Origin of the sequence: Fodinibius salsisoli, assembly GCF_026229185.1 — a bacterium.
Classification (GTDB): Bacteria; Bacteroidota; Rhodothermia; order Balneolales; family Balneolaceae; genus Fodinibius; species Fodinibius salsisoli.
In genome coordinates this window covers 57,672-173,014 of the sequence record NZ_JAGGJA010000007.1, presented here as the reverse complement: position 1 = coordinate 173,014, position 115,343 = coordinate 57,672, and the positions used below count along the sequence as shown (strand labels likewise).

Sequence of the window (115,343 nt, the reverse complement as noted above, 5' to 3'; positions counted from 1 at the left end):
TAAACCCCTATTGGTTGCCGGCCATTGTCTTGGTGCTTTCGGCCTTGACCTCCTTTGCAACGGGTTCCAGCTGGGGAACTATGGGTATCCTGATGCCCCTTGTTGTTCCGTTGGCCTGGGAAATTGGAAATAACAGCGGTTTGCCGTTTGAAGTGACACATGAAATTATTTATGCCAGTGTCAGTGCTGTATTAGGCGGGTCGGTGTGGGGCGATCACTGTTCTCCCATTTCGGATACAACTATTCTCAGTTCTATTGCTACCCAATGTGATCATGTGGAGCACGTCAATACCCAGTTGCCCTATGCTATGATTGTAGGAGTAATTAGTATCTTAGGAATGGTCAGTATGTTGGTGATTAGCATTCCCTGGTGGATTATTTATCCAGCTGGTATAGCCCTTATTGTGGGTATTATTTATCAGTTTGGCCGTATTCCGGATCCTGAAGAATATACGCCTGAAGGCAAAGAAGCTGCCGTTACAACCCTGGATTAAGTAACACAATCATACAATTGCTTTGAGTTGTGGTGGCACGAGCGGACGCTCGCCCCAGTTTTTAAATGGAAGTAAGGTATATGTGGCGTTGTATTTCTTCCAAATACAGCTAAGATAAAAAAAGTAGAAATTGGCATGATTGAGCTCCTCGAACCAGTAAAGAGGGGAAATTAAATAGAATATGCATCGTGAAATTCACTCGCGGAACAACAACTCAGTATGTACTATTCAACATGAGTGTAAAGCTATTTTAGCATAGCTAAACTAAAAACCATCCTGGCGCAAGCGTCCGCTTGTGCCATATTAGTTACTCTCCCTAAGAGAGAACTCGAAACTGTTTTTCTCGGCAATCTCCAGGGTACCTGCTTTAAAACGGCGTTCCGAAAAGGACACCTTGTTATCTTGATCGATCAGTAGAACCGTTGAACAGCGGGTGCCATACTCATCTGTTTTGATAAAGACAGGAGAAATTTTCTTTTCAACTTCTTTCGGGATGCCCGTGTCCGGCAGCTGATCCTCGGGCGCTTCCGTATCATCCGATAACAGTTTGAAAAGGGATTCTTCAGATATCTTATCCTGTTCTATGAGCATTTCCAACTGTTCTTTAGATTGTTTGGTCTTAGGCCAGGGGGTATCCAAAAGGTGGTTGCTTAGACCATACAGGCCCGGACCCAAGTTCCGAATGTTTTGCTGTTGGTTGGAGTAGTAACCCATTTTATGGGGGGTGCCCACCAGCAGGTTAAAGCCCATGTAGCGGTCTGTTTCTGGAGCTTTATTTTGCAGGTAGGTGATGGGATCCGTATTGTCAGTCAAGTAATTGAGAACAAGCTGTCCACGACTGGGAGGATTGGTCTTTGAAATCTGGGGGTCGCGATAATTCGTGATCGCAGCAAAATGGCCGGATTGGTTGATGCCCATCCATGTACCACCGGCCTTTAGATCTTTGCCGGCTAATATATTCGGATGCTCGGGCCAAAAGTCGGCGCCGCGGGTGGGGCGGTTGTAGGCTTCATCCCGGTTTGCTACTAAAATCAATTTATAGTCGGGATGCTGTTGATACGCAAACGTTATCAGACACATGGATATAGTCAGATTAAGATACTTTAAATTTACAGCTAAGAACAAAGTATGATAGATATTAATTCTCAAAACATTTTCACATATTCTACGTGAAAGAATGAAACAGTAGATTTAACATGATTGCAGGTGTTTGTGAATTATTCTATAAGAGAATATAGCTTTTTTGCTGTGGGGCTGATTGCAGCCGTGTGGTTTTTTGTGGGATATGCCTCGCAAGATCCCCGTAGTTCCATTGATCTCTCTATCGAAAAAGACTCGTTACGTCAGGAGGCCGAGCGCACCCTCGAACTGCTGGGATATTCAGCCAACGATTATGATTCGGAAATAAAGTTTGAGGGTAATCGAAAACTGCTGGATAGTTTGCAATATAAGGTAGGGCGTTCCCAACTGGTAGCACAGATGAGAGGCACCCCGGTTGCCAATATCAATCCTTTTTTCTGGGAAGTGCAATTTAATCCGGTTGGTGACGCTGTAAACCGCCAGGTTGAGGATGAAGAGACAGATGAAGAGCAAGAGCCCGATGAAGAAGGCATTCGTCTTCGCTTTAACACGGATGGAAGTCCGATAGAATTGGTGAATGATGGAGCTATTTTGCCAACCAAAACGATAAACAGGTCGGTCTTGGCATCTATCTTTAAAGAAAACCGGGAGCAAGCACAGAAGAGACTGTCAGAAGCTACCGATTCGACGCTCATCCCTAAATTTATTTTTGCTAACCAGCCGAACGAACCCCATTCGTTCATGGATTCACTACATTCGTTAAGCCGGCTGGATACGCTTTTTAGCCGCGGACGGCCTATCCTTTTATTTAGGGAAGATATATTTAATATGGCATCTCACTACCTCGATCAAACCGGATGGGATACCCAAACACTGCATAGAGATACGGTACGACTGGGCCGCATGAATAGTTCGGCTACAGCCACGGCCCGTTACCGCTGGATGGAGCCCCAGCTCAACCAAGAGTTAACAGTTGATGTTCGACTCACCTCCACCGGGGGGCTGTTGAGTCTCACCTCCGTTTATAACGCCAATAACAGTGGGGAGAATCTTCTTCAAGAAATATGGCCGGTACTGCGTGGAGTCGTTATCTTCCTTTTTGGCATTGCAGCCATCATCATGTTCTTTTTCAGGATTCGGGCACGAGCCATAGATACACCACCAGCGCTGATTATAGCCGTGCTTGGTGGCGTAATGGTATCCATCCAAATGTTGTTGCCGGCTATTTCTCAAATCAGTTTTTTGGGAAATTCCGGCAACTGGACGATAGCCGTTTTTATACTCATTGGCATCGGTATTGCCGGAGCTGTTTCTTCATTGGGATTTTTTGTACTAACAGCTATAGGAGATTCTATTACCCGGCAGCACTGGGAGGATAAACTTAACCTGTACGACTACCTACGGCAGGGCATGCTCTTTAATAAACCGATTGGTTTTATGCTCATGCGGTCGGTGGGACTTGCCTTCATTTTAGCAGGCTTGTGGACGGTTCTGTTATGGATCTTTCCCAATTTTTATTTGGATATGGAGTATGTGTTTCTGCATGAACGGGCTGCCTGGCCACCCTTAAATTTTATACTCCGTATCGGTTGGATAACATTAAGCCTGGGGTTAGGAATATTTTTAGTATTAGGGGGCCAAGTCTATGCCATAACGGGAAGCAAAGTAATAACAGCAGCCTTTATGGTGCTGGCTTGTGCTATTGTGATGCCCGTGCTGGGCAGTTACGGCCCTTTGCTTCAGGAGATAGCTATTGCTACAGTCATGGGGTTAGCCTTGGTCTTGATCTATTTGCAGTGGGATATCCTAACGCTGTTATTAAGCCACTTTCTTTTCCTTGGCTTATTAAGCACAGCCTCAGGCTGGATTGTTCCCGATTCGATGGATGGCTACATCTTTATTCTATTTACAATACTGGTGGGCGTCCTCTTCTTCACAGGCTTATGGTCAGTGATGCGTGGTAAAGAAGAAAAGGTTCTTTCTCGCTTTGTTCCCGATTATGTGGATGAACTGGCCCAGGAAGAACGTATCAAACAAGAGCTTCGCATCGCCCGCAACGTGCAGGAATCTTTTTTGCCGGTTCGTACCCCGGAGTTTGAACATCTTGAATTAGCAGGAATATGCAAACCCGCTTATGAAACGGGCGGCGATTACTATGATTTTATACAACTGGATGACCACCGCTTGGCGGTAGCTATCGGTGATGTCAGTGGTAAGGGCATACAAGCTGCCTTTTATATGACGTTCGTTAAAGGAGTATTGCACAGCTTATGCCGGGAGATAGAGTCACCCGTAGAGCTATTAAAGAAGGCCAATCGACTATTTTGTGACAATGCGCCGCGAGGTATTTTTATATCGCTGGCCTATGGTATTGTCGACTTAAAAAAGAAAGAATTCCGATTTGCCCGGGCTGGTCATAATCCAATACTGCGGCTTGATACCCACAAAGAAACGATCGAAGAATTGCAACCCGGCGGTATTGGTATTGGCCTCACAACCGGCCGCTCTTTTGATGATAACATTGAAGAAATGAAAGTTGAACTAACAAAAAATGACGCTTTGATACTTTATACCGATGGTATTGTTGAAGCGCTGAACGAGAACCAAACCTTTTATGGCACATATCGGCTGAATAACTTGTTGGCTAAACATGGAGATTCATCGGCTGAAGATTTACTCCAGGTACTTTCGGATGACCTCAATACTTATATTGGATCTGCCAAACAACATGATGACATGACGGTAGTTATAATGAAAATGAAATCATAAGATTACCTCGGGTTAGCCGTTTAATTGAAAATGGTTCAAAAAAATGTCAAGATCTCTGCTATACTATTTTGAAATACAAAATTAGTATCCTTGCTTTTATAGTGGTTTTGATACCCTCTTTGGCAGGAGCCCAAACAATAAGCTGGCTTTCTTTGCAGGAGGCACAAGCTCAGGCCGCCGACAGTGATAAAAAGGTTATGATTTTTGCTGAAGCTGAGTGGTGTGGTTATTGCAAAAAGATGCACAACCAGGTTTTTCCGAAGCAATCAGTGGCAGGCAGCTTGGCAAAGTATTTTTATCCGGTGTGGCTAAATATTGAATCCGACAGGAAAATCCATTTATTGGCCAACCGATTACGGAGCAGTCACTGGCTCGTCGTTTTCGGGCGTGCAGCCGAACACCTACTACTATCTTTCTGGATTCGGAAGGAGCCGTTATCGGAACCCAGCCCGGCTTTATGGCAGTAAGAATTTTTGACAAGTTATTAGCCTATGTTGGCAGCGATTTATATAATACAATTGCCTTCCAGAAGTACCTGAAAAACCATGGAGTCGAAATATGATAATTCACTATTTTTTACTGTAATCGACTATGGATATTAATATATTTGCACAGATGTAACATTAGCGATTAGTTGTAATATCATGATTTTAAGCCAGTCGATTGAGGATTACTTAAAGGCCATATTTACGTTACAATCAGAGGGTGAGCGTGCATCCACCACAAAGATTGCGGAATCGCTGGAGGTTTCTTCTGCTTCAGCTACAAATATGATTAAACGATTGTCAGAGATGGGGCTGGTCGATTATCAATCGTACAAAGGATCAAAACTTACCAAATCCGGCAAAAAGATTGCGCTGGAAATCATTCGGCATCATCGCCTGCTGGAGCTCTACTTATTAGAAGTAATGGGTTATTCTTGGGATGAAGTGCACGATGAGGCAGAAAAGCTGGAGCACCATATTTCAGAACAGTTTGAAGATAAAATCGCAACTCTGCTTGATGATCCTACTCACGACCCCCATGGGGATCCTATCCCTTCAAAAGAGGGTATTATGCCGCGGATGGATGCGCAACCTTTGATCGAAGCTGAACCTAATCAGGAGTATATCTTGAGTCGTGTCAAAGATCAGGACCCTGAGCTGCTTCGCTACCTTGAAAAGATAGGGATGCTTCCGGGTATAAAAATAGAATTAAAAGAGAAAGCCCCTTTCAAGGGCCCATTGACGCTTCTTGTAGAAAATGAGGAGCAGGCTATTGGCCATGATGTAGCCAAAAATATTTTTGTAGCAAAAATTAAGGGACACGGCACCTAACCATGTCCCTTATGGCTTTACGATCGTAACCTACCGTAAGATTACAATTTTTGTTGGGCTGTTTTGAATTGCTCAAAAGATTGATGCCGGTAAGCATTACTGGCAATATATTGTAAAAGCGGTTTAAGCGTATCCGGCTCTATAAATCCACCGATATGGGTTAGATACGCTCCCTTTGGACTCAGTAGAACTACAGCAGGGACTTCCTGAACATTAAAATGCTGGGCCAAGCGAATAGAGGTCAATCGATTGCCTTGGTATCGGTGCATAGTGCTGTTATCATCTCTGTTAAGCCGGGTAAGAATAAACTGGTCCGACAGGATTCCATCCAACGCTGGATAGACTTCCTTTTTCATCTTCCTGCACCAGCCACACCAGGGAGCCGACACGTCTACGAGCACGTGCCGGCTGGTAGTGTCCGCCATGGCAAGCGCCTTGTCAAAAGAGTGCCAGGCAAGATTCTGGCTATAGGCCGGAGATACAGATAGCATTGTCAGTAGGAGCCCGAAGAGGGAAATGAGCAGTATGTTTTTTTGTTTCTGCATTTACTGGTAAAAGCTTATCGTAAGTTTATTCGTGCCCCGAGGGAAAAAGTACGGCCTACGAGAGGGCCCCAGGTATAAATGGTATCAAACTGTGGGCCGAATGGAGCACTGGCATCGACCAATGGGCTGCCTTGAGTATAATCGAACAGGTTTTCGACCGAGAGATATGCTTCAAATCCAATGCCGTTGGCACTGTTCACGTTTGTAAACTCTTTACTTAATTTAATATCGTGGGTGCTGTAGGCAGGGGTCCACCGGTCACGGCCAAAATCTTCAACGTAACTGTCAGGCATCCGTTTTGACCCTACAAGGTTGCCGGTATATCCAATAGATACATCAAGGGGATTGAAGTTATAGGTTAATCCAACATTCCCGGTGTAGTCCGGTGCATAGGTTAGAGCCTGTCGCTGGCCACCTTCATCGGTGAAAACATCCATAAGCGTAAAGTTGGCATTATAGCTCAGCGGGAAGACCGTAAAATTTTGATCCACACCAACCGAAAAGCCACGAGTAACGGAAAAACCATCCAGATTTTCATAGACAATCAGATCGGGATCCTGGTCATAATCCGGGATAATTTTATTGGAAAAGTGGGTATAAAAGCCATCAAGGCTTAGGGTCATCGGATTGGCTCCAAAGGGAATAATTTGTTCAATACTGGCGGTAACACTGCGTGAGCGTTCCGGATCGAGGTCTTCAGTGAAAACGACCTCGCGTGATCCGGTCAGAGCGGCATGATCTTCGGTAAACACATTGACGACCCTAAAGCCAGTGCCGCCGCTTGCACGCAGGGTCATTAGTTCCGTTGGGCTGTATTTTGCCGAAAGTCGGGGAGCCGTTACAAAGCCGTGCTCTTCATGATGGTCAACCCGCAATCCACCGAGCAGGGTAACTTCTCCTAAAGAAAGTTCGCCCTGTGCAAAGAGGCCGGGAATGAATCGCCGGTTTGTCCCGTCAGAAGTGGCAGGGGTATTATCATTATAGGTTTGGTAGCGAAGGGTTGCCCCGGTTAGCAGTTGAAAGGATTCCGAAACGGGCTGATCCCAGGTGGATTGACCGTAGATAATCCCTTGGCGGGCATCATAATGCTCGGTTCCGTAGTAGCTATCCTGATCGTGATAGGTAAAGGCGCCACTAAAACGTAGTCGCTCATCAAGCCCCGCCGGACGATAATCCGTCATTAATTCGGCGCGTCGTGTATAAATGGATTCGCCATAAATTTGATCCGATCCCCGCATGTCATCCGTAAAGGCTTTGACGCCACCCGTTCGATTTTCATCATAGAATTTAGCGGCAATATTCATGCGCTGCTCTCCATTTTTCCCCTCAAGGGTTCCTTTTCCAAACAAAGAAATGCGGGAGTTTTTAGCTACATCATTGAACTGATCATTATTATGGTCAAAATAATTCTCCATGCGCAGCGTATTGCCGCTAATGAATCCCTTAAAGCGGCCAATCTTCGGAGATGCAGCGATATCGATATTGCCTTCTTCAGTACTTTTCCCATATACATCCGCCGAAAATGTGGGCGTCGTCGCTGGATTTTTGGTGATAATGTTTACCACTCCGCCCAGTGCCTGGGTGCCGTATAGCGTAGATTGAGGACCTTTAATAACCTCCACTTGGTCAATGATCGAGGGGCTGATGCCGTTGAGGCCATATACCGATGCCAAGGCTCCCATAATCGGCATGCCATCAATTAAAACAGCGGTATTAGGCCCTTCCACACCGTTAATCCGGATGGCATTGGTGCCACAAACACCACAATTCAGCTGGGTCGTTAGTCCATTAACAGAACCCACCAGATCCATAAAGTTAGAGCTGGTTTTACCTTGGGTCAGTTTTTCTGTATTCACCACTTCCACCTTTACAGGCGAGTCTTTGACATAGGTTTTGCGCATGGTGCCGGTCACAACCATCTCGTTCATCTGGGAAGTAGCTTTCTTCAGCGTTATATCTACCGGTGTAGTTTGACCGGCATTGATGGAAATATTAGTTGTAAACTCTTTGTAGCCTATAAACGTAGCCCGAAGAGTGTATGAGCCTTCCGGAATGTTATTAATTTTATAAAAACCTTCAGCATTCGTTGAGGCCCCTTTCTGGATATCAGGCAGCGAAATATTTACTCCTGGCAAGGGCTTTCCATCATGGGTTACCGAACCATTAACCGTTCCGGTTTGGGCTTGTGTAAAGTTGATCGCCAAGAATATGAATCCAAAAAAATGCAAGAATAGTGAAAAAGCGTTTATATTTTTCATAGGTAAGTTAATTGTTAGTCAAGGCTAAGTTTAATTTAAGGCATATATGTTTTTTAGACAAGACTAAATTTAATGTTTATTGGGTATAATTAGTTGTCACCTGGCGTTTGGATACCCCTTGGTTCAAATAATCACATTATGATGTGATTGATAGCTCCACGCCGTTAGCTTAGATTTTTGACAAGTTGAGGTTGGAATCTAAATGGTCATCCCGAGGCGATCGCTGTCAGGCCCTAATAAATCAGGATTCGGGATGACATAGAAATCTTAGTGTGAATTTGTAACCCCTCGACACGTTAAGAAAAACAAACCAGTAGATTATGAAAGGGATTCTAAGCTTTTTATCAGGAGTAGTGTTAATCATTACATCATGTGCACCGGATCCAATATTTCGGCTTCACCCGGTAACCGAAAAAGCCAGTTTTAAACAAGGAGTGAAGTATGTGGAACTAAAGGGGGATAGCATTGGTCTCACAATGTCGTATTACCGCCATTTTAAGGATCAATTTATCATGAGTGTAGAAATTGAGAATAATGCTGACCGTATACTACACGTTGGACCCACCCAGTTTTCATATAAAGCACGCAAGAATGAAGCAATCGATAAGCCGGTTGGCAGTGATGCACCGATTATCGCATCTGCTAAAGCATTAGATCCAGAGCAGGAATTGCTAAGATTAGATATGCTGTTATCAGAAGTTCATGCTGAGCAAAAAACTGACGATTTACTCCATGAAATTGAACAAACGGCCTTACTTACTGATTACCTGTCCCGAGAGCTTAGCAATGAAGGGAATGGGGCTTCACATTCGTTAACAGAAAACCAGATACAGCATGCTTTGAGGGAATACAATCGGAGCATTGAAGGTTCTGGCCTTAATGATTCAAAGGAACTCTGGACATCGAAGGCATTACGTAAGACTGATCTCTTGCCGGGAGAGTCTGCACAGGGATACTTGTTTTTTAAGAATGAACCCGAGGCAGAAGTATATAATATTCAATTTAAGAATGAATATGGCTTGTTTAAGCTCAAGTATCTTCAGTGGAAATATGGCAGAGGAGATATTGTGATGAAGTAACCGAGGGGGCAATATTCCTGTATCCCGATAAGCAAATAGGGATATCTTTAAATGAGTGGCTCGAGGATTTCAAGCAACACGTGAATGGATTATTGATAGGACAGTATCTGATGTACTTCCAGCATTACTGCGGCTTCTTGTAACGCCTCACTCATGGCTTGAAATTCCGAATGATCAAAACAAAGTTGAATTTCCTGGCATCGGGTATGCATCACCAACCTCGAGGTGCCATCGGGAAACAGGACAGCACGTTCATCAAAATTCAGTTTCTCAAAAGATGAAGTGAACGTTAGAAATCCATCTGGATTGAAGTTGAGAAGCAGGTTTTTGTATTTGAGTGCTATATGATTGCACTGGTCAAATTGTACAATTCTCAGATCTCTTTTTTTGCTCAAAGTTGTTTTCTCTCTTTCCATATCTACACCGGAACTTTTGGTTTTCTTGAGGTGGATTTTGTTTTGCGTTTTTGGACGGTTTTCTCCCGTGCCCACTGTCGTCTTTTGCGATCAAACCAGATAATGAAGCCGGTAATCGGCAGACTGGCACATGCCAGGCTTGCAAAGAAGGCGATAATTTTCCCGGGGAGGCCTCCAATGGCTCCCACATGGATATCATAATTCATCGATAACAGTTTCTCGCCCGCATTTTGGTCTTGGTATCGATCCGCGCTAAGCAGTTCTCCTGAATATTGATCGAACTGAAGGCTGCTGCTTCCATAGTATGTCTGGCCATCGGGACGAACACTGGCCCTGATGGTCGATTGAGAGTCAGTTGGTGCTGTAATAGCAATACTGTAGGCGGTAGGATAGTCTTCCCAAGCATTGGCGTAGACTACATCCTGGGGAGAGGAGATACCAGCGCTGTCAGGGATGGTGGACACTACTTTTTCGGAAGGTCCGGCCGGCAGCTTGTATTCGCCGGTGCCTATAAAGTGGATGCTCTTCTTGACAGAGGGCATGTACCAGTACAACCCGGTGAAAGCAATGATAAGGCTGAGAATCAGGAAATAGAATCCCAACACATTATGGAGATCATAGTTGATTCGGCGCCAGGTTCCCCTCCACATAATTTTAAAACTTTTTTGCTTGCCGGCCCGGTTCCATTTCTTAGGCCACCAGAGAACCATGCCGGTAATCAGCAGAACAATAAAGATAATCGTACTCCAGGCGATAATAGGCTGTCCAATAGGTGTAGCCAGCAAGAGGCTCCAGTGGATTCCCTTGACGATCTGGAAAAAGTCCTTTTTTTCGTTAACAATCCCTTCAATTTCTCCATTGTAGGGATTGATGTAAGCCGTTTTATAAACTTCCATGCTGCCAAAGTAGGTCCATGATTCCCGGCCACCTTTGTATAACATGGCCGACCAATTACGGGCCGGATCTTTATAAGTCACCAATCCATAGGGCAGGGAGGAGGTATTTAGGGCTTCCGCCGTCTTCTTCTGGAGTTTCTCTACGGGAAGCGTCTGCTGATTGGCGGGGACGTTATCAGCATGAAAAGTGTCGTATCGAATCCATCCCGAAATTTCATGATGGAAGACATATAAACAACCGGTAACACTGAGGATAACCACCACAAGCCCGGTAATGATACCGAGCCAGCGATGGAGAAATAACGTTGTTTCTTTAAATGAAGGCATGAATTTTAGAATTTATAAGTAAATCCAGCGGTAATATTTCGGGGTTGTTGTGGATTTACTGTCGACCAGCCGTTGTAGTATGCTTCGTCCGTGAAATTGTTCAAATTGAGGTTGATGCGGTAACTCTCAGTTTCATAAAAAACAGAACCGTTTAATACAGTATAGGCCGGTATGGTAAATCGACCGGTGGAAGCTCGATTGATAACATAGTTGTCGCTGGCGTAATTACCGCCAAAACCTAAGCCAAATCCCTCAAGGGAACCGTTGGTCAGTCGGTAGCTGATCCAGCCATTGATCAGATCAGAAGGTCCTGCACGCTCCGGACGACGACCACGGAGAGCATCATCACTGGTCACGGTAATTTCGCTGTCATTATGGCTGTAACCCGCGGTAATGTTCAGTCCATCAACAGGAGCAGCATTAAGGCTGAACTCTACACCCCGGCTGTAATTTTCCCCATCTTGAATCTGGTAATTCGGTCTGCTTGGATCCTGCCGAACGATATTTGAAACGGTGATGTCGTAATAGCTTGCCATCAAGTTCAGGCGATCACTGAAAAGATTGGTCTTAATACCCGCTTCCCATTGGTTAGCGCGCTCGGGCTCGAAATTCAGAATATCATCGCCAACTGTTGCAGGAGCTACGTTATTAAAGCTGTTCATGTAGTTGGCAAACAGTGATACTTTTTCCCGGATCGGCTGGTACACCAAACCAAATTTGGGTGACAAGGTAGTTTGTTCAAAATCATCGGCATCTGTTTCTGGGCTGCCCTTCTCTACGAAATGATCCAGTCGCAGACTCAACATCGCAGACACACCCGGCAATACATCGATAACATCAGAAGCATAGGCACTGTATACCTGCTGCTCAGTACGGGTTTTTGAAACCGGGGTATTGGCTAGCATGGTATCCACTGCGGCTTTAGAAATGGCCGGAACGGGATCTGCACTGTCAAGGTCAAATGAGTCGTAAGCAATGTATCCGGTGCTGTTGTTGATTACTTTTTGCTGGAAGAAATCAAGCCCGACGACCATCCGGTTGCGGATACCGCTGATTTCAAAGTCGCCCCGGAAATTTTGTTGGATATCCGTGCCGTTCGTCGTAGAATTTTGATCGTTGATGTAGCGGCCGTAGGTGTTTCCGGGAATGCCAATGGTGGAAACGTAGCTGTAATATCCTTCAGATTGAGCCGAGCTGCGCGAAAGAACGGTCTCAGAAGTCCACTGATCCGAAAGATCATACGTCATTTTACCCTGCAGACGAAAGACTGGATTTTTGATCGTCAGATCATTCGTGGTGTAGGAGTTGTCATTGTCATAATTCAGCTCCGAAATGTTGTTGTCTTCCAGCGGTTCACTGCGGTTGATGAATAACATCAATGGATTTGTGCTTTCCGACTGGTACAATTCAGTGTTGACCAAGAATGAAAGATCGTCATTGACTTGGTAAGAGAGCGATGGTGCCAGAAAAAATGATTCATTAAAGCCGGCATCCTGGAAGCTATTTTCCTTGTGATAGGCCCCGTTGATGCGAAGGGCAATATCTTCGTTATCCCCAACAGGCGTATTCACATCGGCAGCAACACGATTTAACCCAAAGCTGCCCGTCTGGTACGAAACTTCGCCTCCCAAAGTGTTATAGGGTTTCTCTGTAACCACGTTTATCAGACCGCCATACGAAGTAACGCTGGCACCAAAAAGTGTAGCCGAGGGACCTTTAATGAGTTCAACACGTTCCACATTTGCGGGGTCGAGGCTGCCATTCGTAAGCGAAGGCAAGCCGTTCAGCATGTTGGGCTGGATAGAAAATCCGCGGATAGAATAATAACCAGAGCCATCACCACCGCGACCGGTGGAGGTCCAAAGCTGAAACACGCCCGGCGCATTTTTCAGAATATCTTCGAAGTTGGTTAGTGCCTGTTCTTCGATAATATTTTTGTTAACAGTATTGTAAACCTGTGGATTTTCAAGGTTTTGGATCGGTACCTTAGCCACATATTCGCTCATATCGGTAGCGAACTTGTTGGTTTGTTCGCCCTGTACGACAATTTCTTGTAACTCTTCATTGGAAGTAGAAAGGGTTACGTTGATGGTCAGTGTCTCACCTGAAGCAAGAGTGATAGACTTTTCCTGGGATTGGTAACCAACACCCGAAACAAGCAGGTCATATTTTCCTGAAGGAATATCTTCGATGGTATATTGCCCCTGCAGGTTAGCTGCGGCTCCATGGGTGGTACCTTCCAAGGTGATGTTAACACCGGGGACCGGCTTCTGATCGGTGTTCGTAACCTGGCCCTGGATAATTCCGGACTGTGCGTGAGAGACTCCCATAAGCGCTATGAAAAATAAAACGGTAAGGGAGCTTAGAAACTTAACTGGTAGAAATCTGAAGTTCTGCAATTTTTTGTAACTGGTTTTGCGATTTGTAAAAGTTGTTGTAATCATCACATATTATTTCTATTTAAACTCGCTTTAAATAGAAGTCTGAAACTATGTAGATCTGATCTAAATAACAATAGTTTTTATCAATTTTTAACGGTTGGGATATTAACCAAGCAAACAGTATGTAGCTATTGAAAAGGGGAAATAGACTGTAGCAAAGAGAGGAATCAAAAAAAGCCCGATAAAAACCGAGCTTTCTGAAGCTGTAGGTATTATATGGGCTATTGTATTACGCTCTGAACAAAAGATCTGAGAAAGTTAGGATGGAGGAACTGTTTTAGGTTGAGATTCGTAAGGGTAAAAGGTCCGTTTCTTGCTTATCAGTTAATGGTTCCATCCTGTTTCTGTGTCGCCAACACCAGCGGACATTCGTAATGAGGGTGCGTAATTACCTCAATGGGGCAGTCAAAAACTTGCTCCAAAAGCGTAGCTCGAAAGACTTCCCGGGGTGCCCCTGAAGCTAATAAGCTCCCATCTTTGAGTAGCATAATTTGATCAGCCTAATGAGTATCACACATTTAGATTACTATCTGCGCAATCTGCGTAGTCTGCGGGAGACTAATTTCGAATGCTATTCAATTAACTCCTTGGTGATGGACCGCCATCCTTTTAATTCGGCTTTGCCCGGCTTGCGGGCTCCAAAAAAGGTAACAACCTGCTCCTCATCAGCATCAAAAACTTCAAGAGAAGTCACGATACCATCCTCAGTCGGTTTTTGGACTATCCAGGCCGAATGAAAGAGGTTCTTACGAAGATGCAGATTGAATTCAGGATCCAGAATGTTAAACCAATCACCGGTCATCCGGATATTTTGCACCGGACCAGTGTGAATCTGGATGACTCCCTGGCTGCGGACAAAAACCATGATGGGGACCTCGCGTGTTGCAGCCATCCGCAGCATGTGCTGGGTACACCATGGATCTACGTTATAACTGAATTCTTGCTCTGCAATGCGAAGGGCATCCGTTCTTTTGATATTGAATTTCTTAAGCATCGGATGAAAATCATGGGTGTCCTTCAGTTCAGACCAGCTCTGGAGAAAAGCCGTATGATCAATTTCGTCCAGCGTTTTGTAAGGTTCCGGTTCCGAGAGCGGCTCAACCTCCAGGCCCGGTTGCTGATTGGGATGTGAAAACTGCTCTACCAGCTGCTGATATTCGTCAATCTGGTCGTCATTCATTAGGTATATTTTATGTACCGCGGTCCCATCACGATCAAAAAACTGCAGGCTATACAGTGTGCCCCTGGGATTCTCTACTTCAGCGGCAAAACCAAAGTGCCAGTGATCAAAAAAGATGCGCAGGTCTATATTCTCATCCAACACCAGTCCCACATGATTGCCCAGCTTAAAATTTTGATAGATGCCCTTCTTCTCATGGACGGCTGCTTCATTGCGCGTTAATGCCATCACGTATCCAAGGGATTCAACAGCCTTGAGAATGTCTTTCCAGGAATCCATAAGCCGCACACAAGAATCACCATCGCAGGTAGAGGCTAGTAATTCTGCTTCACTTACTCCCAGTTGATCAGCTGCTTGCCGCGTTCTTAGTTTGGGGTTTTGGATTTTAAGTTCATTCCATTGTTTGCTCAGGGAAAGGGTAGTCGCATTCATACTCTCGATTATCTATGATGTTGTGATGTTCATGTTTCTCCTTTTATATATCCGATAGCAGCCGTAGAAGTCTGTCTTACAGCACCTCTTTCATCGGACAGGTATCAATGTTGATAAAGAGAAGAACAGCATGGCGATCAGACCAGGCTGCTCGATAAAGGAATTGTTTTTATGCAGGATGTAACATGGGATGGCTCAAGAAAACGAGCATTCGTTTAGCCTTAAGCCTATAACTTCAGTAAGTATAGTGTTTGCGCACTGCATCGGCTCTCTTGATGATAGCAGCAGACCACAAAGGGCACCGGCCCAACTATAGGCGCGAGCCGGTGATATGTTGTATTGCCCTTTCATGGTTAATTACTTGTGTGGTTGTCTAATTTGCAGCAGGAATAGAAAAGGTGGCCGTTTGTCGGATAGCCTCATAATCATCTCCCTGGAAGTTTCCGGGCGACTCTTCGGTGTACACCGTTTCAACGACGTACTGGTCATCCCAGAGCAGTGATACCGTTACAATACCTTCCTCATCCGTATAGAGGGTCTTGAACCACTGATCTTTATAACCGACATTTACTTCTTGTTCAGCCAGCGGCTCTCCTTTATAGGTGACCTTAAACTGGATGGGAGATTTCCGTTCAAAGGAAACGGCTTCTACGGGTTGTATTACCAACTGGTTGGCCTCGGCAATAGATTCCAACGGAAGGGGACCATCTTCTGATGAACCAACACTAACCAAAGCTGATCCAAAGAAATTAGTTTTAAGGACACCCAGATTATATTCGGTCCAATCTACAACGGGCGCCTTGGTGACGTTAAGCGCCAGCCGGTAATGCCCTTGTTCTTCAGGCGTAAATTCAGCTACAAAACGATTTCCGTCTATGGCTGTTTCCAGCTCTACTTTCTCTCCATTGGGTTTGATTAACCAGAGCGAAACCTCGCCCAGCATTTCTTGATGTTCCTGCGTAGAGACGTCTTCGCGCACACCATACGCATATTCTCCAAGATAGATATAAGCTTTTTGCGATTGCCCAACTTCGCCATTGGTTGATGTTTCAATCCAGAGGTTATGGCCTAAAGCCGGCAGTGAAAATAACGAAAGCAGAAACAGTGCAGCTGCGGATTTTAGAATTTTTGTGCGAAACATGTTTAGTGTATTTAGATTAATTAAAAATAATTAGTTGCTGGTAGATAAGGCTTGTTGAGCTGACTGCCAAAGGAAATCTGTAATTAATGGGTCTGGCAAGAGCGTTTGGCCGCTCCATTTAAAATCCAGTCCCTCCAGTCGTTCGGCCACGGCCTGCTCACGTCCCCCGGATGAAAGAAAGAGTGGAACAACGATGACTTCCCCGTTTTGTCTGGATTGCCGTACCAACGTGCGTAACTGTGCCTTGGCCTGATTAAAGACTTCATCGGAGGCATCATCGCGCACGGTCAATGAGAAAATTTGTTTGTAGGAGGCTCCTTCCTTTTTCTGCATATCCTGGATTTGTTGAGCCAGACTTTCCATGGTGTCAATCCATTTTTTGTTGTCGTCTTCGGCATTGGGGCCGTGGGCTGCTATAAGCACCGTTTCATTGGCGGGACTGGAACTCAGCGCCTGTATGCGTTTTTGCAGAATTTGTGCGACCACCGGGTGATCATCCAATGGTGAAGCAAGGGCAATATCCGCTTCGGTTGGAATCGGCTTAAGATTCTTGGGCATATAGAAACGGTGGCGGCCCGAGCTGGGGCTGGAGGAAGAATCCTCTTCAATACCCATCATCTCTTTGTACTCATCGATGTGATGCATCAGTGGCATCAGTCGTTGTGGGAGGGAGTCGCGCTTACCCAGCAGATATCGATTTTGACGAATGATGGGACTATAGCTGGAGATAAAGAGTGGCACTACAGCAATTCGGGAAACGCCTTGCTCTTCCAGGGCTTTAATACCGTGATGCATAGTTACATAATTGGCCATCCCGAAAGCCGTTTCCACTTTATACTCTTCTTTTAAAGGTTCTGCGGCCTCAATAACAGCCTGATTCCATTCTTCACTGCCGCCATGGGCCAGGATGAGAACACCCTTATCCTGGGCCCAGAGAGTCGATGCCTGAAAAAGCAGGCCAAAGCTAAGCACAAAAAGAAATGATATTCGTTTTTTCATTGAACTAAAGCGTTTAATGTTGTTGATGTTAATAAGCTTAATTTATTCTTCCGTAAATGTTCGTGTGCCGTTCAGCTGGATGGCATATTCAAAAGTATAATTCCCGGAAGGATAATTGTCGGAATTATTGGCGAATTCATCACTGGACAAGTCTGGATTTCCTTTATACCAGCTGATAATTCGAAGCTTGGCATAATGTTTTCCATCGGCTGTCCTAACAATGAGAGTAGTGTTTTCTAAAGGAACAATTGTATGGGGTGGCGTACCCTTTTGTCCTGTATAATGATACCAGCCGTTATCGCTTCCCGTTGTGATAGCCAAATTGGTAGCGGTTGTATCTATGGCATAACCTTCGGATGGAGCTATAGTTGTAGCATCGAAGGTTTGACCCAGTACGATAGCTCCGCCATCTCCCGGACCACTTGCTTCACTATTGGTATAAATAGTGGTGCCTGAGAAGGCGAGGTCCCATTGGGTGGAGACGGAATCGCTCTTATCCACGATGCTATTTTCTCTGAGGCTGTAATAGAGGGTATCATTAGGTGTCATTCGTCCACCATATCCAGTATCCAGATCTTCAACCGTATGGGTTTCAATTTGTGATTCTTCTTCGCCAGTTTCGGGACCCGTGCTGGAATCATCACAGGCGGTAAAAAGCAGGGCAAAAGCTGCGGCTAACAGAGGAAGTGAAAAGGTTTTATTCGTAATTAGTAACATGGTTTTCGATCTGTTTGGTTTTTATTTATTAATAGAGTTGTAATGAAATGCGAGCATAGAATATGCGTCCGGGTAAATAGGACAGGTCCGAGGGACGCGTAAAATCCAGTATATTATCAATACCCATGCGGAGGGTGTAGCGGTCGCGGAAAGTTTTGGCCAGGTTGGTATCCCAAATCATGTAGCCATCCTCATATTCGTTACTATCCACATAGGTATTGCCATTGGCATCGGTTCTTCCGTAGGGTCCGTGCCAGGTGCCTCGGATATTGGCATCAACATCCAGCGCTTCCCAAAAGTAGTAGAGCTTGAGGTTGGCGGTGTGTTTGGAGCGGTTAAACATGGGTTTAAAAGAACTGTAGGTCTTTTCAACAACTTCGCCCTGACCATTTTGTACCGTGCGGGTTCCCTCAATTTTGCGGCGCGCATCCAACAGTTGATAGCCTGCTGAAAGTTCAATTTGTCGGTTGGGCTCCCAGCGAAGTTGTGTTTCAATGCCGCGGGTATAGACATCTTCCAGGTTAAAATAGCTGTATATCGATTGTCCGTTGTTCTTGGTAGCAATGGGCGCGGATTCAATCAGGTCGCTCACATCATTGTGAAACAGGTTGATACGCAGTTCCAGGTTGTCGGTGGGGTACAGGTCAATTCCGACATTATAAGCCCAGGAATGTTCGGCTTTAATTTCGTTAAGCTGATCGAGTGGAATCAGAATTTCATTGATTTGTCCACGCTCCTGCAGTTCTTGAACTCTGTCTCGTACGGTACTGGATCCAAAGACGCTGTAGCCGACCGTGGGATTGGTAAAATTCAGGAAAAGCTGTCGGAAGTCTGGGGCTTTGAATCCACTTCCGGCGGAACCACGCAGATGAAGCCACTCAAACAATTTGTAGCGGGCTGAAAACTTTGGGCTCAGTTGAGCGGCATATTCGCTGTGGCCGTCATACCTAAGCCCACCAATAATATCCCACCGCCCGGTAGGTATCCATTCGTGTTGGGCAAAGATAAAGTAGCTGTTGAAAGCGGGATCGCCGGCATAACGCTGGGCCTTTAGCTGCTCGTGCTTATAGCCGCTCCCTAGCGATGAAATATGGTTAACACTCCAGTTATGATTAAGCTGCAGCTCCGATTTGTTATAATATTGATCAAATTGAGTATGTTCATACAGGCTGTCGCCTTGTCGATACTGATAGCGGCTATCTGTACGGTATCGGCTGAAATAATGGGAAAGCTTGGCTGTAGTGTGTGTGCCCAGCTCAAAGTTGATAGTGGGAGCCAGGCTGTAATCTTCCTGCAGAGCATCACTATCCAATAGCGTAGGGTTTTCGGCATCCCCGAGATAGTCTCTACTGGATTGTTCTTCACGGTAATAACGACCTTGAAACTCAATTTCTACAGCTTGAAAGAGGGGGAAAGAAGTTTGATATGAAGTGGTGTAATTATGGTATGATGGAACGGTTTGAGAGATAGAATTGGGTCTCAGCCGATATCCACCGGAGCTGTTTCTGTTGAAGTAAAAATTTTGCTGCCAATTGTTTTTGCGGGTAGAAAGATTGAGCCCCAGATCAAGTGTTTTGTTGGTAGCATAGCGCGAGTTGATGCCCAGCTCAAATGGACGCTGCCCCTTTTCGGTGATAATATTGATGACTCCGGCCAGGGCATCGCTCCCCCAGAGCGCTGAAGAGGGACCTTTTATCATCTCCACCTGCTGCACATTGCCTACCGAAATGCGGTCGAGGTTTAAGGTGCCGGCTGTACGACCAATCAGAGGCTGGCCATCAATCATGATTTTGGTATAATCGGATGAAAATCCCTGTACCTGAATGCCGGTGCCATGATCAGAAGTGAGGGTCAGACCCGTTTGCTCCGCTAAAATTTCGCTGAGCCTCGTATTACCGGATGCTTTGATCTGCTTGTCCGAGATGACGGTAACCGGTTCAGGCACTTCTTCAATATCGCGGCTGCTGCGTGTGGCCGTTACAACCACGGATGGAGACTCATAACGTTTAATCGCCAGTTGAAAAGTAAGCGAATCTCTTGATGAATAGTCAATATCAACAGAGCGATGCAGGCTTTGATAACCCACATGGCTGATAGTTAACGTGTAACTTCCTGATCTAAGACTGGAAAAAGCGAAGGCACCTGTCTGATCAGTGACGGTATGAAGGTCCGGCTCCTGGAGCGTTAATTGAGCATTTTCAAGTGGCTGCCCTTTTTTATTGGTGACAACTCCTTCCAGACTGTAGCTCTGCTGCGCGTAAGCAGTAAGTGTAGTCAGCATACATATAGAAATCAGGAAGGCGCGCTGAATTACTTTCATCACTTCAGAAAATTGACTTTATTTAGATCGTGTTTAAATAGTGATGTTAATTTAAATTAGAATGAATCTAAATAAAAGTATTTTTTCTATTTTTCGGCTGGTAATCTCTGAGAAAGAAAAAAATGTACTGCCCTTGACTACTTAAGAAGTATTATAAAATTGTAAGGTATTGTATAGCAATGACTAACAAGTATGTACATCGTTCAAGAATATCTGAAGCCAAGTTTCGGGAATTGGTCAGGCTTTTTGCCCTTGATTTAACTGCGATACAGATAGCTGAGTTGGCCGGATTAAATCGGAATACGATCAATCGATATTTAACCGGTATCCGAGAAAGAATAGCAGAATACTGTAGAGCAAAGGCTCCTTTCACCCATGAGAGAAGGGACGGAGACGAAAACAGAATCAAGAAAAAATGTGTGGGCATCACAGAGTGGGAAAACAGGATGTATGCGTTGCTTTTAGAACGGGACCGGGTGCTGAACACTTATCCAATGGCAAAAGAGGCTATTTTGGTGGAGATCGATCTGATTATCGATGTGGAAGATAATCGGCATATTTGGCAAACAGAAGACAACGGAGCCAAGAAGAGGCGAATTGACGGTTTTTGGGGATACGTGACCACCCGACTGGAGAAATTTAAGGGGATTCATTCCCAAACATATTTTTTACACCTCAAAGAATCTGAATTTAGATTTAATAATGAAAAGGATGAACTTTATCATTTAATACTTAAAATTATTCGCAATCACCCGCTCTTTTAGTCAAGGCCACCGTGGGAAGGTTTCTCCATAATTCCATTTCATGACTATTTTGATGTAATCTATCCCACATTTAGTACAATTCATCTGATTTTTCTTTATACCAGAGAGGGTAGATTGAGCATCAATCCGCACTGTCAGAAGGGCTTAGCTCCACCTCATCGATTACTATAAGTGAATCCATTGCTGGAGAAAATAGGCACAGCCAATCTAAAACCAATAAAACAGGCTAATAAAAAGGCCCCGCCTCTGTACGTATGACAGAGGGCGGGGCCAGAAAGAAAGAATTGCTGAAAAATTATTTTAAGGTAGATAAGAACTCAACGATATTACGTATCTGTTCTTTTTCCAGAAGTTGCCCCATGGGTGGCATGCTCGAGGGGGCCGTTTCCTGGTCTTGGATATTGCTTTTCTCAATCTTGTGGATGGTTTCATCCGCAGATTGCAGGGTAAGCATGCTGTCTGTTTCTTCCTGGATGATACCGCTAACCTGCTCACCATCATTCAGAATAACAGTAACGGTACCAAAGCCCGGTGCTATTCGAGCTCCGGGATCCAACAGAGATTCCAGCAACTGTTCCCTGTTCAATGTGGATCCAATTCCAGCAAGGTCGGGGCCTACATTTCCACCGTTTCCACCAACGGCATGGCAGCGCATACATTGGGCTGCTTCATGACTCAGGAGTACCCGGCGTCCGGCTTCGGGATCACCACCGGCCAGCAATTCCTGGTTTGCGGCAACCAAATCATCCGATGGTTTAGACTCTTCATATCCCTGTACTTTTTGTACCAGTGTTTCGGAATCTGTTTCCCTAGCTGCTTGGATCAGGTCAAATTTTAATGCATTGGGATAGTTGCCGGCAATTAGCTTATCTAATTCTTCAGACAATGTGTTATTTGCGGATTCAACCTTCATCTTGCCAAGGGTCTTGAGAACAGCCTGTTGCTCATTAACTTTTCCTTTGCCAAGAACGGAAGCCAATAGCTCGACAACCTGCTCGTCGGAAAGGTCCAGGTTGGGCGTCATGCTCAAGGCTGTCATTCGTACTTCAGAACTTTCATCATCCAATGCGACCCGGATAGCTTCTTCTATTTGTCCAAAATCAGTTGACTGTAATCCTTGCAGGGCCGCTATTCGAACATCTGGATTTGTATCGCTCTTAAGGTGCGCATAGACCTGATCAACAGCCGGAGTGTAATTTAGGTTGCTGATACTTTTTATAGCCGCAATTTTGAGTCGATCATTAGAAGCATTCAACAGCGGATCTACAACAGTTGCAAGTGCATCACGGGCGTTCTGGGGATTGAGATCCGGTTTTTCGCGATGTCGCCCGGTGACTCTGTCGAGTTCGGGGGGATTAGGCCATACCCCCAAAGCTGAAACAGCCTCAACACGCATGGAGTCGGGTGATTCAGTATTGACGGCATATTCAGCCAGGCGCCGGGTGGCTTCTGTTCCGCCTGTGCGAAGATTGGCATTAATAGCCCGCCGGATGAGGGCTTGATTATCAAATGGTGTTTGTTGCAATGTTTCAGCGAGCTCAGGCAAAGCTTCGTCGATGGAATAATCATCATTGATAGCCCGCGCTGCTTCAGTGACAATATATTCGTTGTCATCATCTAAAAATCGGGCTACTCCCGGATGTTGCATACGTCGCAGGGCAACAACGGCAGCAATTCGAAGAGCACGAGAGGGATTGTCTTCGAGTGCAAGAACCGGATCGGCGTTACCGATTTGAGCAAGAGCGAGCGTTCCGGCGTGGCGCAGATAAATGTCTTCATCATTATTGGCTTCCAACATCTTAATAATAGGCTCGGTAGCTGGTTCATAGGCCAACTCACCCAAAGCTTGTGCTGCAAAAAAGCGTGGCCGGGCCTCTTCGTCTTCGAGTAGCGACACCAGCTGTTCAGCGGCCGGTTCATACTGAACATCACCAATAACTTTAGCCGCTTGGGCGCGAACCCGTGGGTCGTTGTCTTCCAGCAAAGATACGAGTGGATCAGCATAATCGGCCTTATCTCGGGCTAATTGCCCAATGCCCCAAATACCGTGGAGGCGAGCCAGCTGATTGGAAGATTGTTCAGCAGCTTGTTGAAGCGTTTTTGCTCCTTGTTCACCACGATTAGCCAGCTCAAATTGAGCTTTCATGCGAACCCGCATATCCTGGTGACTCATAAATTCGAGCAATTCCTCTGCCGATCGGGAACTAAAATCTTCGCCCAGTATCTGTTTGGTTTCTTTTCGGATCTGAGAGTTTTTAGTTTCGGGCGTATCGAGTTTCCAGATTCGTCCTTTATCATTGGTTTGCCAGCCTTCAATCCAATCGGCAAAATAGAGTGCACCATCCGGACCAAAATCCATTCCCGTAGCCAATACGCCCTGTTCTACAACCTGGTCGGTCTCCAATTCAAAGCCAGCTCCTTGCTCCTCCAGGGTAAAAGCATGCACTCGAGAGCTGGCGGTAGAACCGGTGTACTCGGCCACAAAAAAGTGGTTATCCCATTTATCACTCAGGGCTGTTCCCGGGTTATACGCCATTCCAGCAGGGCCGTTATGATAGTTGGCAATGGGTGGGATAAAGTAAGCAGCCTGACTTTCATGGCGAGGGATAAACATTTTTTCATCCATCCAGACTTTGTACGGATTGTTATTTTCGTCATTATATTTTCCATACTGCCAGTTGTGTCGCCAGCCGCTGTCGGAGCCTTTTACCAAATAAACCAGTCGTTCTAATTCACCCGGATGATCTCCATCATTATCAACGCTAATGAGGTTGCCATATTTATCAAAAGAAAATTCGAAGGTATTTCGAACACCCTTGGCAAAAATCTCAAAGTTAGTGCCGTCGGGATCGCTGCGGGCAATGATTCCCTGGTTGGGATATTTCCAGTGTTCTCCGTTAGGGCCTTTGCCATTAAAGCCAATATCTCCAATGCTCCAGTAAATGCGTCCATCGGGACCATAGGTTGCACCCGACATTCCGTGCCCGCTAAACCCGATATGGATGCCATAGCCGTGACTGATTGATTCTTTTTTATCCGCAATGCCGTCATCATCGGTATCCTGGAGCTTCCACATGTCAGGGGCCACGCCTACATAGACATTATCCTGAAAGGAGAGCACGGCACCGGCAACGTCGGTTACTTCGGAATGGAAATCTTCGATATACAGCTGGGATTGATCAGCGACGCCATCGTCATTCAAATCCTGAACCTGGTAAACTTTCTCTTTCTGCACGGTCAGGTCTTTCCAGTCATGCGATCCGTCTTCATTACGGTCTGGCAGCCAGGTGTTCTTGTCACTATTTTCAGGTGCCAGTTCGCGATGTAGAAACTTCTTACGATCTTCCACCGTTGTAAAAGCCATTTCGGTATCCATCCAGTCTCTGTGGTCCCGAATGTCGAACTCTGAGCTCCAGCTTCGTGTCGTATTCGTCACAAAGAGGCGACCTTTATTATCAATATCGAGCCCAACGGGATCGAGGATAAGCTTCTCCGATGCCCAGAGGCTGAGCTCCATTCCGTCTGCAAGTTCTACCGGTACTTTAGCCTCAATACTGTCAGCTATTTCAGTCGCTTTCTCGGGGGCAACGGTATTGATTTCTTTCGTGGAGAGTTGCTCTTTTTGACAGCCTGCAAGGGAGATGATGAAAAGTCCACTTAACAGGTAAAGTTGAATGGTTTTTAAATATGTCATTGTTATTATCTGAAAATAGATCTGTACTTTTATTGGATGGGCTTCAATTATCTAACCAAATTCTGATACAATAAAAAACAAATTACGTTTCATAGCAATTTAAACTTGCTTCTGCTACAAGTAAAGTGTGCCTTCATCTATATTTTTTACCTCACCTCTTGTTTAGCAAAATGGTGTGAGTGAATCGTTACCCAATCGTGATACTTCTGTGATTTAATTCACGGTTCAACTTAGTACTATGGTTATGCAAACTAATGGATAGCTTATTATTTCTAACAAAGCATAACCTATATGAGAACATTTAAACTACTATTAACAGTACTGATGGTGTCAACGGTATCGGTTGGATTTATCAGTTGTGGAGATGATAGTTCAGGGCCTGACGGTCCCGAAATTGAAACGACCTTTAATGTAGAGGTTAAAAATGTAAATATGCCAAAGCCGGTACTCAAAAGTGGAGCAGTTTTCTCGGCCGGTGGTCCTGATGATGGCCCCGCTATTTTTCCCGGAGAGACGGCTTCTTTTACTTTTACAGCTCCTCCAAGCACGGTGCCTCCACTCGGGGGAAGCGGCATGCACCTTAACTTTGTAACTATGTTTGTTCAGTCAAATGACCTCTTTTATGCTTTTCCACCGGGCGGATTAGATCTGTATGACGCTCAGGGGAATGCTGTAACCGGTAATGTAACTGAGCAGCTCTTTTTATATGATGCTGGTACAGAAGTAAACCAGGAACCTGGGGTGGGTACTGACCAAAAGCCTAATCAGAGCGGACCCAATACAGGAGCCGATGAAAACGGGGTCATTACCCGCATTCAGGATGGAGAAGAAGGGCCCGGCGGATTTAGTTATCCGGATAAGTCAGACGTCATTGAAGTGACAATAGAACACGATGGTAACACGCAGTTTACGGTAAATGTAACCAATGTCTCTGATAAAGAAACACTGCAAACTTCAGAAGGAAGCAAGCCAGTACCTTTGTCTCCTTTTGCCTGGGCAGTACACGAAGATGCCACCAACTTTGCGCTTTACCAGCTAAATGAACCGGCCAGCCGCGGTATTGAATGGATCGCCGAAGATGGTTTCCCGGCCAGCGAGTTGGGTGGAAATGATTTGCCGCCAACCGAAGAAGAGGGCCTTGCTGATGTGGTGGGAGGAATGACAGGACTCATCGTTCCGCTTTCACCCCCTGTTTATGCCGTACATGAAGATGGCTTCCAGGGCTTTGAAGAAGGGCAGACCGCATCATTGGGTTTGGAGATTGTTGCCGAAGATGGCTTCCCCGCTGATATGCTCGGTGGTATGGATTTACCCCCGGATATGGGATTGCTTGATATGTTGAATGCCGAAGATGCTGTACATATGGCAGGGGCTGCTCCTAATCCCAACGGGAATGTGCCAGCATTAGAACCCGGAGCTGGTGGTGATGGTGAAGCTATTGAATTTGAGATTACAGCTTCCCCCGGCGATCGGTTATCTGTCTTTTCTATGTTTGTGCAGTCGAATGATTTATTCTACGCCTTTGAGCCCGCCGGTATATCACTTTTCGATTCTAATGATAATCCCATCAGCGGTGATATAACCGAAGATCTGCTGCTTTGGGATGCGGGAACGGAAGAGGACGAAGAACCGGGCGTAGGATTTAATCAAAAACCGCGGCAGGGAGCTACCGCTCTGGATGTAGGTACGCCAGAAAATGAATCAGTAAATAGAATTTCAAATGCTCCGACAAATGATTTTGTGTATCCGGCAACCGATCAGGTCATTTGGATAACGATTACACCTTCAAGTATGCAATAGTTCTGTAATTCAGCTATTGGCCACTTGCTACAATAAGTCGTCTCTGTTGTGACAGGGGCGACTTGTTAATTAATTAATGGCTAAGGCGTACAGGGTAGGCAATAAATTGTATATGGCCTCCATCCCAGATTGCCAGGAGTTGGTGTGGTTTATCTCTCAGGTGGGGGGGCACCATTCCAAAGCGTGCTGCGATATCCAGAAGTAGCTATTGTATTTTTTGCTAAAAGCTTATTAGTTGTTAGGTATGGAAATAAAAAGAATCCTTATCATAGAAGATGATCCCGAAATAACTGATCTTGTTGAGATTAATCTTGAAGACTCTCCGTTTGTGCTTGATAAAGCCTTCGATGGGAAAGAGGGCCTGGAGAAGGCGCGCCAAGACAAATATAGCCTGATTATTCTGGATTTGATGCTGCCCAAAATGGATGGCTTGGAAGTATGCAAGACGCTGCGTTCTGAAGATATCCAGACGCCTATTTTAATGTTGACGGCCAAGTCCGAAGAGTTTGATAAAGTATTGGGGTTGGAATTGGGGGCTGATGACTACCTGACCAAGCCGTTTAGCATCCGGGAACTGTTGGCCCGTATTAAAGCCAATGTTCGCAGAGTAGAGGTGGATAAGCAGGGAACCGCAGCTGCTATGGAACAAGAGCAGTTAACATTTGGGAGGCTGGTTATTTATCCCCAAAAACAGAAAGTCACACTTAATGGGAATGAGATTTCGTTGACTCCCAAAGAATTTGATTTATTACAGTTATTCACTTCTCACCCGGGCAAAGCCTTTTCCCGTCAAGAACTGTTATCGGAAGTTTGGGGATACCAGTTTCAGGGCTACGACCATACCGTGAATTCGCATATTAATCGACTGCGGAACAAGATCGAGGAAGACCCCTCCAATCCTATATTCCTGAAAACGGTATGGGGCGTGGGATATCGTTTTGCAGAAGCAGAGGAATTAGAATAATGAAGAAGCTATTCACTTCTTTTTACGGCAAGCTGTCGATGGTCTTTTTACTGCTTCTCATCGCTTTGGGGATCGCCCAGGTGCTGATTACCTATAACTCTTCAATGCAGTTTGTACGCCAGGCCGATCAGAAGCTGAATTTGGATCTGGCAAAGAATATGGCAGCTGAATTTGAACCCCACCTGAAGGATAGTCTGGCCCTGGAAGAGATTAAACATTCCATCCATGATATGATGGTTGTTAATCCGCGTATTGAAATTTACATCCTGAATGGAGCAGGTAAGATCCTGGCCTATTTCGTTGGTCCGGGTAAAGAGATAAACACCGAATCGGTGGATTTGGAACCGGTTGAAGATTTTCTGAATCAGAGTTATGAAAACCTGATTTTTGGCGAAGATCCGAGAAACCCGGAACGGCAAAAGCCATTTTCAGCCGCCCCCATCAGCATGGGGGCTACCGGGAGCGGATATATTTACATTATACTTGGCGGCGAGCAGTACGATTCGGCCTTGAGCATGCTTGAGAATAGTTATTTTCTGCAAACCAGTATGAAGGTTTTTACCGTGATCTTGTTGGTGACCGGTATCGTCGGACTTATTCTATTTGCCTTTCTTACCAAGCGACTGCGCGGCATGACCGAAACCATCGAAGGGTTTGACCGTGAGCATTTGAATCGGCGTGTGGAGGTCCAGTCCAATGATGAAATTGGTCGGCTCGGCAAGAGTTTTAACCGGATGGCTGATACGATTCAGAATAATGTTAAAGAGCTGGAAAAAACCGACCGTTTGCGGAGAGAACTGATTGCCAATGTTTCCCATGATCTGCGAAGTCCGCTGGCATCAATACAAGGATATGTGGAGACCATATTGCTGAAAGAACCGTCACTTGATCCGGCAAAACGGGAAAAATATCTCAACATCATCCTGCAAAACACGACGATGTTGCGCCAGCTGGTAGAGGAGCTTTTTGAGCTTTCCAAGCTGGATACCAAGCAGGTGGATCCCCAGTTGGAACCTTTCTCTATTGCGGATCTCCTGCAGGATGTAAGCTTGAAGTTTGAACAACAGGCCGAGCAAAAAGGGATTACCCTGAAGGCACAAGCGCCTAATTCGCTTCCCATTGTTGAAGGTGATATTTCCCTGATTGAACGGGTGTTGAGTAACCTGATTGAAAATGCCATTCAATATACCCCAGAGGGCGGGCGCATAGAAGTGCGGTTGCATCCTGATCATGAACAAGTTGGGATTGCAGTGGTAGATAATGGTCCCGGTATTACGGAAGAAGATCTTCCACACATTTTTGATCGTTTTTACCGGGCTGAGAAGAGTCGTTCTAAGAAAGAAGGCGGCACGGGGCTGGGGCTTGCTATTGCCAAAAAGATTTTAGAGCTGCACGGGCAGCAGATATTTGTCAAAAATCGTGAAGAAGCGGGCACAATATTTTATTTTTATTTACCTATCGGGGGAAATGAATGATCTGGTGACAAATTTTGATTACTATAATTCAATTGTTATCCAAAAGAATAATTATTGATGGCTGATACTTCTCAAAAAGAACTTCATATCAAAAATATGGTATGTCCAAGGTGCATTACTGTAGTACGGAATACGCTGGAAGATATCGGCCTGAATGTGCTGGAGGTGGAGCTCGGAATGGCCTTGGTTGATACTGAAGGAGAGCTGCCTTCAGAAATAATCGATGAGCGGCTGAAAGGGCATGGTTTTGAGCTCATCTATAAAAAAGATCAGCAGTTGATTGAACAGATTAAAAAAGTGCTGATACAATACGTACAGGAATTGGAAGAATCAGAGCAAAGTCCCAAATTATCCGATTATTTGCCGGACCGGTTGCATCAAAACTATTCATCACTGAGCTCCTTATTTTCAGAGAATGAGCAGATTACGATTGAAAAGTATGTTATCCATTTAAAGATTGAACGGGTTAAAGAGTTACTCTCCTATGGAGATATGACGCTCAGCGAAATAGCCTATCAACTAAACTACAGCAGCGTCGCCTATCTTTCCAATCAGTTTAAACAGATTACCGGGATGTCGGTGACTGATTACAAAAAAGCCCGGGACTCTTTCCGTAAGCCGCTGGATGGGATTAAAGAATAACGACTAATCGATTACTAATACTGTTTTTGAATTTCTTTTTCTGACAAAACTCGACCTTCTTCATTATATATGGCCATGTATGATTGTTTTTTGGGAAGTTTAAATTCAATTGTTTGTCCCGGTGCCACCAGCCCTGTGCGATAAGGAATTTTATCGTGAAACTTCTTTTCAGTACCGATTTCAGATTTTAAGAACAGGGCTATTTGTACTTTTTGATTGTGGGGATTGCGATAACTAAAGTTAGAGGACTTTTCCTTAAGGGGGATATTATTTAAAAGTAGCCAGTCAACTGGATAACGCCCTCCACTTTTTAATTTGGAGCTTTTCAATAATGCAACGGGCTTACCGAGACTGTGATAACTATTCAGGTGAGATTGACTAATTGTTAATGGGTCAAGGTTGTATTCTTGACGAAGAATATGAGCAAGCCAGTGTTTCCCGTTCGAGTCGGGTTTTTCTAAAATGTGATCCCAGCCTGCAAGAACTAATACACGAGCACTATCATTTTGGGCAAAGGTTTTGTTAAATAAGTTTGATGCCTGTGCTCTTTCACGATTTTTTTCTGGATCAGTATTTTCATAGCTGACAAATGTAAAATCTAAGTTCTGTGCTACTCTAATTAGTTCAGCAAATTGGGGATCTTTTGTATAAAAACCTGTGTGTATTGTAGGAGGTTGACCCTTATTCAAGAGACTGTCTTGTCCAGCCCCAAGTGCTTCCAGGGCTAAATAGGAAAATCCAAGTTTCTTAAACTTTTGCAGTCAGCTGATCAATATTTTTCGATGATTGGGATAAAAATGGTTTTCATTGAACATCACTAATGGATGTTTTTTGGCTTCGCGAAATACTTGTTGTTCTGTTTTTTTGTATCCATGAATTGATTCTGATTTAATAACCTGTTCCAAAGAATCATTGACAGGCGGTGTGGGAAATTTGTTTAGCAGCTTGTTATAGATTGGTGCAGGAGCCAGAAATGAAGCAAAGTTTAAAGCCATTTGCAGCTGTAGAAATTCTTCATTGCGTCCTTTAACTGGATAGTCTAAAATAGCCTTCAGACCTTGGTAGTATCGATTTTCTGAGCGTTTCGCCAAATTAAACATCGAAGGCATTCCATCCCGGTACTTTTTATCGGTTGATATGCTTCTGAAGATCCGTCTGCAGTCAGATTTGGAAGAAGTTGAAAAGGATTTTTTATTGGGTTGACAAAATATAACCAACCTCTTGTTACTGATTAAAGTATCACGAGCAAACTCTTTTTCATTTTTAGCCTCAAAGATTTTATCTGGATTCAACATAATGTAAAGTTCATAATAGGGGGGCACTATGGTTTTTCCGTAGGCTAAAATGTTATCATATTTACGCTCTTTTTTTCTTAAATGTTTTTGAAGAGAATCCCTGTTTTGTTCATACTGCATATCGCCAGGTGTTTTTAAATGTAGCTTAAGCGAGTCATTTAAAATGTGGGTGTTAAAAGAGTCTACATATCGAGTTGAATCAAAGTAGTTGCTAATTTTGGGACTACATCCAAATATTACGAGAATCAAGCTGCAAAGAAGTCCAGTTCTGAAGCTTTTCATATAACTTTTTCCCTGTTAATTATAATTAGGACAATTGTGAATTAAAGCTATGACAATTAGAAGTATTCGGATAAATTGGTTAATCGTAATACTATCTTAATAGTATTAAAATTCTACAACAAACTCCAACAATTCTATAACGAATCTGGAGTTTGGGTTGCTTAGGTTAAGCATGAATTAGAAAACAAAGCCGATATTCAAAGCAATGGAAACAGCAGAACAGCAACAAGTAGTGTTATCTATTGGCGATATGGCCTGTAGTGGATGTGCCCATACTGTCCAGCAGACCCTCAATGAGTTAGATGGAGTCAAGGAGGTTGCAGTTGATTTAAATAACAAATCAGCTACCGTGACTTTTGATCCGGAAATCGTTTCCACGGAAGCGTTCGGTCAGGCTGTGGAAGAGGCCGGCTATAATTACCAGGGAATCAGGAAATAAATTGTAAGGTGGCAATCTCAATGTTGTGTCGATTAATCACCAATTTATCACTCTTAACTACTGACTGAAATGAAGCAGCAGACTAAAGAACTTGAAAAGAAAAATCTGCAAATAGATGGCATGCACTGCGCCAGTTGTGTTGCGGCAGTAGAGAAATCGCTGTCCGGTATAGAAGGCGTAGAAGAAGTGTCGGTAAATTTAGCCACAGAAACGGTCTCTTTGGCTCTGGATAACCAGAAGGTCACCGAAGAGGATCTGAGAAAGGCCGTCGAAGCCGCTGGTTATTCCCTGGTAAGAGATCAACTTCAAACACGCACGCTTAAAATTGAGGGCATGCATTGTGCAAGCTGTGTCAATTCGGTAGATCAGATGCTTGAACAGCTGGAAGGGGTGCAGGAAGTCAGTGTAAATCTCGCCACAGAAACCGCGAGCGTCAAGTACCGCGGCAACCTCACGCTGGACGATTTTGAAGAAGCTGTTTCGAAAGCCGGTTACTCGCTTTTGAGAGAAGAATCGAAGGCCGGGGAATCCAAAGCGGAAGCCAAACAACAGCGAGAACAAGCAAAGCTTGAAAAAGCAAAATCACGGATGTGGTGGTCCTGGGCGCTCACGATTCCTATCATGCTCTGGATGATTCCCGAGATGATATGGAGCTATGCCTTCCTGGGAGAAACAGGGTTCCAGCTGGGTATGATATTACTCTCCGGAGCTGCCATCTTTGTCCCGGGAAAAGAGACTATGGTAAGTGCCTGGAGGTCGGCCCAAAATGGTACACCCAATATGGATGTGCTGATTGGCATGGGCGCACTGGCAGCGCTTTCAACCGGTATCGTAGCCCTGTTGCACCAGTTTGGGTTGGCACCGCCATTCCACAGTTTCGCGGGAATTGCCGGAATGATCATGGCGTTTCATTTGACCGGCCGTTATATCGAAACCAAAGCTAAGGGCCAAGCATCGGATGCCATCCAGAAACTTATGACGCTGGAAGCCAAAGAGGCGACGGTCGAACGTGATGGAGAAGAGGTTCAGATTGCCGTACAGGATTTGCAGCCGGGGGACGTGATGGTTGTTCGTCCCGGTGAAAAGATTCCGACCGATGGCGAAGTAATAGAAGGGGAAAGCAGCGTGGATGAATCTATTGCCACTGGCGAATCCATGCCGGTGCAGAAGGAAGAAGGCGACGAGGTGATCGGCGCGACCCTGAATAAAAATGGATTACTGAAAGTGAAAGCGACGAAAGTTGGCAAAGATACCTTCCTGAACCAGGTGATCAAGCTGGTAGAGGAAGCCCAGGGATCAAAAGTGCCCATTCAGGAGTTTGCGGATCGAATCACTGGTATTTTTGTGCCGGTGGTGCTGGGTGTGGCCTTTGCTACTTTGGGACTTTGGCTGCTGTTCCCCGGATTTTTTGGTGATATCGCAATATGGGCCTCCGATTTCTTGCCATGGATCAATCCCAATATGGGTGAAGTAGCGCTGGCTTTCTATGCCGCCATCGCGGTACTGGTCATTGCCTGTCCCTGTGCATTGGGCCTGGCCACTCCCACGGCCCTGATGGTCGGTTCGGGTATGGGCGCTGAAAATGGAGTGCTTATTCGAAATGGGGAAGCTATCCAGGTTATGAAGGACGTAGATGCCATTGTGCTGGATAAAACGGGAACCATTACGGAAGGGCAGCCAGCCGTGACGGATGTTGTATCGCTCAGTAAAATTCCTGAAGACCAGTGGATGGCTTTGGCTGCTTCTGCGGAGAAAGGATCTGAACACCCGCTGGGACGTGCCGTCGTTGAATATGCTGAAAGGAAAAATGATCAACTAACAAATCCCAATAAGTTTGAAGCGGTAACGGGGAAAGGTGTGAGGGCAGAAGTCAGAAGTCAGGAATCAGGAGACAGGAGGCAAGTACTGATTGGAACCAGAAATCTGTTCGAAGAATCAAGTGTGGCAATAAATGATTCAGTTGAAAAACAGCTTAGTAACCTCGAAAAGCAGGCCAAGACCGCCATGTTGGTGGCCGTTGATGGGCAGGTAGCCGGTATCATTGCGGTGGCTGATCCTATTAAAGAAGACAGCAAGAAAGCCATCACAAAGTTTAAAGAGTTTGGGTTGACGCCCGTTATGATTACCGGTGATAACGAGCGAACGGCCCGGGCGGTGGCCGATCAGGTAGGAATTGATGAGGTCATCGCCGGGGTACTGCCGGATCAGAAGTCTGCGGAAATAAAACGGCTGCAAGAGCAAGACAAAGTGGTGGCTATGGTGGGCGATGGCATTAACGATGCGCCGGCGCTTACACAGGCCCAGGTTGGTATCGCGATTGGTACGGGCACAGATGTGGCCATCGAATCTGGTGATATCATTTTGGTGAAAGGCGACCTTAGCGCTGTTGTGAAATCGATCAGGCTCAGCCGGGCGACTTTTACCAAGATTAAGCAAAACCTGTTTTGGGCTTTTTTCTATAACGTAGTCATGATTCCGCTTGCAATATTGGGAATGCTTCATCCGTTGTTGGCAGAGGCAGCAATGGCTTTCAGTTCCGTCAACGTGATTGCCAACTCGCGTCGACTGAGTCAGAAAAATATTCAGCCGGAATACGAGAAATAATAATCTGCTTTTGTAATATTCGTTTATTTGATATCATTACAGTCTTCAGATGAAAATCTTCAAAAAGACATATCACCACTTTTCGGCCCTGTTGCTGGTCTTGTTATTTAGCAGTGTATTGATGCCGACGGCCCTTTCCGCAGCAACGTTGCTGTGCGATATGGAAATGCATGCAGGCAATAGCAACAGTGGTATGCACGCTTCTGCAGATGTGGACCAATTATCTTCAGCTAAAGAATCCTGTGCCTACCAAGAGGTTTGCATTGAAGCCTTGTCCGGGCAGCAGAATGAAGCGGAAGCTATTGCACAGGTAACGCCTTCCTTCACTGTTATTTTTGCCGCCACGTATATTTCTGACTGGAATTCTGAGGCTGAAGAGCAGAAAAATGCGTTTTACTCTGAAACGGTTGAATCTCCCCACAGCCCTCCTATATTTATATTAAACAGCACTTTTCTGAATTAGCATACTCTGAATAGGTCCCCTGAGGACCCTCCCAGATCATGCAAAATCGGTTATGCGCAATACTTCGGTATAGAGCGCAGCACCCATTTTGTATCACATTATTTCAGAGTTCTCTATAGCTCGCTAATTCAGAACTGCCATGCTAGACAAAACCATACGTTTTTTTCTTGAAAACAAGCTCATTTCAGTACTCCTGCTTCTCCTTTTTGTGGGATGGGGAATGGCTGTAGCTCCCTTCAACTGGCAACTTGATAATATCTTCCCGCGTGATCCGGTTCCGGTGGATGCCATTCCCGACCTGGGTGAGAACCAGCAGATCGTCCATACCGAATGGCCGGGGCGTTCGCCGCAGGATATCGAAGATCAGATCACCTATCCGCTGACAACCGAATTGTTGGGATTACCGGGAGTAAAAACGGTACGTAGCAGTTCCATGATGGGACTCTCTACGATTTATGTAATCTTTGAAGAGGATATCGAATTTTACTGGAGCCGATCTCGTATTCTCGAAAAGCTTAATGCTCTGCCATCAGGAACACTCCCTGACGACGTGCAGCCGTCGCTCGGACCTGATGCTACCGGACTCGGACAGATATTCTGGTACACGCTCGAGGGACGAGATCAGGACGGAAATCCGGCCGGGGGCTGGGATCCGCAGGAGCTTCGTACCATCCAGGATTATACCGTGGATTATGCTCTGACTTCAGCGCAGGGAGTGGCTGAAGTAGCACCTGTGGGTGGATATGTCAAGGAATATCAGGTGGATGTGGATCCCGAGGCCATGCAGGTGTACGATATTACAATGCGACAGATTTTTGAGGCGGTTCGCGGCAGTAATGTTGATGTGGGTGCACGGACGGTTGAGATGAATAATGTGGAATACCTGGTGCGTGGACTGGGTTACATCAAGAACCTCGAAGATCTGGAACAAGCGGTAGTGGTAAGCAGAGATCATACGCCGATCCGTATTCAGGATATCGCGCACGTGACACTCGGACCGGCCATGCGCCGTGGTGCCCTCGACAAGTCCGGCGCCGAAGCAGTAGGGGGCGTGGTGGTGGCCCGCCAGGGGGAAAATCCGCTGCAGGTGATTCAAAACGTAAAAGAGCAGATCAGCGAGATTTCTGCGGGTTTGCCTTCCAAAACGCTAGATGACGGTACCGAATCAAAGGTAACTATCGTGCCGTTTTACGACCGCACCGAACTCATTATGGAGACGCTGGGTACGCTAGAAGAGGCCCTGTTTTTACAGATCCTGGTGACCATCATTGTGGTTATTGTCATGGTGATGAACCTGCGATCATCGGTATTGATTTCTGGGTTACTTCCCATAGCCGTGCTCATGACCTTTATCTCGATGAAGTACGGCGGCGTGGATGCCAACATTGTGGCGCTTACGGGTATTGCCATTGCCATAGGTACCATGGTGGATATGGCGGTGATCCTCACCGAAAATATGATCCGGCATATCGATGAAGCCGGGGATGAAGAACCGTTGCTGGAGGTTATTTTCAGGGCTACCAGCGAGGTCGCCTCGGCGGTGGTTACGGCTGTTTCAACGACGGTGATCAGTTTCCTTCCGGTATTCACAATGGTAGCTGCCGAAGGAAAACTGTTTATCCCGCTGGCCTATACCAAGACCTTTGCGCTGATCGCCTCCATCATTATCTCGCTGATCATTATTCCACCTTTTGCTCATTGGTTCTTCTCGGTACGCATCAAGAAACGACCACTGAAAATTGTCTGGAACGGCTTTGTAGTCGCACTGGGATTGATCAGTCTTATATTCTCCGTACTACCGTGGGCGGGATGGTTGTTGTTGCTATTCGGAACCAATACGCTTGCTTCGATCTATTTAGAAGCATACGATGAGCAGCAGGCAGTCTGGATCAATAACGTTATTGCCGCCGTAGTAGTAACATGGCTTTTGGCAAAGGCATGGCTGCCGCTGGGAGCAGAAGTCTCACTCTTCACCAATTTTATTTTCGTTGGTGGTATCGCCGCGCTTTTGATTGGTATCTTTTACCTCTTTATCCACTATTTTCGTTCCATTTTACAGTGGGCGCTGTATTACCGCAAATCCTTTCTTTCCATCCCGTTAATTCTGATACTCCTGGGAGTAACCATCTGGTTGGGATACGGCAAGATGTTCGGATGGGTTGGAAAGAGCTTCAACACGGTAGGACTCCCGGTGCAGGAGACGGCGGCCTGGACATCCATGGAGGAGACCTTTCCCGGACTCGGTGAGGAGTTTATGCCGCCGCTGGATGAAGGGGCTTTTCTGCTGATGCCGACAACCATGCCGCATGTCGGTTTGGAGGAGGCAAAGGATTATATGCAGAAAATTGATATGGCTGTTTCGTCAATTCCCGAGGTGGATATCGTAGTAGGAAAGCTCGGCAGAGCAGAAACAGCCCTGGATCCAGCCCCGGTTTCGATGTATGAAAATGTGATCCAGTACAAGAGCGAGTATAAACGGGATGAAGACGGACGGCGAATTCGGTATGCGATTAACGATGACGGAGCGTATATCCGCGATGAATCGGGGAAACTGATTCCCGACCCGGACGGACAGTATTACCGGCAGTGGCGCGATCATATTCAAAGTCCCGACGACATCTGGGGTGAAATAGTTAGTGCCACGCGCGTGCCGGGGCTGACTTCTGCTCCCAAATTGCAGCCGATTGAAACCAGGCAGATTATGTTACAATCCGGCATGCGTGCCCCGATGGGTATCAAGGTTAAAGGTCCTGACCTGGAGACGATCGAATTTTTTGGGCTGGAGCTGGAGGAAGTACTTCGCGAGGTGCCCGAGGTGCAGGGGCAGTCGGTGTTTGCAGATCGCATAGTGGGTAAGCCTTATCTTGAAATTGAATGGGACCGGGAGGCCCTGGCTCGCTATGGTTTAAAAATCGCAGACGTTCAGCAATACCTGGAGGTGGCCATGGGCGGGATGGCGCTGACCCAGACCGTGAAGGGACGCCAGCGATACCCGGTGCGGGTCAGATATGCCAGAGAATATCGCAATAGTCCAGAGGAGATTGAGCGGATGTTTGTATCTACGCCATCGGGCACGAATATCCCGCTGGGGATGCTCGGAGAAGTTAAGTATCGGCAGGGTCCGCAGATGATTAAAAGCGAAGATACGTTCCTGACCGGCTATGTTACTTTCGATAAACGGGAGGGATATTCTGAAATAGAAGTCGTAGAAGCGGCCCGGCAGGTGATCAATGACAAAATTGACAGTGGAGAACTTTCCGTGCCTTCGGGACTCAGCTTCGAATTTGCCGGAAATTACGAGAACCAGGTCCGGGCCGAGAAACGCCTCTCCGTTGTCATGCCGATTACCCTGCTCATCATCTTCCTTATTCTCTACTTCCAATTCCGTTCTATCTCGACTACGGCGATGATTTTCAGCAGCATTTTTGTGGCTTGGGCTGGCGGATTTATCATGATCTGGCTATACGGCCAACCGTGGTTTATGAATTTCGAGCTGTTGGGCACCAATATGCGTGAGCTGTTCCAGATGGGTACGGTAAATCTCAGTGTCGCGGTCTGGGTGGGCTTTATTGCCCTTTTTGGGATTGCCGCAGACGGAGCCGTGGTAATTGCTACCTATATTCACCAGCTGATGGATCGGCATAAACCCAAAAATGTAAATGAGCTGCATGAGATTATTATCAAAGCCGGAAGTATCCGTATTCGTCCGACCCTGATGACGACCGCTACCACCACTCTGGCCCTGCTGCCGATTCTTACCTCCGGTGGACGCGGTTCTGATATTATGATTCCTATGGCTATACCAACGTTTGGCGGGATGATGGTCGCGATCATCACGCTATTTGTGGTGCCGGTACTATACGCCGTCTGGCAGGAATCCAAATGGCGACTGGAAGAAAAGATGGAAGAAATACCACTGGCGGATAACAATGAAAATACCAATGAACCAAGCTAAGGATAGAATAGAAATGTCATCGAATATTATAAAAAAGACAGAGATTACATCCCCCTATTCACTGAAAAAATACAGTGAACTTTCCCCCTTCGAAGGGGGATCAAGGGGGATGACACATCTTGCAGCCTCTTTCAGTTGGATAGTTATACTGGTTTCTGCTGTATTTGTTTTGGGACTAACACAAAACCTTCAGGCCCAGGATTATCCTTCGCCGGGTTCCAGTGAAGCGGTGGAAGACAGCCTTGTCTTAAACCAATATATACAAGAGGCATTGACCAATAACCCGCGTATTGAAGGATTGTTTCAGCAATATTATGCCCGGCTGGAACAGGTTCCGCAGGTTGGCGCTCTGCCAGATCCGGAAATAATGTTACAGTATCACATTAACCCGATGAAATACAGTAATCCGTTGACTCAGACGACCGTCAGTGCCAAGCAGATGTTTCCCTGGTTTGGTACGCTCGGCAAAAGAGAGGAACAGATAGAAAAAGTAGCGAAAGTAGAGTGGACCGCCTTTGAAGAGGCACGCAACGAAGTTGTACAAAATGTCAAAGAGCGCTGGTACCGCATGCATGAACTCCACCACCATTTGATGATCTTTGATCGAAATATGGATTTGCTGGGACAGTTGGAACGACAGGTGCAACGACGATACGAAAGCGGGGATGTCAGCCAGGTGGATCTGCTTCGAATCCAAATTAAGCAAGATGATCTGGAAACGCGGATTGCCAATATTGAGGAGAAGCTGGAAGCGATGAAGGTTCAATTTAATTCATTGCTGAACCGTCCATCTGAGGCGGAAGTTGAAATACCAAATGTAATGTATAATCCAAAGCTAACAAGAGATAAAGAATGGCTCCGGCAAGAGGTTCTTAAGCGCAATCCGGAACTCCGTGGGAGGGAGCTTCAGGAGGAGGCGGCTTTTGTGGCCGAGGAGCAGGCCCGCCTGGAGGCACGTCCTTCCTTTGGACTCGGACTGATGGTCATGAACAGAAATTATATGTACATGCCCTTAATGGCCGGTGACCGGGCGGCCCTGACCGGTTCGCTGACGATACGCGTTCCGCTGTGGCGATCCAAATACCGAGCTCAGCGGAAGGAAGCCCGTATTGAGGCGCGCATCGCCCGCGAAGAACAGCAGGATGTCACAAATCGCCTGACGGCGGAGACAGAATCCCTGTTGCAGCAATACCACGATGCCGAACGAAGAATTGCTCTGCACGAGGAACGATTAATTCCGAAGACGCGTCAGGCACTCAGAATAGCATTGTCTGAATATGCCGGGGGACGCGGCGACTTTGAACAGATCATTCAGTTACAGCAGCAGTTGCTGGAATATGAAATGATGCTTAACACAGCTTACGTGAAGCAAAATATTGCCAAAGCTGAATTAGAGGCACTAACGGGCGAATACAATGTAACACCGGAAGAGATAGAATCAGAATGAGAAGTGAAAAAGAAGTTCAATTAGATCAAAAACAAATTTTAATGGGCAATTTGATAATCTTTCTTATATGAATTTTTCTTCAATCCTCCTGACCTCCTTCTCCAAGGAGGAACTTTTGGGACACAATATTTGGATATGGCTTAAAAAGTCCTCTTGGAGAAGAGGGATTTAGGGAGATTGAGTTTCGGGGACAGGGGATGACAGCCATTTAAATAAAGGCAAAGCATTAATTAAATAGATAAGAATCTCGATAACATAACTACTACAAATCATGAAAAAAGAATTCAACTACAAACAGATAGGAAAAACAGTCGGAATCTTATTGGCAGGCCTTTTTCTGGGATGGCTGTTCTTTGGCGGCTCTGCTAGGGAAGATGCAACAGATATTGACCAGCATATAGAAGAAACACATACCGACGAGGAGGGGAATATCGTGTATACCTGCAGCATGCATCCCCAGATCCGACAAAATGAGCCGGGGAATTGTCCCATATGCGGCATGGAACTGATTCCCGTAGACCAAGAAGAACAGGATGAGACGGTATTCACCATGACCGAAGCAGCAGTAAAACTGGCGGAGATTCAAACTACGCGTGTGGAAAGACGTATTCCTAAACTGGAAGTTCGCCTGCCGGGACGCATAGCTGCCGACGAACGTCGGATTTCCTCTATTACCGCGCAATTTCCGGGACGTATTGAAGAACTCTTTGTCGATTTTACCGGGACGTATGTTGAAGAGGGTGAAAAACTGGCTACAATTTACTCTCCGGAACTGATTTCTGCACAGCAGGAACTGCTTGAAGCGGCCAGAAACAAGCAAACTAATCCCGGATTATATGAATCAACACGCAGAAAATTACGTTTGTGGGGACTCCCCGAAAGTGAAATCCATCGCATTGAATCATCCGGAGAAGTATCCGATACGCTTCCCATTGTAGCGACACGCAGCGGATATGTGACCCAGAAAAATGTGGATGCAAAGGATTATGTAGACGAGGGTACCGTAATGTATAAAGTGGCTGATTTATCAACGCTTTGGGTGCTGTTCGATGTCTATGAAACAGATATCGGAGCCATAGATCAGGGCGATTCGGTTGATTTTACCGTCCGTAGTTACCCCGGAAAAACCTTTGAAGCAAAAATTACCTATGTCGATCCATTTATCGATCCGGAATCAAGGACTGCACGTGTTCGGGCCGAGGTAGAAAATGCCGGGGGAGAGCTTAAGCCGGATATGCTGGCCCGGGGCACAGTATCGGGAACTGCTGATGAAGGAGAGAGGTTAGTGGTTCCGACATCGGCCGTGATGTGGACCGGTAAGCGTTCTGTTGTTTTTGTGAGGCAGCCGGATGCCGAAGTTCCCTCATTCGAGCCGCGACTGGTAACACTGGGGCAACGGGCCGGTGGTTATTACGTTATTAAAGAGGGGCTGGAAGAGGGCGAACAAGTGGTTACCCACGGCAACTTCAAGCTAGACAGCGCCGCTCAGCTGGCAGATAATTTAAGCATGATGAATCGCGAGCCAGGCAACAAAATCAACCGGGCAGGAGATGGTCATGAGGACATGGAAGAGCAGGAAACCGCTCGCAGTAAACAAATCGATAGTCAGGCAGAGATCAGCGGCACCGTTGCTGAAGTCCCGCAAGCATTCCGCGATCAGCTAAAACAGGCCATTGGCGAATATCTGAATCTTAAGGATGCTTTGGTCGAGGCCAATTCGGAAGAAGCCTCTCAGCAGGCCGAACGGTTCCTCAGCCAGCTTGAAAATGTAGATATGTCGCTGCTGGATGCCGCACCCCGCGATCGGTGGAGGAAACTGTTAGAAAAGTTAAACCAGGAGGCAGGACAGCTCGCCGGACAGGATGAACTTGACAGTCAGCGAGAAGCTTTTTTCCCGGTGTCGGAAACGCTGGTAAAAAGCGTGCAGGAATTTGGCATTGAGGGTATGTTATACTACCAGTATTGCCCGATGGCTTTGGGAGGTGACGGGGCTTACTGGCTTAGTGAAGAAGAGGAAATACGTAATCCTTATCTAAGTGAAAAAATGCGGGATTGCGGTGAAATCATCCAAGAAATAAAAAATTAGCATATTTTAATCAAAATATACTCTGCCATTATGAAATTAATTAAAGCCTATATCCGTATTGATATGTTTGAAACCGTCCATAGGGCTCTCAACAAAGAAGGATATACAAGTATGACGGTAATGGAGGCCGAAGGAATGGGCAGCTATAGTGATCCAAAAGATCAGCATAGCTCCCTGAAATTTCCGGCGTTGCATTCAAAAGTGGTGAAGCTGGAAATGATCTCGGAAGCAGAGCATGTAGATGACATCGTTCAGATTATCCATGAAAATGCCAGCACAGGACATCCTGGAGACGGCTTGATGGTGGTACTGCCGGTGGAACGGAGTATCCGCGTTAGGGATGGAGAGGAGCGAAGGTACACGGTGTAATTTATTCCTTGAATGCTTAACTTTTTGTTCTGCTCCTCCTGTCATTTTGTTGACCAATACCTTTCTGAATTAGCCATAATACTGTTAAACCTACAGCCTTTCGATCAATGCCTATGGGCCCCAATGCCCCCGGTTGTCCATTTTGTACGCATCTCCTTCGATTCGATATAGACTTTGGGACCTTGTGGTTTATGAAAAAACGAATTTTTATTTGACTCTGGACCATGGTACAGGCCTTATATTATAGTTGAACTGTATTCTTTAATAAGAAAGGAGTTGTTATGCCATTACAAAAAGGAGAAGTTTACCAATGCCCCGATGAAAATTGTGGCTGTGAAGTCACCGTAACCAAAGGAGCGCCCAGCGACTGCTCGGGCACTCAAAACCCGACTTGTTGCTGTGGCAAGACCATGGTAAAGAAAAGCTAAACTTATTGCATTCGGGGCTAATGCCTCGGATGTTTTAAATGAACGTAGTTTGATAAAATATGCACGGAGCATTATGGAAATGAGGGCAGAATATCATGTTTGAGGATATGGAAGAAAAATATGAGGGCATTGTTACTTTTAAAATTGGTGAAGTGGCCAGTCGTGCTAAAGTCAACAAGGAAACGGTACGCTATTATGAGAAACGAAACCTCATTCCTAAACCCGACCGCCGCCGATCTGGATATCGGATCTTTACCCAACGGCATATCGATCAGATCAAGTTCATTAAACGGGCGCAGGAGCTGGGCTTTACCCTCAGCGAAATAAAGGAACTGTTGGAATTGCGCATGGATGAGGATACTACGTGCTCGGAAATCCGAAATGAAGCTCAGGAGAAATACCGGGATGTTGTCAAAAAGATTGAAGACCTTAGCCGGATTAAAGAAACCCTGATTGGTTTGATCGATTCCTGTTCCGATGAGGGCCCTAAAGGAGAATGCCCTATCCTCAGTGCGTTGGAAGGAGATACGGAGACTGGGAAAGAACTAAGATAACAATATTTTAGAGGTATTAACCGCATGAACGATCAACCAAACAATTCCGACACCAAATGGATAGGGGCAGGACTGATAGCCGCTTTTGTAGCCTCCCTGTGTTGCATAACCCCGGTATTTGCATTTCTGGCAGGTATCGGCGGCATTGCTTCGACCTTTTCCTGGGTGGAGCCGATTCGTCCTTATCTGATCGGCCTAACCGCCTTACTGCTGGCCGTTGCGTGGTACCAGAAACTGAAACCGAAATGGGATCCGGAGTGTGCTTGTGAGGAGAATCCTTCGTTTTGGCAAACCAAAGGATTTCTGGGCATCGTAACCGTTCTGGCTGCCGTATTATTGGCTTTTCCCTATTACTCAGATTCCTTTTTCCCTAATCAGGAGAAACAGGTGGTCTATGTGCAAGAAAGCCAGGTGCAAACCATCACCCTTGATATTGAGGGCATGACCTGTACCGGATGCGAAGCGACTGTCGAAAATGCTGCCAGCAATGTGGATGGGGTGTTGGAGGCCAATGTTTCTTACGATACCGGCAAGGCAATCATCAAATATGATGGAAGTAAAGTTCAACAAGCGGATATCGAAACAGCCATCAATAAAACCGGATTTACTGTTAACACCGACTCAGACAGGTGATCATTTTATGAGTACTGTAACCTTGGAATCAACCATTACATGTTCAAGTTGTGGAGATAAAACCACCGAAACAATGCCAACGGATTCTTGCCAGTTTTTCTGGGAATGTCCGGGGTGCGGAGAAGTTTTAAAGCCTAATAAAGGAGATTGTTGCGTTTTCTGTTCCTATGGCAACGTGCCTTGTCCTCCTATTCAAGAAGAAAACCCCTGCTGTTAATGCATAAAGAATCTGTTCTTATTATTAGGATCATAGAATGTAGGGACAAGAAGATATTTCTGGTGAGACGGCTATTGACGGGCAAAAATTGATGTATTCTAAATAAAATTTTACGGAACTGGTATCAAAGACCAAGAGATGGTAATGGAGAAAATAGTGTAATAAATAACAAAAATTCTGTAACGCTACGGTCTATGCGGATGGGTATTTTAGAATAGCTAATAAACGGGTTATGGAACTAAGAAAATTAATCGATTTAGGTAAGTTGCAAAGATGAAAAACACAGATCACCACAATCATCAGCATCAAGAGCCAACTAATAATGATAATGAGCACCATGACCATCATACCCATATGTTGCAGGAGTTCAAGAAACGGTTCTTTGTCAGCGCCCTGCCCACCATATTAATTCTGCTGTTGTCGCCGATGATTCAGGAATTTCTTGGGATAGGCGATCAGTTGCACTTCCAGGGAGATATGGCGGTGCTGTTTCTGCTTTCTACCTTTGTTTACGTGTATGGCGGCTGGCCCTTCCTGAAGGGCGTTTATGATGAAATAAAAGATAAGCAGCCGGGCATGATGACGCTTATAGGCCTGGCAATAACGGTTGCCTATGTCTACAGCACAGCCGTGGTTTTTGGACTGAGCGGCAAGCTCTTCTATTGGGAATTGGCTACGCTGGTGCTCATCATGCTGGCCGGCCACTGGATTGAAATGCGGTCAGTGATGAGCGCCTCGCGTGCACTCGAAGAGCTGGCAAAATTGATGCCGGATACGGCTCATCGACTCAAGGATGATGGTTCTACCGAAGAGGTAGGCCTTGACGAGCTGAGGAGTGGTGACAAGCTGGTGATAAAACCGGGGGAGAAGGTCCCGGCTGACGGTGAAGTGGTCGACGGCAAAACACAGGTCAATGAATCGTTGCTGACCGGCGAGTCAAAACCGGTATCCAAAAAGGAGGGCGATGAAGTTATTGGCGGCGCGATTAACGAAGAAGGATCTATTACGGTCAAAGTGACCAAGACCGGGGATGAGTCTTTCTTGTCACAGGTTATTTCCCTTGTAGAGCAGGCCCAGCAGAGCAAATCCCGAACGCAGAACCTTGCCAACCGGGCCGCCGCCTGGTTAACCTTTGTAGCTCTGGGAGCCGGTGCGTTAACCCTGTTCGGGTGGTCCTTCTGGTCCTCGCAGGACTTTGTATTCGCCATAGAACGAACGGTTACCGTCATGGTGATAACCTGTCCCCATGCCCTGGGCCTGGCTATTCCGTTGGTGATCGCAGTCTCCACATCCAGAGCAGCCAGCCACGGATTTTTAATTCGCAACCGAACCGCTTTTGAGCAGGCCCGAACGCTGGATGCCATCATTTTCGATAAAACCGGAACGCTTACCAAGGGCGAATTTGGAGTAACCGATATTCGGATGTTCAGCGAGACCTTTTCTAAGAAAGAACTGCTCACGCTTGCCGCTTCACTGGAAACGCGATCCGAACATTCCATCGCACAAGGTATTGTAGAGGCATCAGAGGAGACCTTCGCAGTGGAGTCGTTTAATGCTATTACCGGCAAGGGCGTTGAAGGGCAAGTAGACGGTAAAAAGATAGCAGTAGTGAGCCCCGGCTACCTTGAAGAACAGAATATCAACATACCGGATCGGTCGAGTATGGATGAGTTGGCCTCCACCGGGAAAACCATTGTGTATATTCTGGTCGAGGGATCGTTGGAGGCCGCAATTGCACTGGGTGACCAGATCAGGGAAGAGTCGTACGAGGCAATTCGTCGGCTAAAAGAGTCTGGTATCCAGTGCATGATGCTGACGGGTGATAATGAGCAGGTGGCCGGATACGTGGCGGATGAATTGGGACTGGAGGATTATTTTGCAGAAGTGTTACCGGATGAAAAATCCGACAAAGTGAAGGAGGTGCAGCAGCGCGGGTTGTCGGTGGCTATGGTGGGCGACGGCGTGAATGATGCTCCCGCCCTGGCCCAGGCGGATGTCGGTATTGCTATCGGGGCAGGATCAGATGTAGCAGTAGAAACCGCAGATCTGGTCTTGGTCAAGAACAACCCGAAGGATGTAGTATGGATCGTTTTACTGGCAAAAGCCACCTATCGCAAGATGATTCAAAATTTATGGTGGGCCAGTGGCTATAACATAATTGCGATTCCGCTGGCCGCCGGAGTGTTTGCGTGGGCGGGGATTGTGCTAAGTCCGGCTGTGGGCGCGGTATTAATGTCACTCAGTACTGTGATAGTAGCCGTCAACGCACGATTTTTGGATGTGGAAAAAGAACGGTCTCAAACTTTTTAACGCATATGGGGAGATTAATACCTTGGTGTGATAAGTATTCACGGTTATCACTTTTGTCCTCTATAAAAATTAGACTATTCTGTTAATGTATCAAGAAAAGTAAATTACCTATCTCTAAATATCTTTTTGGCGTAACATTTTCAGCTGGCTATTTCGATAATGTAATATCGAAATCTTAATGGAAAAATATTTGAATACATCCTTGTTAAAAATAATATCAGCAGGGTCGGTAACTCTATAGTTCACTTTTTCTATAACATCTTTCCTTTTGATATCCCCCCTAAATTCTGATTAAATACGGAGTTAAACGATTTTTTGTGAAATTAATTGCATTATTTTCTTTTTTTTAGAAAGTTATTTGCGCAGATGATGAAAATACTTTGTTTATCATTTGCAAATCAATTGCACAGGATGGTATGTAAAAACTTTTCAGGATGTTAACTTAAATCTAACCCAAAGGGGATACTTATGGATCAAACACTACGGATTAAGCCAACCATAAAATGGCTGATGTCCGTTGGATTTTTTGTGGCTACCTTGTTTCTATCGGGAACAGTGGTGGCACAGAACACTTCAACGATATCAGGAACAGTAACAGATCAAACAACCGACCAACCATTACCAGGTGTCAATATTTCGGTACAAGGTACCACCACTGGTACTACGACAGATGCCAATGGTCAGTTTGAGCTGAATGTACCGAGTTTAAGCGATACGCTCCAGTTTACTTTCATTGGATATGCATCTGCTACCGTACCTATCCAGGGGCGGACTGAAATCGATGTTCAGCTTGAGCCTACCACGATTAGTGGCGAAGAGCTGGTTGTTGTCGGTTATGGAGCACAGCGCGAAAAAGATTTAACCGGATCAGTCTCTGTGGTCGATGTGGATGAAATGACGTCTATACCAGAAACACAAGTCTCCGAACAGTTGCAGGGACAAGCTTCCGGTGTGACCGTCGTTTCCTCAGGCCAGCCGGGCGAAGAGCCCCAGGTGCGTATTCGGGGAATCAACACATTTGGCAACAACGAACCGCTCTATGTTGTTGACGGTGTGCCGACACAGAATATTGACGACCTCAATTCCAATGATATTTCGTCTATGCAGGTGCTGAAAGATGCCGCTGCGGCTTCTATTTATGGTTCGCGTGCTTCAAATGGTGTAATTGTGATCACAACGAAACAGGGAAGTGGCGATATAACCATCGATTATGATGCTTCCTACGGATATCAGGTGCCCCCTAGTGGCAATATCTACGATATTTTGAGTCCACAAGAAATGGCCCAATCCGTATGGACGGCTAATCGGAACTCCGGGATTACGCCTGGAGATGATGAATGGGGACACCCACAGTATGGTAGTGGCGAAAGTCCTGTGCTTCCTTACTACATCGATCCTGCGGGTTCAAGTCAGGAAGAAGTTGACGAATCTAATTATTTCTTAAATCCGAACTATACCGATGCTTCCGCCCTCAGCTCTTTCTTTTATATCACGAGAGCGAACCACCAGGGTACCAACTGGTTTGATGAGCTATATGACCCTGCAGGACAAATGAACCATAACTTGTCGGTCAGCGGTGGCGGCGATATTGGAAATTACCTGTTCTCGGTGAACTACTTGGATCAGCAGGGAACACTGATGGAAACATCTCTGCAGCGCTATACGGTAAGAGCCAATACAAAATTTAATGTAAGTGATAATATCCGCATTGGAGAGAACCTGTCCTATTCAGTATCAGAAAATCCGACGTTTGGAACACTGGATGAAGGCGGTCCCATTGGGATGGCGTATCGGGAGCAACCGATTATCCCGGTCTATGATGTAGGCGGTAATTTTGCCGGTACGCATGCCGAAGGCTTAGGAAATCCGCGAAACCCGGTTGCTCTTGCCCATCGAGCCCGAAATAACGAATATTTAGATCGACGTCTCTTTGGTAATATCTTTGGTGAGATTGATTTCTGGCAGCAACGTTTGACGCTTCGCACCAGTCTGGGAGGGGAACTCTATTCAGGAGCCGGCCATAGCTTTACTTATCCGGAATATGAGAATGCGGAGAATAACACCACGAATCAGTTCAACTCAAGCTCCTATGAAGGGTACACTTATACGTGGACAAATACCCTTACCTACGATCAAAGCTTTAAAGACATTCATAATGTGAAAGTTACATTAGCCACCGAGGCCAATAAAAATAAAGGCAGTAATGTTGGTGGGAGTACACAAGACTTCTTTTCTTTCGATCCGAACTTTACAAATCTAAGTACAGGATCGGGAACAAAAACCAACTACAGCTCGGAGTATGAGAATTCACTGTTTTCACTAATCGGGCGAGTGGACTACAACTTTGACGACCGATACATACTGAGCGGAACCCTCCGTCGGGATGGATCTTCAAAATTCCTCAATAACAAATGGGGATGGTTCCCGGCCGGTAGTGTCGGCTGGAGAGTTACGGAAGAATCCTTCTTTCCCGAGTCTTCTGCAATTACAGACTTGAAGTTTCGTGCCGGTTATGGGGTCGTTGGAAATCAATTAAATGTAGATCCTAATAATCCATACACCTTGTTTGCTCCCAGCAATGTGTCAAGCTATTATGCCCTTGATGGCAGTAATAGTACACCGCTTCTGGGTTTTTACCAGTCACGTATCGGTAACCCCAATGCTAAATGGGAGCGCAATGTGAGTACCAATATTGGTGTTGATGCGAGTTTGTTTGATGGTAAAGTGGAAGTAACGGCTGACTATTATCGAAAAGAGGTAAGAGATCTGTTGTATAATCCCTCTTTACCTGCTACGGCCGGAAATGCTTCGCAGCCTTTCGTTAATGTTGGTAGTATGCGGAATACTGGTTTTGATGGATCCATATCATACTTCGGAAACATCACGGATGACCTCCAGTTCAATTCTACCCTTACTTTTACCTCCTACAACAACGAAATTATTAAAATTTCGAACACTTCTAATTATTTTGCCCAGGCCACCAACCGGTTTGAAGGAACCAGCACCGTTCGTAACCAGGTGGGGCATCCCGTTTCATCTTTCTACGGTTACAATGTTATTGGCTTCTGGGATGATAAAGAGGAAATTAGTGAAGCACAGGCCGGTGCACCGGGTGAAAAGTATGTTTCAGATGTTTACATCGATGAAGATGGCAATGCAGTTGGAATTGGTCGGTTTCGATATGAAGATGTCAATGGTGACGGAGAAATTACTCCTGACGACCGAACCTTCCTTGGAAGTCCCAATCCAGACTTCACCTATGGCATAAACCTCGGCTTTAACTACAAAGCCTTCGACTTTAGTATGTTCTGGTACGGCAGCCAGGGCAATGAGATTTGGAACCAGGTGAAATGGTGGACCGATTTTTACGGTAGTTTTTCCGGGGCTAAGAGTAAGACCATGTTGCACGATTCCTGGACCCCTGATAACCCGAATGCTACGGCCCCGATTCTGGAGACAGAGGGTTCATTCAGTACGAATGGAACGCCCAATTCCTATTTCGTGGAAGATGGTTCTTATCTGCGCATGAAAAATGTGCAAGTGGGATATACCCTTCCCCAAGAAGCAGTTTCTCGCATTGGTATACGATCATTGCGTGTGTATGTGCAGGCAGCCAATTTACTTACCATAACCAATTACAGCGGTCTGGATCCGCAGATCGGTTACCATGAAAATGATGATGGCAACGCCAACGCCGGGGGTACTTCTACAGCCTTTGGTATTGATGAAGGCGTTTATCCGACCGCACGGCAATTCAGAATTGGGATTAGTCTTTCTTACTAATGAAGACACGAATTTTAAAGACAAAACGGGTTAACGATATGAAAAAAATTAAACTACATTTGACAGTGTTTGCAGTACTGGCTTTGAGCTTGGTGCTGTATTCCTGTGACACGGGAGAATACTTAAGCTCTCCTGCGCTTGGATCGTTGGATAAACAAGTATTAGCCAATCAGAAAGGAGCCGATGCCCTCTTGGTTGGGGCTTATGCCGCTCTCAATGGCCAAAATATTGGGGGTACCTGGTCTTCCGGTGGTACCAACTGGATTTATGGGAGTGTAGCTGGCGGTGATGCCCATAAAGGGTCTAATTCCGGTGACCAGCCACCGATCAATAAGATCATGGATATGACGCAGAATCCAACCAATGGCTTCTTCAATGACTTTTGGACAGCCCGATATGAAGGTGTTTCTCGTGCCAATTCGGTTATCAGTCTTCTTCCACAGGTTGAGGATATGAGTGATGCCCAGAAGACCGCCTATGAAGCTGAGGCCCGATTCCTCCGTGGACACTATTATTTTGAGCTCAAGCGAATGTATAATAATATTCCATGGATTGATGAAGAGACCACAAATTTTGAGCAGCCCAATACAGGCGAAACAGCCGCAACATGGGCCAAAATTGAGGCCGACTTCCAGTTCGCTTACGACAACCTGCCCGAAACACAATCGCAGGCTGGCAAAGCAAATAAATGGGCAGCAGCCTCATATTTGGCAAAAACATATGTGTACCAGGGAAATTGGTCTGATGCCCAGCCCTTATTGAATAACATTATCAATCAGGGGGTTACCGCATCGGGCGATGCATATGCCCTGCAGGATAATTACGGATACAACTTCCGTGCTGATTATGATAATAGCAGTGAGTCGGTATTTGCTATCCAGTACACCGGCCCCGACGGAACGGGAACCATCGATAACTCCCGGCAGGAAGATATGCTGAATTATCCGTACGGAAGTCCCTTTAATTGCTGTGGATTTTATCAGCCAACGCAAGACTTGGTGAATTCATATCGAACGGATTCCAATGGTCTTCCTATGCCGGAAGATTACAATGCCGAGATGGTCAAGAATGATATGGGGGTAGCGACCAACGAGCCCTTCAATATCTATGAAGGTACCGTCGATCCGCGGTTAGACTATTCTGTAGGCCGCCGTGGTGTACCTTTTAAAGATTGGGGGCCTCATCCCGGTGTGCGATGGATCCGTGATCAGGCTTATGCGGGACCATTTAACTCCATTAAACATATCTATCGCCAGGAAAATGCTTCGCAATTTAGTAATGGTAATGAGTGGGCTCCGGGTAGTGCAGTCAATTATGACATTATCCGATTTGCCGATGTACTGCTCTGGGCTGCAGAAGCCGAAGTAGAGGTTGGTACGCTGGCCAAAGCTCGTGAGTATGTGAATAGAGTACGCGGGCGTGTGGCTGACGATTCCTATGGCGATGGTTGGGTCGACTACACCAAGAATCAGCCGTTTGCCCTGGCAACGGTGGGGAGTGAATCCGAGATGACGTCACTGGATGCAAATCCCGGAGACTGGGTGGTACGAACAGATACGGAAACTACCTTCGTTCTTTTAAAAGGAGAGGCCAGTAACGCTGGTAACTGGCAGGAATATGAAGATCCCAACTATACGGTGAGCACCTATCCGGCTGGTCATCCCGCTTTTTCATCAAAAGAAAGTGCCCGTGAGGCGGTACACTTCGAGCGGAAGCTGGAGCTTTCTATGGAAGGGCATCGTTACTTTGACCTGGTAAGATGGGGCGAAGCAAAAGAAAAGCTCGATGCTTTCTACGATTATATGGGCGGAGAACTTGGATTTAGCACCTACCAGGGAGCGTCCTTTACATCCAGCAAGAACGAGTATTATCCAATACCCCAAACACAAATTGACCTTACAACTGTTGAAGGCCAACCAACCTTAGAACAAAACCAGGGATATTAATCCCTAAACAGTATATTATAAATAAAAAGGCAGTCGTAATGGCTGCCTTTTTTATTGGCAAAAAATACGTATCTATTTCGGTAGGGTTAAATGCTTCGTATATTTTTCAACTATATGAAATTATTTCGCCACTCTATATTTATACTGCTGTTACTCCTTTCAGCATGCAGCTCTGATCCGGATACTCTTTTCCGGTTGATTCCACCTGATGAATCGGGCATCCGTTTTAATAACCGTATTATTGAGAGCGACAGCCTGAATATGCTGGATTATGAATATACCTATAATGGAGGTGGTGTAGCGGTCGCCGACTTCAATAATGACAGCCTGCCGGATGTATACTTTACAGGGAATACCGTAGATAATAAGCTTTATCTAAATAAAGGGAGTTTTCGGTTTCATGACGTAACAGAGCAAGCTCAGGTGGGTGGTTCTTCCGCCGGTTGGTATGCGGGTGTATCCGCCGTGGACATTAACAACGACGGCTGGATGGACCTTTATATTTCTGTGACGAAGAATGCAAAACCGGAAAATCGCAAGAACGTTTTATTCGTGAACCAGGGCTTAAATGAAGATCGTATTCCTACATTCAAGAATGAGGCTGAAGCCTATGGGTTGGCCAGCACCTCTTTTTCTACGCAAGCCGCATTTTTTGACTACGATAATGACGGTGATTTGGATTTGTATGAGATGGTTGCCGATAAGCGAAGAGTCGGACGTCAGTCTGTTTCCGGAAGCAATAGCGGGAGCAATCCAAATAATACCGATAATCTGTTTCGCTGTGATTGGGATTCAAGCAGGGGGCATGCCTATTACACAGAAGTTAGTGACCGTGCGGGCATTTTAAAAGAGGGTTATGGCCTCGGTTTTAACATTGTTGATATCAACCGCGATGGCTGGAAGGATGTGTACGTAAGTAACGATTTTTCCTCTAAAGACCTGCTCTGGATTAATAACCAAGATGGAACGTTTAGCGATCAGGCGGGGACCTATTTCAAGCACACCAGCTTTTCCGGGATGGGAACAGATGTAGCCGATATCAATAATGACGGGTTGATGGATTTTCTGACGGTCGACATGGCGGGTAGCAACAATGTGAAGAAACAGACCATGACCTCTCCCAATACCTATCAAAATTATTTTAATAATTCGCTGGATCGGGAGGCCCCACAATATACCCGCAACACGCTGCAGCTGAATCAGGGTGATATCCCAGATCAGGAAGAATATCGGCCGGTGTTTAGCGAAATATCACTGCTTACCGGCGTAGGGCATACGGACTGGAGCTGGGGGGCGTTGTTCTCTGATTTCAATAACGACAGCTATAACGATATTCTGATCACTAATGGCATCCCCCGTAATAAAATTCACAAAGATTTCGTGCGACTGCGGGATCAGATATCCAGTGTAGCGCCGACCTCCATGCTGCTGGATTCTATTCCCAGGGATAAGGCCAGAAATGTCAGCTTTAAAAACAAAGGCAATCTGGAGTTTGATGACGCAAGCCAAGACTGGGGATTTGCTGTTCCTGCCTATTCGACTGGCTTGGCGCGAGCCGATTTTGACCGGGATGGCGATCTGGATGTGGTCATGAATAATATTAATGATCCGGCCTTTCTGTATGAAAATACGCTCAATGACGCAGCAAAGTCCCCCAATTGGCTGCAAGTGCAATTCAGAGGGAGTTCCCAAAATCGTATGGGTCTGGGCGCCGTAGTAGATATCTACTATGATGGGAACCATCAGCGTCGGGAATATTCTCCGTACCGGGGATATTTGTCATCTATGGAGCCGGGTATCCATTTTGGTTTAGATGGCGCAGCTCAAATTGATTCGGTGATTGTAGGCTGGAATCGAGGAGGCAAAGTACATTCACTCCGATGGAACAATATCAAAGCGAATCAGGTATTGATCGCAGATTTCGCTGAGACCACGGCTTCAGATTATTCCTTGAGAGAAGATCGGCAAGGAGATTCTATCTTTTCTGATATAACTGAAGAAAAGGGAGGTAATTATATTCATCAGGAAAGCTGGTATAACGATTTTAAAATGCAACGCATGCTTCCCTATCAGTTTTCGCAGTCTGGACCCTCACTCGCTGTCGGAAATATTAACGGAGATCAGCGACAGGATCTCTTTATCGGAGCCTCATTGAACAGCCAGGGTGCTTTTTTACTTCAGCAACGGGATGCGAGTTTCAAAGAGCAGGTATTTAATCCGGCGGGCAACGGGAATCTTCCGAAACAAGAAGATGCGGGCTCGCTCTTATTTGATGCGGATCAGGATGGGGATGATGATTTATATATTGTGAGCGGTAGTGTTGAAAGTCCTCCGAAGAGCGGGGCTTACGGGGATCGTTTTTATGAAAATGATGGCAAGGGTAACTTTTCTTTCCAACCCTCGGCCTTGCCTAAAATTTCGGTAAGCGGCTCGGCGGTGAAAGCAGCGGATTATGATCGGGATGGCGACCTGGATCTCTTTATAGGCGGACGAATACTGCCGGGTTTCTATCCGGTGCCGGTATCCAGTCGTATCTTACGAAATGACACCCAAAATGGAGAAATACAGTTCACTGATGTTACCGAAGAGGCAGCGCCTGTTTTGCAAGAAATAGGACGGGTGACCGACGCACTATGGACCGATTTTAATGATGACGGCTGGCAAGATTTAATGCTGGCAGGGGAATGGATGCCTATAACGGTTCTTGAAAATAGGGAAGGACAGTTGCAGAATGTTACCAGAGAGACTGGCATCGCGGCTAAGGTGGGCTGGTGGAATAGCCTGGCTGCCGCTGACTTTGACAGCGATGGAGATACAGACTACATCGCCGGGAATGTAGGATTAAATACGATCTATAAAGCAACAGAAGATCAGCCGGTAAGTATCTATGGAGCTGATTTTGACGGCAATAGTGCCTACGATGCGGTACTGACGTACTACAATACGGATTCTACCGGCACGGCCAAAGAATTTCCTGCTCATTCGTACGAAGATTTCCGGTGGCAGCTGCCAAGGCGGGCACAGAACATAGCCAGAGTTGAAGGTTATGCTAATGCAAGCGTGAACGACCTTTTTACTGAGAAGGAACTCAGTGACGCCTTATCCTACCATGCTACAGAACTACGGACAAGCTATATCGAAAATAAAGGGGAGGGACAGTTTGCCGTATCGCCTTTGCCGATCGAAGCGCAGTTTGCGCCTGTATTTGGGATGGTTGCAGAAGATGTGACCGGCGATGGAAATATCGATGTGGTCTTGAATGGCAACCTTTATGGCGCGGAAGTGCAGGTAGGCCAATATGATGCCTTTAACGGTCTACTGCTGAAGGGGAGGGGCGATGGCACTTTTGAATCCGTGGCGATGAGCAAAAGCGGCATATATGTTCCTGGTGATGGAAAGGCACTCGTAAAGATACGTTCGAGCGAGGATGACTACTTATTGGCGGCGGCTCAAAACCAAGGACCTTTGAAACTGTTTCGTTCCTCAACCAACCAGCAGCTGTGGAGTCCGGATCCTCTGGATGTCTCTGCTGTTTTACACTTTGAGCATGGAAGCAGCCAGAAGCATGAATTTTATCATGGCTCTTCGTTCTATTCATCATCCGCCCGGTTTGTAGTGGTGCCTGATAGCACGGAACTGATTGAAATAAGCGATTACCAGGGAAATCAACGAACGGTGAGACTCAAATAGGTGGGTTCAATTTATGAGCAGCTTTTCCAACATATGTTATTTTTTTGTGCTGAGTATTTTCTTTATCGGCAGTTGTCGGGGAGATAGAGAGCCTTTTTCATCCGGTAAAAAACTGATGGAGCAGTACTGCGGAAGTTGTCATCTGCCTGTGGAGGCAGAACTGTTGAACAGAGATCGCTGGCTTAATAGCGTGCTGCCAGCGATGGCTCCGGAGTTGGGAATTGAAGTCTATCAGAAAAAACAGTATTACCCGAATCCCCAAACATCGGTTGTTTCACTGGAAGAATGGACCAAAATTGTGGAGTACTTTGAGGAAAATGCTCCTGAGAAAATTGATGTAAATCCTTCGCAGACGTTACAAAAAGAGTCAGACCTGTTTTCAGTGCAGACTCCCCGGTGGGTAGACAGCCTGCACAATATTGCAACAACCACTTTGGTCACCTTCGATCCCTTTGGAGGCCGTATTTATTCGCATGATGAAACGACCAAGTGGCTGTACCGTTGGGATGCTGATCTCAAGCCGGAAGTCATCAGAACGCTGGATCAGCCTGAAGTAAGTCTATCGTTGATGAAAGATTCCACACAGTCAGTTCATGGCTTTCTTACTTCTATTGGCACTTTAAAGGCTATAAATGTTTCAAATGGCAAATTAACAGACTACAACTTTGAGAATGGTTCTTCCAATGTAATAGGCCGTGGCTTACCTCGGCCGGTTCATGCTGCATCAGGTGATTTTAATAATGACGGCCGCCGAGACTGGCTGGTCTGCAGTTTTGGCCACGATACCGGGGGACTTTATATTTTTGAGCAACAAAAGAACCAAGAGTATACCAAGAAAACAATTCGTGCCGTGCCCGGGGCTCTGGATGCGAAGGTTGGAGACTTTAATAACGATGGCTGGCAAGATATTATCGCACTTTTTGCTCATGGTAATGAAGGGATATGGATGATGATCAACGACCAGGAAGGCGGATTTACCTCGAAGAATATACTACAATTTCCTCCGGTTTATGGTTCAACCAGCTTCCAACTAAAAGATGTCAACCAGGATGGGCATCCGGATATTATTTATACGGCCGGCGACAATGCCGACTATTCACAAATTTTAAAGCCCTATCACGGGATCTATATTTTTATCAACCAGGGAGATTTTACTTTCGAGGAAGAATACTTTTATCATCTTAACGGTGCTACAAAAGCGGTTGCTGCTGATTTTGATGATGATGGCGATTTAGACATTGCAGCCCACGCTTTTTTGCGGATTTAAAGAATAACCCATCAGAATCATTTGTTTACCTGGAGCAGCAGGAACCGTTGACTTTTGAGCCTCAAACACCCAAAATTCATCATTTGGGGCGATGGCTAACCATGGATGTGGGGGATTTTGAGGGAGACGGAGACCTCGATATTGTCCTCGGCAATTATTCGCGTCAATTTATCCATCAGCAAGGGTTACAAAAGAATTGGAATACCAAGAAGCCCTTCATCCTGTTAGAAAATAATACCCGGGAGGGAAAATGAGTGCAATATTCCTAATCAATTACAACAGTTTCATGAATGAGGCCCGGCCATAATAATGAGTTTAACCAGCTATCCGAAAATGGGTTAAAGTTAGATTTATGTTGCATCCCAAACGTTTCTGGCCGTACCGTTGTTCTGATATTTGGCAATACAATGAACATCTGCATTCGACTGATTTAATATATAACTATGATTTTTATTCACAACGAGGGTATCACTGATCCCAGTATCAATTTGGCGCTTGAAGAATACGCCCTCCGCAATTTTGATGGCGCAACGAACTATTTGCTTTTCTATATCAACGAGCCTTCAATTATTATCGGACGTAACCAAAATACATTGGAGGAAATCAATCACGAATATATCGAGGAGCATGATATCCATGTAGTTCGCCGGCGTTCCGGTGGAGGGGCGGTATATCATGATTTAGGAAACCTTAATTTTAGCTTTATGACCCGCTATGAACATGGGAACCTCCATAACTTTAAAAAGTTTACTGACCCGGTTATTCGTGTGCTTAATGATATGGGCGTGGAGGGAGAATTGAGTGGCCGGAATGATATTGTTGTAAACGGGCGGAAGATATCGGGGAATGCCCAGTTTTCAACCGGTAAGCGTATGCTGAGCCACGGCACGTTGCTATTGGACAGCGATTTGGATGAGGTGACCAACGCACTCAATGTGAAAATGAGTAAGATTCAATCCAAGGGACATAAGTCAATCCGGAGCAGGGTGGCTAATATAAATGAATTCCTTGATGAACCCTTGTCGATTGAAGAATTCCGGGAGCTATTACTAAAAGGACTTTACCGCGACCGGGATGAGTTTGAAACCTATCATCTGACCGAGCAGGAGTGGGAAGATGTTCATGCCTTGCGTGATGAGCGTTATAGTAACTGGGACTGGAATTACGGCAAGTCCCCCAAATTTAACATCCAGCGTAATCGGAGGTTTGACATCGGTGAGATCGACCTGCGGCTGGATGTGGAAAAAGGATACATTGAGAACCTCAAAATTTATGGAGATTTCTTTGGCAAAGAACCCGTTGAGGAACTGGCGGATCAATTTGTAGGCCTCCGCTACCATCCCGATGACCTTGAGCAGGCGCTGGCCTCCGTTGATGTACAAGATTACTTCGGAGACCTCCCGCAAGATGAGTTTTTAAACCTGCTCTACGGCGCTGATGAGTAAATAATATGAGAGGAATGTCAATAAAGATTAAAAATTTAGGAGCCACTATCTATGCTGGGGTATTGACTTATTTTGTTCACAAATAATTATAAGATGAATTCAATCCTCCTGTCCTCCTTCTCCAAGGAGGAACTCATTGTTCAGCGTGTATGCTAAGAATTATTTACCGGGCAATAACCCAAAAGTCCCTCTTGGAGAAGAGGGATTTAGGGAGATTGATTCCCCATTGCCAATTACACTTAGATGAGCTATGTCACAGAGTTCCACGAAGGGAGGCGCAGAGTTACACAGAGGAAACCTTTGTGGTTCTTTGTGAAATAATTCTTCCAATATAGTCGGTAAATCTCTTTCATTCGTTGTCGATCTGTTGCAGAAGTACATCCACGGCGCGCTTAAGCTGCTGATCTTCGCCGTTGCGGTAATCGGGTGGATTGATGACTTCTATATCTGGCACTGCAGGGCCGTGTTCCATATTTTTGTTGGTTGCTTTGACATACCAGCCTCGATACGGCAGGCGGATATAGGAGTCGCCCATCAGCCCGGCTCCCCCGGTAGAAATGACGGCTCCGAAAGTCGGCTCGCCAACCAGTGTTCCCAGGTTAAGCTGCTTAAAAGCATGAGAAAAAATTTCTGCATTCGAGTAGCTATTTTGATTGGCCAGGGTAATGGAAGGCCGAGTCCAGCTCGAGAGCGGCAGGCGTTCGCCAAAGGGGTAGTGGTCCCTGAAGTTGCTTTTATTCATCTTGAGGTTAGAGGTAGCCCCCCGGGGGATGGTATAGGCATGCTGCCGATAATTTAAGACCGTCAGCAGATAGTCGGTTGTCCACCCGCCGCCATTGTATCGTACATCAATTACGATACCGTCTTTGCCTTCGCCGGTAGCCACCAGCTCTCGTTCAAAGCGTTCAAAGCTGGGCCAGTTCATGCCTTCAACATGGATGTATCCCAGTCGGCCGTTGGAATACTGCTCGGTGAGTTCTTTCCTCTTTTCAACCCATTGATTGTATCGTTCAAGGCTTAGGCTACTGGTAGGCTCCATAACGACGTCCCGATTCTGTCCTTGTGGATCCTGGACCGTAAGTAAAGTGGGAGTGTTTACCTTATCAGCAAGCAGGCTGTAGAAATTGTCCGTTTGGGCAACCGACTTGTCATCGACGTGAGTAATAATATCACCCACATGAAGCTGGCTGACTTCGCGGTCGGCGGGTGAGTTTGGAACAATGCTTTGCACTTCCACACCATTGGTAACTGGTTCCACTTCAGCCCCGATAAGACCGGTCCGGATGTCTTGCGTTTCGGCTCGTTCAGAACCATAAAAGCCCATATGGCTGGCATTCAGCTCACCAAGCATCATATTCATCACATCCTCAAAGTCCCGGTCGGATGATACCTTTTCAATCCAGGGCTTGTAATGGTCATGTATCTGTTGCCAGTTTTGACCGTGGAAGTCAGGGTCATAAAAGCCGTTATCAATGGTACGCCATGCTTCCTCAAAAATTTGCTGGCGCTGCTGTTGATGGTTGATCGTGGTTCTGGCACTGAAGGGGAGGCTGGTTACCTTCTTATCTTTGTAGCGTTTGATCGTTCCGCCCCGATGCATAAAGTACAGTGCATTCAGCTTGTGGTTGAGACGTAAACCCCAGGGGATAACGTTGCCGTCAGTAAGAGCCGTCAGGTTTTCCCCATCCCAAGTGGATCGATAGATATCCTGATCCGCATCGTAGTTTTGTCGGCTATCACGATTTGTCACGAAATAGAAGGTTTCTCCATCCTTGGAGATGGCGATATCAGATTCGTTGCCGGGCAGAGAGGTAACCTGGTGAAGTCGTTTATAAAGATCCTCAAAATCAATGCGAACATTAACTGTTGAGGTATCTTTGGCATTTACCTTGCGTGGTTGTTGGCTTTTTTCCCAGTCAAGGTTTGTGCGTTGCCAGTCACGTTTGTTAAGCCAAGCAAACCAAACATCATCATCGCCATTATTCCGGGAAGATAAAAAAGCGAGCTTACTTCCATCCGGGCTCCAGACGGGGTCGGTATCGGGACGTGGATGCTTACTGATATTAACCGGTTCCTGGCTGTTATCAATTGGGTGGATGTAAATTTCGGTATTAAAGTTCAAGTCGGGCAGGGCGTAGGCCAACCATTTATTGTCGGGGCTCCAGGCTACATCTTCTGCCTCGGCCCAGCCCGTTTCCAGCAAAATACTTTCCCCGGATAAGGAAGTCCGACCTGTAATATTAGCTAAAATAAGCTGGCCGCGTCCACGGTTAAAGGCCACCTTTTCGCCATTGGGGGATACTACCGGGTCCCTTTCATCCTGGTCGGTGTTCGTTAGGCGAGCCGTAGTAAAGCGCAGGCTTTCGTAGAGTTTGGTTTCTCCATCATCAGCGGGACGAAGACTGTAGAGGTCGTACTGACCATTACGGTCGCTGGCGAAAATGAGGGTAGAATCATCCAGGAAGGCGACATCCCGATCACGATAGGGATGATCGGTAACCTTGACCGCCCGTTTCTTCTCCGGATCGTTATGTTTAATAAAAATATCGCCCTTAATGACAAAGGCGAGGTAATCTCCGCTGGGAGAGATCGCAAACTCCTCAGCGTCATCAGAAAACGATTTGCGTTCAATATTGTAGTGGCGATTGTCGGTAGCTACATCAAGAGCCAGACTGCTTAGGCTATTATCCTCGAGGGAGTAAAGCCCGGTGTTATGTTCAACAATTATGGTTTCTCCATCGTCACTGACACTAAAATAGCGGATGCCGTCTCCCTCCAGGTTCGTCAGCTTTTGGGGCGTAGTGCTAAAGGTACCTCGATCGGTTAAAGTAGTTTTGTAGAGGTTGTGTGTTCCGGTTCGTTCACTGATGAAATAGAGGTCATTGTCATCCGCGAATGCAGGATACATGTCATTGCCTTTGAAGTCGGTCAGCTGCCGGTATGAATTATCCTCCGTATCAAAAACCCATAGATCTTTATTGGCAGGCCCGCGATAATCCTTGCGATATTCTTTGTTGTATCCACGAACAAAAACAATAAACCGTCCATCCGGAGACATGGATGCCATTAACCCAAAGGCATCAAAAAAGCGATTAGGCGTACCTCCTTCTGCAGCGACGGTATGAATTTCTGGTTCCCATTCTACTTGATTATACAACCGGTTGGTAGTGAATAGTAACTGTTGGCTGTCATGGGTCCAGCCGGTTAACTCATCGGAGGTAGAGTGATAAGTCAGACGTTTGATGTTACGTCCACTGGCATCCATCACAAAAAGATCGTCATTGCCATGCCGGTCACTAATGAAAGCGATCTTTTGGCCATCGGGGCTCCACCGGGGGCGGGATTCATAAGCCTCATGGATCGTCAGCCGAATAGCCTGCCCTCCATTTTGGGGCACGGTCCAAATATCCCCCTGATAGGAAAAGGCAATTTTTGAGCCATCAGGACTTACCGAGGGAAAACGGGCAAAAGGTTGATCCGTTTGTGCATAAAGGGTAGAAAAAGGGATGAAAAGTACCAGTACTATTAAGAAAAGTAACTTCTTCATATTAGAAATGTACGGTTGATTATAGTCTGATTATTTAGCCGGAGGGTTCTGAAGGCCACAAAGAAATTGTGACAAAAGGAAAATAAGTAAAGAAAGGTAGGGAACAGACGTAAGAATTGCTATCGGATTTAGGCGAAAAAATTAAATCTAATCGAAGTAAATTCCCGTAAATTAAGTTGTAGAATATAAGCAAGGGTGAGAAAAATGAGTACACAGACGGCTTATTTCCTCCCCAATGCTGAACTTAAGCCCCGGGTCTCCCTCTCCCGGGGTTTTTTAATTTGCGATGTATTTTTATTGTATCTGTATGAGTGCCTATAACCAAGAATACTTATGTATACATCGGGCAAAAGAGACTGTGAAACCCTATAAGTTTCTGCTATATTTATGATTGCCAGCATTACTAAAGTATTGTCTCTGGGCTCTACCCCAGAGATTGTTTATTAGTTAAACAAAAATGGATGTTATGACACTGCCTATTTACCAAGTTGATGCTTTTGCTACAGAGATATTTGCCGGGAATCCTGCGGCCATCTGTCCTTTGGAGGAATGGTTGCCGAAAGAGCAGATGCAAAAGATAGCGATGGAGAATAATCTTGCTGAAACAGCCTTTTTTGTGAAGGAGGAGAACGGCTATCGACTGCGCTGGTTTACGCCGGTAACGGAAGTCCAGCTCTGTGGACACGCCACGTTGGCTTCTGCTCACGTCCTTTTTAAACACCTCGGATATGAGGAAGAGAGCATTAAGTTTCAGACGCTGAGTGGACCGTTAACCGTCCGGAGAGAAGGAGAGCAGTTGGTGATGGATTTCCCGGCAAGCACCTGTAATGTTACAGAGGCCCCGCCTTTACTGGAGCAGGCATTAGGGGTAGAGTGTAATGAGGTCTATAGCGATATGGATCACCTATGTGTACTGGATACAGAGCAAGAGGTACTTAACCTGACTCCCAATATGCGTCTGTTAGCCCAAATTGATGGACGCGGCGTCATAGTAACCGCGCCTGCTGATGAAGAAGAGGCAGATTTTGTATCTCGCTTTTTTGCCCCGGCTGTGGGGGTAGATGAAGATCCGGTAACAGGCTCTGCTCATACAATGCTTACCCCTTATTGGAGCAAGGTATTGGGCAAGAATCGCCTGGTGGGCCGACAACTTTCTAAGCGGGGAGGGACCGTCAATTGCGAGCTGAAGGGGGATCGTGTTATCCTGAGTGGACAAGCAAAAACCTATTTGAAGGGAGAAATAACGTTATAAATGGAATTTCTTCTTTTATTAGGGCTGGGATTAATAGCAGGAATTGTAGCGGGACTCTTTGGACTGGGAGGCGGGGTCTTATTTACCCCCATCCTCTTTGTGGTCTTCAGTGATGCGGGTATCGAGGATCCGGTCGTGTTAACCATCGGAAGTTCACTGTTTTGCACGTTCATTGCCGCAACGGGTAGCTCTATCCGTCAATACGGGCAAGATAATATATTCTGGATTGAGGGATTAAAAGTAGGGGTGTTAGGAGCCGGAGGAGTGTTTCTGGGAAAGCTGGTCATCACCTCAGACTACTACAGTCAACAGGTGTTCGTCATCTTTTTTAGCCTCCTGTTGATCTATGTGGCCTATATGTTTTATCGGCGGGGATCGCAGAATCAGACTACCACGCAGCAGAACCATGAACCGATAACCGGGAAACAAGCTACAGTAACCGGTGGATTGGGAGGCTTCGTCGCCGCGCTGGCAGGCATTGGCGGCGGGGGTGTTATGGTCCCGCTGATGAACTTGTGGTATAAAAAAGCATTCGTAAAGTCAGTCAGTATCTCTTCATTGGCTATTGTGCTTATTTCTCTCTCGGGATGGATGCAACTGGCATTCTTTAATGGAACTACCCAGACCCTGACGCCCTATCATATTGGCTATGTGGATTTTGGCGCAGCCCTGCCATTGGCTGTGGGTGGGCTTTTAGGCGGATTTGTGGGAGCGTTTTTCAATCTCAAGATCAAGCGTCAGTATTTGCAATATGCCTTTTCGCTGCTGGCGGTGGGTATGGCTATAAAGTTACTCACAGAAGTGTTTTAAGGAGATTGTTTATGAACTCCAGTTTGCTGGTTCCGAGTCTTAGGAAGGATCAATCCAAAATGTGGAATGAAATTTGATTCAATAAATTAGAATATTCTGATCATCTTTGGTCCCACACAGTATTCGTTAGGCCGGAAGGTTGGATTTCAAAGCCGGAATTGATTGATCTGTGCAAGAATTTGTAATCTCCCCTTGAGGGGGGGAGCGGTTTTTTAGATTCCAGATACCGGATGCTGGGAGGTTATGAGCTTGGAAAACCATGCTATTTTTGACCCATCCCTACAAGCAGGGAAGGGAGACAGTAAGAAGCCTTAATAAACTAACACAGCCATTTTGGGCGACAGCGATAATTTTTTCAGCAGAGCTTAGCCAATGTTTGAAAGGTGAGGGGGCAATGGAAATTAGATACCAGCCATCTATGAGAATTCTAAACTAAAACAGCTTCCACCACGGCTTTTTAGAAAAAGTGATTCCTTGCCGAGCCGTTTTATCAATCAGCCAATCTTCTAATGCTTTAAATTCTTTGGTGCTTAAAAAAGGAAGACGAAATCGTTCAGGAGTGCCGCTTTGATAGGTAATCCGAATACCAAAACGCATGAGCGATAAAGAATCAATCTTTTTCCAATAAGCGGTTCGGGTATAGGATGCACCTTCATCAGTACGTATAAAATCAGCATTGAGCGTAACCTCTTTGGGATTACCAAACTGAGTGCCAAGCAGAGCAGCTGCCACCAGGGCAACGCCTACAATTCCCTGTAGAATAAGTATCCAGGTTAATTCATCGCCGTTAAAGTAGGTGCCGAAGAAAGAGGTGATGTACATTAATCCCCAAAGACCGAGAAGAACACGCATAATTTTAGCGAAGGTGCTCGAATGATTGGATTGGAGGTTGAGCGTTTGCATCACATCAATACTTAGATGAAAATTCAATTTGATGATTAGTACTGAATGATTGTATCCGTTTCTTTGCCTCCTGTAACTGCTTGTATTCCAAATAGGAAATGTTTAGTTCTTTGTCCGGATTATTTTCGAGGCTCAGAAATATCGAGTTGTTGGTCATGTTGATCCGTTGCAGCTGTTTCCAGCCGATAGATTGAGGTTCCCCTTGTTCTTTAAAGGTAATACCGTCGGAAGAGATGCCAATTTTAGAACCGAATACCGGGATTCTAAAATAGCTGTAGGTGATTCCCAGCCAGATAACCCCCGTAAGACCATTCAGTATGGTCGTGAATACCCAGCCGTCTTGTTGATAGCTGTCAATAGTTAGCCAAAAGTAAACGATAGCCAATATGATTCCAAGGTATCGCAGCCACCTGAAAAACTTGAATCGGCTGGGTGGTGATATAGTGTATGATTCTGAATGTTTCATCAGACGTTAATCCTCTTCTTTCTCTTGCATTGCAGGACGTTCTAAAAAAGGCAGTCCTTCTTTAATCCAGTCAGCGGGTTCTTTGCCCAGCAAGTAGTGCTCATGCCACTGGAACGCACGGGTAGCATAATCAATCTGGTTTTCCTCACGAGCCAGCCCATGGTTTTCTCCTTCATAAACCAGCATCACAAAGGGATGCTGCATGCGCCGCATGGTATTATAGAGCTCTACGCCCTGGTTGAAATCCACGGCCCCATCATCGGTACCGAACTCTACGAGCAGGGGCGTATTCATATTCTCCATATTAAAGATAGGAGAGTTTTCTATAAAGTTATCCCAGTCCTTCCACCAGGGATCCGGGAAACGACCCTGGCTGGTTTCAAAAATCCGGGCGTCTGTCATCCCGGAATTCCAGTAAATCGAATTGTACATGCTGACCATATTCGTAAGCGGCGCCCCGGCCACGGCCGAATTAAACAGGTCTGTTTGAGTAACAATAAAGGTCGTTTGATAAGCACCCCAGGAGTGGCCGGTAAGCCCGATTTGATCTTCGTTGATCATGCCGGTCTCCATAACCTTTTCAACCGCCGGGACCACACTTTCAACCGCTGATATACCCGGATCGCGCAACTCATAGGTGATGTCCGGTTGAAAGACAAAGTAGTCTTCGGAGGAAAATCGGCGAAAATTATAAGGGCTTTTCCGTGAGGGCATGCTGTAGCTGTGCATGGTCTGCGAACGTTCTTCATAGATATAGGTGATCATCGGGTATTTTTTGCCCGGCTGGTAATTGGCAGGATATAGCAGCCGTCCTTCCAGCTCTTCGCCCCGCTCGTTGGTGAAGGTGATAAGCTCATCATCGGCCCAGTAATAATCATCCTGCTGCAGGTTGGTATGCGTTAAGGTGGTAGCATCATCGAAGGAATCGTCCACATGGAAGAAGTCCGGCGAGTCGGTCGCAGATTGCACCTGATAGACAAACTGGTTTGTAGAGTCAGCCTTGGAAAGCCGGTTAAAGATTTGATCCTCAAATTTCAGTGTCCGGCGTTCATCGTCGGATGTAAGCTCAGCAAAGCCCCGTTTTTTGGACTTATCACCATACATCGTTAAATAGATGGGTTGGTCAGCTGGGATGCCCTCATAGTCCTCCCCATAGTCGATGTATGCCTGCCGGTACCGAATACGGTCTGCGGTTCCCTCGGTTAGCTTTTTATAGTCGCTGCCATCCGCCCAAACTTTATAGACGTTATATTGATCATAGAGAAGCACCCAGCTATCGTCTTCCGCCCACTGACCGGTGCCAAAGGGGCGCCGATACTGACGACCGTTTACATTGGTGAAATCCTCAAACTGGGTATCAATTTCTTCCGTTAGATTGGTCTTCTGTCCCTCAGAAATATTGTAGCTCCACCAGTTTTGATTTTCAAAGTACAGAAGGTACTGTCCGTCGGGAGAGGTCCGGATATTCTCCTGTTTATCAAGAATTTTCTCTGCTTCACCGGCGTGCACATCAATGAGGTGCACCTCACGCCATTCTTCCTCAAAGGTGGGTTCGAAGGGGGTGGGGTTATATCCGATGGCATGCTGTTGATCCCCGGTAAGCTGAATGCGCTCAAACTTCTTGGAGCCCAGCTGTACAAAGGAATTGTCTTCTACGTGCCAGGCGGACAGGTAGTTTGATTTCCGTTCCGAATCAGCCATAACTTCTTGGCGAGGCTGGATATCGTCATCTTTCCAGTGCCAGACTTCCACATTCGAGGGATCGAGATCTTCATCCAGATCTTTATCCTTTTGTTCCGTAGAGTCGGCCTCTTGCTTCTTTTCTTTGTCATCTTCTGGCGTAGCCTCCCATTCTTTGATGCCAAAAAACAGCGTCTCTCCATCTTCCGACCATTCGGGTGACCGGTAATCGACGACCCGGAAACTGTCTGGGAAGGTGGTATTATCACGCTGATCAAAAACCTTTTTATCAAGAGAGTTCTTGATGTCTGGATAAGCATAGACCAGGTTGGTGGCCTCTTTAAACCCCTCATCTTCCCGCTCTTTGAGAAAGGCCAGGGCGGTACCGGCATCATTCCAGGTGAGATCTTTGTAATTGGTGGTATCGCTGTCCAAAATAGTTATGCGACCCGTCGATAAATCATAGAGGTGCACGCCATTGCCAAAATCATTGGTTGCATCCAGCAGCACGGCCAGTTTATTGGCCGAATCGTTGAACTGGTATTCCGAGACGTTGCCGATCAGCTGGTTAGTGCCTTGGGCCAAATTACGCAGGATAATGTCAGCGCCCTCGGTCTTGCTCTCTTTCGGTGGATACTTGTTGATGACCAGGTGTTTTCCATTTTCCGAAAATTGATACCGTTGCACCTTCTTGAAGGTATCAACCTCGCTGGTGGCAAGGTTCATTAGCCCCAGGTCATACCGGACGGGCTTTTTCTGCTTCTCCAGCTTCTTTTGTTGATCTTCGGATACGCCAATAAGGAAGGCCACCCATTGATTATCATTGGAAAAGTCCGGCCGCATGCCGTGCATAACCTTATGGTCTTCCGTTGTGTCGGCGCCTACCTTTTTGATGGTCAGCCAGCCGTCGCCATCCATTAACTCAATGTTGTAGGCAAACCACTGTCCATTGGAGGAAAGTTCCGTTGACGTTATACGCTCCCACTGGCCATAATCTTCAGGTTCAAGTTTCTTCTGTTGGGCCATTAGTGCAGACGTGATTAGCAACATAAAGGCAAGAATAAGGGTAGCGTGCCGAAAAGATGTCATTTGATAAATAATTGGATTACAAGGAACATACAGTCACTACTTTAAGAAATTTTAAGGATAGAGTAAAAGAGGAACTTGGCAACGTAACCCATCCCTGAAACCTAACCCCCGGCATGAGGAAGAGCTCTAATTATAGAAAAGAAGGTCTGTCTCTTGAACTGAAATACCCTTGGCCTTAAATTTGTTGGGATCAAGCCCCCGTATGGACGGGACACGGCAAAAGGTGGAAGAGAAGAAGTAAATACTAATTTAACGATTCCTTGTTCTATTACTATTTTTCAGTGATGAAAAAAGTAATCAAAAAACTCACCGGCTGATGGATTCTTCAGGTGTATACCGCATCGCTGTCTCGGGAAAGAATGGAAACTCATCCCGAGCAGTCGGGATTCAGACCACCATTCTTTCTGATCCTCGTCGCTCTCCGGCAACCCAACACCTTCACAATCCTGAGGCCGGGTTGTATAGGGAATCAGAATTTAAAACATAAGCAAAATCTACGACTGAGAGGTCCCACCGGCTGAGAATCATGGTACGCTCTGGTCTTGGATGGGATCATTTCAATGGTCCTTCCCGTTACGGCTCAGATTCCCAAATGGCACCGGTATGAAATGATCCTGGCCATCCTTCAACCTCCGCCCATGATTCGTTAGGCCGGAATATTGAAGAGATACTAACGCTGAAATGAAGGTCCAACCTATGAACCGAAGTACCATCGGCCTTAAATTTGTTGGCGAATAGCGCGAAAGGGTGGAGTGCGACCGTATAAATTCATACCGGTGATATTTCAACTCGAGGGTAAAACAGTTAAAGGACCATTGAATTTATACAGCACGAAGGCCATGAGCGCAGCCAAGAAATTTCCAGTACAGCCTACGTAGCTATGCTACTTCGGCGTAGTGGGCCCTAGATCTTTTACCAGCCTTTTGGATCATGCCAAAAGGCGGAGATAATAAGAGTTACCTTCCCCATTTTTGGAACAATGCCAACCTTCTATCACTTTTTTGAATGAGCAAAAAAGTAATCAAAAAACTCACCGGCTGAATAAATTCCTGCTGTCGCTCGCTCCGCCTCCGCTAAAATCATTTAACTCAAGTTGCCAAAAGCGGCAACTTTCAGACAGGAAATGATTTTTTGACACTTCGGCTTCGGTCGCTTGTCCCAGCAGAATTTATGTTAGGCCGGAAGGCCAAAGGCACAGTTCTTATAGTTTGTTGTTTTCATTACAGAAAAGAAGTGACAAGACCCACCAGAAGAATTTCTGTCTGACGAGGTGCTGCCTGCAAACCGTCATCAGCGGCAGTGGAAGTTGCCAGCACCGAGGAGTTAAATTCTTCTTGAGTTTTTACGAGCCCCAGCTTGCTGGTTCCGACCTTTCGGAAGGGTCAAGCCAAAAGGCGGAAGGGAGTTCTATTAAAAAACTACTTGCTCCACTTTTGTCGACACAAAAGTGCTTATAATGAATAACAAGAGCCGGTGAATACCAATGTAGGGGAGCGATACAAAAGTGAACAAAGAAGAAATAGTTATATGAGAATGTATTAGCTGTCCTTCCCGTGCAGAGCCGTCGCAAGCACTACGCGAAGATCGTGCGTAGGGCTTGCGAAGACTTCGCAAAGGCCAGGGTACGGTATAACGGTAGCATAAAAAGCGCCATTTTGTCGCTTTTTAGCCCGTTTCCTTACGTAGACCGCTTTACTACCCTGAAACAGGGTACTTCAGGGTAGTGAACAACCCTACTTCCCTATAGTGAAATGGTCCGCTTTACTATAGGGGGGCTAATAAGCCCTGTATGACGATGTCAAGGTGTCGCTATGTGATATGTAGATATAGGGAGCTATTTTATGCTCCTTACCACATATGATATTCCTAACTCACTGCAGGACATCTTCTTGAATGTTAGGCATCTGGTGTGTACCATAGGAGTGGTACATATAAGAGTGTGTTAGGTGGCTTTCAATTATCTACCTGTGCCTATGATATTTCACGCTATTTCTGTATGTTTATTTTTGTAATCATTAATTAATGCTACATAGCCATGAGCAATTGGAAAAAACGTATTACCGTAAATCCTGATCAATGTGGTGGTCGTCCTTGCATTCGTGGCATGAGAATCCGTGTCATTGATGTGCTTGATTTACTAGCTTCTGGTTTAACCCAAGATCAAGTTTTGGAAGAGTTACCTGATCTGGAAAAAGAAGACATCGAAGCAGCTCTGAAATATGCCAGCAGCAAAATCAATCATCCTGTTATTGCAGCATGAAAATATGGATAGATGCACAACTTTCTCCCGCTATTGCTGCCTGGATTAATCGTACCTATCAAGAGATTGAAGCACAATCTGTCCGCGCCGTGGGTTTAAGAGATGCCTTGGATTATGAAATCTTCGAGGAAGCCCGAAAACAGGACGTAGTAGTAATGAGCAAAGATGATGACTTTACGGAATTAGTTGCCAAACATGGCCCACCTCCACAAATTATTTGGGTAACCTGTGGTAATACATCTAATGCAAAAATGAGAGAGATCCTTTCTAAAACATTACCTAAAGCCAAAGAACTGCTTGAAGGTGGAGAGAAGATCGTTGAAATAAGTGATAAGTAACCAACCACCTAACGCCTTTAAAAGGGGAATATCAATCCGCCGCTGACCCTGTGGAATAGAGCCCCATTTCACAGGACTGCCCACCAGTTACTTATTCAGCCATTTCAAATAAATCTTGATCTGTAAGCCTACCTTATATTGGGCCACGCATGGAAAACTCATTCTTAAGAACCCAGGCTTTAAGTTATTTGAGAAGCAATTACCGAAAGTTTCTACTCAAGAGCCTTTGGAGCTGGGACTGACTGCTGCCGGAACCGATAGAATAGGGAACAGGGGGAGGAGGAAATAAAGAAAGGGAGTCCCGATCAAAGGACTCCCTCTTTAGTTTAGCAATCTATCCCGCACACGGCGGGATGGGGAAACTGATATGAGTATCAGCTTTTGTTGTTAAAGCAAAGCAATCAAATGTTATTCACAATCAGCTCTGGTTAATCCATAATTTTACGCAGGAATGCCGGCTGATCAGAATCACTTTTATCTATCCGTTCACGGCGATTGTTGAGTAACTCTTCGCCTTTCTTCTGCTGGGTAGATTGTTCATTCTGGCTGGCGTTTTCCTCCTCATTTTCTTGCTTCATGGATCGAATATTCTTCAGTCCACGGCGATGGATAGCCGGCTGATCCATATGCTTGAGGTTTTTCTCGCCTTTGTAATACGGTTCATCTCCGGATTTCGGATACCGTGTCTGCCCGGTGACATCTTTGGTCGTAGGCATCTTAAGACCATCAGAAGCCGACTTCTCTTCGGGCTTACTCTGATTCTTTTTCTTGTTGGGAGCAACACGTGCTTCCCTTTGGCTTTTAGCGAGATCAAAACCGGTGGCAATAACCGTAACCCGGAGTTCATCGTCAAAGCTTTCATCCAGTACCGTACCCAGGATGATCTCCGCATCTTCACCCGCTTCCTGTTGAATAATGCTGGTTGCGGTGGTGGTCTCCTTCATGCCGAGGTTGGCCCCGGATGAAATATTCACCAGTACGTTACGGGCCCCGCGGATGCTGACGCCGTCTAACAGGGGAGAGTTAATGGCTTCCCGAGCGGCAATTTCAGCACGATCTTCACCGGTAGAATAAGCCGCACCCATGATGGCCGCTCCACCGTCGAGCATGGTCGTACGCACATCGGCAAAGTCAAGGTTGATGAGGCCGGGCATCAGGATGAGGTCCGAAATGCCGCGCGTGGCATTATAAAGCACCTGGTTGGCCTGCTCAAAGGCTTCCAGAAGGGTCGTGTCTTCATCCGCGATGTCCATCAGTCGCTCATTGGGAATCACGATAACGGTGTCGCTGTTCTTTTTGAGTTCGGTGATCCCTTCGCGGGCATATTTCATCCGCTTGGGCCCCTCACACTCAAAGGGCGTGGTGATAATACCAACCGTCAGGATGCCTTTGCGTTTGGCAATACCTGAGACTACGGGCGCACCCCCGGTTCCGGTACCGCCGCCCATGCCGGCCGTCACGAAGACCATATCGGCGCCTTCGATGGCTTCTTCAATTTCATGTCTATTTTCTTCCACGGCTTCACGCCCGATTTCGGGACGTGCACCGGCTCCCAGTCCATTGGTCAGATTTGCTCCAACCTGGATGGTAATATCCGCCATACTGTTTTTAAGCGCCTGCGCATCCGTGTTAAGAGCAATATACTCTACACTGGTCAGACCCTTGTGGATCATGTTATTGACGGCATTACCTCCGCCGCCTCCAACACCCACTACTTTTATTTTCGCATTGTCTTGACTGTCGATGTCAAAACTGAAACGAGAGTTAAGGTTACTCATAATTGACTCCTTGTTTAGATTGCTTTGTGTTTATTTTTTATCGCTTGATTGCTGAGCTTACTATTTAAAGTTCTTTGAACCAGCTTTTCATGCGGTCAGCAAGCCGCTCCATGACTTTCTCTACGCTGGATCCTTTGGTAGATGATGGTATAATAGCTTCGTTTTGGGGGCCGCTGCCCGTCTTGATGGCATGCATTACCAGCCCCACTCCGGTGGCATAGATCGGATTATTGACCTCATCCGTGAGTCCGCCGCTGAGCCCAAGCGGTTTGCCCACTTTGGCATCCATGCCGAGTACTTCGTTGGCCAGGGGACACACATTCTTGATCAGTGAGCCACCGCCGCTAAGCACCACGCCGGCACTGAGCGCATCAGCGTAGCCGCTTCGTTTCACTTCGATGGCTACGATTTCCAGGATCTCTTCCATCCGTGCCTGGATGATCTTGCCTAAAATACTTTTCGTAATTTCTTTCGGGGGCCGCCCGGCAATACCCGGAACGGTGATGGCTTCATCATCTTCGATTAGATCGATATAAGCCTCACCATGGTTACATTTCAGTTTCTCCGCCTGGTCGTCTAACACGCTCAGACCCATTCGGATATCATCGGTCACCTTCTTGCCGGCAATGGCGATGACGGCCGTGTGGCGAATGGTGTTATCCTGGAAGATGGCGACATCTGTCGTCCCACCGCCAATATCGACCAGCACCACGCCGGCTTCTTTCTCTTCCTCATCCAGCACGGCATAGGAAGAGGCGAGGGGTTCCAGGATAATATCCGCTACCTGGTAGCCTGCGCGTTCTACACAGCGGTAAATATTCTTGGCCGCAGAAACGAGTCCGGTAATAATGTGAACTTCTGCCTCCATGCGCATGCCGCTCATCCCCACCGGGTCGCTGATGCCATCCTGGCCGTCAACCACAAATTCCTGTGGAATAACGTGGATAATTTGTTGGTCCGTAGGCAGCATAATCCGCTGGCAGTCTTCCAGCAGGCGTTCCACATCGTCAACGGTAATTTCATTATCCTTATTATTAATCGTGATGACGCCTTTACTGCGCATACTGCGGATATGGTCGCCTGCAATACCAACATTGACCGAATTTACCTCAATGCCAGAAGCCAGTTGGGCCTGTTCAATGGCCGTTTGGATGGCATTTACGGTTTTATCGATATTGACGACCACGCCCCGGTTAAGTCCATCGCTGGGCGCTTTGCCGACCCCCAAAATGTGGATGCGATCCTGTGGATCAATTGAGGCGACAATAGCACACACTTTGGTTGTGCCAATATCTAATCCAACTACAATTCTATCTTCTTGCTCTTCCATAATGTTATCCACGTATGGTTATGTGATTATTCTTTTTCACGCGTCACGATCTGTCCTTGAAATCTCATGTCGATCGATCGCATACTTTCTATTCCTTTCTGTTTTATGACTTTTGCATAAAAAGCCTCCCAGTTGCGCAGCCGGGTTGCAAAATCTTCTTTGCCGAAAATCAGCTTTACTCCATTCTGGTTGGTCAGTGCTACAATGCCGTCATCGGTCCAGGCTACTTCACTGATAGTGGCATCACTGACCGATTTGTTCCTGAGCTGAACCAGGAAGTCAGCCGTTGCTTTAAAACCGGCACTTTTCAGCGTATCGCCAATAGGCCGGGTGCTAAATCCATATACAAGTGGCACGTTGACGCCTTCGCCCAGGGTAACCGGCAGGCGAATACCCTCTTTATCGACATAGGCTTTACGACTACCCTCGGCAAGCATGGCAATGGGTTGCCGTTCGGTAATGCGGATAGTAACATTGCCACTGGGTTCCACATTGATAGCGGCCTGGTCGATATAGGGGATAGCTTCAAACTGTTCGATGATCTGCAGCGTGTTCAGGCTATCTGGGTGGGTACCGGTTGGAATGTCAATGGACCGAAGTTCTTCTTCCGCAACAAGCCGGTTACCCTCATAGTAGACTTCCTGTACTTTCATGGTGGAAGTCCAGTAAAAGCCAGCTACGACGGCACAGCCGAGGATCAGCAGGGCGCCTGCAATCCAGGGCAGTGGACTGATGTCGCTGCCGGACTTTTTGGTAGTGTTATTTGATTTCTTTTTTGTCATAAAATGGTTGAATCCGCTCTGAACTTATTTCAGATATTGCCTGCACTATTTCAATTTTTCTATTTCGTTCTCTAATTCATCCACAAAGGCTTCGCCATATTTATAAATATCGCCGGCGCCCATTGTGATAATTACGTCACCGGGTTCAACTATTTTTTTCAGTTTAGCCGGGAGTTCTTCTTTGTTTTCTACATAATGCACTTGCCGGTGCCCATATTCTTTAGCTGTATCTGCAACAAGTTTTCCGGTCACGCCCTCAATCGGTTCTTCTCGCGAAGGATACACATCGGTGACGACACACACTTCAGCATCAAAGAAGGAGAGACCAAAATCCTTATACAGTTCCTGCGTCCGGGAAAACAGGTGCGGTTGAAATACCGCTACCAGACGCCGGTCTTTCCAGCCGTTGCGAGCAGCGCTAAGCGTCGCTTGTACCTCGGTAGGATGGTGAGCATAATCATCAATCACCATCACATCATCTTTCTCCATCTTAAGCTGGAAGCGTCGAAAAACACCCTGGAATCGTTCCAGCCCGGACTTGATGTCTTTGAAATCTATATCCAACTCCAGTCCTACTGCTACAGCCGCAAGCGCATTTTTAACATTATGTTCGCCCGGCGCCCGCAGGGTGATACTTCCGAGCTCCTCACCTTCATACAGCACCGTGAACCTGCTGTCAAAATGGTCGGCTGTGATATTTACGCCTCTTACCTGGGCTTGTGGTGTAAGTCCATACGTAATGGTTCTTCGATCGATGGACGGTATAATACTTCGTACATTGGGATCGTCCAGGCAAAGCGCCACGGTTCCGTAAAAGGGCACTTTATTGGCAAACTCTATAAAGGCATCTTTGACATCTTCGAGGTTGTCATAAATATCCAGATGCTCGGCTTCAATATTGGTGATTACGGCCAGCGAGGGGCGTAGCCGCAGGAACGTGCGATCAAATTCATCTGCTTCTACCACAATGATGTCGCCTTTGCCAACCACGGCGTTGGTTTTGGAAAAACTGTGCACCTTGCCGCCTACCATAATGGTCGGATCAAAGCTGCCATCCTGAATGACGTGTCCAATCATGGTTGTAGTGGTTGTTTTACCGTGCGTGCCAGCCACGCCTACGCCATATTTCATGCGCATCAGTTCAGCAAGCATTTCCGCTCGTTTGATTACGGGAATACCTTGCTCAAGGGCGGCCTTGGTTTCAATATTCTCTTCGGCCTTGACAGCGCTGGTATAAACGACCACATCACATCCCGCAATGTTTTGCTCATCATGACCAATTTTGATATCGGCCCCCAGTTCTTGCAGGCGTTCTATGGTTTCGCCCCTATTGGCATCCGAACCGGATATGGTATAGCCTTTTTGCAGTAAAATCTCGGCCATACCGCTCATACCAATCCCCCCGATACCAACCATATGAATATGGCGGGTTCTTCCGAATATGGGCTGTGTTTGAATCTGTTTACTCATTTGTTGTCTTCTTCTATGTCATGCTAAACCTGTTTCAGCATCTATTTACAGCAGGATCAATGAGATCCTGAAATAAATTCAGGATGACAAGCTTGGGTTTATTTTTCTGCTCTATTTAAAGTTATGATTAACGTTTACTATCGGTCTGTATCAGTGTTATGATTTCTTTTGCGATGGTTTGAGCGGCTTCCGGCCGAGCTAATGTTAAAGCTGCCTGTTGCATTTTCTGCAGTCGTTGTTGATCATTAATCAATGTGTCAACAAGTTCGGCAAGGGTCTCATCCAGCTCATCATCTTTGGCCAGTTCTGCGGCTCCTTCATGCACCATTGACTGCGCGTTCTTCGTTTGATGATCGCCCGCCACGTTCGGAGAAGGCACCAGGATGCTCGGTTTGCCCGTAAGGGCTAACTCAGAGCAAGATAAAGCTCCCGCCCGGCTAATCACCAGGTCAGCTGCAGCATAAGCCTCCGGCATATTGTGGAGGAAGTCAGTTAAAATTAAGTTGTCATATTTAGCAGGATCAATATCTTCGCGGAGTCGGTCGTAATAGCGCTGTCCACATTGCCAGATGATCTGAAGCTGCTGATCATCATGGAGCGAAGTAATATGCCTTTTCATCGCTTCATTGATGCTTTTGGCACCGCCACTGCCACCCAATATCAAAAGGGTAGCATGCTTTTCATCAAAGTTGAATGCCTGCAGTGCTTGTTGCTGGTTTGCTTCTGTCAACGAATTTCTCGTGGGATTACCAGCTAATACGATTTTCCCTTTTGGGAAAAAGTTTTCTGCTTCTTCAAAAGCCGTAAAAATACGTTCAGCGCTTTTGCCCAGCAGGCGATTGGTGACCCCCGGAAAGCTATTTTGTTCCTGTACGACCAAGGGGACCCCTTTCTTAGCAGCTACCCACCCCACCGGTCCCGCAGCATATCCGCCACAAGAAACCACAACGTCTGGCTTAAACTTGTTAATGATTCTAAGGCTCTGAACCAGACTTGTACCCAGTTTAACCGGAAATAAGAGATTCTTAGCCGTCAACCGGCGATGAAAGCCGCTAATCCAGATGCTGGTTATATCGTATCCTGCACGAGGTACGGTTTCCCATTCCATATGATCTTTGGTGCCAACAAAAAGGATTTCGCTATCAGCATATTCTGCCTGCAGTGCATCGGCAATAGCAATAGCGGGGTATACATGTCCACCGGTGCCACCGGCAGCAATAAGTACACGGAGCTGCCCTGCAGTAGTACCGCCAGAAACGGGCTTGGGTGATATGTCTGTTTCGGCTTTATGCATAAAAGACTGCGTTTTTCCCGCTGCTGTGTTTAGAAATATTCAATAAAATTCCGATCATCAGTCCTGAAAAAAGAGTGCTGGTCCCGCCATAGCTCACAAAGGGCATGGGTAAACCGGTTACGGGTAATAAGCCGCTTGCTACACCAGCATTCACAAATCCGTAAAGTGCAATCGTCAGGGTACACCCAACGGCCATAAGCATGCCAAGTGTATCAGGTGCATTTTTAGCGATTTTAGCAATACCTCGAAACAGGATGAGGGTAAAAAGGAGCAGCAGGGCAACAGATCCAACAAAGCCATACTCTTCTGCGATGATGGCAAAAATGAAGTCGTTATAGGGGGCAGGCAAGAAATCGCGTTGCGTACTTTTTCCAATTCCTACGCCAAATATCTCGCCCTGGGCGATAGCAATATGCGCTTGTTGAGCCTGGTATCCTTCCGCCACATTAAATTCGTCGCTTTTAACCTGAACAACCTGGTCGATATAGTGGTCGATTCGGCTCTGCCGCTCGGGTGATTGCCAGATCAGGACGGAAGCTCCCAACAATCCGATAATCAATAAAGAGCCCAACTGCAGAGTGCTGACACGCCCGACAAACATCACGAGCATGGAGAGTCCCATGAGCACTGCTGCGCTACTGAAATCTTCGATGCCAATAAGTCCACACGTAATGACCACCCAGAACATAATGGGCAGGAAAGCCCGCTTGAAATCTTTGATATAGTCCTGCTTTTCATCGACGAGTACGGCAATATGGATGAGTAGTGCTACCGTAGCCAGGGAAGAGGGCTGGAATGAAAATCCGCCAATACTCAGTGAGCGGCGTGCTCCAAATACTTCTGCTCCAAAGAAAAATACGCCAATCAGCAGTACCCAACTTACGACCATTCCCAGGCGACTAAACTTAGCGAGGGTGTGATAATTTATTTTAGAGGCGATTAGCATACCCAGGAAAGCAATGCTCAGCTTTACCAAGTGGCTGATCACCAAACTGCCGGCCGAGGTCTGGTTGCTTTCAGCAAAGAATGCAATCGAGGAATACACCGCAAGGCTGCCAAAGATCATCAGGATAATAACAGATACAAGGAGTACCCGATCACTGCCTTGGGCAGGTGTATCAATTTCATCCGGGCTGGTGCCCATTACGGATGAGATATTTTTATTTGGCGTTGTGTATAGCATAATTTAGTTCTTTTCAGTCTTCAGCTTTCGGCTATCCCGGTTTACACTGGGTAGCCGAAAACTGAAAGCTGAGTAGCTTCATCTATAATCGATTAACAGCTTTCTTAAATTCGTTGCCTCGGTGTTTATAGTTGTCGTACATATCAAAAGAAGAACAGGCAGGGCTTAGCAGAACGGTTTCACCACGCTTGGCCTGCTGCTTTCCAATCCGTACGGCTTCGTTCATCGTTGCCGCAGTCTTGAAATGGGGTACAACGGACTTGAGTTGTTCTTCAATCAGTGGTTTAGCTTCCCCGATAGCGATGATAGTATGGACTTTCTCCCGGATCTGATCTGCCAGCTTACTGTAATCATTTCCTTTGTCCCGACCGCCCAAAATAAGCGTGAGGGGCACGTTAAAGCTATCCAGGGCGTACCACACGGCATTGATGTTGGTGGCTTTACTGTCATTGACATACTTCACCCCTTTGACCGTCCGTACATGTTCCAAACGATGTTCAACCCCTTCGAAGGTGCTGAGGCTTTCTCGGATAATATCGTTTTTTATTTCGGAAGCACGAGCGGCCAGTGCGGTAGCTAAGCCATTGTTTAAATTGTGCTTGCCTGAAAGTTTTACATCTCTCGTAGGCATTAAAACCTCTTCTTCTTTGTTAAGTTTGAGTATAATGTGATCGTCTCGAACAAAAGCCCCATCTGCTTCGACCAACTCCTTGTTATTGGAAAAAGCCAGAAGCTGTGGAGCGATATTTTGTTGATTCAAAGATTCTACATGCTGCTTAATCAGGGGATCATCATAGTTATAGATCAGCCAATCTTTGCTGGACTGGTTTTCAGTAATCCGAAATTTGGCAGCTGCGTATTTTGAAAAATCGTTATCATACCGATCCAGATGGTCGGGGGTAACATTTAACAAAAGACTCACCCGAGGGTGGAAGTCCCTGATATGATCCAGCTGAAAGCTGCTTATTTCCAGTAGCATGTCGGAATGAGACTCCTTCTTTTTGACGGCATCGGAAAAAGCAAAACCAATATTGCCAGCCGTCTGGTGGGGACGATTAGCCAGTGTCCAGGTGTGGTCCAGCCAGTGGGTGACGGTAGTTTTCCCATTACTTCCGGTTACGGCCACAATGGGATTGTCATTAAACCAGCTGGCTATCTCGATCTCTGAGAATACTCCCTGTCCAGCGTTTAAATAATGTTGAACAAGAGGAGCTTCAGTTGGTACACCTGGACTCACAACGGCAAAGTCTCCTTGCTGTGCCTGCTCGGTGTGTCCGTTTTCTTCAAAGGGGATACCCTGTACTGTTAACGCCTCCTTGACGGGCGGTTTAATTTCTCCACTATCTGTCACAAATACACCTCCTCCGTTCTGCTTCAACAGCGAAGCAGCGGCCAGCCCACTACGGGCGGCACCAATAACGACAATATGTTTTTTCTGTATGTCTATCATCGGAGTTTAAGGGTTAAGAGGCCAAGAATGCCCAGCAGTACGGCGATAATCCAGAATCGAACCACAATCTTGGATTCTGGCCACCCCTTTTTTTCAAAGTGGTGGTGAATGGGAGACATCAAAAAGATGCGTTTACCTTCGCCGTATTTGTACCTGGTATATTTGAAATAGGTTGTTTGGATGATTACAGAAATCGTTTCAACAAAAAAGATACCACAGACGATGGGCAGCAGTAGTTCTTTATGAAGCATAAGTCCAATGGCCCCAAATGCACCGCCCAGAGCCAATGAGCCGGTATCGCCCATAAAAACAGACGCCGGATGCGTATTATACCAGAGGAATCCCATACAGGCCCCGACTAACGAAGCGCAGAAGATGGTCAATTCCCCGGATCCCGGGAGGTAAATAATATCCAGGAAATTCGAAAAGTCGGTCCGGCCGGATACATAAGCAAAAATTCCGAGAATCAGTCCGGCAATGGCCGAGGTGCCCGCTGCCAGCCCATCGAGGCCGTCAGTCAGGTTGGTGGCATTACTCACAGCCGTAATTACAAAAATGACAACGGGAATATAGATCAGCCATCCAAGGGCTTCTCCTAAAATGGCGTAATCGATGTTCACATTTTTCAGAAATGGAACGGTAGTCAGCGTGTTAAATTCCTGAAACTCCGGCCAGAAATAGAGCGTGCAGCCCAAGAGCAAACCGACCGACACCTGTCCGGCAATTTTAAGCCGTCCGCTGAGGCCAGACTTATCTTGTTTTACCACTTTGATGTAATCATCAACGAAGCCCACAACACCCAGAATGAAGGTGACCAAGATGATCATCCAGGTATAGATGCTGTCCATGCGCATCCAGAGCAGGGCCGGGATAAGGATGGCCAGAAGGATGATAATGCCCCCCATCGTAGGCGTATGTGCCTTGCCGAGGTGACTGTCGAGCCCGATGTCATCGCGGATAACCTCACGCAGCTGCATCTGTTCCAACCATTTGATGAGTTGTCGCCCAATCATGATACTAATAAACAGGGCCATGGCCGCTGCAACAGCAGCCCGTGTTGTAATAAATTCAAAAGCCCCAAACCCGGGAGGCTGATAATTTGCTTCAAGCCAGCTTAAGAGTTCGTACAGCATCAGACCTCCTGTGTTTTAGGATTCACATTACTGTTGCCTAATGCTTCGCGTGCCACCTGCCGGTCATCAAACTGGTATCGTTTTCCTTGAATCTCCTGGTAAGTTTCGTGGCCCTTACCGGCTACCAGGACCATCGTGTTGGCATCACCTTCTTTGATAGCCTGCGTGATGGCCTGCCTGCGATCTGTTATCCGGGAGATATTTGTTGGATTATTAAATCCAGCCATGATATCATCAATAATAGCATCCGGGTCTTCATCTCGGGGATTGTCGGAGGTAACGGTGATGATATCAGCATATGTTTCGGCAGTAGCAGCCATCTTTGGTCGTTTGCTCTTATCTCTGTTGCCACCACAGCCGAAAACGACATGCAGGGCTTGTTGATTTGTCTTAAGCTCTGCCAATGTCTGAAGTACGTTTCTTAGCGCGTCCGGCGTGTGAGCATAGTCCACAATAACAATGGGCTTATCACTATCAGGATCCTCAATACTTTGGAGCCGACCCGGAGCACCCGGAATATTTTTAAAAGCCGTTACGATTTCATCAGTATCAAAGCCAAGGGCCTGACCAATTAAAAATGCTTCGGTAATGTTATAAGCATTGAACAGTCCCATCAGCGGACTTTCAACCAGTGATTGTCCAATTCGGATTGTCAGCCCCTCTGTCGTATTTGCTAATACCTGGCACTCTACATCAGAAGCCTGAGCAAAGCTAAAGTTGATTATGTTGGCCTTACAATCCTCAGCCATAAGAAGCGCCTGTTCATCATCAGCATTGATAACCGCGGTGTCATCTTCACCCAGCGATAGGAATAATGCCTGCTTGGCTTTTGCATAGTCTGCCAGCGTCTCGTGGTAATCCAGATGGTCGTGACTTAAATTGGTAAAAGCTGCGATATTAAACTGTACTCCATTAACACGCTGTTGATCAAGGGCATGGGAAGATACTTCCATCACTAAATGGCTCGTCCCAGCTTCAACCATCTTTCTCATATCGGCTGCAAGCTCAATAGGGTCTGCTGTTGTGAGTTTACTTTCATAGACCTCACCGCCAATACACTTGGCCACCGTCCCGAGCAGCGCTGGATTTGCTCCAAGCTTTTGTAACAGCTGATAAGTGAGGGTCGCAACGGTAGTCTTTCCATTTGTTCCCGTGATGCCGATGATGCTCATTCCCTCCGCCGGGTGGCCTTCAAATGCCTGGGCAAGAGGGCCAAGCAGTGAGCGGCTGTCTTCAACCACTATCATGCACACGTCCTGGCTATAATTCATTGGAGGTTCTTCACAAATGACGACAACAGCTCCATTGTCAATGGCCGCCTGGATGAAGTCATGTCCATCAACCTGGTAGCCCCGTATCGCAATAAAGACATCACCAGCGGTAATATTACGCGAATCTTGCTGGAGCGCACCGAGGGCGTCCGGCTCAGGGCCGGTGACCTCAAGTGGTTCACAAAGCGATATGAGTGTATTAAGATTCAATTCAGTTATTTTATTTGCTTACCAGGGTTTCCAGTGCTTTTGACTTTCCACGGATCGTAATGGAACGCCCTCTTTTCATTTGATCACCCGGACGCGGAAATTGTGTGTATACCGTTCCGGATCCGATCATCTTTGTTTCAAATCCACGTGAGGTAATTATTTGTGTAGCTTTACGCATACTCATGCCTCCTACATCGGGAATGATTGAATAGCCGTCTGGCAATTCGGTGGTATCCGGTGCAGAAAATTCATTTGTCAATTCAACGGTGATAGCATCGTTAGCTGTTAACGTTGAGCCGGGAGCAGGATGTTGCATAGAAATCCAGTTTCCATTTCCCTTGGTATTATACGTGAGATCCTGCTTTTGAAGGAGGGAGGTAGCCTCTTTCAGCGAGAGTCCCTTTAAGTCGGGAGCATAGGCCCAAACATCCTCTTGGGAACCGCGGTCAATAATTTTCTTTTCGATTTCATTATCCAGTCCGGCAATTCGCTTAGCCGCATGTTGAAATATGGGGCCCGCCGTCCATCCGCCATAGGGAGGGTACGTCTGGGGATCGTCTAAGACCACCAGGCAGACATACTTTGGATTTTCAGCCGGAAAGAATCCCACAAAGGATGATCGATAAGCTGCGCGGTAGCGCCCGTTAATCAGTTTTTGGGCCGTGCCCGTTTTGCCTACAATATTCAGTCCTTTGACTTGTGCCTGCGCAGCCGTTCCGGAATCCGAGATAACGCGTTGAAAAACAGGATATAACTTGTCAATTGTTTCTTTTTCGGCAATCTGTCGTACAGCCATGGGTTCCTGTTCGGAGACTACGTTATCTTCGCTATCTAAAATTTTATCGACCAGAAAGGGGCGCATCATCGTTCCGCCGTTAGCAAAAGCGGAATAGGCCTGAGCGAGCTGCAGGGGTGTAACCTGCACTTCGTAACCAATAGACATCCATGGGAGCGACACTTTGCTCCATTCAAACGGTTTTTGGAGATGGCCGGTTTCTTCGTTTGGTAAATCGATATTAGTAGGGGTGCCAAATCCCATGTTGCGGGCATACTGATAAAAAGTATCGTTTGAGAGCCGCATAGCTATTTGGGCTGTTGCCACATTCGAAGACTGCTCAATGACTTCAGGAAACGTTAGGGTTCCGAGTGGATCGTGATCACGCATCCACTGCCCATGAATTTTAATTTTTCCATCATCGGGCGTTTCAAAGGTTTCATCAAAAGAAACTTTTTCTTGCTCAACAGCAGCAATAGCTGTTACCAGCTTAAAGGTAGAGCCGGGCTCAATCATATCGGCTATTGCAAAATTCCGCCGGTTGTGTTTGTTGAGCGTAGCTGAATTATTTGGATTATAGGTCGGATAGTTTGCCATCGCTTTGATAGCCCCGGTCTTGGGATTCATTACAATGGCAGTCCCATACGTCGATTTTGTTCGTTCAATGCCGGCTCGAAGTTCTTCCTCTACAATAGCTTGGATGTGGGAATCAATAGTGGTGTATAAGGAATGTCCCTGCTGTGGCTGTTTTCGAGGAGCGCCCACATAGGCATAAATACGGCCATTGCGTTCCCGCCGAACCTGCTGAACGCCATCTTCGCCATTCAGCTGCTTGTTATATTGATTTTCGAGACCGGTCATTCCGTTCATCTTATGGTTGACAAATCCCAAAGCATGAGCTGCAAGTGATCCAAAACTATAGCGTCGTTCGTACTCTTCTTCGAGAATAACGCCGCGGATATCCATCTGTTGGAGCGCCTCATAGGCTTGGGCTGTTACATTTTTGCCCAAGACGACATAGCGGGATCGCTGTGGTGCACTTCTTATTTTCTGCTGGTATTGCCCGGAAGACCGGTAATTATACTTGCCAAGAGTATCACAAACCTGCCGAATTTGCGTTTGAGTAAGTCCGGTCACTTTTGGATCTATGGCAACTTTGTATGCCACCGAATTCGTAGCTAACAGGCTGCCATCCTCGTCATAAATGTTGCCTCGCTGAGCCGGTATTGAGATGTAATCAATAGCTTGTTCGCTCCAGAGCTGTCGCAGTTCCGAGCCCTCAATAAAGTTGATGCGAAAGAGCTGCATACCAATGGCACATGGTACTAAAAGTACCAGCCCAAAGACCACAAATATGCGGTTTAATATGCTTGATTGCTCTTCTTGCATCTATTGCTCTACCTCGATTACTTTTTCTGCGGGTCCGCCATTAATAAATCCTTGATTATTGGCTTTGTCATAAATTTCAGCCGGACCGATCATCCGGTCAAAGGTCAATCGATAGTTACTGTGCAATCGCTTGGCTTGGTTGTATTCTCGTTCCAGTTGCTGAACCTCACGCAGTAACTCTTGGGTAGCAAATACATGCTTTAAATAGAGCATGCCCAAAAGTCCAAGCACAATAGCCCCGACAATAACTTTCCAGGGCTTGATTTTTGGAAAAGAAATACGACTTGAGGATCCATCAGCATTTTTTACTTTTTTACCATAGACGGTATTTCCTGAAGCTGATGAGTCTCTTGGCCTTTTTTTCTTTCTGGATGTTTTATTTTTTTTCCGTTTATTCGGGCGGACTTCCGTTTTTTTCATGGGAGATTTTACCAGCATACTACACCTCCTGATGTTCTATGATTTCAGCGACCCGCATTTTTGCACTTCGGGCAGCCGGGTTTTGTTCGATCTCTTTTTCCGTTGGACGAATAATACCGCCGGATATTTCTTCAATGGGGTTCAGCGGATTGCCATAAAAATCCTTTTCAATTTTACCCTCATGATTCCCAGCTTTAAAGAACCGCTTAACAATACGGTCCTCAAGCGAATGGTAGCTGATAGCTACGATGCGCCCTCCTGCATGAAGCAGATCAAGAGATTGGTTGAGTACCTCTCGAAGCATGTCAAGCTCGCGATTCACCTCAATACGGATACCCTGGAAAACACGAGCTATACTTTTTATTTGATGCTTTCCATGTACGACAGACTCTACGGCTTTACGTAGTTCTGTGGTCGTCTCTACGGGACGTCGATCAATGATTTCGCTTGCGATTTCACGGCTAAGACGTTCCTCTCCATAGTGATAGATGACATCACGCAAATCTTCGTAGGAGTAGTCGTTAACAACCTGGTAGGCGGTTACGCCTCGCAGGTTACTCATCCGCATATCCAGTGGACCTTCTTTTTGGAAGGTGAAACCACGATCGGCCTCCGTTATTTGGTGTGTTGAAACACCAAGATCAAGAAGGATTCCGGATACCTCGCCGTGTAATTCTGGGGAAATAAGGCGGGAGAGGTATCCGAAATTACCTTTTATGGAAGAGAAGCGTGCGTCGGTACCAATGCGGGAGTTTGCTGCATGCAACGCTTCGTCATCCTGGTCAATGCCTATTAATTGGGCGTCCTTATTTAGTTGAGACAACAATTCCTGGCTGTGTCCTCCACCGCCGAGCGTGGCATCGATATAGATACCGCTTGGATCCGTAATGAGATACTCTACGGATTCATGCAGCAATACTGGCTGATGCTTATAATATGTATCATTTTTCTTGCTCATCGTTGTCATTATCGCCCATTACACGCTCAAAAAGTTCTTGATACGATTCGAAATCCAGGCCGGAGTCAATCTCATCGAGTTTTTGAGGCGACCATATTTCAATACGTTCGCCGCTGCCGATGAAGATGGCTTTGCCGTCTATGCCGGCCCAGTTTGTAAGTTGTGAAGGAAGTGGAATGCGGTTCTGGTTATCCAGTGAAAGATCTTCAGCAAAACGCAGGAAATTGCGCTTCACTGTGCGACCTTCTTTGGTAAAACTGTTAATTTGGGAGAGTTGGTCTTCTACTTTTTGCCATTCATCTTCTGGGTAGAGATAAAGACAAGGTTCGAGACCTCTTAAGATCGTAAAACGCTCTTGAGCTTGGGGATTTAGTGCCTTACGCAGTTTAGCCGGGAAGCTAACGCGTCCTTTATTATCTACACTATGATTATATTGGCCTTTAAAACTCGGCATATAAGGTCCCCAGAATTACAGCAAAAGTTGTCGAATTCGATCAGTGGATAGGACTCCCACATTCTACCACTTCACTCCACAATGTACCCCGAAAGGGTATAATATGTCAAGGATCGATTGCAGAAAGATGTGATTAATTTTGCCTGGAGTAAGTTGAAGGAAAAATTTAACAGGAATATATGCCGATTAAAGAGAATTGAAGGGGTTTTGAGTGTTTCTCGTGGGATTAAAACTAACCAATATGTGTAGCTTGGAATAAAGTGGTAGAAGGTGGGAGGGAAAAGAGAAAGGCCGGTCTTTCAACCGGCCTTTAAAAAATGGAGATATTTTATCAGTTCAACTAAAATGAGTCAAATAGCATGTTTTGCAGATGATGCTCTATATTTCAAGAGTGACTCTCCCCATAACTATTATTTTTATGTATTCAATCTCTCTCTTGTAGAGTTATTGTCCACTCATAATGTGATAAATTTTATACACAAATGCTGGAGTATAAATGTAATCTAACCTTGGTTAGAGGTTTCTAAGCTATGTGTTGTTCCATCTATTTTATTTCCTATTTATAAATAAGAAACCTTTGCAAGTCTATAATGATCTAAGTATCGAGCATTGAATATTATAGGTCCTGCAAAGGCCAAGACTAAGAGCATCATGTGTGTTGAATTGTTAGGGCAACTCAGTACTTCCCATCAGGTATCGGTCGCATTCGCGTGCGGCTCCGCGTCCTTCATTGATAGCCCATACAATCAAGCTTTGTCCCCGGCGCATATCACCGGCAGCAAAAACCCCATCTACATTAGTATGGTATTCGTCATAGGGCGCTTTGGCATTGGATCGCTCGTCGCGTTCAACCTCAAGCTGTTCTAATACCGGGTTTTCAGGTCCCAGGAATCCCATAGCCAGCAGAACTAAATCTGCTTTCCAGACTTTCTCTGTTCCGGATACTTCCTCAAGTACCTTCTGGCCATCATCATTGGTTTTCCATTCCACCTCAACGGTGTGGAGTTCTTTGACATTACCGTTGCCATCACCGAGAAACTTTTTGGTCATAACCTGGTACTGCCGGGGATCATCGCCAAACCGGGCTTTTGCTTCTTCCTGGCCGTAATCCACTTTGTAAACGTGGGGCCATTCGGGCCAGGGATTTTCTTCGCCTCGGCTTGCCGGAGGTTTCGGCATAATTTCAAACTGGGTCAGTGTATTGCATCCATGGCGCATTGAAGTACTCACACAATCGGTGCCGGTATCACCACCACCAATAACGATGACATCTTTGTCCTTGGCTGAGATAAATTCATTTTTATGCTCATCTTCCAGCAGCTTTTCGACATTGGCGTGGAGAAATTCCATCGCAAAATGAATTCCTTCAAGGTCACGTCCTTCAATTTCAAGATCGCGAGGATTGGTAGCACCACCGGCCAGGATAACGGCATCGTAATTATCGGTAAGTTCGGTAGCATGCATGTCGGTACCGATCTCGGTGCCGGTCACAAAATTAATGCCTTCCTCTTTCATAAGGTTGATACGTCGATCAACAACCGTTTTTTCTAACTTCATATTTGGAATTCCATACATCAGCAGTCCACCTACGCGTTTGTCACGCTCATAGACGGTCAGGGTATGGCCGGCTTTATTCAGCTGATCTGCTGCAGCCAGTCCGGCGGGGCCCGAGCCCACAATTGCTACTTCTTTATCCGTACGATTTTCGGGCGGTTGGGGCGTAACCCATCCCTCTTCAAATCCGCGGTCAATAATTGCTTGCTCAATACTTTTGATTGCTACAGGCTCTTCGATAATACCAAGCACGCAAGAGCCTTCGCAGGGAGCCGGGCAGGCGCGGCCGGTAAACTCGGGGAAGTTATTGGTCTTGTGCAGGCGGTGGAGCGCTTCCTCCCACTTATCATTATAAACCAGGTGATTCCATTCGGGAATCAAGTTATGGATCGGGCACCCCATGGATGCACCGTTTTTTTCTTCTGCCGTCTGGCAAAAAGGAATTCCGCAGTCCATACAGCGGGCTCCCTGTTCCTGTAGTTCTTCCGTCGTAAGATGTTCGTGAAGCGAATCCCAATCTTTGACTCGTTCTTCTGGATTTCTGTTCGGAGTTTCCTTTCGCTCAAACTCCATAAAACCGGTTGGTTTACCCATAATATTCGATGTACATCAATTGTTGATTAAAGTTTTTCTCGGTATGCCTTTCAAAGATGGTTGATCCATTATTTGTTTTGCAGAAATGCTTCCATCTCAGCTTCTTCCTTATCGAGGCCTTTCTCTTCAGCTTCGGTAATAGACTGCTGCATCTTCTTGAAGTCTTTAGGCAGTACTTTTACAAACCGATGGATCATTTCGTCCCACTTGGCAAGTACTTTCCAGCCTCGATGACTGTCGGTGTACTCGGCATGACGGCGAATCATCTCATAGACCTCTTCGATCTCCTCCTCATCCCGAAGCTGTTCAAGCAGAACCCGTTCGGTATTACATTTTTTGTGGAAGTTTTGATCGAGATCCAGGATGTATGCAATACCACCCGACATACCGGCGGCAAAGTTACGCCCCGTTTCACCGAGCACAACTACGCGTCCGCCCGTCATGTATTCACAGGCATGGTCGCCTACTGCTTCTACTACCGCATGCAGGCCACTGTTACGAACGCAAAACCGTTCGCCGGCTTTGCCACGGATAAACGCCTGTCCGCTGGTTGCTCCATAGAAAGAGACGTTACCGACAATGATATTTTCAGCCGGATCGAACCGGGCGTTCTTTGGTGGATAAAGAATTAGTTTTCCTCCGGAAAGTCCTTTTCCAAAGTAATCATTGGCATCTCCTTCCAGTTCGAGTGTCATTCCGTTGGGAGTAAACGCACCAAAGCTTTGTCCGGCAGATCCTTCAAACTTGAGATGGATCGTGTCTTCGGAAAGTCCCTTGGCACCGTGGCGGCGGGTAACTTCACTGCCGAGCATCGTACCGACCACACGGTTTGTATTCTTTATCGGCAGGGTAGCTCTAACACTTTTCCCCTCATTAATAGCAGGCTCACAGATATCCATCAACGTCTGGATATCCAGCGCATTTTCCAACCCATGGTTTTGAGTAATGGTGCAGCGTGTTCCTACTTGGTCGGCGATATCCGGACGATGCAGAATAGGAGACAAGTCCAGTTGTTTAGCTTTCCAGTGGTCGGTCTCACGCTGATGGAGCTTGTCCGTACGGCCGATCATCTCGTCGAGGGTACGGAAGCCAAGCTTGGCCATATATTCACGCAGGTCTTGGGCTACAAACTTCATGAAGTTGACAACATACTGCGGGTCGCCGGTAAACTTATGCCTTAACTCTGGATCTTGTGTAGCAATACCCACAGGACATGTATTGAGGTGGCAGACGCGCATCATGATACAGCCAAGAGTGACCAGGGCACTGGTCCCGAATCCAAATTCTTCGCCTCCGAGCAGCGCAGCCACAGCAATATCACGCCCGGTTTTTATCTGTCCATCTGTTTCCAGGGTGACACGACTTCGCAAGTCGTTAAGCACCAGCGTCTGGTGAGTTTCGGATAAACCGAGCTCCCACGGCAGTCCGGCGTGCTTAATACTGGTTTGTGGTGAAGCACCGGTACCACCGTCATGACCACTGATTAGGATAACGTCAGCTTTACCTTTGGCAACACCTGTTGCAATGGTACCTACTCCAACGGCCGAAACCAGCTTAACATTAATTTTTGCATGTTTATTTGCATTTTTAAGGTCGTGAATAAGCTGAGCCAAATCCTCAATCGAATAGATATCGTGGTGAGGAGGTGGAGATATAAGTCCTACACCGGGCGTAGAGAGTCGCACATCAGCAATCCATGGATAGACTTTACGGCCGGGCAGTTCGCCACCTTCACCAGGCTTGGCCCCCTGGGCCATCTTAATCTGTATTTCTTCACTTTCCGTAAGGTATTCGCTGGTTACTCCAAAGCGCCCTGATGCCACCTGTTTTATGGAACTCCGTTTGGAGTCTCCATTAGGCTCAGGGGTGTACCGAGAAGAGTTTTCGCCCCCCTCACCGGTATTACTCTTGCCGCCAATGCGATTCATGGCAATGGCAAGCGTTTCATGGGTTTCCTCACTAATAGAACCATACGACATGGCTCCCGTCTTAAACCGCTGACAAATTTCGTCGACCGATTCAACTTCTTCGAGAGGAATAGACTGCGATTCATCAAGGTTAAAATCTAATAAAGTACGCAGGTTTGGCAACGGATCATCCTGCTCATCAATCAGCTTGGTATATTCCTTGTAGAGTTCATAATCGCCATTTTTTGTAGCCAGTTGCAGCGTATGAACTGTTTTAGGGTTGTAGGCATGATATTCGCTGCCTTTGCGCCACTTGTACTGACCGCCTTCGTCAAGAACCTGCCCGTTGGTATGATAGTTGGGGAAGGCCTCATGGTGCCGTAATTTAGCTTCCTGTGCAATAGTATCGAGGTCGATACCTCCGATACGCGAATCTGTCCAGGTGAAGTATTTATCAATAACCTCATCTGAAAGACCAAGTGCTTCAAAAATTTGGGCACCGCGGTACGATTTGATGGTCGAAATACCCATCTTGGACATGACTTTTACGATGCCCTTGACGGCTGCTTTAATGTAGCCTTTCTGGGCTCGCTTGAAAGAGAGGTCTAAGTGACCTTGCTCAATTAAATCATGCAGACTTTCGTATGCCATGTATGGATTGACAGCCTCCACGCCGTAGCCTAACAGGGTACAGAAATGGTGGGTCTCGCGCGGTTCTCCGGATTCTAAGACCAGTCCAACTTTCGTCCGGTTTCCAGAACGAATAAGATGGTGATGCAGGCCGGCTACTGCCAGCAGGGCAGGAATCGGTGCTTTTTTCTTGTTAAAGTCTCTATCCGAAAGAATCAGGATGTTAACACCATCCTCAATAGCCTCGTCGGCAGCGGCAAAAAGATCATCAAGCGCCTGCTCCAGTCCGTCTCCTCCCTTATCCACATCGTAGAGAATCGGAAGGGTCTTACTTTTGAAGCCCGAGAGATCAATATTTTTTAGCTGAGCAAGTTCCTTATTTTTCAGGATGGGTGTCTTGAGCCGTATTTGGCGACAGTTTTCAGGCGTCGTATCCAAAATGTTGCCCTGCGACCCTAATATTGTTTCCGTAGAGGTAATCAACTCTTCCCTGATAGGGTCGATTGGCGGATTGGTTACCTGTGCAAAAAGCTGCTTAAAGTAGTTATACAGCAGTTGGGGCTCATTAGAAAGCACAGCTATAGGCGCATCATTCCCCATAGCTCCAACCGGCTGTAACATATTTTCCGCCATTGGGCCTACATTGACGTTGATATCTTCGTAGGTATATCCAAAAGCTTTTTGGCGGTGGATAATCTCTTCGTGTGAAGGAACAGAATGATCTTCACTTTCTTCCGGCAGATTATGAAAGTCAACAAGGTTTTCATCCAGCCATTCGCGATAGGGATGTTCACTGGCAATCTGCTGTTTAATCTCCTCATCACTTTTGATGCGGCCTTCTTCGGTATCAATAAGCAGCATTCGACCGGGCTGCAGTCGGTCTTTGTAGACGATATCCTCGGCAGGAATATCCAGTACTCCAACCTCTGATGAAAGAACGACCATATCATCGCTGGTTACATAATATCGAGAGGGGCGAAGACCATTTCGGTCAAGCGTAGCCCCTACCATTTTACCGTCGGTAAAACCAATAGAAGCCGGCCCGTCCCAAGGTTCCATCATGCAGCTATGATACTCATAAAAGGCTTTCATCTCATCAGACATGGTTTCATGCTTTTCCCAGGGTTCGGGAATCATCATCATCATAGCATGGGGCAGAGAACGTCCGCTGAGCAACAGGAACTCCAGGCAATTGTCAAACTTTGCCGAGTCGCTGCCGTCTTCCTGAATAATAGGAGTGAGGTTTTCCAAATCTTCGTCGAAAAGATCGGTTGAAAGCTGAGCCTCACGGGCATGCATGGCGTTTTCATTTCCTCGCATGGTGTTGATCTCTCCGTTGTGGATCAGGTAGCGGAAGGGATGTGCCAGCTTCCAGTTCGGAAACGTATTGGTACTGAATCGTGAGTGGACCAATCCCAGCGCCGACTCCATCTTGGGGTCGGTTAAATCCGGATAGAAATCCTTGAGCTGGGTAGAGGTGAGCATCCCTTTATAAATAAGAGTACGAGAAGAAAAGCTGGGAATATATACGTATTCCTTGTCTTTGAGATCGCTATTTTCAATTCGTTTGGTAATTTTCCGACGGATTACATAGAGCTTCCGTTCAAAATCCAGATCTGTCTGGATGTCGGAATTACGAGCAATAAAGAGCTGGCGGACAGAGGGCTCCGAAGCTTTGGCAGATTTGCCAAGATAGAAGTTGTCGGTGGGTACTTTTCTCCATCCCAGAATTTCCTGGCCTTCTTCCTTAACAATCTCTTCAATTACTTTTTCACAAGCCAGTCGTTCTTCCCGCTCTGGGGGCAGAAACATCATGCCCACTCCGTACTGTCCTCTTCCGGGCAGGTCAATACCGAGGCCGCTGCATGAATCCACTAAAAACTTATGTGGAATCTGGACAAGAATACCAGCACCATCACCCGTATTGGTCTCACTACCTGTAGCACCCCGGTGGTCGAGGTTATGAAGCACCGTTAGGGCCTGATCTACAATTTGGTGTGATTCTTTTCCCCTTATATTTACTACAAATCCTATTCCGCAAGCATCATGCTCGTGTCGGGATTGATATAAACCCTGATCTGAAGGCATAGTTCTCAGTTGTTTTAAATTATCTAAGTTAAAAATACAATAAAATTAAAAAACTTATTTCAGTGATTCAGCTGTTTTTAAAATGTCACTTAGCACGCCGGCAGCCGTTACTTCTTTGCCGGCACCAGGACCCTGAATAACTAAAGGTGTTTTTTGATACAATTTTGAATAAAGCTGGATGAGATTATCTGTTCCTTTCAGCTGGCCAATGGGTGTATTTGCCGGCACTGATTCAATGCCTACAGAAATTTTTCCATCTGCCAGACGGCCGGTATATCGAAGTCGTTCATTTCGCTTCCGGGCCTCCTGTACACGTTCTTCCCAGAGACTATCATAGGTGTTTAGCTGCTCTAAGAAGGTTTTTCGATCGGTTTTCGCCAGCTCCTCAGGTATAAGAGACTCAACTTCAAGCTCTTCTCGTTCAACCTTAAGGCCGAGCGTACGTGCTAATGTCAAAAATTTGCGTGCCACATCTTCCCCGGAAAGGTCATCTCTGGGGTCCGGTTCGGCGTAACCCAGCTCGCGAGCTTTGATAATAGCCTCACTAAACGGGACGTCCTGCTCCAGCTGATTAAATAAGTAGGTCATGGTCCCGGAAACGACGCCTGATATTTCTTGAATCTCATCGCCGCCTTTTTGTAGATCCTTGAGTGTTGAGATAACCGGCAAGCCAGCCCCAACAGTCGTTTCGTATTGAAAGAAAGCCTTGTTTTTGCTGGATTCGGACTGTAGTTGGTCAAAAAATGATTGCTCAAACGTATTGGCCAGCTTACTGGGTGTTACCACATGGATACCATTTTCAAAAAGACGGGGATAGAGTCGTGCTACCTGGGAACTGCCGGTTGCATCCACAAAGATTAAATTGTGGCGGAAGCGTTCACAGAGTTTGTCTATTAGAAGATCCCAGTCGGTTTCTTCAGCTTTGGACCAATCCCAGTCGGCGTGCATACCTATTCCGTTATCATCCCACAGCACCTGGCGGCTGTTACAAGTACCCAAAAGCCGGAAATCAAGTTCGTCGAGATCCGTAACTTTTAATTGATTGAGTAACGTCTTCCCTACAGCGCCCGTGCCGGCTACAAATAAATCAACGGTGGTTTTCTCGTGCTGCAGATAGTCGTTAAGCAAACGAGCTGCACGATGGGCCTCGTCTTTTTCAAACAACAAAGAGATGAAACGTTCATCCCTGTTTCTATTAATATTTAATGGATGCAACTTTTTTGAAGCGAGTAAATTCCAAATACGTTCGGTCAGGCGTTCGTCTTTTTTAAAGTGATTGCTAAACTTTTTCACCTTATAGATGTCCTTTTTGGGACTAAGTGAAACCTTTCGAACATCGGCCCAATTGTAAATATGTTCGCGGACTTTACCAAACAAAGATTGTCGGATTAGGAAACGAGCCGGTTCAAAGCTGGAATTTCGCTGATATGAGAGGGCTTCGGAATCGGTTTCTCCATCCAGCCATTCATTAAGGTGCTCCAACAAATCATAGGCAAACTTGTCGTCAATCTGAAACTGCGTAAAAGGTCCTGTAATGGTAATGGTCTTAAACGCTCCATTGGATTGGTACGCATTGTTTATGCTTGTTCCCGGATGCGACGGATTGAAGCTGTTTTTTACGGTAACAGAAGTATCTTGTCCCCTTAGCGGCCGAATTGTTTTTGGATGTATAACCTTTGCCCCGTGCGCCGATAGTTCGCCGATATCATCAAAGCTTAGTTCATCAATGGGTTGCGCTGTGGGGACCCAACGCGGATCGGCTGTTAGCACGCCGTTTACGTCAGTCCATATTTCAAGATGATCGGCATCCAGTGCGTCAGCGAGAAGGCCGGCCGTATAATCAGAACCAGATCGCCCCAGTGTAGTAATACGTTGTTCATCGTCAGAACCGATAAATCCAGTGACTACCGGCGTGGTTTCTGATGATTGCAAGAACTTGCGTACTAACTTGCGGGTGGCCTCCTGCTGTACTTTGGCCTGGCCGAACGTAGAGTCGGTTTTAATAAACTGATAGGCTTCAAAAGCCTCTGCGGGAAGTCCCCATTTTGAGAGTGTTGCAGCAAAGATGAGGGCAGAAGCTCGTTCTCCCACCGAGAGAATGCGATCTTTCCAGGCTCGTTGATCCTGAGCTTTAAGGGCCTCATCATGGATAGTCTCAGATAGTTCGTTAAAGAGGCTTTGAAGTTGTTCTCGCCGGTGGTCATCTTCATCTGCGAGCTCATCAAAAAGATCCAGATGTTTCTTTTCCAGCGTCTCAACTTCTTGATTTATCTCCTGGCCAGTCATACCCTGCTCATCACTCAACAGCATAAGCGTATCGGTCACCGTTTCCAGCGCCGAAACAACCACAAAGGGCTGGGTTGATTTCGATCGGTCAATAACAATTTGGGCAGACTGTTTAATGAATGCCTGGTTTTGCAGCGAAGTGCCGCCAAACTTTAGAATATGTTTCGAGGGATGATTCATTATCAGGAATAAATCGTTGGTGTTGAAGTTTCCGCTAAAAAGGGAGCGATAATATTGTTCATTTGTTCAAACTCAATTAAAAAAGCGTCATGCCCGTAGATTGATTCAATTTCATGGTATCGTCCGTTGGGCAGCAGTTGTGCCAGTTCTTGTTGCTCATGAACGGGATACAGCAGATCTGAATCAGTGCCGATAACCAGTACCGGAATATCGACCTCCTGCAGAGCGTCTTTAGAAGAAACCCTGTCGCGGCCCACATCATGACTATCCATGGCTTGGGTCAGTCGTACATAAGAGACAGCGTCAAACCGATCAACGAGCTTGCCCCCCTGGTAGTTGAGGTACGATTCCACCTGGTAATCGTCGGAGCCATCCTGCAGCAGGCGGCCGAATTTATTTCTGTAATCACCATCAGTGCGATAGCTGATCATAGCAATCATACGAGCCAGGGCCAACCCTTTCCGGGGTGGCTTTTCTGAAGAATAGTAGCCTCCTTCCCAATTCGGATCGTTAAAAATAGCCTGCCGTTGGGCATGACTGATACCGATAGTCCAAGGACTGTGTTCTTTCCCCATTCCTATGAGGATGGAAGCCTGCGGTCGGTCATCCATAATGGACCATTCGAGGGCCTGCATGCCCCCCATGGAGCCTCCAATGACAAGCTCAATGCTTGCGATTTGAAGATGATCGAGCAATTGCTGCTGTAGCCGGACCATGTCACGAATGGTTATTTCCGGAAAATCCGCACGCAGAGGCTGGCCGGTTTCAGGGTCAAGGGAGACCGGACCACTGCTGCCATAACAGCTGCCTAAAGAGTTGGGACAGATAATAAAATGTTGCTCAGGGTCCAGGGCTTTACCAGGACCGATAATCCCATGGAACCATTCATTGGCTGATGTATTGCCCGTTAGAGCATGGCATACCACAATCACATTGTTGCGGGCTTCATTTAAGCTTCCCCAGCTTTGGTAAGCGACAGTGGGGGCAGATATAGTATCGTCCCCCTCAGTCACAAATGCTTCATCAAATGTATGTGATTTTATGTCGCTCATTATATTTTAGGCTAAATTACAACAACAATAATAATCAGCAGTTCCTTGCTCTTTATAGATATACTGTGTGTTTATGTGATCTATGAAAAGGTTGGTTGCTGAAAACATTGCAATCCTCTGTTCTGTTATTAAATCTGGTTAAAAGCGGTTTCGAAATCCTCGATGATATCATCAATATGTTCGATACCAACCGATACTCGGATTAAATCTGGCTTTACCCCGCTGGATGCCTGCTCTTCATCGCTGAGTTGCTGATGCGTGGTAGAAGCAGGATGGATGACCAGCGTCTTGGCATCGCCCACATTGGCCAGGTGACTGGCGACTTCTACATTTTCAATGAAGGTACGGGCCGAGTCAAATCCGCCTTCCACTCCAAATGTTAAGACTGCGCCAAATTTGCCGGGCTGCAAATATTTTTTAGCGCGTTCGTGGTAGGGGTGGTCTTCAAGGCCGGTATAATTAACCCAATCTACTTTATCCTGATCCTGTAGCCAATTTGCTAATTTAAGGGCATTTTCGCAGTGTCGTTCTGTGCGCAGCGAAAGGGTTTCGAGGCCTTGCAGGAACAGGAAGCTGTTAAATGGTGACTGTGCCGATCCAAAATCCCGTAGTGCTTCAGTACGGGCCCGGATGGCAAAAGCGATATTCCCAAAAGGGCCGTCTTCACCGAATGTTTCCCAAAAATTAAGTCCGTGATAAGCAGGAGAAGGATCGGTAAAGACCGGGAAGTTACCGTTGCCCCAGTTAAAGTTCCCTGCATCAACCATGATGCCCCCGATACTGGTGCCGTGGCCGCCAATCCATTTGGTGGCCGATTCCACCACGATATTTGCCCCGTGTTTAATGGGCTGACAAATAGCACCGGCGGCCCCGAAGGTATTATCAACAATAAGGGGGATACCGTGATTTTGCGCTATCTCGGACAGACCTTCAAAATCGGGTACGTTGCCACGGGGATTACCAATCGATTCTACATAAATAGCTTTGGTATCCTCATCGATGGCCGCTTCGTAGCTTTCCAGTGTATCATCTTCGACAAAATTTACGTCGATGCCCAGACGCGGCAAGGTTACTTTAAATTGGTTGTAGGTTCCCCCATACAAGAAACTGGTGGATACGATGTTATCGCCAGCTTGGGCGATGGTGGCGATGGCCATAAATTGAGCAGATTGACCCGATGCGGTAGCTACAGCAGCAGCTCCTCCTTCAAGCGCAGCAATTCGTTTTTCAAAAACATCGCTGGTAGGATTCATGATTCGGGTGTAAATATTCCCAAACTCCTTGAGCGCAAAAAGGGTGGCGGCATGTTCGGTATCATCAAACTCGTATGAGGTTGTCTGATAAATCGGCACCGCACGCGAGCCGGTGGTTGGATCCGGTTCCTGGCCGGCATGTAGTTGTAGCGTTTCAAATTTAAGGTCGCGTTCTTCTTTTGGGTTTGTGCTCATGATAAATTATGGTCTAAGATTAATTAGTTAGTTTACCCTTCTTTTCTTTGGGCCGTATCAAAAATTGATGATCGACCTTAATGCACCGGTTTTCATATAGCTCAATACCGGTTCCCCTTACTCTGTCGATTTGCTCGGGTTGTTTTCCCGTTCCCAACTGTAGCCAGATAGCTCGTGGCTGTGGATCCAGTTCGAGTGCCTGGTCGACGGCCTTGTGAATATAATCCGGCGGCAGGAACACATCGATGGCATCCACGGGAGATGGAATGCTTTTGAGGTCCGGATACGCTTTTTCCCCGAGAATGGTATCCGCATTAGGATTTACCGGGACGATGGTATACCCTGCATTTTGCAGGTAACGTCCTACAAACTGGCTGTCTTTATGAAAACTGCGTGACAAACCCACGATGGCGATAGAAGAGATAGCTGAGAGTGTTTCTTCAGCACGATTGGTTTCGCTATTTAACTCTTCCGTAGCCCGCATTTTTTGGTCATACCAGTTGTTAAAGGTCGTCCTCATATTTTTTCTTTGTTCGAATAAAAAACTATCCAATAAATAAAAAAGCCTCTTCTAAAACCTTCCGTTCCGTTGGGGAGAGAAGATATTAGAAGAGGCTTGGTAGAACATTCGGATAATGGCCTCTTACTTATCTTTCTCCTCTATAGTTGGAGCAGGAAGTGGCACCTATCCCCCGCATTAAAACTAAAAAGAACAGTTTTATGTGCAGGGCGGTTGCCAAGGCGTCTTCGGGCCTGATCCCTTAGCCTTTCTTGATAAGAGTGCTCAGTAAATCAAAAGAACAATACACAAATCAAAAAAGCCCTTCGGGGTCTTCCGAAGGGCTTTTGAGTTTGCTTCAAATCGTGAAACTAATCAGTCCTCCGGATGTATACAGGCCATGCAAAGCCGTAGAATGCACATCCGACAGGTAATAATATTTGTAAAAATTTGTTTCATGGACTGACTTTTTAAGTTTGAATGCTAACATAATTGTTTTTTGCAAATCATACAAATAAAATGTGTAAAGTTGATTGCTGTGGTCAGCTGCCAGAGGAGACCTTCAATTTCGTCTCAATATAAAAGTTGGGATCTACCTTAAAATGGTCGGCGTTATCCAGCGAAATAGTGGTCTGCTGCCATTCGGTGGTAGGTTGTATAAAGGAATAACGGTTTTCTTTTAAGGTCACCCTGACAGGCATATCAAAAGGGGTAATATCTGCGTTCCAGCGATAATGCAGTGTCCGATCCTTTATATGATATTCAAGAACAGGGATGGCACTATGGCGTAAGTACTGGTCAAATACTGGATCCAGATCGTAATCCGTTCGCTCATTGATATAGTCTTCAACTTGCTGCGATGTTACCGTTTGATGGTAAAAGTCTTTCTGAATGCCCAGCAGAATGTTCTTCCAGCTTGCATCATCCGCGATAATATGCCGGATGGTATGCAGCATATTGTGTCCTTTATAGTACATGTCACCGGACCCTTCCTGATTGACACCATATTCACCAATAATTGGACTTTCGTTCTCGATCCGGTCGCGCAGCCCAATGGTATATTCGGCAGCGGCTTCTTTACCAAACCGGCATTCGGTATAAATCGATTCAGAATAGCTGGTGAAGCCTTCATGCACCCACATATCGGCTATATCTTTGGTCGTAATATTGTTGCCCCACCACTCGTGGCCGGATTCATGGATAATAATAAAATCCCATTTGAGTCCCCAGCCGGAGCCCGAAAGGTCCGTTCCCATATACCCATTTTGATAATGGTTGCCATAGGCTACGGCACTTTGATGCTCCATTCCTAAATGAGGTGTTTCAACCATCTTAAAACTGTCCTCGTAAAAGGGATAGGGACCAAACCAATCTTCAAAACAGCGCATCATAGGTTTAACCTGCTGGAACTGTTCCTTGGCTTTCTCCAGGTTGGGCTTAAGCACCCAGTAACTCAAATCAAGAGTCCCTTCTCGGCCTTCAAATGTATTCATAAAGTTTACATAATTGCCGACATTGACGGAGATGTTGTAGTTATTAATGGGATTGGAGACGAACCAGCTCCACGTAGTCATGCCGTTATCATGGTGAGTAGAATCCCGGAGCCGGCCGTTGGATACGTTAATCATTGGGTCGGGCACCGTAATATTAATGGACATACTGTCCGGCTCAGCTGTTTGGTGATCTTTGTTGGGCCACCAGACGCTGGCTCCCAGTCCCTGGTTGGCGGTAGCCACCCAATGATTGCCGAGGGAATCCTGTGCCCAGATGAAACCGCCATCCCACGGTGGATTTTCGGCTACTTTCGGCTGCCCATGATAATAAACGGAAAGCGTATAAAGTGAATCTTTACTCAGATTTGCTGGTACATCTACAAAGTAGGCGTTGCTTTTATCCACACGCTGATAGCTCAGGCTGTGGCCTTGTTGCTTTATCTGGTCGATCTGCAATGGCTGCTGTAGGTCTATTTGAAGTTGTTGAGGTTGTCCGGTTACCCGATAGGTAATATTGTTGTAACCGGAAATAGCAGAATCCTTGGGCTGCACAGTAACAAGCAGATCATAATAGGTGACTTCCCACCAGGCTCGTTGTGGTGTTATGGATCCACGGAGGGTATCCGCTTCGGTAGCCAGTACTCCTGAGTCTTGAGCAGCAGCTGGGTATGCGATAACAGCAGTCAGGGAAAGTAATATCCCAAATCGAAGAATAAGGCGGCGTAAGTTTTTCATAAATGTAGATTACATAGAATATTGGGCAAATAGTTGATATGGGCGTAGCAGTATCTTTTTGACTCGGATACCTCTTCCCACATCCATAATTGCGGTCAAACCTGAGATCTTATCTCCAGAGAAGATAAGAATTACGATTTCTTATTAAAGAGAAATACTTAGGTTAAGGCCAATCACTACATCTAAAAATGCTCCGCCCAATGAAAAAACACTGGTATCATCATTAAGTGGGATTTCTACATAGCCGCCGGCACTTATATTTTCAAATTGATAGGTGCCTGTCAACCCTAGGCTATTGATGCTGCGCTCTGAAAAAGATAAGTTCTCATCGGTTGCAAGAAGCCTTCCTGCCAAACCGGTTCCAAGAGTAAGCTTATCAATATTGTATAGCAGTTGACCTCCATATTTAACAAAGAGTTCGCCGTCGGAGTCTTCGGGCACCCAAAACTCACCTCCCCCATCTAAACGAATGGCTATACCCGATTCATAATCATAGCGGTAATGAACGTCAGCAACCCCTGAAAAAGAATTGGGGTAGAAGGACCCAATTTGATAATTCTCGGTTAAAAAGCCCGTGATAATACCTGACTCTTCGGGAGCGAGGGGTAGTCGGACACCCAAATCAAACTTTAGATCGGAATTTATGCCGGACTGGATACCAATATATGGATTTCCAATAGCTGTTCTGGTTTCGTCTCCCCCGGATGCCTGTGAAACCGGTAAATCAGCTTGCAGGGCAATATGATCGTTGAGTGGTAGGTGTGTATACAGGTAAAAGGAAGAGGTAGGGAATTCAAACCCCAATCTGTCATCAAAAGAAGGGATTTTTAGTTCAAGACCCACTTTGGATTTGGCACCGTTTTCGGGGACCCAAACAGATTGGCTGTATCCCGATAGGGAAAGTCCCAGCACAAAGGTTAATAAGGCAATAGTACTTATAAAAAAGCGCTTCATAGTAGTGTTTCTCTATTAGAATTGATTGAAAAATAAGGCTCAAGTATACTATTAAATTATTCTTTTGTAAATCGGGGATGGTATTGCTCAGGCTGGAAACGGTGATATTGGGAAAGTATCTATCAAATATAGTATATAGGCAATGCAGAATCCTTTTGCAGTAATGGTTTAAGGGTAGAAGAAATTAATATCCTTAAAGGAATAGATGATATTTTGTAAGTCCTATTTTTTTTGAGAAGTTATAATTTCAATTTTAATAAACTATTGTTCAAGAGATGAAGCTTTTCTATACCCTGACAGCAATTCTTGTAACGGCTATTATGGTGGGGTGTTCTTCCCCAAATGATGCAAATGTGTATATTGGTGCTAATGTAGATTTCTTTTTTGTAAATGAACAGGGGGAAGATTTACTTGATCCTGACCACCCAAACGCCATTACGGAAAAAAATACGGATCTTTACTATTTAGAAGATGGGGAGAGGAAGAAAGTTTTTGAAGGTCATCTTGATTCTCCCAAAAAGTTTTCTATTACAAGTGAAAAAAGATCAGGGAAAAATTGGATGCGTGTTTTTACCAATCTTATTCCGGACCAGGATACCACCACGACCTATCTACAGTTCAGTGATTTTCCGGAAGATACCATAAGAGTTCAATATGGATTTACAGACAATTCGACTTACATACGTAAAATATGGTACAATGGAGAGCTTAAGTTGGATATTGATTGGGATGAACAACCCCAGGTGATAAAGATTGTAAAATCAACCAACTAAATTTTCCATTTTTTAATACCCATAATGCCGTACCCGGTTGGGATCTTGGCGCCATTTGTCGCGCACTTTCACATGTAGATCCAGGTAGACTTTTTTATCCACAAACCCCTGGATGACTTCCCGGGCGCTTTTGCCCAGCTTTTTGATTGCCTTTCCGCCTTTGCCAATCAGGATGCCCTTTTGGGATTCCCGGTTGACGATGATATCCGCACTGATGTAATCCAGGTCATCGCGTTCGTCATACTGCACAATATTAATGGTTGAAGAGTAAGGGATCTCTTGGTGGTAGAGCAGAAATAGCTGTTCGCGGATCATCTCAGCCACGAAAAAACGTATCGGCTGCTCGCTCAGCATATCCTTGGGATAAAAGGCGGGTCCCGGTTTAATATTGGCTTTTATCGTATCCATAGCCTGCTGCAGGCCCGTCCCGTTGATAGCCGATACAAAAAGCGTTTCATCAAAGTCGCATTGATCCTGTATCTTGCGAGCTACTCCTTCGGCTTCCTGGTCGGTTACTTTGTCAATCTTATTGATCACCAGGAATACTTTTTTGCCCTTCAGGGATGAGAGCATCTTAAAAATGCGTCCCGGCACGTCGGCATCTTTCACATCAACGATAAATAAAATGATATCTGCATCGGTCCGGGCGCGGTCCACGGTCTTCATCATGGCTTTCTGTAGCTCATACCGGGGGTTGATAACTCCGGGAGTATCCAGGAAGATAATCTGCATATCCTCTTCGGAATGGATGCCTAAAATTTGATGGCGCGTGGTCTGGGGCTTGTGCGTAGTAATGGAGACTTTGCTCCCCAGCAAGCGGTTCATTAAGGTAGATTTGCCGGCATTGGGTTTGCCGATGATGGCCACATAGCCCGATTTGTGTTGATCCTGTGTCATATTATACGTTCCAGGTTAGGAGTTTTCTTTGAGTTCAGCATGGTTCATGATGGCTAAAAAGTCTCTCACGGTCTGATCGAGTCCTTTGAATATGGCTGTTGAAACCAGCGCATGACCTATGCTGACATCATGCAGGTGAGGTACGGTATCCACGAAAGGTTTCAGATTGTCCAGGTTGAGTCCGTGGCCGGCGTTGACTTTCATACCCAGGGTATGCGCAAGTTGGGCGGCTTCTTTAAGGCGTTCGAGTTCGTGCTCTTGTTCTTTCGGTGTCTCGGCATTGGCATAGGTACCGGTGTGCAGTTCAATTGCATCACTGCCCAACTCATTTGCAAGCTCAATGTCTTCTTTATTGGGATCAATGAAAAGGCTGATTTCAATATCCGTTTTCCGATATTGAGGGAATACCCGTTCTTGAAAATCATCAAAGACGGTGCTCATCTTAAGTCCGCCTTCGGTAGTTAGCTCTTCGCGACTTTCGGGGACCAGCGTAACCAGGTGAGGATCAACATCAAGAGATATCTTAAGCATTTCGTCTGTGGCCGCCATCTCAAAATCCAGCGTGCCCGTCACCGATTTTTTGAGAGCGTAGACATCCTCATCGCGGATATGCCTACGATCGCCCCGTAAGTGAAAAACAATACCGCTTGCCCCGGCACGTTCACAAACTGTGGCAGCCTCAACAGGCTTGGGATATCCTTCACCGCGAGCATTACGAAGAGTGGCAATATGGTCGATGTTTACCAGAAGTTGCATAGCTGATTTGCTGTCTAATTTAGACGTTGTTATTAAACCTCTAAATATAGATTATTTAGGGGAGTAGTTTTAGTCATAATTCGAGCTAATTCATGGATACATTTAGACCGATACTTGTGTTGTTTTCGATAGGCATCATTTTTGCCAGTTGTGGAGTCTCACAGCGAGCAGCAGATCCATCGTATGGAAGCGGGGCTGAGGACGACTCTACTCAATTTGATGGCAACCCGGTTGCCATGAGTGTATCTACAATGAATAAAACAGAAACGTCTCTGATGCAGGCCTATCGTGATTGGAAAGGAACGCCTTACCGTTTGGGGGGAGGTACACAGCGAGGGGTGGATTGCTCGATGTTTGTCAATATTGTGTTTGAGGAGTATTTCGACATTGGATTACCCAGGAATACCAGAACACAGCTTAATGTTGGTGATGGCGTGCGTCGATCAGCTATCCGGACGGGCGATTTGGTGTTCTTCCGCACCGGGCGACGTACCCTTCATGTTGGCGTTGTTATTAATCAGGATGAATTCCTGCATGCTTCTACCTCAGAAGGTGTTACAATCAGCGAGCTGGATCAGAAATACTGGTCCAGCCGATACCTGTCCGCCCGCCGCGTACTATAACCCATAGCTTGATGTTAGTGTAGTGGAAGCAATTGCATGCCTGCAGCAAGCTTCTTAAAACAATCACTTTTGGATGGGAAAATTTCTTTTATATTTGGTTTGAGATAAAATCTGATATAAGAATATCCTACCATGTACCTGTCTAATTGGTTTCCTACTGCTGTTGCCCTCGTCATAATGTTCAGCCTAATATCTTGCTCAAAGCAATCTAAAAACTATGTGCCGGTAAAATCGTCTGACTTTCAGTTGAAACATGATGGCAAACAGATAGATCTGTTTACCTTAGAAAATGGTCAGGGGATGAAAGCACAGATTACCAATTATGGAGGTAAGATTGTCTCCATCCTGGTGCCCGACCGGGAGGGGACGCTTGGGGATGTTGTGTTAGGGTATGAGACCGGGCAAGAGTATCTGGATGGCATAGCTTCACTTGGAGCTACCATGGGGCGGTATGCCAATAGAATAGCCCAGGCAAAATTCACTTTGGATGATAGTACATATCATCTGGATAAAAATAATGGGGAGCATTCCATCCACGGTGGTGCTGAGGGGTTTCGACATCAGGTATGGGAGGCCCGGCAGGTTGATGATCAGACATTGGAACTAAGCTATTTTTCTGAGGATGGGGAAGGTGGATATCCCGGTAATTTAGAAGTTACGGTTACCTACACGGTGACAGAGGAAAACGAGCTTAAACTGGAATATGCGGCCAGTACGGATAAGAAGACCGTCTTGAACATGACTAACCATGCCTTCTTTAATCTCGCGGGCGAAGGTCAGGGGAAGATTTTAGATCATAAACTTTACGTGGATGCCGGTCAATATACACCGGTCGATTCTACCGCTATTCCAACCGGTGAGCTGCGGGAGGTTGCCGGTACACCGTTCGACTTTACAAAACCAACAGCTTTTGGAGCGCGTATTGATCAAGAGAATCAGCAGTTGCAACATGTGGGAGGGTATGACCATAATTATGTGCTAAACAAGAAGAGTGGTGAATTAGCATTGGCTGGTCGGTTATCAGAGCCTGCTACCGGACGTGTTATGGAAGTTTATACGACTGAGCCTGGCCTGCAGGTGTATACGGCTAACTCACTAACCGGAGAAGGCAACCAGATAGGGAAGGGGGGACATGCTTACGGTCCCCACTCAGCGGTCTGTTTGGAGACCCAGCATTTTCCCGATTCACCCCATCATCCGAATTTTCCGTCAACGGTGATAGGGCCGGAAGAAGGATACTCTTCAACCACAGTTTACCGGTTTCTTACTGTGGATTAACATGCTTGTCTTATGATCCTGCAGTAAAGGGGGGTAAATTGATCAATAGTCTGTTATAAACCAAAACAGTTAAGATCGTGATACCCAAAAAGTGTAGAAAAGTTTATCTGGATAGGGAAAAATCGTCCAGTATCCAAGATGCTATTGCAATGATGATTCCTATGACAACTCTAAAACTCCATTAAAATTTTTGGCCAATCCCTGTACATTTTTCTGCGAAAAAGTATAGGGATGAGATTAACAGTAATATTTTTGTTCATAATTCGGGTTTGAAATAAGTATCTTACTTTAAAAGAAATAGTTAGAATGAGAGAAAGGGGGAGAATATGTCACCAGCTACCATACAGCCTGACCTTATTTCATTTTTAGAACAGAAGTCCACCTATGAGCATGAGCCATCCCATGTACAGCATATTCAAACTCATATTTCCCATGTATTTATTGTTTCCCCGTATGTTTATAAAATTAAAAAGCCGGTAGACTTCGGGTTTCTGGATTACAGTACGCTCGAAAAACGCTATACATGCTGCCGGCAAGAAGTAGCATTAAATAAACGCCTTGCCGGTGATGTCTATCTGGGGGTCATGGGCATTGAGAAATCAGGTGAAAACTATAGCTTTACCAGCGATTTGGATTCCGATTTTATCACAGAGTATGCGGTAAAAATGAGAAAGCTGGAGAATAAATATTTTCTCCATAACTATATTGATAAAGGAAGGCTGCAGGAAGAACATCTTAATCGTGTTGCTGATAAATTAGCGGATTTTTATGAGCAGCAGGAGCAGGATAAGGAGCTGGCCAAATGGGGTGCTATTAAAAAAATAAAGGTCAATACGGATGAGAATTTTACCCAGGTGGCTCCTTTTATCAGGCAAACGATTGATGAAAATAGTTTTAAGGCCATCCGGTATTATACCTCCTCTTATTATGAACAATATAGCGGGTTGTTTAAACAACGGATGGAAGGGGGATGTATCGTCGACGGCCACGGAGACCTCCATTTGGAGCATATCCATATAACGGAAGACCAGGTTCGTATTTATGATTGCATAGAATTTAATGAACGATTTCGATATGGGGATTGGGCAGCAGATCTCGCTTTTTTAGCCATGGACTTAGATTTTAATGATTGTTTTGAGGAGGAGCGCTACTTGATAAATCGCATGGCAGAAAAATTGCAAGACCATACGCTGGCTGACATCATTGACTTTTATAAATGTTACCGAGCCGTAGTAAAAGGGAAGGTAAAGAGCCTGCAAAGTACTGAGGATGAAGTCCCGCTGAGCGAGCAAAAAGAAGCAGTGAGCCTGGCCCGCCGCTATTTTGATTTGGCCCTGCGATACGCTCTGATCGGTTCTGAACCTGTGGTGCTAATTTTTATGGGTCAGGTAGGAACAGGAAAAAGCACGCTGGCGAAGAAGTTGTCTGATAAGCTGGGAATAGAGCATTTGTCTTCAGATCGAATACGTAAGGCATCAGCAGGTCTGCCTCTGACCGAACGAACCCCTGCATCTAAAAGGGAGATGCTTTATTCATCCAAAATTTCGGACAATATATATCATACTCTCTTGACCCGGGCAGTGAAAACTATTGCAATGGGTAGAAGCATTATATTGGATGCTACCTATGGACAAAAAAGTATGAGGATGCAATTAGTGCAGCGGCTAACAGCCAAAAGTATTCCCTATATTTTTATTGAGGCTCAAGCTCCAGAGGATATAATCGTTAAACGGCTAAAAGATCGCGAAGAAAGGGATGATGTGGTATCCGATGCGAGGGTGGAAGATTTTTATCAGCTCAGTAATGCCTATATAAAGCCCACAGAAATGCAGCAGTTATTACATGTTAATACGAATCAGGAAGTCACCAAAAGTATTAATGAGCTTTATACAAAGCTCATCGACTTCAATTTATAGAAAAGTGCACTGCAATGTGATATGGAGATGTACTTAGGCCATGATGTATTTGCCCGTGAGGTGGCAGCATGATTTAGAAGGGAGGGGTACCTGCAATTAATTGATGACAGGTAATGAGTGGTGCCCAAGAAAGGATTCGAACCTTCACGGGATAAAATCCCACTAGCTCCTGAAGCTAGCGCGTCTACCAGTTCCGCCACTTGGGCATAAAATAATCCGCTTTTAATTAGCGGTTCCAAATATAGGGTTTTTATAAACTAATTTGAAACATAATTTTGATCTACAGATAAAATAGTCAACCAACAAAAAAAGTCCGCTCCGAAAGAAGCGGACTTGTAAAGTAACTAAAAAGCTTACTACTATTTATAGTCCAAGCTTGTTACGTTAACAGCACTTAAGCCTTTAGGAGTTTCTTCAACTTCAAACTCTACAGCTTCATCATCTTCTAATCCCTGGTTATAATCCAGGTTCTCAACATTATTCCTGTGGACGAAGACGTCGTCGCCACCGTCGTCGGGTGCGATAAATCCAAATCCTTTTTTAGTGTCGAAAAATTTTATTTTTCCTTGTTTCATAAAATATAACATTAACTTTGTGTACACCTATGGGCTACATTTGATGAAAGGAGTTGAATTAACGCGTCTTTTCAAAAAAATATACTTAGTAGGTGGGTAATTAAATATAACGTACTAAGGTAGCGCTATTTTAGGAGAAAACCTATTTGTTATTTTATTTCTCACTTTTTGATAAAAATAAGTCCCGAATATATTGGTTGAAGGAGGATAATTCGCCTCTGAGAGCGTTGATTAACCGGAAGGGCGATCTTCAAATATCTGGCTCATCATGCTTTTATAAGCTTCTGAAAGTTTCACATCACGTCGAGACATCATTATTTTCATAGTTTCCAGTGCCTTATCGAGCTTGTAGGGCTGGATGACATTGGAGCCCACCCAGCTGAAGGAATGGATCAACTTGGGAGGAAAATCGCGTGATAAGATGTTGGCACTCACGCCCGTCACTGTGCCAGAGTTGATGACCGAGTTGATAGCAGTTTTGGAGTGGTCGCCCATCATGATGCCCACAAACTGCTGATTGCTGTCTTTTTCTTCACCGGACTCCCAGTTTGGGACCCGCACGGTACTATAATTGGTTTTTAGGTTTGAAACGGTGGTGCCAGCTCCAAAGTTACACCACTGTCCCACCACAGAATTGCCAATATATCCGTGGTGGGCTTTATTTGAATAGGAGTGGAAAACAGTGTTGGCCACTTCGCCCCCCACTTTACAAACGGGACCGATAGTGGTATCACTATAAATTTTTGCTCCTGTCTTAACAATGGCTCCTTCACAGACAGCAATGGGGCCGCGCAGTATAGATCCAGCCATTACGGTTGCATCTTTTCCAATGTAAATGGGGCCTTCCCGAGCATCTAATACACATTTGGATTCTATTTGAGCCCCGGCCTCGACCGTAACCTGATCGTGGTTTTCAAAGGTAGCATTCTGAGAGATCGTCGCCTCTGTTTGATCTGTGGCTGGAATTTTCTGGAAATCACGTTCAATTTCCTCCCCATTCAGTTGAAACAGATCCCACAAATGCTTTAGACAATGAAAAGGCTGGCTCTGTACAACCAGCAAAGTGTTAAAGTTAGGCTCGCCCTGTTGTAGCCATTGTTGGGAAGTGGATCCATCCACCTTGGCAGCAATAGTCACTGAATCTGACTGCAGACACGTTCCTTCATTTAGGTTTTTGACCTCCTGAATAAGTTCATCGGAGGGCAGGTACCGGGGATTAATCCATAAGCAAGCTTGCTGTGGATCTATCGTGCCAGGGTTAAATACGCCCCTTAGGTTGGGGCGGACTGTACGGGCAAAAGATTGAATTTGTAAAGCCTGTTTCCACTTTTCTGCCAGCGTAAAAATACCGATTCGTAAATCATCAAGCGGTCGGCTAAGGGTAAGTGGATGGAAGTTTGTGTGCTGATGACCTTCAAAAAAACAAAGCTGCATATTATTTAAAGTCCCCTTGAAATGTTTCTAATAATGTTGTTTTAAAATCGTTATCAGATTAATAAATTTGGACATTCTCTATTGTTGCTTTCAGAGAGACAGTATAATAAAAATCATTGCGAACTTTAGACAAAAAATATGTGTGGAATTGTAGGATACATCGGTAACCAATCCGCGAGTGATATTATCGTCAAGGGGCTTGAACGACTGGAATACCGGGGGTATGATTCAGCCGGTATCGCGTTAATGAACGGTGCATTGGATATCAAGAAGGGGAAGGGCAAGGTGCAGGCGCTCAAAAATAAGCTGAAAGCCAGTCCGGCTAAGGGCTCAACAGGTATTGGCCATACCCGATGGGCTACCCATGGAGCGCCCAACGATGTGAATTCTCACCCGCATATTAGTGAATCAGGAGACATCGCGTTAGTCCATAACGGCATTATTGAAAATTATAATTCGCTCAAAAAAGAGCTCCAAAATAAAGGCCGGACGTTCCATACGGATACCGATACGGAAGTTATTGTCCAGCTAATTGAAGAGATATACGAAAACGGAGAAGAGGTTAGTTTTGAAAAGGCCGTTCGTTTGGCTCTCAAGCAAGTCGTTGGTACTTATGGTCTGGCTATCCTGCATGTGGATGAGCCTGATCGTATTATCGTGGCCCGTAAAGGATCTCCGCTACTGTTAGGGATCGGGGACGGCGAAATGTTTATTGCCTCTGATGCTTCGCCTATTGTCGGATATACCAAGAAAGTGGTTTATTTGGATGACGGAGAGATGGCCATCGTCACAAAAGATGGTTATGAGGTTAAAACGATTGAGGATGTTAGCCTTACGAAGAAAGTCCATGAGCTGGCTCTTAGCCTCGATGAGATCGAGAAGAGTGGGTATCCGCACTTTATGTTGAAAGAAATTTTTGAACAACCTCGTGCCATCGCTGATTGTCTGCGGGGTCGCCTGGATGTCAAAAATCATTCAGTACAGCTGGGTGGCTTAACAGATGTGCTTGATCAATTAGTCAATGCAGATCGCCTTGTCATTGCTGCTTGTGGTACCAGCTGGCATGCCGGATTGGTTGGGGAGTACTTATTCGAGCACCTCGCTAAGTTGCCGGTGGAGGTCGAATATGCCTCAGAGTTCCGCTATCGCGAGCCATTAATCGACGAAAATGATGTGATGTTGGTGATCTCGCAAAGTGGCGAAACTGCTGATACTCTGGCAGCGTTGCGCACAGCAAAAGAACGAGGGGCACTTGCACTGGGCGTTTGTAATGTGGTAGGCTCAACCATTGCCCGCGATACCGATGCCGGGGTCTATACCCACGCCGGACCAGAAATTGGGGTAGCTTCAACCAAAGCTTTTACCACCCAGGTTTCAGTTTTAGCTATGATGGCCATCCTGCTGGGACAAAAAAGGAATACCATAGAAGAAGAGTATGCTGCCCGGCTCATTGAAGAGCTCAACCGTATTCCGGATAAAGTAGAGCAGATCCTGGATCGCAGTGAATCGGTGAAAGAGATGGCAGAGCTGTTTACTTATGCTCCCAACTTCCTGTATCTGGGTCGAACCTATAATTTTCCTGTCGCACTGGAGGGCGCCCTCAAATTGAAGGAAATTTCGTACATCCACGCTGAGGGATACCCCGCCGCTGAGATGAAGCACGGCCCCATCGCTCTTATTGATGCCATGATGCCGGTGGTTGTAATTGCTGCTACCGATCATACCAACGACAAAATGATTAGTAATATCGAGGAGGTGAAGGCCCGAAAAGGTCGCATCATTGGAATTACCGGAGAAGATAATGAAGAGGTGATTAATTTATCGGAGTTCAGCTGCCCTATTCCGGAAACGGAAGATTGCCTGTCCCCATTGTTGACGTCTATTCCGCTGCAGTTGCTGTCGTATTATATTGCTGTTAACCGTGGATGCGATGTGGATCAGCCCCGAAACCTTGCCAAAAGCGTGACGGTTGAATAAAAGTACCCGGAGACGATCAAAAACTCCCGTAAAACTTTTTGAGAGGTCCACCGTATAAAGGCTAAAACCGGAACCAAACCTTAGCATTATGATTACCAAAATACTTGTAAATAGCCTTGGCATCTTTGCCCTTGGGTATCTCTTAGATGGGATCAAAGTTAATAACTACTGGACGGCCTTGGGAACGGCTGTTTTATTAGCCATCGTAAACGCATTTATAAAGCCGATTGTAGTATTCTTTACGCTACCGCTTACGATCGTTACGCTGGGCCTCTTTCTGTTGGTAATCAATGCATTGATGTTGCTACTGGTAGCGGCACTGGTGGATGGGCTGAAAATCAAAAGCTTTTGGTGGGCAGTACTGTTTAGTGTGTTGCTATCGCTTTTGAATGTAATCTTCTTTTAAAAATAGTTAAGCAACGTTCGAGCTTTCGATCGTGGGAGTTTTAATATCAGGTTGCCCACTAATCTCCAGAGTATAAACTTTGGCCGGCGGTAAATTGAGAAGCACTACCTTTTTATCCCGGCCATATTTTTTTACGACCTCTTCCTCAAAATCACTCTTAAAGTTGCGAAACTTTACATATTTAAAGTAACTGATGCAGGCTTCTTCGGAGCAGAGGGTTAGCTTTTTTTTCCAGATCTCGCGACTGATCTCCTCCGGCATATTTTCGTAAGGCAGACTCGAAAAGATAAAATCATACTTGTAATCCGGCTGGAATTGTAAAATATCGGCGTGATGGATCTGCAAATTCTGTTGCCGATAACGGCTTTTGACAATCTGGTAGAATTTTTTGTGAATTTCTACAACATCCAGCTTGTCATTTGGACGTAAATGCTTCACAATTTGTTTGGTTAAAGGACCCGTTCCGGGACCTACCTCCAATATCTTCAGTGGTTTGCATTCATCGCAGGCCACCCGCTTTTTGAGTTGGCTAACCAAATCCTGAGCCAAAAATTTTGAGCTGGGTGCAATAGACCCGGTTTGCTTTAAATCCTTGAAAAAGTAAATCAGATGCTTCAGTGGTCTTGCTATTGGTTTTGCCATAATGCTTCAAAAGTAATAAAGCTAAGGGAAATTGGCTAATTCTTAATTTTTTGTTTACAGTTAGCCCGGATAACGCCCCTCATAGTCCAATTATGGACGGTTGCTCATGGTAGCTGTTAGCCATATCATATCTTTTTACATCTATCTACCTGCTTATTCTTGATTCGTTCAATTACAAGCCTAACATTTCATCCGTTTCATGAACAATAAATTAATGCAAAAAAATATATGAATAATTTGGTTTTCAAGCAGCTGCAAGGTTGGGCCCTGCTGACTCTATCGGTTGTGCTGTTCTCAGCATGTGCATCAACCAACAAAGCGACGAAAGAATCTACTGCATCATCTAAAAAAGAGCAAAAAGATAACGGCTATAAATCCTATGACGAAGTCATTACGGATGAAGCCCAGACAGATGAAGGGCTGTTTACCGTCCATAAAGTGGATGGAAAGTATTATTATGAGCTACCGGATTCCCTCCTCGATACGGGGATGTTGCTGGTTAGCCGTATTGCGGGCACCCAAAACAACCTGAGCTTTGGCGGCGCGGGCATGAAGGCCAAATCGCAGCAGGTAATTCGCTGGCAGAAAAAAGATGACAAGATATTGCTCCGACATGTGTCGCATGAAAATGTAGCAGATGAGAATAACCCGATATATAAATCGATCAAAAACAACAATTTTGAGCCGGTGATACAGAGCTTTGATATTGAAACGGTTCGCAAAGATTCTGCCCATAACACTAAAGTTATCGATGTTACCGACTTCTTCACTTCCGATGTGCCATTAATTAGTGGGCTTAGCAAGAGTCAACGCAGTGAGTTTCAGGTGCGCCGACTGGATGGGGACCGCAGCTTTATTGACAGCATCCGAACCTATCCCAAGAATGTAGAAGCGCGCCATATTTTAACATATGACTCCAACAATCCGCCGGATGATGGCGCCACAGGAACGCTGTCGCTGGAGATGAATCAATCGATGATTTTACTGCCGGAAGAACCCATGCAGAAGCGTGTGGTGGATAATCGGGTCGGTTACTTTTCTATTGAGCAGATAAAATATGGTGGTGAGCGTCATAAGGCAGAAAATAAGCAGTTCGTAACTCGCTATAAGCTGGTTCCCAAAGATAAGGAAGCCTACCTGGATGGCGAACTGGTTGAGCCGATAGAGCCAATTGTATACTATATCGATCCGGCGACACCTGAGAAATGGCGTTCGTACATTAAGCAGGGAGTTGAAGATTGGCAGAAAGCTTTTGAGCACGCCGGATTTAAGAATGCCATTATTGCCAAAGATCCACCCACGGATGAGGAAGACCCCGCATTTAGTCCGGAAGATGTACGCTATTCCGTCATTCGATATATCGCCAACGATATCCCCAATGCACAGGGACCACATGTGCACGATCCTCGTACCGGACAGATTTTAGAAAGTGATATCCTGTG

Annotated in this window: 82 protein-coding genes, 1 tRNA gene, 1 pseudogene and 1 riboswitch (2 of these 85 cut by a window edge); of the genes and pseudogenes, 38 read left to right on the top strand and 46 right to left on the bottom strand. The window is 46.0% G+C overall.

Going from position 1 to position 115,343, the window contains the following annotated elements:
- Positions 1-494: the end of a Na+/H+ antiporter NhaC family protein gene (locus J6I44_RS11870; protein WP_265766352.1), read on the top strand. Its footprint begins 1,231 nt before the window's first position; the window shows 494 of its 1,725 coding nt (coding positions 1,232-1,725); the start codon falls outside the window, past its left edge; the stop codon is at positions 492-494.
- Positions 495-797: 303 nt separating this feature from the next.
- Here J6I44_RS11870 and J6I44_RS11865 read toward each other — a convergent pair whose 3' ends face one another.
- Positions 798-1,574: an NRDE family protein gene (locus J6I44_RS11865; protein ID WP_265766351.1), complete on the bottom strand. Its 777-nt coding sequence runs from the start codon at positions 1,572-1,574 to the stop codon at positions 798-800.
- A gap of 132 nt (positions 1,575-1,706) precedes the next feature.
- On the opposite strand from J6I44_RS11865, the gene J6I44_RS20885 reads away from it, so the two are divergent.
- The 3 genes from J6I44_RS20885 to J6I44_RS11850 all read left to right on the top strand — a co-directional run bounded on the left by J6I44_RS20885 (position 1,707) and on the right by J6I44_RS11850 (position 5,659).
- Positions 1,707-4,343, top strand: coding sequence for a PP2C family protein-serine/threonine phosphatase (locus J6I44_RS20885; RefSeq protein WP_265766350.1), 2,637 nt, complete (start codon positions 1,707-1,709; stop codon positions 4,341-4,343).
- Positions 4,344-4,411: 68 nt separating this feature from the next.
- Positions 4,412-4,810, top strand: a complete 399-nt coding sequence (locus J6I44_RS11855; protein WP_265766349.1) for a thioredoxin family protein — start codon at positions 4,412-4,414, stop codon at positions 4,808-4,810.
- A 177-nt stretch (positions 4,811-4,987) separates the two neighbouring features.
- Positions 4,988-5,659 carry a metal-dependent transcriptional regulator gene (locus J6I44_RS11850; protein ID WP_265766348.1) on the top strand — a complete coding sequence of 224 codons (672 nt, stop codon included), beginning with the start codon at positions 4,988-4,990 and terminating at the stop codon, positions 5,657-5,659.
- A gap of 41 nt (positions 5,660-5,700) precedes the next feature.
- On the opposite strand, the gene J6I44_RS11845 is transcribed toward J6I44_RS11850, so the two are convergent.
- Positions 5,701-6,204, bottom strand: a complete 504-nt coding sequence (locus J6I44_RS11845) for a thioredoxin family protein (RefSeq protein ID WP_265766347.1) — start codon at positions 6,202-6,204, stop codon at positions 5,701-5,703.
- A gap of 14 nt (positions 6,205-6,218) precedes the next feature.
- A complete protein-coding gene (locus J6I44_RS11840) occupies positions 6,219-8,462 on the bottom strand; it encodes a TonB-dependent receptor (RefSeq protein WP_265766346.1) in 2,244 nt (747 codons plus the stop codon).
- A gap of 320 nt (positions 8,463-8,782) precedes the next feature.
- On the opposite strand from J6I44_RS11840, the gene J6I44_RS11835 reads away from it, so the two are divergent.
- Entirely contained in the window at positions 8,783-9,541 is a 759-nt protein-coding gene (locus J6I44_RS11835) for a hypothetical protein (protein WP_265766345.1), read from the top strand.
- Positions 9,542-9,630: 89 nt separating this feature from the next.
- On the opposite strand, the gene J6I44_RS11830 is transcribed toward J6I44_RS11835, so the two are convergent.
- The 9 genes from J6I44_RS11830 to J6I44_RS11790 all read right to left on the bottom strand — a co-directional run bounded on the left by J6I44_RS11830 (position 9,631) and on the right by J6I44_RS11790 (position 20,410).
- The gene (locus tag J6I44_RS11830) at positions 9,631-9,957 is read right to left on the bottom strand and encodes a DUF6686 family protein (protein ID WP_350356697.1); all 327 of its coding nucleotides are present in this window, start codon (positions 9,955-9,957) and stop codon (positions 9,631-9,633) included.
- A gap of 2 nt (positions 9,958-9,959) precedes the next feature.
- Positions 9,960-11,180: a PepSY-associated TM helix domain-containing protein gene (locus tag J6I44_RS11825; protein WP_265766343.1), complete on the bottom strand. Its 1,221-nt coding sequence runs from the start codon at positions 11,178-11,180 to the stop codon at positions 9,960-9,962.
- Positions 11,181-11,185: 5 nt separating this feature from the next.
- Positions 11,186-13,510: a TonB-dependent receptor gene (locus J6I44_RS11820; protein ID WP_265766342.1), complete on the bottom strand. Its 2,325-nt coding sequence runs from the start codon at positions 13,508-13,510 to the stop codon at positions 11,186-11,188.
- Positions 13,511-13,941: 431 nt separating this feature from the next.
- Positions 13,942-14,109, bottom strand: a complete 168-nt coding sequence (locus tag J6I44_RS11815; RefSeq protein WP_265766341.1) for a hypothetical protein — start codon at positions 14,107-14,109, stop codon at positions 13,942-13,944.
- Positions 14,110-14,192: 83 nt separating this feature from the next.
- On the bottom strand, positions 14,193-15,233 hold the full coding sequence (locus J6I44_RS11810) for a hemin-degrading factor (RefSeq protein WP_265766340.1): 1,041 nt from the start codon (positions 15,231-15,233) through the stop codon (positions 14,193-14,195).
- 373 nt (positions 15,234-15,606) lie between these two features.
- A complete protein-coding gene (locus J6I44_RS11805) occupies positions 15,607-16,374 on the bottom strand; it encodes a DUF4198 domain-containing protein (RefSeq protein WP_265766339.1) in 768 nt (255 codons plus the stop codon).
- 30 nt (positions 16,375-16,404) lie between these two features.
- Positions 16,405-17,373 (bottom strand): sirohydrochlorin chelatase, encoded by a 969-nt coding sequence (locus J6I44_RS11800; protein ID WP_265766338.1) that lies wholly within the window; start codon positions 17,371-17,373, stop codon positions 16,405-16,407.
- A gap of 42 nt (positions 17,374-17,415) precedes the next feature.
- Positions 17,416-18,090, bottom strand: coding sequence for an HmuY family protein (locus J6I44_RS11795; protein ID WP_265766337.1), 675 nt, complete (start codon positions 18,088-18,090; stop codon positions 17,416-17,418).
- Positions 18,091-18,118: 28 nt separating this feature from the next.
- Positions 18,119-20,410, bottom strand: a complete 2,292-nt coding sequence (locus J6I44_RS11790) for a TonB-dependent receptor (protein WP_265766336.1) — start codon at positions 20,408-20,410, stop codon at positions 18,119-18,121.
- 173 nt (positions 20,411-20,583) lie between these two features.
- On the opposite strand from J6I44_RS11790, the pseudogene J6I44_RS21010 reads away from it, so the two are divergent.
- Positions 20,584-20,790 (top strand): annotated as a pseudogene (locus J6I44_RS21010) (IS1595 family transposase); the annotation flags it as partial.
- A 679-nt stretch (positions 20,791-21,469) separates the two neighbouring features.
- Here J6I44_RS21010 and J6I44_RS11780 read toward each other — a convergent pair.
- The gene (locus tag J6I44_RS11780) at positions 21,470-24,868 is read right to left on the bottom strand and encodes a DUF7133 domain-containing protein (protein ID WP_265766335.1); all 3,399 of its coding nucleotides are present in this window, start codon (positions 24,866-24,868) and stop codon (positions 21,470-21,472) included.
- A 291-nt stretch (positions 24,869-25,159) separates the two neighbouring features.
- On the opposite strand from J6I44_RS11780, the gene J6I44_RS11775 reads away from it, so the two are divergent.
- The 4 genes from J6I44_RS11775 to J6I44_RS11760 all read left to right on the top strand — a co-directional run bounded on the left by J6I44_RS11775 (position 25,160) and on the right by J6I44_RS11760 (position 29,749).
- Positions 25,160-26,668, top strand: coding sequence for a spondin domain-containing protein (locus tag J6I44_RS11775; RefSeq protein WP_265766334.1), 1,509 nt, complete (start codon positions 25,160-25,162; stop codon positions 26,666-26,668).
- Between the two features lie 244 nt (positions 26,669-26,912).
- The gene (locus J6I44_RS11770; RefSeq protein ID WP_265766333.1) at positions 26,913-27,632 is read left to right on the top strand and encodes a response regulator transcription factor; all 720 of its coding nucleotides are present in this window, start codon (positions 26,913-26,915) and stop codon (positions 27,630-27,632) included.
- On the top strand, positions 27,632-29,107 hold the full coding sequence (locus J6I44_RS11765; RefSeq protein ID WP_265766332.1) for a sensor histidine kinase: 1,476 nt from the start codon (positions 27,632-27,634) through the stop codon (positions 29,105-29,107). The genes J6I44_RS11770 and J6I44_RS11765 overlap by 1 nt, the downstream gene beginning before the upstream one ends.
- A 57-nt stretch (positions 29,108-29,164) precedes the next feature.
- A complete protein-coding gene (locus tag J6I44_RS11760; protein WP_265766331.1) occupies positions 29,165-29,749 on the top strand; it encodes a helix-turn-helix domain-containing protein in 585 nt (194 codons plus the stop codon).
- A 14-nt stretch (positions 29,750-29,763) separates the two neighbouring features.
- Here the strand turns inward: J6I44_RS11760 and J6I44_RS11755 are convergent, their stop codons facing one another.
- Positions 29,764-30,438: a hypothetical protein gene (locus J6I44_RS11755; protein WP_265766330.1), complete on the bottom strand. Its 675-nt coding sequence runs from the start codon at positions 30,436-30,438 to the stop codon at positions 29,764-29,766.
- A 72-nt stretch (positions 30,439-30,510) separates the two neighbouring features.
- Positions 30,511-31,164: a hypothetical protein gene (locus J6I44_RS11750; protein ID WP_265766329.1), complete on the bottom strand. Its 654-nt coding sequence runs from the start codon at positions 31,162-31,164 to the stop codon at positions 30,511-30,513.
- Between the two features lie 367 nt (positions 31,165-31,531).
- On the opposite strand from J6I44_RS11750, the gene J6I44_RS11745 reads away from it, so the two are divergent.
- The 17 genes from J6I44_RS11745 (at position 31,532) to lplA (ending at position 58,962) form a co-directional block, all read left to right on the top strand.
- Entirely contained in the window at positions 31,532-31,765 is a 234-nt protein-coding gene (locus tag J6I44_RS11745; protein ID WP_265766328.1) for a heavy-metal-associated domain-containing protein, read from the top strand.
- A 69-nt stretch (positions 31,766-31,834) separates the two neighbouring features.
- Positions 31,835-34,369, top strand: a complete 2,535-nt coding sequence (locus J6I44_RS11740; RefSeq protein ID WP_265766327.1) for a heavy metal translocating P-type ATPase — start codon at positions 31,835-31,837, stop codon at positions 34,367-34,369.
- A 49-nt stretch (positions 34,370-34,418) separates the two neighbouring features.
- Positions 34,419-34,832, top strand: coding sequence for a hypothetical protein (locus J6I44_RS11735; RefSeq protein WP_265766326.1), 414 nt, complete (start codon positions 34,419-34,421; stop codon positions 34,830-34,832).
- A gap of 139 nt (positions 34,833-34,971) precedes the next feature.
- Positions 34,972-38,787 carry an efflux RND transporter permease subunit gene (locus J6I44_RS11730; protein WP_265766325.1) on the top strand — a complete coding sequence of 1,272 codons (3,816 nt, stop codon included), beginning with the start codon at positions 34,972-34,974 and terminating at the stop codon, positions 38,785-38,787.
- A 109-nt stretch (positions 38,788-38,896) separates the two neighbouring features.
- Entirely contained in the window at positions 38,897-40,234 is a 1,338-nt protein-coding gene (locus J6I44_RS11725) for a TolC family protein (protein WP_265766324.1), read from the top strand.
- Positions 40,235-40,505: 271 nt separating this feature from the next.
- On the top strand, positions 40,506-42,320 hold the full coding sequence (locus J6I44_RS11720) for an efflux RND transporter periplasmic adaptor subunit (protein ID WP_265766323.1): 1,815 nt from the start codon (positions 40,506-40,508) through the stop codon (positions 42,318-42,320).
- A 30-nt stretch (positions 42,321-42,350) separates the two neighbouring features.
- Positions 42,351-42,689, top strand: coding sequence for a P-II family nitrogen regulator (locus tag J6I44_RS11715; RefSeq protein ID WP_265766322.1), 339 nt, complete (start codon positions 42,351-42,353; stop codon positions 42,687-42,689).
- 523 nt (positions 42,690-43,212) lie between these two features.
- Entirely contained in the window at positions 43,213-43,671 is a 459-nt protein-coding gene (locus J6I44_RS11710) for a MerR family transcriptional regulator (RefSeq protein WP_265766321.1), read from the top strand.
- Positions 43,672-43,695: 24 nt separating this feature from the next.
- Positions 43,696-44,304 (top strand): mercuric transport protein MerTP, encoded by a 609-nt coding sequence (gene merTP, locus J6I44_RS11705; RefSeq protein WP_265766320.1) that lies wholly within the window; start codon positions 43,696-43,698, stop codon positions 44,302-44,304.
- A gap of 7 nt (positions 44,305-44,311) precedes the next feature.
- Positions 44,312-44,521, top strand: a complete 210-nt coding sequence (locus J6I44_RS20655) for a GDCCVxC domain-containing (seleno)protein (RefSeq protein WP_286670531.1) — start codon at positions 44,312-44,314, stop codon at positions 44,519-44,521.
- 273 nt (positions 44,522-44,794) lie between these two features.
- Positions 44,795-46,831 carry a copper-translocating P-type ATPase gene (locus J6I44_RS11700; protein WP_265766319.1) on the top strand — a complete coding sequence of 679 codons (2,037 nt, stop codon included), beginning with the start codon at positions 44,795-44,797 and terminating at the stop codon, positions 46,829-46,831.
- A 468-nt stretch (positions 46,832-47,299) separates the two neighbouring features.
- Positions 47,300-50,614, top strand: a complete 3,315-nt coding sequence (locus J6I44_RS11695; RefSeq protein WP_265766318.1) for a SusC/RagA family TonB-linked outer membrane protein — start codon at positions 47,300-47,302, stop codon at positions 50,612-50,614.
- A gap of 38 nt (positions 50,615-50,652) precedes the next feature.
- Positions 50,653-52,560 (top strand): RagB/SusD family nutrient uptake outer membrane protein, encoded by a 1,908-nt coding sequence (locus tag J6I44_RS11690; protein WP_265766317.1) that lies wholly within the window; start codon positions 50,653-50,655, stop codon positions 52,558-52,560.
- Positions 52,561-52,674: 114 nt separating this feature from the next.
- Entirely contained in the window at positions 52,675-56,250 is a 3,576-nt protein-coding gene (locus J6I44_RS11685; RefSeq protein WP_265766316.1) for a VCBS repeat-containing protein, read from the top strand.
- Positions 56,251-56,263: 13 nt separating this feature from the next.
- Positions 56,264-57,517 (top strand): FG-GAP repeat domain-containing protein, encoded by a 1,254-nt coding sequence (locus tag J6I44_RS11680; RefSeq protein ID WP_265766315.1) that lies wholly within the window; start codon positions 56,264-56,266, stop codon positions 57,515-57,517.
- 47 nt (positions 57,518-57,564) lie between these two features.
- The gene (locus J6I44_RS11675) at positions 57,565-57,771 is read left to right on the top strand and encodes an FG-GAP repeat protein (protein ID WP_265766314.1); all 207 of its coding nucleotides are present in this window, start codon (positions 57,565-57,567) and stop codon (positions 57,769-57,771) included.
- A 189-nt stretch (positions 57,772-57,960) separates the two neighbouring features.
- A complete protein-coding gene (gene lplA, locus J6I44_RS11670; RefSeq protein WP_265766313.1) occupies positions 57,961-58,962 on the top strand; it encodes a lipoate--protein ligase in 1,002 nt (333 codons plus the stop codon).
- A 349-nt stretch (positions 58,963-59,311) separates the two neighbouring features.
- Here the strand turns inward: lplA and J6I44_RS11665 are convergent, their stop codons facing one another.
- A complete protein-coding gene (locus J6I44_RS11665) occupies positions 59,312-62,509 on the bottom strand; it encodes a S41 family peptidase (RefSeq protein WP_265766312.1) in 3,198 nt (1,065 codons plus the stop codon).
- A 466-nt stretch (positions 62,510-62,975) separates the two neighbouring features.
- On the opposite strand from J6I44_RS11665, the gene J6I44_RS11660 reads away from it, so the two are divergent.
- Together J6I44_RS11660 and J6I44_RS11655 are read left to right on the top strand one after the other, a co-directional pair.
- On the top strand, positions 62,976-63,761 hold the full coding sequence (locus J6I44_RS11660) for a PhzF family phenazine biosynthesis protein (RefSeq protein ID WP_265766311.1): 786 nt from the start codon (positions 62,976-62,978) through the stop codon (positions 63,759-63,761).
- Complete coding sequence (locus J6I44_RS11655; protein WP_265766310.1) at positions 63,762-64,571, top strand: sulfite exporter TauE/SafE family protein; 810 nt, start codon at positions 63,762-63,764, stop codon at positions 64,569-64,571.
- A 432-nt stretch (positions 64,572-65,003) separates the two neighbouring features.
- Here the strand turns inward: J6I44_RS11655 and J6I44_RS11650 are convergent, their stop codons facing one another.
- From J6I44_RS11650 to J6I44_RS11640, 3 genes are read right to left on the bottom strand one after another with little or no spacing between them, the layout of a single operon-like run.
- A complete protein-coding gene (locus J6I44_RS11650) occupies positions 65,004-65,474 on the bottom strand; it encodes a hypothetical protein (RefSeq protein WP_265766309.1) in 471 nt (156 codons plus the stop codon).
- Between the two features lie 4 nt (positions 65,475-65,478).
- Positions 65,479-65,940 carry a hypothetical protein gene (locus J6I44_RS11645; protein ID WP_265766308.1) on the bottom strand — a complete coding sequence of 154 codons (462 nt, stop codon included), beginning with the start codon at positions 65,938-65,940 and terminating at the stop codon, positions 65,479-65,481.
- 6 nt (positions 65,941-65,946) lie between these two features.
- A complete protein-coding gene (locus J6I44_RS11640) occupies positions 65,947-68,709 on the bottom strand; it encodes an alpha/beta hydrolase family protein (protein WP_265766307.1) in 2,763 nt (920 codons plus the stop codon).
- Between the two features lie 2,035 nt (positions 68,710-70,744).
- On the opposite strand from J6I44_RS11640, the gene J6I44_RS11635 reads away from it, so the two are divergent.
- Together J6I44_RS11635 and J6I44_RS11630 are read left to right on the top strand one after the other, a co-directional pair.
- On the top strand, positions 70,745-70,969 hold the full coding sequence (locus J6I44_RS11635) for a DUF433 domain-containing protein (protein ID WP_265766306.1): 225 nt from the start codon (positions 70,745-70,747) through the stop codon (positions 70,967-70,969).
- The gene (locus J6I44_RS11630; RefSeq protein ID WP_265766305.1) at positions 70,966-71,307 is read left to right on the top strand and encodes a DUF5615 family PIN-like protein; all 342 of its coding nucleotides are present in this window, start codon (positions 70,966-70,968) and stop codon (positions 71,305-71,307) included. Before J6I44_RS11635 ends, J6I44_RS11630 begins: the two co-directional genes overlap by 4 nt.
- 428 nt (positions 71,308-71,735) lie before the next feature.
- On the opposite strand, the gene ftsZ is transcribed toward J6I44_RS11630, so the two are convergent.
- From ftsZ to J6I44_RS11525, 21 genes are all read right to left on the bottom strand, one after another.
- Positions 71,736-73,085: a cell division protein FtsZ gene (gene ftsZ / locus J6I44_RS11625; RefSeq protein ID WP_265766304.1), complete on the bottom strand. Its 1,350-nt coding sequence runs from the start codon at positions 73,083-73,085 to the stop codon at positions 71,736-71,738.
- A gap of 64 nt (positions 73,086-73,149) precedes the next feature.
- Positions 73,150-74,415, bottom strand: coding sequence for a cell division protein FtsA (gene ftsA / locus J6I44_RS11620; protein WP_265766303.1), 1,266 nt, complete (start codon positions 74,413-74,415; stop codon positions 73,150-73,152).
- A 26-nt stretch (positions 74,416-74,441) separates the two neighbouring features.
- On the bottom strand, positions 74,442-75,197 hold the full coding sequence (locus tag J6I44_RS11615; protein ID WP_265766302.1) for a cell division protein FtsQ/DivIB: 756 nt from the start codon (positions 75,195-75,197) through the stop codon (positions 74,442-74,444).
- A 45-nt stretch (positions 75,198-75,242) separates the two neighbouring features.
- Positions 75,243-76,640, bottom strand: a complete 1,398-nt coding sequence (gene murC, locus J6I44_RS11610; protein WP_350356700.1) for a UDP-N-acetylmuramate--L-alanine ligase — start codon at positions 76,638-76,640, stop codon at positions 75,243-75,245.
- A 154-nt stretch (positions 76,641-76,794) separates the two neighbouring features.
- Positions 76,795-77,961, bottom strand: a complete 1,167-nt coding sequence (gene murG / locus J6I44_RS11605; RefSeq protein ID WP_265766300.1) for an undecaprenyldiphospho-muramoylpentapeptide beta-N-acetylglucosaminyltransferase — start codon at positions 77,959-77,961, stop codon at positions 76,795-76,797.
- Positions 77,954-79,144: an FtsW/RodA/SpoVE family cell cycle protein gene (locus tag J6I44_RS11600; RefSeq protein WP_265766299.1), complete on the bottom strand. Its 1,191-nt coding sequence runs from the start codon at positions 79,142-79,144 to the stop codon at positions 77,954-77,956. Before J6I44_RS11600 ends, murG begins: the two co-directional genes overlap by 8 nt.
- 82 nt (positions 79,145-79,226) lie before the next feature.
- Complete coding sequence (gene murD, locus J6I44_RS11595; RefSeq protein ID WP_265766298.1) at positions 79,227-80,594, bottom strand: UDP-N-acetylmuramoyl-L-alanine--D-glutamate ligase; 1,368 nt, start codon at positions 80,592-80,594, stop codon at positions 79,227-79,229.
- Entirely contained in the window at positions 80,591-81,727 is a 1,137-nt protein-coding gene (gene mraY / locus J6I44_RS11590; protein WP_265766297.1) for a phospho-N-acetylmuramoyl-pentapeptide-transferase, read from the bottom strand. The genes murD and mraY overlap by 4 nt, the downstream gene beginning before the upstream one ends.
- Positions 81,727-83,208, bottom strand: a complete 1,482-nt coding sequence (locus J6I44_RS11585; RefSeq protein WP_265766296.1) for a UDP-N-acetylmuramoyl-L-alanyl-D-glutamate--2,6-diaminopimelate ligase — start codon at positions 83,206-83,208, stop codon at positions 81,727-81,729. The genes mraY and J6I44_RS11585 overlap by 1 nt, the downstream gene beginning before the upstream one ends.
- 10 nt (positions 83,209-83,218) lie before the next feature.
- Positions 83,219-85,372, bottom strand: coding sequence for a penicillin-binding transpeptidase domain-containing protein (locus tag J6I44_RS11580; protein WP_265766295.1), 2,154 nt, complete (start codon positions 85,370-85,372; stop codon positions 83,219-83,221).
- Positions 85,373-85,792, bottom strand: coding sequence for a hypothetical protein (locus J6I44_RS11575; protein WP_265766294.1), 420 nt, complete (start codon positions 85,790-85,792; stop codon positions 85,373-85,375).
- 19 nt (positions 85,793-85,811) lie between these two features.
- On the bottom strand, positions 85,812-86,750 hold the full coding sequence (gene rsmH / locus J6I44_RS11570; RefSeq protein ID WP_265766293.1) for a 16S rRNA (cytosine(1402)-N(4))-methyltransferase RsmH: 939 nt from the start codon (positions 86,748-86,750) through the stop codon (positions 85,812-85,814).
- Entirely contained in the window at positions 86,734-87,204 is a 471-nt protein-coding gene (gene mraZ / locus J6I44_RS11565; protein WP_265766292.1) for a division/cell wall cluster transcriptional repressor MraZ, read from the bottom strand. The genes rsmH and mraZ overlap by 17 nt, the downstream gene beginning before the upstream one ends.
- A 666-nt stretch (positions 87,205-87,870) precedes the next feature.
- Positions 87,871-89,352: a glutamate synthase subunit beta gene (locus J6I44_RS11560; protein ID WP_265766291.1), complete on the bottom strand. Its 1,482-nt coding sequence runs from the start codon at positions 89,350-89,352 to the stop codon at positions 87,871-87,873.
- A gap of 68 nt (positions 89,353-89,420) precedes the next feature.
- The gene (gltB, locus tag J6I44_RS11555) at positions 89,421-93,977 is read right to left on the bottom strand and encodes a glutamate synthase large subunit (RefSeq protein WP_265766290.1); all 4,557 of its coding nucleotides are present in this window, start codon (positions 93,975-93,977) and stop codon (positions 89,421-89,423) included.
- Positions 93,978-94,031: 54 nt separating this feature from the next.
- Entirely contained in the window at positions 94,032-96,443 is a 2,412-nt protein-coding gene (locus tag J6I44_RS11550) for an aspartate kinase (RefSeq protein ID WP_265766289.1), read from the bottom strand.
- Positions 96,444-96,445: 2 nt separating this feature from the next.
- Complete coding sequence (gene metX / locus J6I44_RS11545; RefSeq protein ID WP_265766287.1) at positions 96,446-97,495, bottom strand: homoserine O-acetyltransferase MetX; 1,050 nt, start codon at positions 97,493-97,495, stop codon at positions 96,446-96,448.
- 128 nt (positions 97,496-97,623) lie between these two features.
- Positions 97,624-98,943 carry an O-acetylhomoserine aminocarboxypropyltransferase/cysteine synthase family protein gene (locus J6I44_RS11540; RefSeq protein ID WP_265766285.1) on the bottom strand — a complete coding sequence of 440 codons (1,320 nt, stop codon included), beginning with the start codon at positions 98,941-98,943 and terminating at the stop codon, positions 97,624-97,626.
- A 19-nt stretch (positions 98,944-98,962) separates the two neighbouring features.
- Positions 98,963-99,463 carry a CoA-binding protein gene (locus J6I44_RS11535; RefSeq protein WP_265766283.1) on the bottom strand — a complete coding sequence of 167 codons (501 nt, stop codon included), beginning with the start codon at positions 99,461-99,463 and terminating at the stop codon, positions 98,963-98,965.
- A 124-nt stretch (positions 99,464-99,587) separates the two neighbouring features.
- Positions 99,588-99,724, bottom strand: a riboswitch (SAM riboswitch).
- A 260-nt stretch (positions 99,725-99,984) separates the two neighbouring features.
- Positions 99,985-101,670: a M1 family metallopeptidase gene (locus J6I44_RS11530; protein WP_265766282.1), complete on the bottom strand. Its 1,686-nt coding sequence runs from the start codon at positions 101,668-101,670 to the stop codon at positions 99,985-99,987.
- A gap of 144 nt (positions 101,671-101,814) precedes the next feature.
- Positions 101,815-102,624, bottom strand: a complete 810-nt coding sequence (locus J6I44_RS11525; protein ID WP_265766280.1) for a hypothetical protein — start codon at positions 102,622-102,624, stop codon at positions 101,815-101,817.
- Positions 102,625-102,899: 275 nt separating this feature from the next.
- On the opposite strand from J6I44_RS11525, the gene J6I44_RS11520 reads away from it, so the two are divergent.
- Positions 102,900-103,397, top strand: coding sequence for a hypothetical protein (locus J6I44_RS11520; RefSeq protein WP_265766279.1), 498 nt, complete (start codon positions 102,900-102,902; stop codon positions 103,395-103,397).
- A 12-nt stretch (positions 103,398-103,409) separates the two neighbouring features.
- On the opposite strand, the gene era is transcribed toward J6I44_RS11520, so the two are convergent.
- Positions 103,410-104,294, bottom strand: a complete 885-nt coding sequence (gene era, locus J6I44_RS11515; protein ID WP_265766277.1) for a GTPase Era — start codon at positions 104,292-104,294, stop codon at positions 103,410-103,412.
- A 15-nt stretch (positions 104,295-104,309) separates the two neighbouring features.
- Positions 104,310-105,050 (bottom strand): pyridoxine 5'-phosphate synthase, encoded by a 741-nt coding sequence (locus tag J6I44_RS11510; protein ID WP_265766276.1) that lies wholly within the window; start codon positions 105,048-105,050, stop codon positions 104,310-104,312.
- Positions 105,051-105,142: 92 nt separating this feature from the next.
- On the opposite strand from J6I44_RS11510, the gene J6I44_RS11505 reads away from it, so the two are divergent.
- From J6I44_RS11505 to J6I44_RS11495, 3 genes are all read left to right on the top strand, one after another.
- A complete protein-coding gene (locus J6I44_RS11505; RefSeq protein ID WP_265766275.1) occupies positions 105,143-105,673 on the top strand; it encodes an NlpC/P60 family protein in 531 nt (176 codons plus the stop codon).
- Positions 105,674-105,892: 219 nt separating this feature from the next.
- Positions 105,893-106,951, top strand: a complete 1,059-nt coding sequence (locus tag J6I44_RS11500; protein WP_265766274.1) for an aldose epimerase family protein — start codon at positions 105,893-105,895, stop codon at positions 106,949-106,951.
- Positions 106,952-107,277: 326 nt separating this feature from the next.
- Entirely contained in the window at positions 107,278-108,867 is a 1,590-nt protein-coding gene (locus J6I44_RS11495) for a bifunctional aminoglycoside phosphotransferase/ATP-binding protein (protein WP_265766273.1), read from the top strand.
- 118 nt (positions 108,868-108,985) lie between these two features.
- On the opposite strand, the gene J6I44_RS11490 is transcribed toward J6I44_RS11495, so the two are convergent.
- The 3 genes from J6I44_RS11490 to J6I44_RS11480 all read right to left on the bottom strand — a co-directional run bounded on the left by J6I44_RS11490 (position 108,986) and on the right by J6I44_RS11480 (position 110,876).
- Positions 108,986-109,073: transfer RNA gene (locus tag J6I44_RS11490), tRNA-Leu, on the bottom strand.
- Between the two features lie 153 nt (positions 109,074-109,226).
- Complete coding sequence (locus tag J6I44_RS11485; RefSeq protein ID WP_265766272.1) at positions 109,227-109,442, bottom strand: cold-shock protein; 216 nt, start codon at positions 109,440-109,442, stop codon at positions 109,227-109,229.
- Between the two features lie 231 nt (positions 109,443-109,673).
- Complete coding sequence (locus J6I44_RS11480) at positions 109,674-110,876, bottom strand: putative sugar nucleotidyl transferase (protein ID WP_265766271.1); 1,203 nt, start codon at positions 110,874-110,876, stop codon at positions 109,674-109,676.
- A gap of 138 nt (positions 110,877-111,014) precedes the next feature.
- On the opposite strand from J6I44_RS11480, the gene glmS reads away from it, so the two are divergent.
- Positions 111,015-112,853 (top strand): glutamine--fructose-6-phosphate transaminase (isomerizing), encoded by a 1,839-nt coding sequence (glmS, locus tag J6I44_RS11475; RefSeq protein ID WP_265766270.1) that lies wholly within the window; start codon positions 111,015-111,017, stop codon positions 112,851-112,853.
- An 88-nt stretch (positions 112,854-112,941) separates the two neighbouring features.
- Positions 112,942-113,259, top strand: a complete 318-nt coding sequence (locus J6I44_RS11470; RefSeq protein ID WP_265766269.1) for a phage holin family protein — start codon at positions 112,942-112,944, stop codon at positions 113,257-113,259.
- A 6-nt stretch (positions 113,260-113,265) separates the two neighbouring features.
- Here the strand turns inward: J6I44_RS11470 and J6I44_RS11465 are convergent, their stop codons facing one another.
- Positions 113,266-113,901 carry a class I SAM-dependent methyltransferase gene (locus J6I44_RS11465; RefSeq protein WP_265766268.1) on the bottom strand — a complete coding sequence of 212 codons (636 nt, stop codon included), beginning with the start codon at positions 113,899-113,901 and terminating at the stop codon, positions 113,266-113,268.
- 228 nt (positions 113,902-114,129) lie between these two features.
- On the opposite strand from J6I44_RS11465, the gene J6I44_RS11460 reads away from it, so the two are divergent.
- Positions 114,130-115,343, top strand: partial view of a zinc-dependent metalloprotease gene (locus J6I44_RS11460; protein ID WP_265766267.1) — the beginning only. 1,288 nt of this gene lie beyond the right edge of the window; 1,214 of the gene's 2,502 nt are visible here — the first part of the coding sequence; the start codon lies at positions 114,130-114,132; its stop codon lies beyond the right edge, outside the window.

What these genes read in the sequence shown, in the direction of transcription:
- gltB (WP_265766290.1), bottom strand. Translation starts at nt 93,977, where the DNA reads ATGCCTTCAGATCAGGGTTTATATCAATCCCGACACGAGCATGATGCT.
- J6I44_RS11695 (WP_265766318.1), top strand. Translation starts at nt 47,300, where the DNA reads ATGGATCAAACACTACGGATTAAGCCAACCATAAAATGGCTGATGTCC.
- J6I44_RS11775 (WP_265766334.1), top strand. Translation starts at nt 25,160, where the DNA reads ATGAGAACATTTAAACTACTATTAACAGTACTGATGGTGTCAACGGTA.
- J6I44_RS11535 (WP_265766283.1), bottom strand. Translation starts at nt 99,463, where the DNA reads ATGAGGACGACCTTTAACAACTGGTATGACCAAAAAATGCGGGCTACG.
- J6I44_RS11825 (WP_265766343.1), bottom strand. Translation starts at nt 11,180, where the DNA reads ATGCCTTCATTTAAAGAAACAACGTTATTTCTCCATCGCTGGCTCGGT.
- J6I44_RS11540 (WP_265766285.1), bottom strand. Translation starts at nt 98,943, where the DNA reads ATGAGCACAAACCCAAAAGAAGAACGCGACCTTAAATTTGAAACGCTA.
- mraY (WP_265766297.1), bottom strand. Translation starts at nt 81,727, where the DNA reads ATGCTGTACGAACTCTTAAGCTGGCTTGAAGCAAATTATCAGCCTCCC.
- J6I44_RS11840 (WP_265766346.1), bottom strand. Translation starts at nt 8,462, where the DNA reads ATGAAAAATATAAACGCTTTTTCACTATTCTTGCATTTTTTTGGATTC.
- J6I44_RS11745 (WP_265766328.1), top strand. Translation starts at nt 31,532, where the DNA reads ATGGAAACAGCAGAACAGCAACAAGTAGTGTTATCTATTGGCGATATG.
- J6I44_RS11645 (WP_265766308.1), bottom strand. Translation starts at nt 65,940, where the DNA reads ATGAAACATTCAGAATCATACACTATATCACCACCCAGCCGATTCAAG.
- J6I44_RS11835 (WP_265766345.1), top strand. Translation starts at nt 8,783, where the DNA reads ATGAAAGGGATTCTAAGCTTTTTATCAGGAGTAGTGTTAATCATTACA.
- murD (WP_265766298.1), bottom strand. Translation starts at nt 80,594, where the DNA reads ATGATAGACATACAGAAAAAACATATTGTCGTTATTGGTGCCGCCCGT.
- ftsA (WP_265766303.1), bottom strand. Translation starts at nt 74,415, where the DNA reads ATGGAAGAGCAAGAAGATAGAATTGTAGTTGGATTAGATATTGGCACA.
- J6I44_RS11650 (WP_265766309.1), bottom strand. Translation starts at nt 65,474, where the DNA reads ATGCAAACGCTCAACCTCCAATCCAATCATTCGAGCACCTTCGCTAAA.
- J6I44_RS11665 (WP_265766312.1), bottom strand. Translation starts at nt 62,509, where the DNA reads ATGAAGAAGTTACTTTTCTTAATAGTACTGGTACTTTTCATCCCTTTT.
- J6I44_RS11730 (WP_265766325.1), top strand. Translation starts at nt 34,972, where the DNA reads ATGCTAGACAAAACCATACGTTTTTTTCTTGAAAACAAGCTCATTTCA.
- era (WP_265766277.1), bottom strand. Translation starts at nt 104,294, where the DNA reads ATGACACAGGATCAACACAAATCGGGCTATGTGGCCATCATCGGCAAA.
- J6I44_RS11715 (WP_265766322.1), top strand. Translation starts at nt 42,351, where the DNA reads ATGAAATTAATTAAAGCCTATATCCGTATTGATATGTTTGAAACCGTC.
- J6I44_RS11510 (WP_265766276.1), bottom strand. Translation starts at nt 105,050, where the DNA reads ATGCAACTTCTGGTAAACATCGACCATATTGCCACTCTTCGTAATGCT.
- J6I44_RS11790 (WP_265766336.1), bottom strand. Translation starts at nt 20,410, where the DNA reads ATGAAAGTAATTCAGCGCGCCTTCCTGATTTCTATATGTATGCTGACT.
- J6I44_RS11630 (WP_265766305.1), top strand. Translation starts at nt 70,966, where the DNA reads ATGAAAATATGGATAGATGCACAACTTTCTCCCGCTATTGCTGCCTGG.
- J6I44_RS11865 (WP_265766351.1), bottom strand. Translation starts at nt 1,574, where the DNA reads ATGTGTCTGATAACGTTTGCGTATCAACAGCATCCCGACTATAAATTG.
- rsmH (WP_265766293.1), bottom strand. Translation starts at nt 86,750, where the DNA reads ATGAGCAAGAAAAATGATACATATTATAAGCATCAGCCAGTATTGCTG.
- J6I44_RS11635 (WP_265766306.1), top strand. Translation starts at nt 70,745, where the DNA reads ATGAGCAATTGGAAAAAACGTATTACCGTAAATCCTGATCAATGTGGT.
- J6I44_RS11760 (WP_265766331.1), top strand. Translation starts at nt 29,165, where the DNA reads ATGGCTGATACTTCTCAAAAAGAACTTCATATCAAAAATATGGTATGT.
- J6I44_RS11530 (WP_265766282.1), bottom strand. Translation starts at nt 101,670, where the DNA reads ATGAAAAACTTACGCCGCCTTATTCTTCGATTTGGGATATTACTTTCC.
- J6I44_RS11690 (WP_265766317.1), top strand. Translation starts at nt 50,653, where the DNA reads ATGAAAAAAATTAAACTACATTTGACAGTGTTTGCAGTACTGGCTTTG.
- J6I44_RS11830 (WP_350356697.1), bottom strand. Translation starts at nt 9,957, where the DNA reads ATGGAAAGAGAGAAAACAACTTTGAGCAAAAAAAGAGATCTGAGAATT.
- J6I44_RS11780 (WP_265766335.1), bottom strand. Translation starts at nt 24,868, where the DNA reads ATGACATATTTAAAAACCATTCAACTTTACCTGTTAAGTGGACTTTTC.
- J6I44_RS11495 (WP_265766273.1), top strand. Translation starts at nt 107,278, where the DNA reads ATGTCACCAGCTACCATACAGCCTGACCTTATTTCATTTTTAGAACAG.
- J6I44_RS11740 (WP_265766327.1), top strand. Translation starts at nt 31,835, where the DNA reads ATGAAGCAGCAGACTAAAGAACTTGAAAAGAAAAATCTGCAAATAGAT.
- J6I44_RS11575 (WP_265766294.1), bottom strand. Translation starts at nt 85,792, where the DNA reads ATGAAAAAAACGGAAGTCCGCCCGAATAAACGGAAAAAAAATAAAACA.
- J6I44_RS20655 (WP_286670531.1), top strand. Translation starts at nt 44,312, where the DNA reads ATGAGTACTGTAACCTTGGAATCAACCATTACATGTTCAAGTTGTGGA.
- mraZ (WP_265766292.1), bottom strand. Translation starts at nt 87,204, where the DNA reads ATGCCGAGTTTTAAAGGCCAATATAATCATAGTGTAGATAATAAAGGA.
- J6I44_RS11525 (WP_265766280.1), bottom strand. Translation starts at nt 102,624, where the DNA reads ATGAAGCGCTTTTTTATAAGTACTATTGCCTTATTAACCTTTGTGCTG.
- J6I44_RS11685 (WP_265766316.1), top strand. Translation starts at nt 52,675, where the DNA reads ATGAAATTATTTCGCCACTCTATATTTATACTGCTGTTACTCCTTTCA.
- J6I44_RS11710 (WP_265766321.1), top strand. Translation starts at nt 43,213, where the DNA reads ATGTTTGAGGATATGGAAGAAAAATATGAGGGCATTGTTACTTTTAAA.
- J6I44_RS11470 (WP_265766269.1), top strand. Translation starts at nt 112,942, where the DNA reads ATGATTACCAAAATACTTGTAAATAGCCTTGGCATCTTTGCCCTTGGG.
- J6I44_RS11845 (WP_265766347.1), bottom strand. Translation starts at nt 6,204, where the DNA reads ATGCAGAAACAAAAAAACATACTGCTCATTTCCCTCTTCGGGCTCCTA.
- J6I44_RS11850 (WP_265766348.1), top strand. Translation starts at nt 4,988, where the DNA reads ATGATTTTAAGCCAGTCGATTGAGGATTACTTAAAGGCCATATTTACG.
- J6I44_RS11735 (WP_265766326.1), top strand. Translation starts at nt 34,419, where the DNA reads ATGAAAATCTTCAAAAAGACATATCACCACTTTTCGGCCCTGTTGCTG.
- J6I44_RS11505 (WP_265766275.1), top strand. Translation starts at nt 105,143, where the DNA reads ATGGATACATTTAGACCGATACTTGTGTTGTTTTCGATAGGCATCATT.
- J6I44_RS11520 (WP_265766279.1), top strand. Translation starts at nt 102,900, where the DNA reads ATGAAGCTTTTCTATACCCTGACAGCAATTCTTGTAACGGCTATTATG.
- J6I44_RS11680 (WP_265766315.1), top strand. Translation starts at nt 56,264, where the DNA reads ATGAGCAGCTTTTCCAACATATGTTATTTTTTTGTGCTGAGTATTTTC.
- J6I44_RS11600 (WP_265766299.1), bottom strand. Translation starts at nt 79,144, where the DNA reads ATGCTATACACAACGCCAAATAAAAATATCTCATCCGTAATGGGCACC.
- J6I44_RS11805 (WP_265766339.1), bottom strand. Translation starts at nt 16,374, where the DNA reads ATGTTTCGCACAAAAATTCTAAAATCCGCAGCTGCACTGTTTCTGCTT.
- J6I44_RS11655 (WP_265766310.1), top strand. Translation starts at nt 63,762, where the DNA reads ATGGAATTTCTTCTTTTATTAGGGCTGGGATTAATAGCAGGAATTGTA.
- J6I44_RS11820 (WP_265766342.1), bottom strand. Translation starts at nt 13,510, where the DNA reads ATGGGAGTCTCTCACGCACAGTCCGGAATTATCCAGGGCCAGGTTACG.
- J6I44_RS11615 (WP_265766302.1), bottom strand. Translation starts at nt 75,197, where the DNA reads ATGACAAAAAAGAAATCAAATAACACTACCAAAAAGTCCGGCAGCGAC.
- J6I44_RS11485 (WP_265766272.1), bottom strand. Translation starts at nt 109,442, where the DNA reads ATGAAACAAGGAAAAATAAAATTTTTCGACACTAAAAAAGGATTTGGA.
- J6I44_RS11580 (WP_265766295.1), bottom strand. Translation starts at nt 85,372, where the DNA reads ATGCAAGAAGAGCAATCAAGCATATTAAACCGCATATTTGTGGTCTTT.
- J6I44_RS11640 (WP_265766307.1), bottom strand. Translation starts at nt 68,709, where the DNA reads ATGACATCTTTTCGGCACGCTACCCTTATTCTTGCCTTTATGTTGCTA.
- J6I44_RS11550 (WP_265766289.1), bottom strand. Translation starts at nt 96,443, where the DNA reads ATGAATCATCCCTCGAAACATATTCTAAAGTTTGGCGGCACTTCGCTG.
- J6I44_RS11465 (WP_265766268.1), bottom strand. Translation starts at nt 113,901, where the DNA reads ATGGCAAAACCAATAGCAAGACCACTGAAGCATCTGATTTACTTTTTC.
- J6I44_RS11795 (WP_265766337.1), bottom strand. Translation starts at nt 18,090, where the DNA reads ATGTTACTAATTACGAATAAAACCTTTTCACTTCCTCTGTTAGCCGCA.
- glmS (WP_265766270.1), top strand. Translation starts at nt 111,015, where the DNA reads ATGTGTGGAATTGTAGGATACATCGGTAACCAATCCGCGAGTGATATT.
- J6I44_RS11700 (WP_265766319.1), top strand. Translation starts at nt 44,795, where the DNA reads ATGAAAAACACAGATCACCACAATCATCAGCATCAAGAGCCAACTAAT.
- J6I44_RS11660 (WP_265766311.1), top strand. Translation starts at nt 62,976, where the DNA reads ATGACACTGCCTATTTACCAAGTTGATGCTTTTGCTACAGAGATATTT.
- lplA (WP_265766313.1), top strand. Translation starts at nt 57,961, where the DNA reads ATGATTTTTATTCACAACGAGGGTATCACTGATCCCAGTATCAATTTG.
- J6I44_RS11800 (WP_265766338.1), bottom strand. Translation starts at nt 17,373, where the DNA reads ATGAAAAAACGAATATCATTTCTTTTTGTGCTTAGCTTTGGCCTGCTT.
- merTP (WP_265766320.1), top strand. Translation starts at nt 43,696, where the DNA reads ATGAACGATCAACCAAACAATTCCGACACCAAATGGATAGGGGCAGGA.
- J6I44_RS11750 (WP_265766329.1), bottom strand. Translation starts at nt 31,164, where the DNA reads ATGCAGTATGAACAAAACAGGGATTCTCTTCAAAAACATTTAAGAAAA.
- J6I44_RS11810 (WP_265766340.1), bottom strand. Translation starts at nt 15,233, where the DNA reads ATGAATGCGACTACCCTTTCCCTGAGCAAACAATGGAATGAACTTAAA.
- J6I44_RS11480 (WP_265766271.1), bottom strand. Translation starts at nt 110,876, where the DNA reads ATGCAGCTTTGTTTTTTTGAAGGTCATCAGCACACAAACTTCCATCCA.
- metX (WP_265766287.1), bottom strand. Translation starts at nt 97,495, where the DNA reads ATGAGCGACATAAAATCACATACATTTGATGAAGCATTTGTGACTGAG.
- J6I44_RS11720 (WP_265766323.1), top strand. Translation starts at nt 40,506, where the DNA reads ATGAAAAAAGAATTCAACTACAAACAGATAGGAAAAACAGTCGGAATC.
- J6I44_RS11725 (WP_265766324.1), top strand. Translation starts at nt 38,897, where the DNA reads ATGACACATCTTGCAGCCTCTTTCAGTTGGATAGTTATACTGGTTTCT.
- J6I44_RS11560 (WP_265766291.1), bottom strand. Translation starts at nt 89,352, where the DNA reads ATGGGTAAACCAACCGGTTTTATGGAGTTTGAGCGAAAGGAAACTCCG.
- J6I44_RS11815 (WP_265766341.1), bottom strand. Translation starts at nt 14,109, where the DNA reads ATGCTACTCAAAGATGGGAGCTTATTAGCTTCAGGGGCACCCCGGGAA.
- murG (WP_265766300.1), bottom strand. Translation starts at nt 77,961, where the DNA reads ATGCATAAAGCCGAAACAGACATATCACCCAAGCCCGTTTCTGGCGGT.
- J6I44_RS11765 (WP_265766332.1), top strand. Translation starts at nt 27,632, where the DNA reads ATGAAGAAGCTATTCACTTCTTTTTACGGCAAGCTGTCGATGGTCTTT.
- J6I44_RS11770 (WP_265766333.1), top strand. Translation starts at nt 26,913, where the DNA reads ATGGAAATAAAAAGAATCCTTATCATAGAAGATGATCCCGAAATAACT.
- ftsZ (WP_265766304.1), bottom strand. Translation starts at nt 73,085, where the DNA reads ATGAGTAACCTTAACTCTCGTTTCAGTTTTGACATCGACAGTCAAGAC.